Origin of the sequence: Blastopirellula sediminis, from assembly GCF_020966755.1 — a bacterium.
Lineage (GTDB): Bacteria > Planctomycetota > Planctomycetia > Pirellulales > Pirellulaceae > Blastopirellula > Blastopirellula sediminis.
In genome coordinates, this window is record NZ_JAJKFT010000010.1 from 3,224,376 (window position 1) to 3,339,718 (window position 115,343).

Annotated in this window: 79 protein-coding genes (1 of these 79 only partly in view); 32 read left to right on the forward strand and 47 right to left on the reverse strand. The window is 59.1% G+C overall.

From position 1 onward, the window contains the following. The first annotated feature begins 317 nt into the window (after window positions 1–317). On the forward strand, window positions 318–1,985 hold the full coding sequence (locus LOC68_RS24805; RefSeq protein ID WP_230223945.1) for an ABC transporter permease: 1,668 nt from the start codon (window positions 318–320) through the stop codon (window positions 1,983–1,985). A gap of 25 nt (window positions 1,986–2,010) precedes the next feature. Here the strand turns inward: LOC68_RS24805 and LOC68_RS24810 are convergent, their stop codons facing one another. The 5 genes from LOC68_RS24810 to LOC68_RS24830 form a co-directional block, all read right to left on the reverse strand. After that, window positions 2,011–2,517 (reverse strand): hypothetical protein, encoded by a 507-nt coding sequence (locus LOC68_RS24810; RefSeq protein ID WP_230223946.1) that lies wholly within the window; start codon window positions 2,515–2,517, stop codon window positions 2,011–2,013. Between the two features lie 144 nt (window positions 2,518–2,661). Continuing rightward, on the reverse strand, window positions 2,662–3,630 hold the full coding sequence (locus LOC68_RS24815) for an HTTM domain-containing protein (protein WP_230223954.1): 969 nt from the start codon (window positions 3,628–3,630) through the stop codon (window positions 2,662–2,664). Then, window positions 3,627–4,412: a hypothetical protein gene (locus LOC68_RS24820; RefSeq protein ID WP_230223955.1), complete on the reverse strand. Its 786-nt coding sequence runs from the start codon at window positions 4,410–4,412 to the stop codon at window positions 3,627–3,629. The genes LOC68_RS24815 and LOC68_RS24820 overlap by 4 nt, the downstream gene beginning before the upstream one ends. Window positions 4,413–4,581: 169 nt before the next feature. Next, window positions 4,582–5,616: a TIGR03000 domain-containing protein gene (locus tag LOC68_RS24825; protein WP_230223957.1), complete on the reverse strand. Its 1,035-nt coding sequence runs from the start codon at window positions 5,614–5,616 to the stop codon at window positions 4,582–4,584. Window positions 5,617–5,824: 208 nt separating this feature from the next. Then, on the reverse strand, window positions 5,825–7,039 hold the full coding sequence (locus LOC68_RS24830; protein ID WP_230223959.1) for a protein-L-isoaspartate(D-aspartate) O-methyltransferase: 1,215 nt from the start codon (window positions 7,037–7,039) through the stop codon (window positions 5,825–5,827). Between the two features lie 155 nt (window positions 7,040–7,194). Between LOC68_RS24830 and LOC68_RS24835 the strand changes: the two genes are divergently transcribed. Continuing rightward, the gene (locus LOC68_RS24835; RefSeq protein WP_230223967.1) at window positions 7,195–7,992 is read left to right on the forward strand and encodes an HpcH/HpaI aldolase family protein; all 798 of its coding nucleotides are present in this window, start codon (window positions 7,195–7,197) and stop codon (window positions 7,990–7,992) included. An 89-nt stretch (window positions 7,993–8,081) separates the two neighbouring features. On the opposite strand, the gene LOC68_RS24840 is transcribed toward LOC68_RS24835, so the two are convergent. The 5 genes from LOC68_RS24840 to LOC68_RS24860 all read right to left on the reverse strand — a co-directional run bounded on the left by LOC68_RS24840 (window position 8,082) and on the right by LOC68_RS24860 (window position 18,320). After that, window positions 8,082–10,619, reverse strand: coding sequence for a c-type cytochrome domain-containing protein (locus LOC68_RS24840; RefSeq protein WP_230223969.1), 2,538 nt, complete (start codon window positions 10,617–10,619; stop codon window positions 8,082–8,084). 81 nt (window positions 10,620–10,700) lie between these two features. After that, window positions 10,701–13,127 carry a DUF1549 and DUF1553 domain-containing protein gene (locus LOC68_RS24845; protein ID WP_390623432.1) on the reverse strand — a complete coding sequence of 809 codons (2,427 nt, stop codon included), beginning with the start codon at window positions 13,125–13,127 and terminating at the stop codon, window positions 10,701–10,703. An 82-nt stretch (window positions 13,128–13,209) separates the two neighbouring features. Next, window positions 13,210–15,639, reverse strand: coding sequence for a pre-peptidase C-terminal domain-containing protein (locus LOC68_RS24850; protein ID WP_230223971.1), 2,430 nt, complete (start codon window positions 15,637–15,639; stop codon window positions 13,210–13,212). A gap of 219 nt (window positions 15,640–15,858) precedes the next feature. After that, window positions 15,859–17,163, reverse strand: coding sequence for a DUF1501 domain-containing protein (locus LOC68_RS24855; RefSeq protein ID WP_230223978.1), 1,305 nt, complete (start codon window positions 17,161–17,163; stop codon window positions 15,859–15,861). Window positions 17,164–17,714: 551 nt separating this feature from the next. Continuing rightward, window positions 17,715–18,320: a nitroreductase family protein gene (locus tag LOC68_RS24860; RefSeq protein WP_230223980.1), complete on the reverse strand. Its 606-nt coding sequence runs from the start codon at window positions 18,318–18,320 to the stop codon at window positions 17,715–17,717. Window positions 18,321–18,491: 171 nt separating this feature from the next. Between LOC68_RS24860 and LOC68_RS24865 the strand changes: the two genes are divergently transcribed. Continuing rightward, entirely contained in the window at window positions 18,492–21,548 is a 3,057-nt protein-coding gene (locus LOC68_RS24865) for a VWA domain-containing protein (protein ID WP_230223982.1), read from the forward strand. Between the two features lie 4 nt (window positions 21,549–21,552). On the opposite strand, the gene hpnE is transcribed toward LOC68_RS24865, so the two are convergent. From hpnE to hpnC, 3 genes are read right to left on the reverse strand one after another with little or no spacing between them, the layout of a single operon-like run. Beyond that, window positions 21,553–22,986, reverse strand: a complete 1,434-nt coding sequence (gene hpnE, locus LOC68_RS24870) for a hydroxysqualene dehydroxylase HpnE (protein ID WP_230223991.1) — start codon at window positions 22,984–22,986, stop codon at window positions 21,553–21,555. Beyond that, complete coding sequence (locus LOC68_RS24875) at window positions 22,986–23,873, reverse strand: phytoene/squalene synthase family protein (protein WP_230223993.1); 888 nt, start codon at window positions 23,871–23,873, stop codon at window positions 22,986–22,988. Before LOC68_RS24875 ends, hpnE begins: the two co-directional genes overlap by 1 nt. After that, the gene (hpnC, locus tag LOC68_RS24880; RefSeq protein WP_230223995.1) at window positions 23,870–24,829 is read right to left on the reverse strand and encodes a squalene synthase HpnC; all 960 of its coding nucleotides are present in this window, start codon (window positions 24,827–24,829) and stop codon (window positions 23,870–23,872) included. The genes LOC68_RS24875 and hpnC overlap by 4 nt, the downstream gene beginning before the upstream one ends. Before the next feature lie 111 nt (window positions 24,830–24,940). Between hpnC and ispH the strand changes: the two genes are divergently transcribed. Next, the gene (gene ispH / locus LOC68_RS24885; protein ID WP_230223997.1) at window positions 24,941–25,879 is read left to right on the forward strand and encodes a 4-hydroxy-3-methylbut-2-enyl diphosphate reductase; all 939 of its coding nucleotides are present in this window, start codon (window positions 24,941–24,943) and stop codon (window positions 25,877–25,879) included. 81 nt (window positions 25,880–25,960) lie between these two features. On the opposite strand, the gene LOC68_RS24890 is transcribed toward ispH, so the two are convergent. Both LOC68_RS24890 and LOC68_RS24895 read right to left on the reverse strand, forming a co-directional pair. Beyond that, window positions 25,961–27,463 (reverse strand): hypothetical protein, encoded by a 1,503-nt coding sequence (locus LOC68_RS24890; protein ID WP_230224000.1) that lies wholly within the window; start codon window positions 27,461–27,463, stop codon window positions 25,961–25,963. A gap of 454 nt (window positions 27,464–27,917) precedes the next feature. Beyond that, entirely contained in the window at window positions 27,918–28,835 is a 918-nt protein-coding gene (locus LOC68_RS24895) for a YybH family protein (protein WP_230224002.1), read from the reverse strand. A gap of 219 nt (window positions 28,836–29,054) precedes the next feature. Here LOC68_RS24895 and LOC68_RS24900 point away from each other — a divergent pair, with 219 nt between their 5' ends. Together LOC68_RS24900 and LOC68_RS28375 are read left to right on the forward strand one after the other, a co-directional pair. After that, a complete protein-coding gene (locus LOC68_RS24900; protein WP_230224004.1) occupies window positions 29,055–29,777 on the forward strand; it encodes a hypothetical protein in 723 nt (240 codons plus the stop codon). A gap of 204 nt (window positions 29,778–29,981) precedes the next feature. Next, the gene (locus LOC68_RS28375) at window positions 29,982–30,227 is read left to right on the forward strand and encodes a winged helix-turn-helix domain-containing protein (protein ID WP_255670727.1); all 246 of its coding nucleotides are present in this window, start codon (window positions 29,982–29,984) and stop codon (window positions 30,225–30,227) included. A 6-nt stretch (window positions 30,228–30,233) separates the two neighbouring features. Here LOC68_RS28375 and LOC68_RS28665 read toward each other — a convergent pair whose 3' ends face one another. From LOC68_RS28665 to LOC68_RS24925, 4 genes are all read right to left on the reverse strand, one after another. Further along, window positions 30,234–32,405 (reverse strand): alpha/beta hydrolase, encoded by a 2,172-nt coding sequence (locus LOC68_RS28665; protein ID WP_230224008.1) that lies wholly within the window; start codon window positions 32,403–32,405, stop codon window positions 30,234–30,236. Between the two features lie 111 nt (window positions 32,406–32,516). Then, window positions 32,517–35,804 (reverse strand): hypothetical protein, encoded by a 3,288-nt coding sequence (locus LOC68_RS24915; protein ID WP_230224016.1) that lies wholly within the window; start codon window positions 35,802–35,804, stop codon window positions 32,517–32,519. A gap of 5 nt (window positions 35,805–35,809) precedes the next feature. Continuing rightward, complete coding sequence (locus LOC68_RS24920) at window positions 35,810–36,232, reverse strand: ExbD/TolR family protein (RefSeq protein WP_230224018.1); 423 nt, start codon at window positions 36,230–36,232, stop codon at window positions 35,810–35,812. A gap of 153 nt (window positions 36,233–36,385) precedes the next feature. After that, window positions 36,386–38,242, reverse strand: a complete 1,857-nt coding sequence (locus LOC68_RS24925) for an FAD-dependent oxidoreductase (RefSeq protein ID WP_230224021.1) — start codon at window positions 38,240–38,242, stop codon at window positions 36,386–36,388. Between the two features lie 457 nt (window positions 38,243–38,699). Here LOC68_RS24925 and LOC68_RS24930 point away from each other — a divergent pair, with 457 nt between their 5' ends. The 3 genes from LOC68_RS24930 to mdoH all read left to right on the forward strand — a co-directional run bounded on the left by LOC68_RS24930 (window position 38,700) and on the right by mdoH (window position 42,761). After that, the gene (locus tag LOC68_RS24930) at window positions 38,700–40,274 is read left to right on the forward strand and encodes a glucan biosynthesis protein (RefSeq protein WP_230224023.1); all 1,575 of its coding nucleotides are present in this window, start codon (window positions 38,700–38,702) and stop codon (window positions 40,272–40,274) included. Further along, window positions 40,262–40,672 carry a hypothetical protein gene (locus tag LOC68_RS24935; RefSeq protein WP_230224025.1) on the forward strand — a complete coding sequence of 137 codons (411 nt, stop codon included), beginning with the start codon at window positions 40,262–40,264 and terminating at the stop codon, window positions 40,670–40,672. Before LOC68_RS24930 ends, LOC68_RS24935 begins: the two co-directional genes overlap by 13 nt. Window positions 40,673–40,751: 79 nt before the next feature. Further along, window positions 40,752–42,761 (forward strand): glucans biosynthesis glucosyltransferase MdoH, encoded by a 2,010-nt coding sequence (mdoH, locus tag LOC68_RS24940; RefSeq protein WP_230224027.1) that lies wholly within the window; start codon window positions 40,752–40,754, stop codon window positions 42,759–42,761. A gap of 12 nt (window positions 42,762–42,773) precedes the next feature. Here the strand turns inward: mdoH and LOC68_RS24945 are convergent, their stop codons facing one another. Further along, a complete protein-coding gene (locus tag LOC68_RS24945) occupies window positions 42,774–43,712 on the reverse strand; it encodes a cupin-like domain-containing protein (RefSeq protein ID WP_230224029.1) in 939 nt (312 codons plus the stop codon). 337 nt (window positions 43,713–44,049) lie between these two features. Between LOC68_RS24945 and LOC68_RS24955 the strand changes: the two genes are divergently transcribed. After that, complete coding sequence (locus tag LOC68_RS24955; protein ID WP_261360170.1) at window positions 44,050–45,147, forward strand: DUF1559 domain-containing protein; 1,098 nt, start codon at window positions 44,050–44,052, stop codon at window positions 45,145–45,147. A gap of 105 nt (window positions 45,148–45,252) precedes the next feature. After that, window positions 45,253–45,747, forward strand: a complete 495-nt coding sequence (locus LOC68_RS24960) for a carboxypeptidase-like regulatory domain-containing protein (protein ID WP_230224031.1) — start codon at window positions 45,253–45,255, stop codon at window positions 45,745–45,747. Window positions 45,748–45,757: 10 nt separating this feature from the next. On the opposite strand, the gene LOC68_RS24965 is transcribed toward LOC68_RS24960, so the two are convergent. After that, entirely contained in the window at window positions 45,758–46,972 is a 1,215-nt protein-coding gene (locus tag LOC68_RS24965) for a 3-keto-disaccharide hydrolase (RefSeq protein ID WP_230224033.1), read from the reverse strand. A gap of 165 nt (window positions 46,973–47,137) precedes the next feature. Between LOC68_RS24965 and LOC68_RS24970 the strand changes: the two genes are divergently transcribed. After that, window positions 47,138–49,057, forward strand: a complete 1,920-nt coding sequence (locus LOC68_RS24970) for a cation:proton antiporter (protein WP_230224036.1) — start codon at window positions 47,138–47,140, stop codon at window positions 49,055–49,057. An 11-nt stretch (window positions 49,058–49,068) separates the two neighbouring features. On the opposite strand, the gene LOC68_RS24975 is transcribed toward LOC68_RS24970, so the two are convergent. Both LOC68_RS24975 and LOC68_RS24980 read right to left on the reverse strand, forming a co-directional pair. After that, a complete protein-coding gene (locus tag LOC68_RS24975) occupies window positions 49,069–49,452 on the reverse strand; it encodes a hypothetical protein (protein WP_230224038.1) in 384 nt (127 codons plus the stop codon). After that, on the reverse strand, window positions 49,449–51,119 hold the full coding sequence (locus tag LOC68_RS24980; protein ID WP_230224046.1) for a PilW family protein: 1,671 nt from the start codon (window positions 51,117–51,119) through the stop codon (window positions 49,449–49,451). The genes LOC68_RS24975 and LOC68_RS24980 overlap by 4 nt, the downstream gene beginning before the upstream one ends. 223 nt (window positions 51,120–51,342) lie before the next feature. Here LOC68_RS24980 and LOC68_RS24985 point away from each other — a divergent pair, with 223 nt between their 5' ends. Then, window positions 51,343–52,281 (forward strand): DUF1559 family PulG-like putative transporter, encoded by a 939-nt coding sequence (locus LOC68_RS24985; protein WP_230224048.1) that lies wholly within the window; start codon window positions 51,343–51,345, stop codon window positions 52,279–52,281. A 746-nt stretch (window positions 52,282–53,027) separates the two neighbouring features. Beyond that, on the forward strand, window positions 53,028–54,437 hold the full coding sequence (locus LOC68_RS24990; RefSeq protein WP_230224050.1) for an undecaprenyl-phosphate glucose phosphotransferase: 1,410 nt from the start codon (window positions 53,028–53,030) through the stop codon (window positions 54,435–54,437). Here the strand turns inward: LOC68_RS24990 and LOC68_RS24995 are convergent. After that, the gene (locus tag LOC68_RS24995; protein WP_230224058.1) at window positions 54,431–56,860 is read right to left on the reverse strand and encodes a PVC-type heme-binding CxxCH protein; all 2,430 of its coding nucleotides are present in this window, start codon (window positions 56,858–56,860) and stop codon (window positions 54,431–54,433) included. The two genes, LOC68_RS24990 and LOC68_RS24995, sit on opposite strands and share 7 nt — an antisense overlap. A 147-nt stretch (window positions 56,861–57,007) precedes the next feature. Between LOC68_RS24995 and LOC68_RS25000 the strand changes: the two genes are divergently transcribed. Both LOC68_RS25000 and LOC68_RS25005 read left to right on the forward strand, forming a co-directional pair. Further along, window positions 57,008–58,018, forward strand: coding sequence for a ThuA domain-containing protein (locus LOC68_RS25000; RefSeq protein WP_230224060.1), 1,011 nt, complete (start codon window positions 57,008–57,010; stop codon window positions 58,016–58,018). Between the two features lie 51 nt (window positions 58,019–58,069). Next, window positions 58,070–58,507, forward strand: coding sequence for a hypothetical protein (locus LOC68_RS25005; RefSeq protein WP_230224062.1), 438 nt, complete (start codon window positions 58,070–58,072; stop codon window positions 58,505–58,507). A gap of 3 nt (window positions 58,508–58,510) precedes the next feature. Here LOC68_RS25005 and LOC68_RS25010 read toward each other — a convergent pair whose 3' ends face one another. The 7 genes from LOC68_RS25010 to LOC68_RS25040 all read right to left on the reverse strand — a co-directional run bounded on the left by LOC68_RS25010 (window position 58,511) and on the right by LOC68_RS25040 (window position 63,383). Next, complete coding sequence (locus tag LOC68_RS25010) at window positions 58,511–59,170, reverse strand: hypothetical protein (protein ID WP_230224064.1); 660 nt, start codon at window positions 59,168–59,170, stop codon at window positions 58,511–58,513. Beyond that, window positions 59,167–59,847, reverse strand: a complete 681-nt coding sequence (locus LOC68_RS25015) for a hypothetical protein (protein ID WP_230224066.1) — start codon at window positions 59,845–59,847, stop codon at window positions 59,167–59,169. Before LOC68_RS25015 ends, LOC68_RS25010 begins: the two co-directional genes overlap by 4 nt. Beyond that, window positions 59,847–60,533 (reverse strand): hypothetical protein, encoded by a 687-nt coding sequence (locus LOC68_RS25020; protein ID WP_230224068.1) that lies wholly within the window; start codon window positions 60,531–60,533, stop codon window positions 59,847–59,849. Before LOC68_RS25020 ends, LOC68_RS25015 begins: the two co-directional genes overlap by 1 nt. After that, window positions 60,533–61,282, reverse strand: coding sequence for a hypothetical protein (locus tag LOC68_RS25025; RefSeq protein ID WP_230224075.1), 750 nt, complete (start codon window positions 61,280–61,282; stop codon window positions 60,533–60,535). Before LOC68_RS25025 ends, LOC68_RS25020 begins: the two co-directional genes overlap by 1 nt. Further along, window positions 61,279–61,956 carry a hypothetical protein gene (locus LOC68_RS25030; protein WP_230224077.1) on the reverse strand — a complete coding sequence of 226 codons (678 nt, stop codon included), beginning with the start codon at window positions 61,954–61,956 and terminating at the stop codon, window positions 61,279–61,281. Before LOC68_RS25030 ends, LOC68_RS25025 begins: the two co-directional genes overlap by 4 nt. Further along, a complete protein-coding gene (locus LOC68_RS25035; RefSeq protein WP_230224079.1) occupies window positions 61,953–62,606 on the reverse strand; it encodes a hypothetical protein in 654 nt (217 codons plus the stop codon). The genes LOC68_RS25030 and LOC68_RS25035 overlap by 4 nt, the downstream gene beginning before the upstream one ends. An 87-nt stretch (window positions 62,607–62,693) precedes the next feature. After that, window positions 62,694–63,383, reverse strand: a complete 690-nt coding sequence (locus tag LOC68_RS25040; protein WP_230224080.1) for a hypothetical protein — start codon at window positions 63,381–63,383, stop codon at window positions 62,694–62,696. A 252-nt stretch (window positions 63,384–63,635) separates the two neighbouring features. Here LOC68_RS25040 and LOC68_RS25045 point away from each other — a divergent pair, with 252 nt between their 5' ends. Together LOC68_RS25045 and LOC68_RS25050 are read left to right on the forward strand one after the other, a co-directional pair. Then, on the forward strand, window positions 63,636–64,460 hold the full coding sequence (locus LOC68_RS25045) for an MIP/aquaporin family protein (protein WP_230224082.1): 825 nt from the start codon (window positions 63,636–63,638) through the stop codon (window positions 64,458–64,460). A 36-nt stretch (window positions 64,461–64,496) separates the two neighbouring features. Further along, window positions 64,497–65,621 (forward strand): GTP-binding protein, encoded by a 1,125-nt coding sequence (locus tag LOC68_RS25050; RefSeq protein WP_230224084.1) that lies wholly within the window; start codon window positions 64,497–64,499, stop codon window positions 65,619–65,621. A 20-nt stretch (window positions 65,622–65,641) separates the two neighbouring features. Here LOC68_RS25050 and LOC68_RS25055 read toward each other — a convergent pair whose 3' ends face one another. From LOC68_RS25055 to LOC68_RS25080, 6 genes are all read right to left on the reverse strand, one after another. Continuing rightward, window positions 65,642–66,421 (reverse strand): bestrophin-like domain, encoded by a 780-nt coding sequence (locus tag LOC68_RS25055; protein WP_230224086.1) that lies wholly within the window; start codon window positions 66,419–66,421, stop codon window positions 65,642–65,644. Window positions 66,422–66,791: 370 nt separating this feature from the next. Next, window positions 66,792–67,838: an HD domain-containing phosphohydrolase gene (locus tag LOC68_RS25060; RefSeq protein ID WP_230224088.1), complete on the reverse strand. Its 1,047-nt coding sequence runs from the start codon at window positions 67,836–67,838 to the stop codon at window positions 66,792–66,794. A 1-nt stretch (window position 67,839) separates the two neighbouring features. After that, on the reverse strand, window positions 67,840–71,622 hold the full coding sequence (amt, locus tag LOC68_RS25065; RefSeq protein WP_230224090.1) for an ammonium transporter: 3,783 nt from the start codon (window positions 71,620–71,622) through the stop codon (window positions 67,840–67,842). A 381-nt stretch (window positions 71,623–72,003) separates the two neighbouring features. Further along, a complete protein-coding gene (locus tag LOC68_RS25070; protein ID WP_230224092.1) occupies window positions 72,004–73,119 on the reverse strand; it encodes a hypothetical protein in 1,116 nt (371 codons plus the stop codon). After that, entirely contained in the window at window positions 73,119–73,934 is an 816-nt protein-coding gene (locus tag LOC68_RS25075; protein ID WP_230224094.1) for a hypothetical protein, read from the reverse strand. Before LOC68_RS25075 ends, LOC68_RS25070 begins: the two co-directional genes overlap by 1 nt. Window positions 73,935–73,936: 2 nt before the next feature. Then, window positions 73,937–75,655 (reverse strand): MotA/TolQ/ExbB proton channel family protein, encoded by a 1,719-nt coding sequence (locus LOC68_RS25080; RefSeq protein WP_230224096.1) that lies wholly within the window; start codon window positions 75,653–75,655, stop codon window positions 73,937–73,939. A gap of 339 nt (window positions 75,656–75,994) precedes the next feature. Between LOC68_RS25080 and LOC68_RS28445 the strand changes: the two genes are divergently transcribed. From LOC68_RS28445 to LOC68_RS25135, 11 genes are all read left to right on the forward strand, one after another. Beyond that, the gene (locus tag LOC68_RS28445) at window positions 75,995–76,945 is read left to right on the forward strand and encodes a zinc ribbon domain-containing protein (protein ID WP_261360171.1); all 951 of its coding nucleotides are present in this window, start codon (window positions 75,995–75,997) and stop codon (window positions 76,943–76,945) included. Between the two features lie 173 nt (window positions 76,946–77,118). Then, window positions 77,119–78,456 carry a hypothetical protein gene (locus LOC68_RS25090; RefSeq protein ID WP_230224098.1) on the forward strand — a complete coding sequence of 446 codons (1,338 nt, stop codon included), beginning with the start codon at window positions 77,119–77,121 and terminating at the stop codon, window positions 78,454–78,456. A gap of 170 nt (window positions 78,457–78,626) precedes the next feature. After that, window positions 78,627–79,934: a beta-ketoacyl-[acyl-carrier-protein] synthase family protein gene (locus LOC68_RS25095; protein ID WP_230224100.1), complete on the forward strand. Its 1,308-nt coding sequence runs from the start codon at window positions 78,627–78,629 to the stop codon at window positions 79,932–79,934. A gap of 303 nt (window positions 79,935–80,237) precedes the next feature. After that, window positions 80,238–81,320 (forward strand): hypothetical protein, encoded by a 1,083-nt coding sequence (locus LOC68_RS25100; protein ID WP_230224101.1) that lies wholly within the window; start codon window positions 80,238–80,240, stop codon window positions 81,318–81,320. A gap of 69 nt (window positions 81,321–81,389) precedes the next feature. Beyond that, window positions 81,390–82,793 (forward strand): leucine-rich repeat domain-containing protein, encoded by a 1,404-nt coding sequence (locus LOC68_RS25105; protein WP_230224103.1) that lies wholly within the window; start codon window positions 81,390–81,392, stop codon window positions 82,791–82,793. A gap of 255 nt (window positions 82,794–83,048) precedes the next feature. Beyond that, window positions 83,049–86,774 carry a DUF4175 family protein gene (locus LOC68_RS25110; protein ID WP_230224105.1) on the forward strand — a complete coding sequence of 1,242 codons (3,726 nt, stop codon included), beginning with the start codon at window positions 83,049–83,051 and terminating at the stop codon, window positions 86,772–86,774. A 57-nt stretch (window positions 86,775–86,831) separates the two neighbouring features. After that, window positions 86,832–88,433 carry an L-aspartate oxidase gene (gene nadB, locus LOC68_RS25115; protein ID WP_230224108.1) on the forward strand — a complete coding sequence of 534 codons (1,602 nt, stop codon included), beginning with the start codon at window positions 86,832–86,834 and terminating at the stop codon, window positions 88,431–88,433. 241 nt (window positions 88,434–88,674) lie between these two features. After that, entirely contained in the window at window positions 88,675–89,409 is a 735-nt protein-coding gene (locus LOC68_RS25120; RefSeq protein ID WP_230224110.1) for an ABC transporter ATP-binding protein, read from the forward strand. A gap of 68 nt (window positions 89,410–89,477) precedes the next feature. After that, on the forward strand, window positions 89,478–92,384 hold the full coding sequence (locus LOC68_RS25125; RefSeq protein WP_230224112.1) for a Gldg family protein: 2,907 nt from the start codon (window positions 89,478–89,480) through the stop codon (window positions 92,382–92,384). 78 nt (window positions 92,385–92,462) lie between these two features. Next, entirely contained in the window at window positions 92,463–94,190 is a 1,728-nt protein-coding gene (locus LOC68_RS25130; RefSeq protein ID WP_230224114.1) for a DUF4340 domain-containing protein, read from the forward strand. Between the two features lie 248 nt (window positions 94,191–94,438). Further along, a complete protein-coding gene (locus tag LOC68_RS25135) occupies window positions 94,439–96,079 on the forward strand; it encodes a M60 family metallopeptidase (protein WP_230224123.1) in 1,641 nt (546 codons plus the stop codon). Window positions 96,080–96,099: 20 nt separating this feature from the next. Here the strand turns inward: LOC68_RS25135 and LOC68_RS25140 are convergent, their stop codons facing one another. The 6 genes from LOC68_RS25140 to LOC68_RS25165 form a co-directional block, all read right to left on the reverse strand. Next, window positions 96,100–98,277 (reverse strand): tetratricopeptide repeat protein, encoded by a 2,178-nt coding sequence (locus LOC68_RS25140; RefSeq protein ID WP_230224131.1) that lies wholly within the window; start codon window positions 98,275–98,277, stop codon window positions 96,100–96,102. Between the two features lie 88 nt (window positions 98,278–98,365). After that, the gene (locus tag LOC68_RS25145) at window positions 98,366–99,352 is read right to left on the reverse strand and encodes a hypothetical protein (RefSeq protein WP_230224133.1); all 987 of its coding nucleotides are present in this window, start codon (window positions 99,350–99,352) and stop codon (window positions 98,366–98,368) included. A gap of 65 nt (window positions 99,353–99,417) precedes the next feature. Next, entirely contained in the window at window positions 99,418–99,816 is a 399-nt protein-coding gene (rbfA, locus tag LOC68_RS25150; protein ID WP_230224135.1) for a 30S ribosome-binding factor RbfA, read from the reverse strand. A 149-nt stretch (window positions 99,817–99,965) separates the two neighbouring features. Continuing rightward, on the reverse strand, window positions 99,966–102,839 hold the full coding sequence (gene infB, locus LOC68_RS25155) for a translation initiation factor IF-2 (RefSeq protein ID WP_230224137.1): 2,874 nt from the start codon (window positions 102,837–102,839) through the stop codon (window positions 99,966–99,968). Between the two features lie 204 nt (window positions 102,840–103,043). Then, window positions 103,044–104,318, reverse strand: coding sequence for a transcription termination factor NusA (gene nusA, locus LOC68_RS25160; protein ID WP_230224139.1), 1,275 nt, complete (start codon window positions 104,316–104,318; stop codon window positions 103,044–103,046). A gap of 157 nt (window positions 104,319–104,475) precedes the next feature. After that, the gene (locus LOC68_RS25165; protein ID WP_230224141.1) at window positions 104,476–105,675 is read right to left on the reverse strand and encodes an ABC transporter ATP-binding protein; all 1,200 of its coding nucleotides are present in this window, start codon (window positions 105,673–105,675) and stop codon (window positions 104,476–104,478) included. Between the two features lie 247 nt (window positions 105,676–105,922). Here LOC68_RS25165 and LOC68_RS25170 point away from each other — a divergent pair, with 247 nt between their 5' ends. Next, the gene (locus tag LOC68_RS25170) at window positions 105,923–107,059 is read left to right on the forward strand and encodes a hypothetical protein (protein WP_230224143.1); all 1,137 of its coding nucleotides are present in this window, start codon (window positions 105,923–105,925) and stop codon (window positions 107,057–107,059) included. Window positions 107,060–107,305: 246 nt separating this feature from the next. On the opposite strand, the gene LOC68_RS25175 is transcribed toward LOC68_RS25170, so the two are convergent. The 4 genes from LOC68_RS25175 to LOC68_RS25190 all read right to left on the reverse strand — a co-directional run bounded on the left by LOC68_RS25175 (window position 107,306) and on the right by LOC68_RS25190 (window position 112,934). Further along, window positions 107,306–107,548 (reverse strand): hypothetical protein, encoded by a 243-nt coding sequence (locus LOC68_RS25175; RefSeq protein ID WP_230224145.1) that lies wholly within the window; start codon window positions 107,546–107,548, stop codon window positions 107,306–107,308. A gap of 29 nt (window positions 107,549–107,577) precedes the next feature. Continuing rightward, window positions 107,578–110,610, reverse strand: a complete 3,033-nt coding sequence (locus LOC68_RS25180) for a PAS domain S-box protein (protein WP_230224147.1) — start codon at window positions 110,608–110,610, stop codon at window positions 107,578–107,580. A 412-nt stretch (window positions 110,611–111,022) separates the two neighbouring features. Beyond that, window positions 111,023–111,502 (reverse strand): cupin domain-containing protein, encoded by a 480-nt coding sequence (locus LOC68_RS25185; protein ID WP_230225193.1) that lies wholly within the window; start codon window positions 111,500–111,502, stop codon window positions 111,023–111,025. Between the two features lie 115 nt (window positions 111,503–111,617). Next, complete coding sequence (locus LOC68_RS25190; RefSeq protein WP_230224149.1) at window positions 111,618–112,934, reverse strand: NPCBM/NEW2 domain-containing protein; 1,317 nt, start codon at window positions 112,932–112,934, stop codon at window positions 111,618–111,620. A gap of 305 nt (window positions 112,935–113,239) precedes the next feature. On the opposite strand from LOC68_RS25190, the gene LOC68_RS25195 reads away from it, so the two are divergent. Then, window positions 113,240–114,043 (forward strand): hypothetical protein, encoded by an 804-nt coding sequence (locus LOC68_RS25195; protein ID WP_230224151.1) that lies wholly within the window; start codon window positions 113,240–113,242, stop codon window positions 114,041–114,043. A 123-nt stretch (window positions 114,044–114,166) separates the two neighbouring features. Then, window positions 114,167–115,343 carry the 5' portion of a glycoside hydrolase family 97 protein gene (locus tag LOC68_RS25200; RefSeq protein ID WP_230224153.1) on the forward strand. 719 nt of this gene lie beyond the right edge of the window, so only the first 1,177 of its 1,896 coding nucleotides appear in the window; its start codon is at window positions 114,167–114,169; its stop codon lies beyond the right edge, outside the window.

The following is a 115,343-nucleotide window of genomic DNA, read 5'->3' on the forward strand; positions in this document are numbered from 1 at the left end:
TGCTGGCGGCAGGCGTCGATCGGAAATCAAACGCCCTTTGGCTCGCGGTTAGTCTCAACTTCTACTTTCATCCTAGCGTTCTTTCGGCAGCTGTCGAGGAGCGACTAAGTCTATACGACGTAGGAGCTTAGTTTTCTGCGAAAAGATAGCCTGTCTCATTTGCGCCTCGTTGGAGGCCGCCAGAATCAGGAATCCAATCTCAATAAGTTTCCGCTTCTCGGATATCTACTGACAAAGTGGTGGGCGTAGCGGCGAACGACTGCTTACAATGACGCCAGAATCTTGTTTAGCCGACCGCGGACGGAGCGAACGCCTGGATGTACCTCGTTGAAAATCCCGTGCTGCAGCGGGAATTGTTGGTCAATTTGCGAACGGTTCGCTCGTTCGTGCTCTTATTCCTGTTTCACGTTTTGTTGGCCGGCGTCGTCTACGCCGCATGGCCGCAGGTAGAACGTTGGGACCCTGAAGGGAATCGAGCCGAAGCGCAGAAGCTGTTCAATCTCTTCTTCCTCGGCGAGTTCATCCTGGCGTCGATGATGGCGCCCAGTTTCGCAGCCGGAACGCTGACCGGCGAGAAAGAACGCAAGACTTACGAAATGCTGTTGGCCAGCCCGCTGCGACCAGGGGCGATCGTCATCGGCAAGTTGATGGCGTCGCTCGCGCACTTGGCGCTGTTGATATTCACCTCGCTGCCGATCGTGCTGTTATGTCTGCCGCTGGGGGGCGTCTCGCTGTACGAAGTGATCGCCGCCTACTTTCTGCTAATGGTGGCGGTCGCCACCTTCGGCATGATCAGCATCGCATGCAGCAGTTATTTCCAGCGGACCGCTTCGTCGCTGGTCGTTTCGTACTTGATCATCCTCCCGATCGCACTGGTCGGGGCGATGTTCTGGCAATCGTTTCAGGGACAAGGCGCCGCGCGTCTCGTGGTGTTGTTATCGCTCGTCCCGATCTCTTCGGTAGTGATCTGTTTGATTTTGTACGCGGTCACCTCTCGGCGACTGCTGTATCCGCCGGATGTCGGTAGCGAAGGCGGCGAAGTGGTCGACCTCGACAAAGAAGCGGAAGAAGCGGTCGGGCTGGTGATCCAGCGCGATCAGTTGCCCGATCGCCTGTTTGCGCCGCCGAAACGAACCAAACTGCTCGAAGACAACGCCAATCCGGTCTACGAGAAAGAGATCCACAGCGAAATCTTCGCCCAAGGGACGTTGATGCTGCGGGTCGTGATCCAGGTCAGCATGGTGCTGGCGATTCCGCTGATGGCGATCTGCCTGTACATCTGGCCCCACAACGCACCGTACTATATTTCGTACGTCGTGCTGTTCAACATGCTGGTCGGCCCGGTCTTCTCGGCCGGCAGCATTACTTCGGAACGAGAACGTCAAACGCTCGACTTGCTGCTGACGACCGAGATCTCGCCGTGGCAGATTCTCTCGGGCAAGCTGTTGGCCGGTTTGCGCGTTTCGACGGTGCTCACCGCGTTTCTGCTCTGGCCGCTGCTGTTGGCCTGTGTGATGGTTTCCCACTATTGGGAAAACTTTACGTCGGTGCTCGGCTATCTGCTGATCATCGCGCTGACTTGCTTCACGACGTCGATGCTGGCCCTCTTCTCATCGGTGAACTTCCGCAAGACGGCCCACAGCCTGATGACGACCTACCTGGTGATCATCGTGATGTTCGCCGGGCCGCTGGCCTTCGCCTACTTCGCCGACCTGGCGTTTGGGCATACTCCGCCCGACGCACCGGCGGAAGTTATCGCGACTAATGACGCGATTGTGACGTGGGCAGATCGGCTGACGATCATGAGCCCGTTCGCCGCGACGTGGAACGTGCCGATGCACTTTCAAGCTGGCGATCAGGGACAGAGCATCGACGGCAGCTGGCAAAAATTCGGCTACTACGCGGCGTTTACGGCGCTATTGAATTTAACGCTGTTCTGTTCGATGACCTGGCTCTTCAACCGTCGGTGGCGCGTCGCCGAATAGCGACTTGCTCGTCGGAGAACTTTGCTTAGTCGTATTGCAGCGGGTTGGCGCCGACGGTCTCGTTACCCCCCATCATCCGAAGCGGATTGAGGACCGAGCCAAACATGTCGTCCATTGAGTTCGAGGTGTCCTTCAGGATCACGACGCGATCGCCGGGACGGAGCGAGTAGTCATATTCCATCGGCACTTGTTTGCCGACATGGTCGTAGCCGGAGACCAGCTTTTGCGGCGGAGCGCCGGGATAGGCCGGCAAGCGAGAGACCGCGACGTGGAAGCGGCTGAACTTTCTGTTGGCTCGAGACGCTTCAATCGCCGTCTGCACGGTCGCCCCTTCGGTCAGCGGCAACTTCTTCGTTTCGCCGCGGTGGTTTTCGTCGAGGATTTCGACGATGTACTGCGGGCCCTGCTCCACTTTCGCGGCGTCGGCGTCGGATTTATTCATCATTGGCAGCGTGGTGCAGCCGCTGCCGACCAGCAGGATCGCCAGAACAGGAAACGTAAAGAGCGGCAGTCGTCTCGATTCGGTTTGCATGTGCGTCGATCCTTCCCTGGGGGCCGGTGCTAGCAACGAGGATTCCTTTCCTCTCACCGGCATATCATTTCGCATCGACAGATTGCGCGGCAGACTTTAACGATTAGCGGAAATTTGCCGCTGCGTGCTGTCGGCGCCAGCAGATCAGGCGACGGCAGGTTCGGCCGTCGACCGATGCAAGCGTTCCATGATCGCCATTTCGACGCGGCGAATAATCCACGGCGAAATGAACGCCATATTCGCGATCAGCATCGCGAGACCGAACGTGATCATCCCCATGCAGATCGCGATGCCGAGGTGAAGCGGGATCGCCATGAAGATGACCAGCGGACGGGTCAGCCGCGGCCAGACTAGCGCCACGTAAGAAACTTCCCAGGCCAAGCTGATCTGCGTCAGCAGATTGATCAAGATCGGGTAGGCGGCCAGCCAAGTCATGTCGAGCGATTGGTATTCGGAGTTCGCCACCGCGCCCCACATCGCCGAACCGTCCCACCACGTTTCGCCGCCGAGTTTGCTCAGCCCGGCGAACATGTAGATGATGCACATATGGATCTGAATTAGGCGAATCGAGATATTGGCGACGGTGCTTTCGCGCGGTCCATCCATCCGGACGTTCCGCTTTCGCTTCAGCCAATAGTCGACGCTGTACGCTTCGCCTGCGGCGCCAAGCATCATGTAAGTGGCGAGCATCGCGTTGACCTGATCGAGACCGAACAACGCGCCTGGCACTCGATGGACGTAGCTGATCGTGATGATAAAGGTCAGAACGCCGGTGATCCGCGTATAAGAGCCGACCATAAACATCGCCAGGATGACCAGTGCGATGATATGTGCGGTCCAGAGGAGCGCCGGCGAATCGTCGATTAGCGGCAAATAGCTCCACGCGAACGGACTTTGTCCTTGCATGCGACTGGTCAGATCTTGCGAGAAACGACCTTCGGCGCCCATAAAGCCGTACAGGTCGATCGACCAGACCAGATGCGTGTAGAAGATCATCGCGCCGCCGAGGACGCGAATCACGCCCAGGGTCGCCGGATCGGTCGGCGTGAACCAGAAGCGGTTCCAGCCGTCGACGACGCCGCGATACAGTTCGTGGAGATACTCGCGAATCATATTTCTTCAGCCTCTTTCGGCGGAGCGGCGATCGTAGCGGGGACGGCCGGAGTTTTGGGGGCTGTCGGAAGAGCCTCCTTCTTCACCATGTCGTCTCGCTGATAAATGCCCACTTCGCGTTCGCGATAAAGCGAGGGATCGGAAAGGGGCATGCCTTCGGCGACGTCGAGCGGATGCGGAATGCCATGTTCGATCAGGATCAACTTCACCTGGGGAGCGTCGTAGTGATACGCCAGGTAACGAGCGATCGATTCAAAATAAGAGTCGCGAAGGCGAACCGCCTTTTCATAGCTGGCTCGCACGTCGGCCGGCGCGTCGGCCGGAGGGGCTTCGGCGGGAATGCTGGTGACGTTGTTCAGCGACTCGCTGATCATGAAGTGGCGATGATAGAGAAGTCGCGGCCAATGAACTTCGAGATTGGGAAACCGCCCTTCCCCGAGCTTCTTGCCATCGGCGTCGAGCAACTCGTAGCGAACCAGATGGCTGGCTCCAGGGTTCGGCGCGAAGAATCGGTAGCCGTGATCCTTGAGAAATACGGTCCGCAGATAAGGTTCGTACAGCTTCTCGACCTGTTGCGACAGATAGCTGGACGGAGGGGGCGAAGCCCACGGTCCGACGAACAATGCGGTCACATGGAGCAGGATGAATACGCTGACCCAGCCACGAACGGCGCCGCTCCAGACGATCCGCGGCTGCGGCCGGGGCTCGGGCGTCGCCGCAGAGACCGAGATGCTCGGTGTCGGGGCGGCCGGCGGCTGAGGACTTCTGCGGAGCTTCGCCATGACGAACGGTTCGGCGTTAAATGCGTGTTGCGAACGGAAGGTTTGACACGCATTTTTATCGACCAGATTCGGCTGATATTCCCGCTGGGCGCAAAAAGAGACCCTCGCAGCGGAAAGTCCGATTACGAGGGTCCTATGGTTTATTCAGATTGTCTGCGAAGCGATTCGCTTACTTGGCCGAGGCCAGTTCGGTCGAATCGAAATCGAACGTGATGTTGCGATCTTCGCCGGCGGCCAGGTTGATCACCTTTTCTTTGGTGATATCACGGCCGTCCTTGTTGACGGTCACCAGGATCGTGTAGTTGTTCCACACGTCCCCCTGCTTCAGGGAAGCGGTGTTGTAGGTGCGAAGTTCACCGGTCGAGGCGGTGTCGTTACCGGCCAGCGTCACTTTGGCGTTGGCGGGAACGTGCAGGGTCAGCTTGGTGTCGACCGGATCGCTGGCGATCTGCTCTTCACCCGAACCATTGAACTCGAACGAGACGTTGGCCGAGTCGCCGCCGCCCAGTTGAACTTCCTTGGTTTCGATCACTTTCTTGCCGTCGACGACCGATTCGGCACGCAACTGATAGACGTACTTGAAGCCCGGCATCAGGTTACGCGAAACGAAGCGACGATTCAGGCCTTCACTCGTCGTGGCTTTGCCGTTGACGAAGACCTTGGTTTCGGCCGGAACGTTGACGTTGATGATCGCGTCGCTCTGGGCGCTGGTCATCGGGGTCGGCATGGTCGATTCAGCCGGAGCCGGAGTGGCCGGAGTCCCGGAGGACGGAGCTTCGTAGTAGTAGCTGCCGCCGTAGGTACCCGAGCTACCGCCGCTCGAACCGCCCGAGCTTCCGCCGCTCGAGTAGTAACCGCTCGAACCGCCCGAGCTACCGCCGCTCGAGTAGTAGCTGCGATAGTACTTGTGAGCGCGGTGATGCTGGATCAGACGGCTGATCAAGCCGCCGCTGCTGCCCGAGCTTCCGCCGCTCGAGTAATAGCCGCTGGAACCGCCCGAGCTACCCGAGCTTCCGCCGCTGGAATAGTAACCGCCGCTCGATCCCCAACTGCCGGAGCTGCCGCCGCTGGAACCCCAGCTGCCCGAGCTTCCGCCGCTCGATCCGCCCCACCAACCATGCCAACCGGCCTGAGCCGTGGTCGACATGCATCCGATCGCCATAACGGCGGCCATCGCAGCCGCCTTGTGTCCTAGCCTCGCCATCTTGCTGTATCTCCTAAGCGTCTGAATCGTTGTCCGACCGACATGAAATTGTGCTGGCGGCGCCAGCAGCTTTCACTCGAACATAACATGCTCTAACTATAGTTCAAGCAGAATAGGTAAAATTTGACGCCTTGTGAGGCTATTAGAGTTTGGGGCAGATTCTTCATAATGCCCCGTTGACGCCATGTTTACGGAAGATTATGGAGAATTAATCCGTAAGGGGGGTCATTTTAACGTCATCGAAGCAAGCCTCGCCGGTTGAGCCAAACAAGCCGATTCGTAGCAGCGCTTCCCTAGCTGCCGGGGGGACCCGAACGGTCTCATCGATCTGTTTCCAGTCGCTGTCCGCGAGGAACGGACCGACCACTCCCCGGCCAACGTCGCGGCGAGCCGCATCGTAGAACGTGACGGCGATCATCGGCGCTTCCCGGCGATCGGGGCCCAGCCCGATGTCCTTGGTTTTGACCCACGCGGTGATACGCAGTTTGTGGACCTTTTCGCCGTCGACGCCAAAGCCTTGCAGCGCCATCGACGTCCGGCCAAGATCGCTGTTCTGGAAGCGGACGTACCGTTTCCCTTGCGGCGCATCATCGGCTTCGACCAGCTCAAACAGGCGTTGGTAGTACCAGCCTGCCATCTGGCCATGCTCTTGCAGATCCGCCTCAAAATCACCGTTGGCGGCGTGCGGATGAAGCGGGTCTGGTTTGACTTCGCGGTTGTCTTCCGCTTTACCGGTCATCGGGACGAAGAGCGTGGGACGAAGCGCCTCGGAAACGAGCTTGCCGTCCTTCTTCGTAAACAGGTAGAGAACCTGCTGGTAGCGTTCGCCGACCGGAATCACCATTCGGCCCCCTTCCCGCAACTGATCGATCAGCGGTTGCGGCGGCTTTTCCGGGGAACAGGTGACGATGATCTTGTCGAACGGCGCGTGCTCGGCCCAACCCTGGTAGCCGTCGCCGATCTTCGTATGGACGTTGTTATAGCCAAGGCGCCGGAGCGTGCGGGAGGCGCTGCGCCCCAATTCCGGCACGATCTCAATCGAATAGACGTCCTTCACCAGCGGGCTAAGCACAGCCGCTTGAAACCCGCTGCCGGTGCCGATTTCCAGCACCTTGTCTTCCGGTTGCGGTTCAAGCGACTCGGTCATGTACGCGACGATAAACGGCGACGAGATCGTCTGTTGACCGCCGATCGGCAGCGCCATGTCGTAATAGGCTTGCGAGCGATACTTGTACGCGACGAACTCATGTCGCGGCGTGTCCATCATTGCCTGGATCACGCGCTGATCACTTACGCCGTTGGCGATCACCGCTTCTTCCACCATGTGGCGACGAGCGGCGGCGGCAGGATCTTCGGCGACGACCGAGCAAGTCAGCCAGCAAACTAACAGCGGCGTCAGCAGAGCGAATGCGGGGCGTAGCATGTGCGAATTCCTCTCCGGGTGAGGATGATCGGGCGGATTCTGCAATTATACCTTCCGGCAACTCTGGACCGAAAAATCGACCGGCGCTTGCGACGCGCCGGCGAATGTGAAACACTTTCGTATCCCCCTCTCCCATCGTAACGAATGGAACGATCATGCGTACGAATCCGGTTAAACGGAAGCTGAAAAACGGCGAGCCCACCTTTGGCACCTGGCTCTCGCTGGGAGACGTTTACGCGACGCGAACCCTGGCCCGCATGCAATGGGATTGGCTCACGCTCGATATGGAGCACTCGCCGATCGACTGGTACCAGGCGGCGATCATCTTTGGCGCCGTCGCCGACGCCGGCGGAGTTCCCCTGGCCCGCGTACCGCGCGGCGACCATGATTTGATCAAGCGAGTGCTGGATGCCGGCGCATGGGGCATCGTCGTGCCGATGATCGACACCGTCGAACAGGCGAAAGCGGCGATCGCGGCCGCCAAATATCCGCCGCTAGGAGACCGGAGCGTTGGCGGCGGGATGCACTCGATGAATTTCGACGCATCGCCTGACGCGTATTATGCGGGGGCGAACGACGAGATTCTGGTGGTCTTACAGACCGAAAGTCCGCGCGGCGTCGCTAATGCGAAAGAGATCTACTCGCTCCCTGGTTGCGACGCCATCTTTATCGGGCCGAATGATCTGTGGGCCCAGATGAAGACGGTCGAGAATCCCAATCCGACGAAGGAAGGTCACGAGGCGCTGATTCAGCAGGTCATCGCGACCGGTAAGGAAGTCGGAACGCCGACCGGCATGCATGTGATGACGGCCGATCAGGCGCTGGTGCGGGCCGAACAAGGAATGCAGTTCATCGCCATCGGCAGCGACGTGCGGATGATGGCGGTCGAAGCGGAAGCGACCCTGCAGAAACTTCGTCCTGACGACAACGCGGAAAGCGTCGTTAACTACTAGCAAGAAACGACGAAGGAGAAAGTTCCGCCTGGGCACTTTCTCCTTCGCAAGTATCTGGCAGCTGATTGTCAGCCTTAGTTCACGCGGACTTAGTTTACATTGTCGGAAACTTGCGTTTCGGACGGGGCCGCGTCGGCCGAAACTTGTTGAGGCAACGCGGCGTAAGCGGCCGCCTCTTCTTTCAGCTTGGTGAGCGAAGCTTCGGCGGCGCCTAGCGTTTGCTTCGCAGCTTCCGAGGCAGAGGCCTTTTCGCCCTTCTGCTTTTCGAGCTCGGCCAGTTCGGTGACCAACTTGCCTTTAGCTTCCTCGGCCTGCTTCATCGCCGCTTGACGCTGCTGCGTCTCTTTGGCGTAGTTGGCGATCGCGGCTTCCAGTTCCTTCTGCTTGGCCTGAGCGGCGGTGATCGCCTGCTTCACGGTTTCTCGTTCGGCCTTCGACTTGGCGACGGCGTCCGCTTTCTGGTTTCGTTCTCCGTCGAGACGCTGGACCTCGGCGGCTTGCTTCTTCACTTCGGCGTCGTCGGCCGCAACCAGTTGTTCCAGTTGTTTGACGGCGGCCGCTTTCGCTTCCGCCTCTTTCGCTTGCTTGGCGACTTCCGCTTCGGCGGCGGTCACCTTCTGGGCGGCTTGATCGGCCGCAGCCTTGGCGGCGTCGGCAGCCTTGCGATTCTCGGCGACCTTCTGCGTCAGGGCTTCTTTATCCCCTTCAGCAGCTGAAGCGAGTTGCTCTTCGGTCGCTTTGAGCGCGGCGGCGGCCTGGTTGGCGGCGTCGGTCGCTTTGGTCGCTTCGGCTTTGGCCGCAGCGTCCTTTTGCTTGGCGGCTTCGGCGGCTTGCGTCGCGGCGGTCAGCTGATTCTTGGCGCCATTGAGTTCACCCTGACGCTTGGTCAGCTGATCCGAGGCGTTCTTCTGATTGCCTTGCGCGGTTTGCAGTTGCTGGGTCGCTTGGGCCAGCTCTTGATCCATCTTGTTGATGGCGCCGTCGAGCGACTTTTGCTTGTCGCTATTTTGCTTGATCGCGGCGATCTGGGCGTTCTTTTCGCCGTCCGCTTTCTGCGTGTTCGCGGCGAAGTCGGCGATTTCCTTTTGCAGGCGAGCGATCGTTTCTGTGTTCGCAGTCTGCTGCGCCTTCTTGTCGGTGACCGCTTTGTCGGCAGCCGCCAGTTGAGCGACCGCTTCATCCGCTTTCGCCTTGGCGGCGGCTTGAGCCGCTTGCGAAGCGGTGATCTGCAAGTCGTAGGTGGGCGGATTCGGCGGCAGCTGAGCCACTTCTTCCATCTTCTCCAGGTCCCACATCCGAACGTTACCGGTCCAGTCGCCGGCGATCAGACGCTTGCCATCGTAGGTCAGGACCGCTTCCAGAGCGATGTCGCTGAAGCCGGGCGTCTTCTTCTGTTCATTGCCATCGCCGCTAAAGACCTTGGCGACTTTATCACGTCCCGCCGTGGCGAGGCGACCATCTTGGCCGAAGCGAACCGATTCGGTTCCGCCGCCATGAGCGTCGAACGACTTGATCGTCTTCCCTTCGTTCATTTCCCAGAGCTTGACGCTTCTGTCTGCACTAGCCGAGGCCAACAAGTTGGAGTCGCTCCGCCAGCTGACGGCGGTGATCGCTTCTTTGTGCCCTTGCAGGTTCAAGTATTCCTGAGCGGCGTCCGCTTCCCAGACGAAGAGCCCGTTCGAGCGGTCGCCCGAAGCGAGCAGAACGCCGTCTGGACTGTATTCGAGCGCGGTGACCCAGTCGGTGTGCTTCTTGATTTCGTGCAGCAGCGAACCGTCGGCGGTCGAGTAGATGCGGACGATCTTTTGCGGACCGCCGAGAGCGACGCGCGTCAGGCTCGGATTGATGTCGGCGGCCAAGACGGCGTCGAGCTCATCGCCGAGCGACATCAGACGCTTGCCGGTGCGAACTTCGTACAGAACGACCGTGCCGGAGTGACCGCCGCGACCGCCGCCAGCCAACAGCAATTCGCCGTTGCGGCTGAAGCGAAGGATGTATGGAATCCCTTCCGGATAGGCGAGGACGCCGAGCAATTCTCCGGTGTCGGTGTTGTAAAGCGAGATTTGCTTTTGTCCGGCGATTGCGGCCAACGGCGCCCACGGGCTAGTCGCGATCGACGAAACGGCGGCGGCGCGTTCGGTATAGACGACCGGCTGACGCCAGACTTTTTCGGGCATCGCGGCCGGACCTTCCGGTTTGCCGGTGGTTGTTGGACCGGCCATGTTCAGGCTCGGCTTGTTCGACTTCTTGGCGACCGAACCGCTGTTTTCCAAGGCGCCCATCTCGATCCACGACTTGATCAGATCGAGTTTCGCCTGCGGCATCTTGTCCTGGTTCGGCGGCATCACCGGGGTATCGATGTGCGCGACCAAGTCCCACAGACGAGAGCTTTCGATATCTTGCGCCACGACGACTTCGCCGCTGGAGCCCCCTTCCATCGTCTTGCCGAACGAATCGAGGGCGAGACCCCCTTTCGCTTCACCCTGGTTATGGCAGCTGAAGCAATGCTCACGGAAGATCGCCCGGACGTGGTCGTCATAGGTGATCTTGGCGGTAGCCGGCTTCTCTTGAGCGGCCAGCGGAGCGGCGCCCAACAGCAACATCGCGATGGTCGAGATTTTTTTCATAGCGGATTGGCGTCGGAAGGAAGCGAGGCAGGAAATCGAAAAGCGGCGACCAGACGTCGCCGCTTCCAGCGTACTTGCGTCTTAGTGATTGAACAGGAACTCACGGGAGTTCAGCACCGCCCAGAAGACGTCTTCCAGGGCTTGCTGCTTATTCTCATCTTGATCAATCACCGCCATAAGGCGAGTCTTTTCTTCGTCAGTCGGCTTGCGGCTCAGGCAGCGGACGTAAATTCTTTCGACGACCTGATCGGGCGTCAGCATTTCGTCCTTGAGCCAAGTCTGAACCAACTTGCCCTGCGAGATCTTCCCTTGGGTCGCATCGCCGTTGAGCATGTGCAACGCTTGCGACAAGGTGGGAGAGGTCTTCGCTTCGCAGGCACAGACGGTCGCACGTTCCGCACGGCCGAAGGTGGTCAGGAAGTAAGTCGACGTGCCGCCGTCCGCAATTTGGACCGCACGGGCGCCGAGCGGCAGACCGCGGAACTTGTCCTTCGTTTCGGTCGCCTGGCTGATGCAGTCAAGCAACTGTTCGGCCGGGATGCGGCGAACCTGGGCGTAGGCGAAGTTCTTGGTGTCGGTCTTGTTCGAGTCGTTCGGCAAGGTCGCACGCTGATAGGCGTTCGACGCGCAGATGTCTTTGACCAACTTCTTGAAGTCGTACTTGTACTCGATCAGCTTGTCGGCAAGCGCCTTCAGCAGTTCCGGGTTGCTGGCGGGATTGCTGACGCGGATGTCGTCGACCGGATCGATGATGCCGACCCCGAAGAAGTGATCCCAGATGCGGTTGGCGGTATTCGCGGCGAAGAACGGGTTCTCCGGAGCGGTGAGCCATTCGGCGAAGACTTCGCGGCGATCGCGACCCTGCATGTCAGGGGCTTCGCCGCCGAGGAACTTCGGTTCCATCACGCGGTTGTCGACCAAGTGGCGAACGTCGCCACCGCGGCGGTCGAAGATGATGCGTTCTCGTTCGTCTTCGGCGTTCTTGCGACCAACTTGGGCAAAGAAGGCGGCGAAGCTGTAGTAGTCGTCCATCGTCCAGCGATCGAACGGATGGTTGTGGCACTGGGCGCACTGGGTGCGAATCCCCATGAAGACCTGGGCGACGTTTTCGGCCGTCTTCAGCGTGTCCCGTTCCACTTCGTAGAAGTTGGTCGGCGGGTTGCTGAAGGTACCGCCGGTGGCGCTGAGGAGTTCGCGTACCATTTCGTCGAGCGGAACTTCGTTGGCGATCTTTTCCTGCAACCACGAGTTGTAGAGGAACGCCGACTTGTAGCTGACGCGATTGTTATCGCTCTTAATCATCAGCAGCTGGGCCCATTTCATCGCCCAGATTTCGGCGAACTCTTTTCGTTCCAGCAGGCGTTCGACCAGCTTGGCTCGCTTGTCGGGCGATTGGTCGGCCATGAACTCGGTGTATTCCTCGGCGGTCGGCAATTGACCGGTGATGTCGACCGAGACGCGACGGAGATATTCTTCGTCCGAGCAAAGGCCGCTCGGAAGAATCCGCAGCTTGTGCAGCTTGGCGCCGACCAGTTCGTCGATGTAGTTGCCGGCGACGGCCGGCTTTTCGTACTGCAGGTTCTTCGGAAGCACGATCACCTGGCTACCGACGGTGTGGGTGTCGAAGCGGGCCATTACGAACGCTTCACCGCGATTGGCGGCGGTCGCCATACCGTCTTTGCCCATCGGGACCGAGTTGTCGTTGCTGGTCAGGAAGACCGCCAGGTCGGTAACGTCGCGGGTCGTGCCGTCGGCGTAGAACGCTTTGACGATGAACTGCTGCTTGGCGCCCTCCCCTTCCAAGACCGCCTTGGGAGGATAGATCTCGATCTTCTTGCAGACCGGCGGTTCGCTCGGGTCGCGCGGAGCGCCCGATTCGAGCCAACGAATCATGGTCGCGTAGTATTCCGAGTCTTGATCGAACAGCTTACCGCCGGTGTGCGGAACGGCGCCGATCGATTTTTCCATCAAGAGGCTCGCTTGCGGAACCGCCAGGTTAATGCGGCGGGAAGCGAGTTCGCGAGTGACGCGATCGTAGTCGCCGTTGGGATCGAACCCAAACAGCGAGAGACGGAACCCGTCTTTACCGCGAGCGGCGCCATGGCAGCTGCCGGTGTTACAACCGGCTCGCATAAATACCGGCATCACGTCGAGCTTAAAGCTGACCGGGCGTTCGGCGCCGGCTTCGGCGACTTTGACCGGAACTTCGGCCTTGAAGCCGGAGTATTCGACCGACAGCTTGGTTTCGCCGTCGCCAGCCGGGAGAAGCGTGTGCCCCTGGAGCTTGGCGATCTTTTCGTCGCCCACGGTCCATTTGGCTTCGCTGGTCACATCGATCGTAACGTCGTCAGCACGCGTCGCTCGGACGACGAAATTTTGCTGATCGCGCGACGTCAACAATTCGGCCGATTCAGGATAGACGTCGATCTTAACGATTTCCGATTCGGCGACGGCCAGCGAGGCCATGCCGACGGACATCGCGAGGGCGATCATCCCTGAGGCTGTCATTCGTTTCACAGCAATTCTCCTAGCTATTCTGGTCGCTTCCGGGGGAGGAAGGCGGGTAATTCGTGAGGGTGGAAAAAGGAAATTACTTGCCAGCGGCGGCAGCTTCTTTCGCCGCACGCAACTGTTCCAATCGACTCAGCGGTTTGGGAGGAGCTTCCTTTTTCGGCTCTTCTTTTTTCGGTTCTTCTTTCTTGGGCTCCGGAGCGACAGCCTTCGGTTGCGGCTTGTCGACGCGGATTTCGCCGGCGCCCAAGGTGTGCGTGATCGGCTCCTCGTTTTGCATCACGATCGCGCGGGCCATGATCGACTTGTGACGACCATCTTTCGTTTCGGGGGTCGCTTTGACGGTGAAGACCGCTTGGGGCGAATCCTTGGTGATTTCGACCGGTTCGGCGGTGGCGCCGTTAGGCAGACCGAGCAGTTCGACCTTGGCCGGGCCTTCAAAGTCGGTCTTCTTGGTGACTTCAATGACGTACTGGAGTTCGCTACCTTGCTCCATCGCCGTCTTCGCAAAGCTGAAATCGAAGAAGCGATCGGCGATCGACAGGTTCGCGAACGGCGTCGCCGCTTCGACGGCGCCCGACTTGTAAGCGGCACGTCCGATGACGCAGATCTTCCAATCGCCGATTTCGGCGCCGCCGTTGGCGGTTAGCGGAATCTCGGCTTCGTCCTTCCCTTTCTCGATCTTGATCGAGCCGGAAGAGCCGATGCCCGGCGGGTTGTAAAGCATGCGGAGCGAGATCTCGCCGTCAAAGCCTTCGTCGCGAGTCGCTTTGACCTTCAGGGCCATCGAGCCGTCGCGGACGATCGGCACTTTGGGCTGAATGATTTCAAGCTTATACGGGATCTTTTCGGTCACCGCGAGCGTCATGCGATCGGCGTTGTGACCCCAGACGTCCGAATTGTTGCGACCCCGAATCAGCATGGTGCGCTGGTCGATGCCGCCGGTGACTTTCACATTCTCATCAACCGGGCGACCAGTGACGTTTACCAGCGCGCTGGCCAAAGGAGCGTCAGCCGCCGCTTTGAAGAGAACCGGCACGGTCGTCTGGTTCCCCTTCATGTCGAGGATTTCGTATTCGACGCCGGGGGGAAGATCGCTCAGTTCGGCTTTCAAATCCCCTCCCCAGTTTTCGCGTTTGGCGCTGACCAACAACGCGAAATTGTTTCCTTGCGGAACTTCCGCGAAGTGGGAGATGTACTGACGAACTTCCGGAACACCCATCGTCAGCGCCGGAGCGACGCGGGTGATTTCGATGCGGTAGATGAAATCAGGACCGCCCTTTTGCAGGTGATCGGCGACGCGAACGAAGTATTCGCCATCTTCCGGAACGGCCAGGCGATAGTAGCTGTCGAGACCGCCCGAGTCGTCGTTTCCGCCGACGCCGCCGCCGTTGGAGCGATAGACGTTGACGACTGGATCAAGCGGCGAACGAAGCGGTTCGCGAGCATAGACGCGAACGTCGTACTGCTCACCCTTCTTCGCGGTGAACTTGAAGTAGTCGACGTCTCCCTTGTCGCCGATCACGCCGTTGGCGGCGCCAGGGGCTTCCATCTGGCTCGCGGTCTTTTGATCTTCGTTCGGTTCCGCTTCGAGCGCGTTGGGGATATCGATCACGCGCATTCGATTCGGCGAAGGAGCGATCCCTTTATCGTCTTGAGCGAAGAACTGAAAAATGCCAGGCGTATCGGGCAGTTTCACGCGGGTCTTGGTTTCGCCGCCGGCGTCGCCGACCATGGTGACTTCGACTTCTTCGCCGGGGCGACCGCCGCCGGGATAGACTCCCAGCGGTCGCGGAAACTCGCCGACATGCAGGCGATAGTTGGCGGCGCCGTTGCCGCCATAGCTGCTTTCGCGAATCTGGAGGATGTAGCGACCATCTTCCGGCGCGATCAGCGAGCAGACGGAGTCTTGGTAAAGGAGCGGCGAATCGTCGCTACGGACCAGTTCAAATCGTTGTTCGTTCAGGATCGCCAGATAGGGATCGTAGTTAGTGCGGCCGATCCGCAGACCTTCCAGTTCGGCGACGATCCGTTGACCCTTCTTCGCTTCCACCACAAAGAAGTCTTCGTCTTCGCTTTGGACGATGCCGTTGACGACGACGTTCATTTCGATCGGCTGCGGAGCGGTGAAGTCGCTGTTCGGCTCTTTCTCTTCGATCTCCGGCAAGGCGCCAACATAGAAGGTTTGCATGTTCGAGATGCCTGAGTCGGTGCGGAGGCGAATCGCGTGCATGCCCAAACGGCAATTCGAGTCGGCCACCAGAACGGCGACCGCCTTCTTCGGTTTGTCTTTGTCTTCGAGCGGCTTGATCTCTTTCAACGACAGCCCAGGCGTGTAGAAGATCATGCCTGCGAAATCTTGCAGACGATCGCCCGACAGGGTGACTTCAATTTCGGTTCCGCGCTGCATGCCGACCGGCGAGATCGAGCTGAATTGGGGTTCGGCAGCGGAGAGAACGGACGCAGAGAGGAAGCAAATAGCGATCGCTAAAAGTCGATGGCGATTCATCTTCAACCTTCTGAAGGAGGATGTTCGCGATGGTAAAGGCGGGATTGGGGAGGCGAAGCCTCCGGATTTCGACGTGCCTGAGGAGCGAGAGCACACGCCGGAATGCGATATTCAGCATAATCACGCGGCGCGGGGTTCCGCAGGAAACCGCCGCGCCGACATGTTTTTTCTACAAACCAAGCCGGCGGACCATAACGGTTAGGCCGCCGGGCGGGGTTATTAGGCCAACAGACCCTTGACGACCTTGCCGCCGTCAACGATTTCGATCGGACGATCGCCCGGGGCCATCAGTTCTTTGTCGGCGACGATGCCCATCAGGTGGTACATCGTGGTCGCCAGGTCTTGCGGCGAAACCGCATCGGTTTCCGGTTCGCTGGCGGTCGCATTCGACGAACCGTAGATCTGACCGCCGCGGATACCGCCGCCCGCCAGAGCCACGCTGAAGACCTTCGGCCAGTGATCGCGGCCGGCGTCTTTGTTGACTTTCGGCGTACGACCGAATTCCGACGAGACCATAACCAGGGTTTCGTCCAACAAACCGTTGCGATCGAGGTCGCGGATCAAGGTCGAGTAGGCCTGATCGAATTCAGGCATCGTGCGACGCATGCTGCCGCTGATGTTGGTGTGCATGTCCCAACCACCGTAGGTCAACGTGACCATGCGGACGCCGGCGGCGACCAAACGACGAGCCATCAACATGCGCTGACCGGCGGTGTTGCGACCATATTCGTCGCGAACCTTGGCGTCTTCGGCGTCAATGTTGAACGCTTCGCGAGCTTCCGGAGCGCTGATCAGGCTGTAGGCGCGATCATAGAACGTATCCATCGCGGCGACCGCGTCCGATTCGTTCTTGTGCTTGAAGTAGTCGTTGACCGCTTCCAGGGCCGAACGGCGACGCGAGAAACGACCTTCGTCGACGTTGCCCGGCAGGCTCAGGTCGCGGACCTTGAAGCCGTTCGAGGCCGGATCGCTGCCGAGGCTGAACGGAGCGAACGACGAGCTCAGGTAGCCGGTGCCCGCGAATTCGTTCGGTTGGTTCGGAATGCAGACGTACGGCGGCAGGTTGTTCTGGGGGCCGTATTCGTGGCTGATGACCGAGCCGAAGCAGGGATAATTCAGCGCCGGGCTCGGCTTGTAGCCGGTGAACATGTTGTGCGTGCCGCGTTCGTGGGCCGCTTCGCCGTGGGTCATCGAGCGGATGACGGCGATTTTGTCAGCGACCTGCGAGGTCTTCTGCAGCGTTTCGCTGAAGAATTCGCCGGTGTTGGTCTTCACGGTTCCCATTTCGCCGCGGTACTCAATCGGCGAATAAGGCTTCGGGTCGAATGACTCTTGGTGAGCCATACCGCCCGGCAGGTAGATGTGAATGACGCTCTTCGCTTTGGCGGCGATGTTGTCGTATTGTTTCAGTTCAGCGCGGGCCTCGCGGAGGCGGAAAAAGTCGCTGAGCGTCAGCCCAAGACCGCCGATGGCGCCAATCGTTAGCGCGTTTCGTCGGCTTAGCAGATTTCCCTTGCATGTCATCGGATTCTCTCCTGATGTGGTGGGCACGTGAGTACGGAGTGATATGGCGCAGGTGTGAAACATGGTTTCGCGAAAAAAGCCGCAATTCGGCGATTTTGCGATTAGGAATGTCGAAATGTCTTTTTTTTAGGACGCAAGGGAAAAAGACGTCCGATCATCCCTGGTGGTTGGATTGACGACCGAAAAGCCTTCTTCAGTCGTGGGGTTTGCTGGGCAGGGCCGGATGGGGTCCGGTTCATTTTGGCGGGGTCGCTTCAGGCTTCAACTAAAGTGCGACTTGCAACCAAAGTTTCGGCCTCAAGGGACGTAAGAGAAGAAGATAACCGTCTTCGCCCGAATTGTCAAAGTAATTCCGACTCTTTGCCGCGTTTGCCAAACTGGCTAGCATTCGGCGCAAGTCGCAACATAACATTGACTTACGTTCTGGACGAATTCGCCAGTAGATCGCTTTTGTATCAAATTCTTGAATTCCGCACCCAGTCTGGGAGTCGCCAGAGCGAATTCGAGTGATATCACGTGGCGCCTGACCACCCTTTGGCGGTCGATATCCGCTACTGGAACTGGTCGTGGATGACCACTTCCTCTGGTTCCAGTTGCCCCGGCTTGGGCCAGGCTGGTTTCACCGCTTTGCCGACCGTGATTAGGTATCCCAGTACGTGGTCTTCCGGAAGACGGATTACCTCGGCCACCTTCTTCGGGTCGTAGCCGACCATCGGGCAACTGTCGTAACCCATCGCTTTGGCGGCCAGCATGATCGTCTGCCCGGCGATGCCGACGCTCCGCATCGCCTCGTCACGCTGCAATTGCTCATTTCCCTCGTAAAGGTTGAAGAGCATGTCGGCCAGCTTTTTGCCGACTTCCGGGGGAGATTCGCGCCAGTAGCGATGCGGTTCCAGGCCGTGAGCGCCAAGATGAGCGCAAAGGACGATGACGAGCGAGGCTTCTTCGACTTGGGCCTGACCGTATGCGGCGGCCCGCAGGCGTTTTCGGACTTCTTTGTTGCGGACGACGACGAACCGCCAGTTCTGCATGTTGAACGAGGTGGGAGACTGCAGCGCCGCGTCCATCAGTTTGGCGACTTCCTCTTCGGTCATTTCGTGCGTCGGATCGTAGTGCTTGATCGAGCGTCGCTGGTAGATCGCGTCAAAAGTGTCCATGTCTGCCCTGAATTCTTCGAAGAGATGAGGAAGCGTCGGTCTCTCGTATTGTACCGCACAGGGGATTTTGTCTTCGACCCCTTAGCGTTTGGCTAGCTAAGTTTGTCAGTTTGCATCATGCTAGAATCAAGTCTCGTCTCATTTTTTCTCTAGCGGAGAGCTGCTCTCGGCATGTTCAGCGAGATCCGTTTCGATAGTCCGTGGTACTTTCTGCTGCTGTTGCTGATCCCGGTGGTCATCCAGTTGGGACGAAAGTCGCTCTCGGTGATGACGCGCTCGCGCGGCGCCGCGGCAATCTTGGTGCGGGCCTTCATTCTGTTGCTCCTGATCGCCGCACTGGCGGAAACGCAAACCTTGCAGCGTCACGATCGGATGACGGTCATCTATCTGCTTGACCAATCGCAAAGTATTCCGAGCGGTCAGCGTCAGGCGATGGTCGAATATGTCGTCCGCGAGGTGGAAGCCCATCGTCGCGAAGAACAGGGAGACCGGGTCGGCGTGATCGTCTTTGGCGACCAGCCGGCGATTGAGTTTCCCCCTACCGACGCTCCGTTGCCGCCCCTAAAACGTCTGTCGTCGTTGACGACGGTCGAAACGGACGAAACCAACCTGGCCGGCGCATTGCAACTTGCCCAAGCGTCGCTTCAATCGGACTCGTCCGGTCGCATTGTCGTCGTTTCCGATGGGAACGAAACGATCGGCGACGCCTTGCCTATCGCTCGCAGTCTGGCCGCCAGCGGAGTTGGCATCGACGTGGCGCCGGTATTCGCTCCCCCCTCCTCCGCCGAAGTGATCGTCGAGAAGCTGACGACGCCGGAGACCGCTCGGGTCGGGCAAGCGTTTCAGGCCAGCGTGGTGCTGACCAACGAAACGCCCGAAGGGGGCGAAGCTCGCGTCGCCCGCGGCAAGCTGTCGCTGATTCGCAAAGCCGGCGCCAGCGAAGTCGTGATGGCGGAGCAAGAGGTCGAACTGCCGCCAGGTAAGAAGGTCTTCTCGTTTGAGAACATGCTGGACGAAGCGAACTTCTATTCGTACCAGGTCCGCTTTACGCCCCAAGACAAGCAAGACGATCTGCTGACGCAAAACAACGAAGCGACGTCGTTCGTCAACGCGCACGGCAAAGGACGCATTCTGCTGATTGAAGATTGGGAGCGAACCGGCCAGTTTGATCACCTGGTCGAACGTTTGAAGAAGCATGAACTGGAGGTCGACGTTCAGCCGAGCAATCAGCTCTTCACGTCGTTGGCCGAACTGCAACCGTATGACGCCGTCATCCTGGCGGACGTGCCGCGTGCGAGCGGAGCGACCGGCGAAGAGATCACCAGCTTTAGCGATCGCCAGGTCGAATTGTTGGTTCGCAATACGCAACAGCTTGGCTGCGGACTGTTGATCCTGGGCGGTCCCAGCAGCTTTGGCGCTGGCGGTTGGGCGAATACGAAGCTGGAAGAAGCGTCGCCGGTTCGCTTCACGATTCGAGACGCGAAGGTGGTCCCGGTCGGCGCGTTGATGCTGGTGCTCGACAAGTCCGGCTCCATGCAAGGCGAGAAGATGCAGATGACGCAAGGCGCCGCACTCGCAGCAATTCGCGCGATGGGCGGGACGGACTTCGCCGGCGTCATCGGCTTTGATTCGCAGGCTCAACGGATCGTCCCGATTCGCCAGGTCGACAACCCCGGCATCTTCGCCGCCCAGGTACGCAAGTTGAGCGCGTCGGGCGGTACGAATATGACGCCGGGCGTGGCGCTTGGTTTCCGCGATCTGCAGAATGTAGAAGCAGGCGTGAAGCACATGATCGTCCTATCGGACGGACAAACCGAGCCGGGGAACGTGACGCAGATCGCCTCCGACATGCGCAAGATGGGGATGACCGTCAGCACGGTCGCGGTCGGCGGCGACGCCGATCACAAGTTGATGTCGACGATCGCTCGCAACGGCGGCGGCAAGTTTTACGCCGTGAACAACCCGAAAGCGATTCCGCGGATTTTCATGCGGGAAGCTCGTCGCGTTGCGCAGCCGCTGGTGAAAGAAGTTCCGGGGATGTCTCCAGGGCTTTATTCGTCGCATGAGATCTTGCAAGGCGTTGACGGTCTGCCAACTTTCGACGGCTTCGTCATGACGACGGTGAAGGATAGCCCGCTGGTCGAAGTCGGTTTGATTGCCCCGGTCCCGAAAGAACATCCCGAGAACGCGACTCTGTTGGCGAGCTGGCAATATGGTCTGGGGCGAACGGTCGTCTTTACCAGCGACGCCGGGGCGCGCTGGACCAATCGCTGGACCGAATGGGACGGCTACGACAAGTTCTTCCTGCAAATGGTGCGGTACGCGATGCGACCGACCGGCGATCAGAGCGACTTCGCCGTAGCGACCGAAGAGGCGGATGGGAAGGTGCGCGTGATCGTCTCGGCGCTCGATCCTGCGAAAGAGGGTGTGAACTTCTTGAATGTGGTCGGCGCTGCGGTGACGCCTGAGATGGAATCGGAAAACTTCTCGCTGACCCAAACGGCGCCGGGTCGCTATGAAGGAACTTTCCCGGCGCGCGAATCGGGTAGTTACTTCCTGTCGCTCGCCACCGGGCCGGGACGACCGATCCTGCGGACCGGCGTGAACATCAGCTACTCGGCCGAGTACCTTCGTCGCCCCACGAATCTGCACCTTCTGGAGCAACTCGCCGGCAACGTCCCGAAAGGTGGTGAAGCGGGCAAGGTGATTGACGATGCGACGACAGCGCAGAACGCCCAATCGATGGTCGATACATTCCGTCGCGGATTGCCGGCGGCGATCAGCTTGCGGCAAGCCTGGCCGTGGGTGTTGGTGTTGGCGGCGACCGCGTTCGTCGGCGACGTCGCATTTCGGCGGATCACGATCGGCTGGGAATGGCTGATCGCGCTGCGGCGTTGGATCGGCTTGAAGTTGAAGGGGGACGACAAGGAAGACGACGATCGGCTCGAGCGATTGCGGGCGACCAAGCGGCGGACGGCCGAAGGTTACCAGGCTTCCGCCCGATTCGAGGCGCCGCAACCGGTTGAAACTAAGGAGACGTCTGGCGCGGCTACGACTGAACAAGCCGATGCGGTGCGGCTTGCCGGCGGCGACAATTCACTCTCCGGCGGACAAGCCGGCGACGAGGACTACGTCTCGCGATTGCTGAAAGCGAAGCGGCAAGCGCGGCAAGAGTCTGAAGCAAGCGGCGATCGTCCGAGCGCGGATGACGACGACTTCTTTGCCTAGTGGCTCAGTAAAAGAGCTTGCGACAGAGCCAGGAGTGCGAAAGCTCTGGCGTCACCAATTGCTCATTGCGTCCATAGCGACGGCATAGAGCTTCGGCCGCGAGGCGACCGCTGCGGATCGCTCCTTCCATCGTCGCGGGCCAGCCGGTCTTCGTCCAATCGCCGGCGAGGAACAGCCCCGTGATCGGCGTCGCTTGCGGTGGGCGAATATCTTCCAAGCCCGGCGCGGCCGAGAAGACCGCCGCACGCTGCGTGATGACGCGCGCGAACAAGGGAGTCGCCGCAGCGGGCCACAGCTCGGCCAGTTCTTTCGTGACGGTCGCAATGATCGCGGCATGATCGCCGCTCGGCAAATTGTGCGAGGCGCTGATCACTACCTGGTAGTAATAGGCGGGCGTCTGGCCATCATGCGGCGACTTCGTCTCCCCATGGGCGAAAATCCATTGGCTCGTGCGATCGAGCAACACCGCGTGCGGCAAGTCGGTAATCGGTTCTGGATACCAAAGGTGAACGCCGGTGATCGGCGCGTGATTAAACTGATCGACGCGCGCCAGATCAGGAACTTTTTCAAAGAGTCGCGGCGCGAGAACCGCTTTCACGCGACGCCCCGGAATCGCCAACACGACGTTGTCAAACTGCAGCGTCTCTTCGTCTTTTACCGAAACGCTGAAGCCGCCGCCGACCGACTTGCGAAAGACTTCGTCGACCGGCGATTCCATTTCGATCCGGACGCCGCGATCAAACAGACAGCGAGCGATTCCTTCTTCGTAGATCTCGCCGAGCGGCGCTGACGGAACGTGTACGTCAGCGGAATGATGATGCGCCAGAAAACCGTCGATCATCACCTTGCGCGCGGCGGCGAGCGACGTTTTCTCAATCGAATCGCCCAGTGCGCTGACCAGGATGATTTCCCAAAAACGCGAGATCACGCCGCTCGATTGTTTTTGCTCGCGGAGCCATGGGCCGACAAGCAGGTGCTCGGCTTGCTGGTCGGTCAGTTTCGCCATGCGGCGAAGAGCTGTTCCGATGCCGATCCTTTCGCTCATCGTCAGGTAACTTTGTCGCCAGAACGCCGGCGCCAGGTGCAGCGGCGCGGGAAGCGATTCGATCGGAGCGAACGGATAGACCTTTCCTTTGGCGTCGATGAAACGAAGCTTGCGGTCGCAGCGGAAGAGTTTGGCGACGCCGGTCTGTTCGCAAAAATCGAGGAAGTTCGTGCAGCAGCCCATCGCCACATGTTGGCAGTGATCGAAAAGCTGTCCGGTGTTTTCATCCCGAAACGATCCGGCGCGACCGCCGAGATAACGCCGCGATTCGAACAGCGTCACCAGCATGCCGCTGCGCGAGAGGGCTTCGGCCGCCGCGAGTCCGGCGAGTCCGCCGCCGACGATCGCCACCGAAGGTCGGGGCGTCGCGTCCTTCTTTTTGCCAGACTTCATTAGCGAGCGACCGTCGTCGAAGAAGAGAAATCAAACAGTTGGGCTAACATCAAGGAGGTGACGATCCGCATCTTTTTCCAATACCCCACCGAAATCCGTTGCTTCAAAACCGCGGTGGGGTCTCGCTCGATTCTGGTGAGCAGGCCTCGATAGGTGCTAAACATCGCCGGAAATATTTTACGTCCGTCGGCATGCAGCAGCGACTGCAGCGGTTCCGCTTCTCGGTAGAACTCCCCTGCCCTTTGGATTTGGAACTGCATCAGTTCTGCATAACCTTCAGCGACTCTCCCTGCCGCAAAATCTCCGATCGAAACGCCGTAGCGCGACATTTCGTCTTGCGGCAAGTAAAGCCGACCCGCTTCGGCGTCTTCGTGCAGATCGCGCAGGATGTTTGTCCATTGAAACGCGTAGCCGCAAGCGAGCGCCGGGGGAATCGCCGTTTCCCCTTCAAATCCCCAGATATGCAGACAGGCCAAGCCGACCGCTGCGGCGACCTGGTAACAGTAGTGCTGCGCTTCGGCGAAGGTCGGGAACGGCGTCGGCGTCAGATCGCGTTCGACTCCGTCGATCACCGCGGTCAGGTACTCGACCGGGATCTCATAGCGGCGGATCGTATCGACCAGCGCCGGCAATCGGGGGTCGTCCGGCGACTCGCCGGCAACCGCCGCATGCAGATCTTGCCGCCACTTCTCGAGCGACGTCTTCTTCGCCGACAAATCGCCGGGCTGATCTCCCAAGTCGTCGGTTTGACGCATGTACGCGTAGAGCGCGTACATCGCCTGACTCTTGTCGCGCGGGAGGAGCATGAACGACATCACGAAGTTCGAGCCGGACCGCTTCGCCGTTTTTCGGCAGAAGTCGTAGCTTTCGGCAAGTGAGCAGCTCATACCGTCGCCTCCTGGCCGGCGGAGACCGACATCTTTGCATTGCGAGAAAAGGTTCGCCGCGTCCAGCAGCCGAGCAAGAGTTGCAACTTCTTCCATTTGCCAACCGTGGGGCGGCTTTGCAGGACGTCGAACTTTTGCTGGCGGATCGCCTGACAGATCGCCAGGCCGCCGGCCAAAAAGAGTTCGACGTCGAGTCGCAACTGCGGCGCGATCATGTTGATCAAGGGACGACCGCTGCGCAGGTAGTTCTCGGCTCGCTCGACTTCGAATTGAAGGAGTTGGCGGAATTCGGCTGACGCTGACTTCGCCGCGATCATTTCTTCCGTCACGCCGAATTTCCGGCGATCCTCTTCCGGCAGGTAGATCCGCCCGATTGCATAGTCGCGGGCGACGTCTTGCCAGAAGTTAGCCAGTTGCAGCCCGGTACAAATTGAATCAGAAAGCTCGCGCGTCTCAGGACGAAACGAACGGCCGAGGTAGAGGACCAGATGCCCGACCGGATTGGCCGAGTTTTCGCAGTAACTGAGCAACTGCTGGTGCGACCCATAGCATTTGACCCGCTGGTCTTGCTCGAAGGCGATCAGCAGATTGGCGAAAGGATCGATCGGGATCTGATACTCGCGGATCGTTTCGGACAAAGCGACGAAGACCGGATGCCACGCTTTTCCCTGGTAGCAGGCCTCCAATTCCCCTCGCCACCAGGCGAGCAGGTCCAAGCTCCGCTGGTCTTCCCCTACTTCGTCGGCCAGATCGTCCGACCAGCGGCAATAGGCGTAAACGTGGGCGAAATGAGGGCGTAACTCACGCGGCAGAAGCCAGCTAGCGACGGTGAAATTCTCGTAGTGGCTTTTGGTCAGATGTTGGCAATAATCGGTCGCCGCCGCGAGCGAACAAGGCTCGTGCGGGGATTCGGGACCATATTTTTCCAGCTGCCGCTCAAATCGTGAATCGGGCACGCGTTACATCCGCCTTGGGCGTCACGGTTCCTGAAATTGGGGGGAGCATACGCCGCTACCTCACTTAGCGGCGATTCAGTATGATGCAATCGTAAGGAGAAGTGCGCTACGATGAAAGTGATCCTCGCGAGTCCGCGCGGCTTTTGTGCCGGCGTTAACATGGCGATTGAGAGTCTCGACCTTGCTTTGCAAGCGTTTGGGGCGCCGGTCTACGTCTATCACGAAATCGTGCACAACAAATATGTTGTGACCACCTTCAAGGAGAAGGGGGCGATTTTTATCGATGATTTGAGCGAAGCGCCGGAAGGCTCGACGTTGCTCTTTAGCGCCCACGGCGTTTCGCCCGAAATTCGTCAGGTCGCGCGGGACCGCAAACTCTTCGCAATCGACGCCACTTGCCCGCTGGTGACCAAGGTTCACTTGGAGGCGATCCGCTTCGCAAAACAGCAATACACGATCTTTTTGATCGGGCACGAAGGGCATGACGAGGTGATCGGCACCATGGGAGAAGCCCCCGAGGCGATCATTCTGGTCGAATCGGCCGAAGACGTCCCGAATCTGCAAATCGCCGACGACAGCAAACTCGCTTACCTGACGCAGACGACGTTGTCGGTCGACGACGCCAACCGGATCATCGGGGCGCTGAAAGAACGCTTTCCGCAGATCATCGGACCGCCGAAAGAAGACATCTGCTATGCGACCCAAAACCGCCAGGAAGCGGTTCGTTTGCTCGCGAAAGAGGCCGACCTGGTCTTGGTGCTCGGCAGTCAGAACAGCTCGAACAGCCAACGTCTGAAAGAGTTGGCTCGCGAATCAGGCACGCCGGGCTATCTGCTCGACGGCGCCGCCGATCTGAAACCGGAGTGGTTTGAAGGGGTCAGTACCGTTCTGGTCACCGCCGGCGCCAGCGCACCGGAAGAAGTGGTGCAGGAATGTCTCGACTACCTGGTCGAACATCATGGCGCCGAGATCACCCCCCACAGCATTCGGGAAGAGCAAGTTCACTTCCAACTGCCGCGCGAACTTCGCGAAGCGCTTCCCAAGGCGTAGAAAACTTGCTCGCGCTGCGGGCTAGTAAAAGAAAAGAGCGGCGCGATGCGCCGCTCTTCATTTTTCTTGCTTGCGGTCCAATTACGGAGCGAACGGATCGACGGCGTCAGGATTCGCCACTCCTTCGGCCTGACCTTGCTGGTTTTCCGGCAAGCGAACCAGCATCCAGGTTTGCGTCTTGTCTTCACCGAAGTGAATCAAGATCGGCGTTTCATCCTGGGTCAGGTTGTAAATGCCGGTTTCCATCACCGTGTTGGTCTTGTCGCCAATCGTCCAAGCGGCTCGCTGCGAGTCTTTATCGACGCTCCCTTGCACTTGCAGGTTGGTCTTGGTCTCGGTGTTGTAGTAGGTGCCGGCAATGATGCCGTCCTTGTTCACCGCCAATTGCAGATACATGATCGGATCCCCTTCCTCCTTGTTGACCAAGGCGAAGACGCCGAGCGGCATCCAGTTCTCGCCGCTATCCTCGGTCGGAGGATTCTCGGCCAAGGCCTCACGACCTGCCGCTGCGAAGTCGGACGCTTGTTGGTAGTACACCGTCGTCGTCGCTATCGGTTGGCTGTTGTAATAAACGTACTGCGTGTCGTAGTAGACGTTCGAGCCGTAGTCGTAATAGCAGGGAGTTCCCCACGTCGGACCCCAATAGAACCAAGACGAAAGGGCTACCGGAGTCGCCCAACGCCACCAATATCCAGCGTAGGGACGATAGCCGTAGAAACCCCAGCGGTTGTAGTACGGATTGTTCCAACCCCAGAAACCGTGGTTCCAGTTGTTGTGGATGCTCCAGTAATTGTAGCGATTGCGGACGTAGTTTCCGCGGTTGTGCCAATTGTCCCAATGATCGCCATGGCCAGGGCCGTGCGGACGATCAGGGCGAATCGGACGATTACCGTCGACAATCCCAGGACGATTTCCGCCGCCGATTCCGGGGCGATTACCGCCACCGATGCCGGGTCGGTCACCGCCGCCGATGCCGGGACGATCACCGCCGCCGATGCCGGGACGATCACCGCCGCCGATGCCGGGACGATCACCGCCGCCGATGCCGGGACGATCACCGCCGCCGATGCCGGGACGATCACCGCCGCCGATGCCGGGACGATCACCACCGCCACCGATGCCAGGACGATCGCCGATGATTCCGGGGAGAGTCGTCGGACGCTCGATTCCTGGTCGGTTGCCGCCGCCGGTTCCGGGGCGATCGCCGATAATGCCAGGAAGGGTCGTCGGACGTTCCAAGCCAGGTCGGTTACCACCGCCGCCGATGTTGGGGCGATCAATGTTTCCCAGTCCCGGGCGAGAGCTGATGTTGCCAGGCAGCGTGGTGGGACGTTGCGATCCCGGACGGTTGCCGCTGATGCCGAGGAAGTCGTTCAACGATTTGTCGGTAGGACGTCCTCCCGAAATGAGACCGCCGCGACCGCCATCAAAATTCGGGCGAGCGGTGATGTTCGGGCGGTTGCTGCCTGAACTTCCGGGGTGCGAAAGATTCGGCCGGCTCAAGCTTGGCGTATTCACGCTGGGCCGATTGTTGCTGCCGATCGACGGTCGATTCAGGTTGGGAAGATTCGACGGTCGGCTCACGCTCGGGCGATTGCTTCCCGAAGGAAGAGAGACGCTGGGACGGTGACTGCTCGACGGCAGACTCACCGATGGGCGAGAGCTATGACTGGGCAAGTTGACCGAGGGGCGACTTACCGAAGGTCGGCTTACCGACGAGTGACTGACGCTCGGTCGGCTTACGCTGGGGCGACTGATGCTAGAGCGACTCGGCATCGAGTGGCTAACGCTCGGTCGGCTCGTCGAAGGGCTTCGCCCTCCTCCGCCGCCCATATGAGCGCCGAAGCTACCGCCTCCGCCGCCGCGGCCTCCGCCGCCGTGACCCCCTCCTCCGCCCCCAAAGCCGCGAGCGAAGGAGTCTGTGGGCAGGAGCAACGCCGATACGAGCGCTGCGGACAAGAAAATATTTCGAGCAAACATGACGCGCCTCATGTTGTGTAGTGTTATTCCCGGCTGACTGGACAAAAAGCGTCCGTCTCTATTCTTCGGGCTGCCGGACCACATGGAAAGGACCAACGTCTGGCAATAGTTCGCCGTCAACCGATCGACCCATCGAATGCGATTCATATTTGTCGTCGGCGGTGCGATGCATCACGCGCAGCGACGAAGCGGTCCGACCATCTGGTAATGTACCGGTGGCTCGAATAAACCAGCGGCCGTCTTCTTCGTACCACAATTCGTTGGCGAACCCGCCGTCCGAATCGAATACCCACCCGCGGAGTTGCTGCGTGGTCGGATCCCAACCGATCACTTCCGTCCCTTCCAAGTCGATGACGTCGGACACGTAGACTTTGAACGAACGAATCAAGAACGTTTCATTCTTCGCCCAGCGAGTGGTCGTTTCGACGATGGAGCCCTCCGAATTATCTACCCAGCGACCGACGAGCCATTCTAAGGGCGCCAGTCGCTGGCGAGCCTCAGAAACGGTCGGCTCGCTCGACATCTGGTTGGCGACATGCGTTTCGTGGACGCTATCGAGTTTCCATTGATTCTCTTCTTTCACATGTATGGCCGTGTAAGAAAAGAGTTCCGGCTCTTCCCCTTCGTGGGAGATGCGAGCGACGCCTTCTTCGATCGCGACGTCCGGTTTGACGAACCGGATCGAATCGACTTCGATCGACAGCTTGGGCATATCCGCTTGCTCGCAAACCTCGGCGAATTGTCGGCGAATTTCGTCTCGTCCGACTGCTTTGGCGCCGGTGGTCCGGCACAGATATTCGGCATTTTTGGCCCAATGAGCGGCCAAACGATCGCAATCACCGTCATTAAACGCAGCGACGTAAGAGACGACGCTAGCCATGATTTCATCTTCTGCGGAGAGGGTTTCCTCCGCTCGGATGTTGCCAAAAGTCAACATCGTCAGGCAAATAGCCGTTAGAAACGTTTGCGCTTTCATAAATGTCCACCTTATTCGCCGTATTTCGTTAAACGAATCAGCTTATCCACTCTGATTTCTACGACAGGACCCTCCCCTGATCCATCGATTTTCTGAATAATTCCTGGAGAAACGTCCCTCTCCAGCCGCAGTTTTGCGCGTAGAATGCCGAGAAGCGGCGAAATTAGAACCTATGATAGAGAAACCTATCTCGTCTTCTTTATGCGGGACACACAAGTCATGAATCGTACATTTGTTTGGGCGTCGGCCGCGCTGGTGGCCATGGCGTCCTATTGCGGCTCGGCCAACGCCCAGGTCGCCTACTATTCGGCGCCGGTCGTCGCTGCGCCTCCGGTCGTTGGTTACGTTCCGGAACGTCGCGGTCTGTTTGGTCTGCGAACTTCGTATCGTCCCGTCTATGGCGCGTACGCCGCTCCGGCTATCGCCGCGCCGGTGACGACCAGCTATTACGCTCCTGCCGTCGCTGCTCCTGTGACCACCAGCTTTTACGCTCCCGCGGTTGCTGCTCCCGTCACGACCAGCTTCTACGCTCCGACGGTCGCCGCTCCGGTCACGACCAGCTATTACGCTCCGGCGGTCGCCGCTCCGGTCACCACCAGCTATTACGCTCCGACCGTCGCCGCTCCGGTGACGACCAGCTTTTACGCTCCGACGGCCGCCGCGCCGCTAACCACCACCAACTACACGCCGTCGACGACGACCCGGTTTACTTCGGAGTATGGCCAATCGGTCACGTCGAACTATTACTCGCCGGCCCCGGTGACGACCAGCTACTACGGCGGTACGACGCTGGCCGCTCCGACCACGACCTATTACGGCGGAACGACCGGAGTCGTCAGCCCGACGACGACCTTCTACGCTCCGACGTCGACGTTCTACGGCCCCACCACGACGCCAACGACCACTTACTACGCTCCGATGGAATCGATCGTTATTCCGTAACGAGCGGCTTCGCTGAGACGCATAAAGCGAGATAGACGACGCGACGAGGGTTTTCCTCGTCGCTTTTTTTATGCGCATCCGCCTCCAGGGCCGTCGTCAGGAAATATTTGAGCTCTGCGGGGGAGATTCGCTATAATCAGCTCGCGCCCCACGTTTGCATGTTCATCGACGCAATTTGCGAGAATTCGCCTGCGAGGGAAAACTATGGCAACTGCGACGTCTACGGACTCCGCCACGTTCGAATCAATTTCGCGCATCGGCGAAACTGCCGGCGCCATTTGGGCCACGCTTCAAGCGGATGGTCCAATGTCTTTGTCTCGCCTGGTGAAGCAGATCGGGCTGCCTCGCGATCAAGTGATGCAGGCGATCGGTTGGCTTGCCCGCGAAGATAAGCTCGCTTTCGAGGATAACGGCCGCAACAAGCTGGTTTGCCTCCGCGAAGAGACGTAGCCGCCGCTACGGAAGCAGATGCCAATAGCGACGCTTGTCATCCAATTGCTGGAGGATCAGGCCAAATCTCTGTTCGGCCCGGCGATCGTCACGAATGACCTGAAATAGATCTTTCAGCAGGTCGTCGCTGTCGCCGTAATAGCCGTGTCCTAGAAAGTCGGTATTGATCATCGAGCAGTCGATCGTCTCGACCCCGGGTACGATGACCGGTTCCGGTGCGACGTCTCCCAGCCGTGTGTTGTCATGCAGTTGGCCGGAAATCATCAGCGCTTTGTCGTTGGCCGACGCGTACAACGTAATCGGCAGATCGAGTTGACGGACGATCTGCTCCAGCTCTAAATGGAATTGGCGTCGATCGATATCGGGCGCCGCCAGCACGAGCGAATCGAGCGCCTCGAGGGTTGGCGACTTTTCGGCATACATCTGCCGAAGGCTTTCGTGGACGATTCGTGTTCCCATGCTGTGCCCGATGATATGAATGCGGGTATTCTTGAAAGGATCGCAGATCGTTTTCAGCATCTCCTGGAACGGCGTCGCCGACAGTCGGGCGTTATCTTCATCGGCCAGGTATTGGCTCAGATTGCCGTGCGAAGGCCAAGAGAAAAAGAAGGCTTCGCCATCGATGTCGAGATCAACCTTCAACTGAGCCGTCCGTTTGGCGGCGGCCGCAAACGGCACGTTGTAGCCATGGACGAAGATGAGGATCTCTTCCGGTTCCCCTTTGGCTTTCACTTCGTCGATGATCGTTTCGGGGGAAGTTGGTTCGACCTTGGTCAAAATGAAGTGCTTCTCCGGATCTTCCGGCGCTTTGAAGCCGAGGAACTCGAGCGGCTCGTCGAGGTCGCCGGGCAAGCGGTCGGTCGGAACGGTCACTTCGCACCGCCCCCACGTGAATTTCCCACTTTCGTCGAGGACGTTTCCGAAGTAATTCTCGGGGCTCGATTGCGCGAGCGTCGCCTGGCGATCGACAAGTGGAAACAGAATCGCCGTCAGGACGAGCAGCGTCAGGCAGGCGACTATCACGGAATAGAGCGCTCGCCAGCGGCGGGGAAACTTCGCCAGCGCCATCGCCACAATAAACGACAACAGGGCGACGACGATAAAGACGCCGATCACGTCGGGCCGACTCAGCCAGTTGAAAAGTCGGTCGCGAAACGTGCCGAGACCGCCGCTCGGCAGGCGATTGGTCGCGTACCAGAGTTGCACGGGAAAATAGCCGGCCGGCGCCGGTTCTCTGGCAAAGCCGTACAGGACCATCGGAATCGTATGGACCGAGTTCTCTTTGGTCGTCAGCATCAACTCGTTGTTTTCGCTCACCTCAGCGAAACGGAGCTCCGACATCGGCGGCACCTGGAACGTATGAATCGAACGCCATTCGCCGCTTTGATAGACGGTCGCGACGCCGTCACGCGTGATGGCGAGCAGGTCGCCGCTGGGGAGGAATTTCAGGTACCAGACTTCATCGAACATCCCCAGTCCAATATCGAGCGGCTCCTTATGCACCAGGTCCCAAAACTGGACGCCGCCGAAAGAACTGGCGACCACTGCGATGCGGCGCTGTTTCGAGACGTCGTAGTCCAACAACTCGCCGACCGGCAGCGTGAGAATCTTCTCGCCCGAAGCGACGTCGGCCAGATGAAGCGACTCGCCGTTGGCGTAGGCGGCGAGCGTTAGATCGTCATAGACTTTCAACTTCGCGCCGAAGTCGGGGAACGTCTTGGTCGGCTCGGCCGTCTTGTCGTCGACGTTGATCAGGGCATAGTTTCCCTTTTTGTCGACGACGAGGGCGCGATGACTGAAGGCGGCGAATAATTGCCCCAGCACCGGCGATTGCATGAGCAATTCAGGCTTTGCGGCGTCGTCACGAAGAAGTTGGAGCTCGCCCCCTTTGGATAGTAGGATTGTCCCCGATTGATCGCGGAGCGGCGCCAGATCGGCGATCCGCTCTCCTTCCTTCGTCAGCTTTTCGGGAACCGGATTCTCTGCGCTGGGATTGAAATGAACCACCTCGCCTTGCTCGGAGACGACCAGCGTTTTGTCGAAGCCGACGTCGATGGTGCGAATGATCGGCGCGTTGACCGGGATCTTTACGTGGGTTTCCGTCTGCGCAAACGCCGTCGAAGACTGCGTCCAGAAACAGAGAATCGCAAGGCCAAGTCCCCAGAGTTGCCGTTGCACTGCATTGCTCCCATGCGTTCATCATCCTTCATCGCTGCATTAGCGATTTTTCCCGATTTGGCTGGGAAAAGAAAGTCAGATGTTCCAGGAAGCGTCAAACGGAGCGAACAGCTACTTCGCCGCGTCTTCATAAAGCGGAAGATGACGATGATGCACTTCGAGCGATAGTAAGTTCATCGTCGTTACGTAAATTCGCCCAGCGTAGGCGCCCCAGCGATCAGGAATATCTCCTTCCGGTTCCCAACTGCCGTTGAGCGGACCGTCGACAACTTGCGATTCGACCAGCATCGGCTCGAGCCGGTTGTTCCACGCTTGCCAGTATTCCCCTTTCATGTGAAACATCACCTGCGTCGCGTAATACCAGTAATAGGTATCGCGCTGCGGCGAGGTCCGCGAGCCGTTTTCGGGAAGGTTGGCCAGCAAGTGCTCGGCGCCTTTTTGCATCACCTCGGTGTCGCGGTTAGAGCCCATGTAGAGCCGCATCAGCAGACCTACCGCCGTCATCGTCTTGGAGGGATAACGACCGTGACGTTGCTTCTCATCGTTGACCGCGTCCGGGTTGTAGACGAACAAGGCGCCTCCTTCCGGTTGATACGCAGCGCGAGAGAGCCAGCGATTGATGCCGCTGAACGTTTGCGGGGAAGTGTCGAGCCCGGCAAGTTGACCGCTTTTCAGCGCCATCGTCATCCAGCCGCTGACCGACGTGTCGCCGCCAACTTCGGGTAAGTATCGCCAGGCGCCAACCGTCTTATCTTGCGAGGCGGTAATGAAGTTGATCGCCTTCTGCGATGGGTCGCGTAAATTGGCGTCCTGCGTCATGCCGTACGCTTCGCACAACGCAATTGACGCGATGCCATGACTATAAAGCCACGCGTTGGAGTTCGAGGCTTCATCCATTCGGACGTAGAGGTCGCCGTTTTCCTGCTGGTTTTCGATCAGGAAGTTCAGCCCCTTACGGACTTCGTTTTGATACTTGTCGTCCAAGTGATGGTAGCCGGCGCCCATGAAGGCCAACAGCGCCAAGCCGGTCGCCGCGGTGTCGGAATCCATCTTGGAACGTTCGTGGCTATACGCGGCGGCATGATCGGGCTGCGTCAGCGGGAAGTTCTTCAGGCTCCAACTGCCGTTGGGCATTTGATGTCGCGCGAGAAACGCGAGTCCCCGTTCAATCGCTTCCCGAACTTCCGGCGAAGGACCGTCGGCGCCCTCCCCTCCTTCTTCTTCCCGCATCATCCGGCGACGAAACGCTTCGGTCGGCATCGCGATCGCGGACGAGATCTGCGGCAGGCCTGAGCGAGACGCACGCACCGGGAACTGCGTCATGTTGATCGCAAGCTGCGGCGTGTCGTTGCTTTGCCGACGGGCGACCGTTCCGACCACCGGCGACATCCGATCACCCAAGCCGCCGGCGCCTTCCGCGGCGTTCGCTTTGACGATCGACGAGATCCCGGCGCCACGACGTTCGATGCTGGGCCCGGCCGATCCTGGAGCCAACGATCCGCCAGCCAAGCCGCCGCCGGTTGGAGTTCTGCGAATCGAATCGCCTCCCATGCCAGGCGCGTCGCCGGCGATCATGACCGTGCTTGGTCCGCTCCCCGACCCGCCGCTGCGGCCGAAAGCGCTGCCGCCGCTCGATGCGGTCGCGGCGAGTGATTCGCCAGATCCGCTTTCGCCGCTTCCGGCGCGTGAACCAATCGCACCGCCGGTCAGGCCAGATGTTCCCAGGCCTCCAGTAACTCCATCCGCGGAACCCATCGACGAACCGCCGGGAACGCCGGAGGCTTGTTGACGACCGATCTCGGTCATGCCGCCGTTAGAGCCGGAAGCGAGCTGCGGACCGTCGGCGTTGCCACTGCCGTTGTTGCTCCGCATACCTGCGCCAGCGACTTCTCCTTCGAGCGACGCCGAAGCGCCCGGAGTCAGTCCTCCGCCGGAACGTCCTGACATGCCGCCTGATTGTCCGCCGCCGGTCAGGGCCGATTGCAGCGAAGGAGCGCCATCACTGGAAGCGCGACGGAGCGAACCGTTGGAGGCGATTCGAACGACGCCCAGTTCAACGCCGCCTAACATTTCGCCGGCGGCGCTATCGTCTCCAGCGCCGGCGCCAGCCGAACTGCGGCCGATGCTCGTCGAGGCGCTCGAAAGTTGACTTGGATTGCGGGAGCCGGCTTCGGCGGCGTAATCAAGTTGTTCCGCAAAGAGGGACGCTGCCGGGGACGAGGGAGCACTGCTCGCTTTGGCGATTTGTGCGGCGGAGGCCGGGGCGATCTGGTTGGCGGTCGATGTGGCCGACTCGGCTCGAGTCATAGCGCTGCGTTGCAGCGCGGCGGCGCTGTTGGCGGACGCGACCTGCGACTGCTGTGGGCTCGAAGCGGCTTGCGCGGCGCTGCTACGAGCGCTTGACGTTTGCTGTGCGGAGGGGGCGACTTGCTGATCGGTCATCCGCTGTACGGCGAGGGCTTGCGCCGATGACGAGAGAGTCGGTTCGGCCGACTGACGTTGGAGCGGCGCGCTCGACGCGGCGAGTTGCGGTTGCTGCTGCGACGTATCGCGGCGATTCATTTGCGCGGCGGTCGACGCGGCCGCTTCGACCTGGCTTTCTTGGCGAGACTGCGTCGTCGAGTTTTGTTGACGCGACATCTCGGCGACGGCGGCCGACGTTTGCGGCTGCTGCGGATCGGACTGACGTTGGACTTCGATCTGCTCCGGCTGTAGTTCCCGCTTCTCCATTTCGACCGAGTTGCGGCTCAGCTTCGACGGCATCTGCTCAAGCGTCTCGGCCGGCGCTTGCTCTTGCCGCGCGACTTTGGTCGGGGTGTTCGGAGTCGCTTGTCGTTCCATCTCTGGATCGACGGTCGGCTGATTCTCGCGACTCGGCTGCTGCGGATCGATCTGCTTCCGTTCGAGTTCCTTTTGGTCGGGCTTCGCTTCTTCCGCTTCGACCGGACGTTCGTAGTCGTGCTCGGTGTCGCTGGTCGAATCCCACTGCGATGGATGGTAGTCGGGGAGGATTACCGGATCGCGACGCGCCTGGCGACGGCTGGCGGCGGCGTCTTCTCCTTGCGGAACGCTGACCAGGTCGAGTGCGACCATGCCGACGAAGAGGCTCAAGTGGAGGATCAGGCTGAGGATGATCGACAACTGAATGCCGCGGCGGATCGAACGCTGCTCCGAGAACTTGACGAGCCCTAGACCCAGCAGCAGCATCAACGGCGCCAGCGCCATGTAGAACTTGGCGTTGAAGTACCACTGCGGATGGTCCCAATCGAACAACGCCAGACTGACCGCCCCGTAGTAGCCTGCCAACAGCGCAAGCGAACCGTAGACTGGCCAACTCCGCTCTTCCCAGGAGTTCGTCTCGCCGCGATTCGATTTTCGTGGGCGTTTCGTGTCGGACATGGATGTCAGTCGATCCGCTCCGGTGCGGACGTCGTTAACGAATAGTTCGTCAGGTGAACCTTATTACACGCGTTCATGACGCTGACCGGAAACTCCAGTCGGCATCGGCGGTCGGCGCGAATGATGACCGCCGCGTCCGGGTTATTGGCGGCGGTCTGTTGCAACATGTTTTCAAGCTGCTCGAGCGTGACGAAATCGCCTCGCACGTGGTACTTGCCGTCGGCGTCAATGTTGACGATCAGCTCCCGCGGCTGGGCGATCAGCGGCTGCGCCTCGCTGGCGGCCGGCAGCGCTACGTCCAGCTTGTAGTCTTCTTCGTCGAACCGCGTCATCACCATAAAGAAGACGAGCAGCAGGAAGACGACGTCGATCAACGGAGTGATGTTCAACGCCAGCAGAGCGTTGCTTTTTTTGACTTTAACCGCCATGGGCGAGCGACTACTGCGTTTTGGTGGGGCGCAAAGGTTGGATCGATCCGCGCAAATGGGATCCTACTGATTGTCGCAACAGCCTGCGGAATGAGCAAGGTTTTGTGAAGACCGATCGTTGAAAGTTATAAGCTTTCGCCGAATTAACGGCCCTTACTGGGAGTCCTGGGCAATTTGGAAAGCTGCCCGAATGAAATCCCCTCGCGTAGCGGAGGCCGAGAGCGCGTCGCCGGAGACCTGATTCTTCGCCGCCAGCGTCAGCCAAGTGCTACGCAACGCATCGTCCAGCGGACGGTCCAACTCGGCGGAGTGACGCGGGAAGGCGTAGTAATATTGTCCGCGCAGATGCTTCCCGCGCTTCCCATATTGGTCGGCAGGAATCGAATCGAGGCCATGCAGTCCGCCGAGCGATCCCCACCACTGCACGGCGGCAAAGTCGGCATGGTCGCGGGGGACGTCGGTCACATAGATCGTGGCGGCGCCATCGGCATGCAGTTGTTGGCGAATTGCGGCCGGATCGACTTGTTGGACCGGTTCGTTTTCGTCGATCGCAATTGTCGCGGCAACGCCGGCCGCTTCTCCGAGCGACGCCCAGATCGGCTCCAGCCGCAGCGCGCAGAACCCAACGTGCGACGCCGACATCGCGCAGGGGACCAACAGGTTGGGATGCTCTTTCGGGAGGATCACGCCGTACGGAATCTGATAGGGGGCGGCCAACTGGTAGAACTCGCCGGTATGCTTGCCGCCGATAGTCGGACCTTCGTGATCGGTTCCGTGGCAGTTCGGTCCGTAGTCCCCCATCGCGATCGAGTCCGGCACAAAGCGACTGCGGACGTCGTTTCCTTCCTGGCTGACGTAATCCTGGGTGAAGACTTTCGCCCCTTTCATGCGGCGAGCTTCCCGGACGTAAAGCTGGACCGGCAGATGATGGTTGTCGACAAACTCGTCGCGGCAGAGGCCGAACTCGCGAGCCCCTTTCTGAATCTCGGCTGGCACTTCGCTGTCGTTTTGCAAGAAGTAGAGCATGCCGACATTGTGGCGGACATGGGCGGCGAAGATATCGGCCCGCGTCTTGGCGTCGCCGTTCGGCCAGGCGTTATTGATCTGCGGCAGCGAAAGACGGACGACTCCGCGCGACATGTCGTTGATGTCGAACTTGCCGTTCGGGAGGTTGGGATCTTGGACTTTGTAGATCGCCGTCGTCGTATGCCCTTCGGTCATCCGGTGCATCGCAGCGGTCAGCTTGCCGCTTTCCAACAACTTTAATAAGGGGAGGAAGTCGTTGCGGTCATACCCTTCGGGCGGCTCGGGATAGACCCGGTTCTCCGGCTGGTCGGTGAAGGTCAAACGGAAGTTGTATCCTTGGACGCAATCGTCCGCTTCGTCCGGCGCCAGCGACTCGCCGTACTCTTGCTTTCCTTCGCGACCAACGGCGAACGGAACGCCGGCGGCGGCCATCAGGTCACCTTCGTACGTGCCGTCGACGAAGACTTTGCCGTAGGCGGTGATCTTTTCGCCTTGAGGATTGCGAAGCGTTACCGACCGAATCGTATGATCGTCAGCCACGTCAACTTGATCGAGCGGATGTTCGGTCAACAAGGTAACGCTCGGCAGTTCGGCCAGCATCTGTTGATAAACCAACAAGTTCACCTTCGGCTCCCCATGGGTCCCGCCGAGCGACGTTTTCACCTGCGGCGAATCGGCGCCGTATTTCTCGGTGTAGTAGGCCATAACCCGATCGTTGAATTCTTTGTAGGCGCCGGTTAGCGCCTCGAAGCAGTGGAAGTCGGGATGGGAAAGTCCGTTGGTCACCAGGCCGCCAAATCGGGAGGTCGGTTCGACCAGCAGGACCGACTTACCGGCTCGACCGGCAGTGACCGCGGTAGCAATTCCGCACGGGGTGGCGCCAATGACAATTACGTCGTAGCGATTCGATGGCTCTTTGGCGGCGGCCCCTGTCAGAGAAAAAAGGAACGCGGCGAGCATTGCGATGGGGACGAATCGATTCATCGGTAGGTTCTCTATGTAGGGGCGTCGGCGAGGGAGTGCGGGGGCAGTTCAGGAGAGGGTGTTCATGTAGGAATCAAAACATGTGGTTGCCTTTTGCTCATGATCTTCGCTAGCTGTTGCTCGTTTCCTAATCGATGTGGTTGCTTGGTAGCCAAGCAACGTATCGACATGCAATTACGCCCGTGGATTTCGCGGTTAAATTGCCAGAGCGACCTGCAAAGATTTCAGAATAACAGAAACCGAACAACCGTTCATACAACTGCCGTTAAATGGCATTCTACGGATTCGCGGTGAACGTAGCCGACAAACTAAATCCGGCTGATACGAAACCTTCTCACTTTTTCGCGATCCCTATTCAAATTCATCCCGTAAGCGTCTTAACGCGGGTCATGTAGAACGAATTGTGGCACGACTCTTGCTCTTAGAGCGGCGAACTCTCAGGAACGGAGTAGTTTCCATGGCGTCTTTTCTAAAACAAATTGATACATGCGCTTTCCGCCGCATCTTGCGGAACGGTTGCCAATGTCTATTGGCAGTGCTGGCGGTCGTTTACTGCCAGGCGGAAGCGCGGTCCGATCAACGCTTCTTCGGCATCGCCGCAGGCGAAGCGGCCGACGTTTCCCCACGGTTTCAGCAGTTGTGGGAGAAGGTCGAGACGCGGAAGTTCGGCCAAGACGCCTACCCAATCGTCAACTACGGTCCCTTAGCGGAACTTGGTTATGACGAATTTCGCAAGATTGTATTTGATCCTGACAAAAAGCAGTGGGCGGATAGTCCTACCGACTGGCGCCTCGACTATTTTCATCCGGGTTATATCTTCCGCGAATGCGTTCGATTAAACGAATTTAAGAACGCCGACGGCGCCGCCGAACCGGTTGAGTTTGATACGAGTCTCTACGAATACCATCAAGGCGTCATCGACCCCAATCACCTGAAAGGGGATCCGATCGGCTACGCCGGCTTTCGGTTGTGGAATCACCTGGAAGAAGGAAAGCCGATTTCGGAAGTGATCGCGTTTTTGGGCGCGAGTTACTTTCGTGCGGTTGCGGCCGACACCGTTTACGGCGCGTCGACGCGCGGCTTGGCGATTGATTGCGGATCTCCCAAGGGAGAAGAGTTCCCCATCTTTCGTGAGTTTTGGTTAGAGAAACCGACCAATAACAAAACCGCGACCGTTTACGCCTGGCTCGATAGCAAAAGTGTAAACGGGTTGTACCAGTTCAAAGTTACTCCGGGCGAGTGGACGAAGATCGAAGTTCGCGCTCGGCTGTTGGCTCGCAATGACATTGAGAAGTTGGGCGTCGCGCCGATCACCAGCATGTGGACTTGGGGCGATGGTCAAGCGCCGCCGGAAGGTCAGGAGTTTCGTCCGGAAGTTCATGACTCGGATGGTCTGTTGGCGGAGTCGGTTACCGGCGAATGGTTGTTCCGACCGGTTCGCAATCCCAGCGCAACCCGACTTTCCGCGTTCTACTTGCCTGGAGTGAAAGGTTTCGGCCTGCTGCAGCGCGATCGCGACGTAAAAAATTACAAAGACCAAGAAGCGAACTATCATCGACGACCCACCGTTTGGATACGTCCTAAGGCGGCGTTTCCGGCAGGAAGAATTGAGCTGTTGGAAATCGAGTCGCCGGGCGAATGGATCGATAATCTGGCTTCTTTTTGGGCGCCAGAAGAGCCGATACGATGCGGCGATGTGGTTGAGTTGGCGTACTCCATCGACTTCGGCCCAGGCGATCCGCCTGAGCATGTCGGCGGAAAGGTGGCGGACTCGCATATCGAACGACAGGAGAACGGCGACGTGAAGTTCACGTTGTCGTTCACCGGGGTGAAGCCGGACGCGAAGCCTGAATTGATGATTGAGACGGAGCTTCCGTTAGAAAGTCGCACGGAGGTGGTCCAGCAGGGGGACCGCTATATCGCGACTTTTACCACGGCCAGCATGCCTGGGGCGAACCGGGAAATTCGCGCCTGTCTGAAGGATGGATCCGATTACCTTAGTGAAACATGGAGTTATCAATGTCAACCGTGATTGAGCCTCAGTCGCTGGCTGACTCGCAAGTCGTGCTCGCACGACGAGCGTTGCTGCGGTACGTCGTCGCCAATGGGATCGACGATCCGGAGCAAGCAGTTCAGACGACGCGTGAACTGATTGAAGTTGCGCTGTACCAGATTCCCGCCGACCTCGTCGGACGTGAGCGCACTCGCGCGATTATCTACTACGGAATTCAGGAGTTCGGGAACCGACCGGAGTCGCGGTTCCTCGACGTCGAACGGCTGTCGGCCGTGCCGAACGAGGCTGGTTCGCCGATGCGGATGCAAGATCTGCACGAACCGCCGATCGTCGTGAATCCCGACTTTTATTTGGCCGCCTGGCGACGCACGCAGGACGTCGTCCGCCAATTGGCCTTGTCGATGCGGATGCTGTAAGAGACGCCTTGGGCCGCGTAACGACAGGCAGTCGCCGCTCGCCAAATCGACCTTCAGGGGCAGAGAGACGTAGGTTGTTGTGGAATCTTCCGAACCGAAAAACACATTTACGCAACCGACCCAATCGGTTGCGCAAAAATATCCCAAGGCGCTGATCATTTCGATCGCGCTCTCGGTGAGCGCGTTGATGACGTGGCTGTTTCTCGACATCTCCGCCGCCGACGGCGGACTCGGTCCGATCGACGCAGCGGCAGGCGCCTTCTTCGCTTTGCTCACCGGTTGGCTCGGCTATGGGATCGGAATGTCGATCGTCGGCCATCTGCTTCCGGCGCCTCAAGCGGCTGATGTCGTACCCATTTCGCCGGACGAGCTGGCCAAGCTACCTTCCACCGCGATTTTGGTTCCCGTTTATAACGAGTCGCCGCGTCGCGTCGCCGCTGGCGTTCGTGCGATGCGCGAGGAGTTGGCCAAGATCGGCGGTGGGGAAACGTTCGAGTTCTTCCTGCTGAGCGATACGACCAACCCGGACGTCGCCGCTGAGGAAGAAGCGGTTTGGCTGGAGATGACTTACGACGAAGCGAAGCCGTCGGTCTTTTATCGCCGCCGCCCTAAGAACATCGCTCGCAAGGCGGGGAACATCGCCGAGTTTTGCGAACGTTGGGGAGGTCGTTACCGCTACCTGATCGTTCTCGACGCCGACAGTCTGATGACCGCCGAGACGCTCGTCGAGATGGTTCGCCGCATGGAGCAAGATGAGCGGGTCGCACTGATTCAAGTTCCGCCCCGGCCGATCAACGGCGCGTCGCTGTTGGCTCGCGCTCAGCAGTTTGCCGCCGCAACTTATGGCAGCGGATTCTTGCGCGGCTATCGTCACTGGTGCGGAGACGCCGCCAACTATTGGGGACACAACGCGATCATCCGGACGCGCGCTTTCATTCAACATTGCGGGCTCCCCGTTCTGCCAGGCGAACGTCCCTTGGGGGGCGAAATCCTGAGCCATGACTTTGTCGAAGCCGCCCTGCTCCGCCGCGCCGATTGGAAGGTGCACATTGCGGATGACCTGGGTGGAAGCTACGAAGAGACGCCCGGCTCGGTCCTCGACTACTTGCAGCGCGATCAGCGCTGGTGCCAGGGAAACCTGCAGCACCTCAACTTCCTGGTCCGTTGTCCGCTGCCGCTGACGAATCGTTGGCACTTGATCTGCGGCGCGTTTTCGTACTTGGCCAGTCCGTTGTGGTTGGCGTTTGTGGTGCTGCAACTGGCGCTATTGCTTAGCGTTACCGGTACCGAAGCGACTTCGCTGGGGATCAGCGCCTCGACCGCTTCGCTACTTCTGCTGGTTGGCACGTTAGTATTGTTGATGACCCCCAAGGTGCTGGCTGTTACCGACTTCATTATGTCTACGCCAATCGAACGGCGTCGGCCCGCTCGCTCGATTTGGATCGACGCGGCGCTGGAGACGGTCGCTTCGACGTTGTTCGCGCCGCTGCTGATGTGGTTCCACACGCAGTTCGTGGTGGCGACCTTGCGAGGACGGCGCGTCGAATGGAACGCCCAAAATCGCGGCGATGTGAATCTAACCTGGGAAGACGCCTGGGCGGTTGGTTGGAAGTTGGCGGTGATGGGCGCCGTTTCGGCGGTCTTGATTTGGGTGGCCAACCCGACCGCGCTCATTTGGTTCTCACCACTTTTGGCCAGTTGGCTTGGCGCGGCGCCGTTGATCTTGATGCTCAGCTCGCCGCAGTTCGGTCGTTGGCTGAAAAGCCGGGATCGTCTGGTGATCCGCGAAGAGACGCACCCGACCGACGTGATGCGTCGGCAGCAAGAGTACTTCGATCTGCCGGTTCCGAGCGAAGAAGCGACCTTGGAACGACTGGTACGCGATCCCCACGCGATGGCGGCGCATATCGCCATCGCCCAGTTGAGCGTCGATCCGCACAGCGACTTGCCGGTTAGTGAGCAATCGCTGGAAGAGATGACGATGGACGAACGCCGGGCGCTGTTGGTGGACGCCGACAAGCTGCGGCAGGCGCACGCCAGTTACTGGGCCGAACGCCTGCTGGCGGACGTCGAAGCTCGCGTTCGCTAAAGCTGCGACCGACTACTTGGCCGACATCTCGCGAACTTTGGTCGGATTCATCGGATCGAGTTCAAACGTGACCGGATAGGCGTAGTTGCCCGACTGCTTCTTGAACAGTTTGCGATACGCTTTCACGAAGGTGAACGCGGCCATCTTCATGCCGTAGCCGACCCCTTCGGTCGTGGTCGACAGATTCTGGTAACCGCACTGATGGCGGAAGAAGCGGTTCGCGCGGAACAGTTTGATCCGGCGGATCGCTTTGGGGGTCTTGTGTTCGGTCGTCAGCGAAACGTTCAGCCCTTCGACGTTGGTCACGCGATGGGGCGTGTTCTGCGGCCAGGTCACCATCTGTCCCGGCTCCAGTTCCGCGACGAAGGCGCTCTCGTCGAACTTCGGATCGAAGTGGAGCTCTTCGTAGCTCTCGCCGCAGATGACGTCTTCGATCGTCGATTGGGTGACGAAGCGTTCGTCGTTCGGCGGATAGACGTAGGCCCGCTTCTTGCCGCGGAGGTGCCACAGCATGTTGATCGGAATGTCCAAGTGATAGTAGACGATCGCGGTCGGCGACGAAACCAAAAGGTTGGCTGAACGTTCCAGAGCGTGGAATCCGGTCACTTTGGTTTCGAGCTCGTCGTAGATCGAATTGATCAGGTCGGCGTATTCGCGATGATGCGTCAGCATGTTGCGAATGTTCAGCCACAAGCGGCCTTCTTTGGTCGCTTGCAATAGCTGCTCGCCGTTGAGCTTCGACGCGTCCCCTTCTTTCCAGTCCCGTCGATCGGTCTCGTCGGTCCCCATCGTGTTGACGTTCAGCGCGTCGCGGGGATGGGTATCGAGAATCCGAACCAGGTGCTCATCGTCAAACAGGCCGGTCTCCACCAGACGGTGCGTCGTGGTGACGACTTCGGTTTCCATCTGATGCAGGTTCTTATTCCAATCGATCAGGTTGCCGTACGACATGGCGAAAGCCTTTTGGGAGCAAAGGGGGAGCGGCGTCGGTATGCAGACGCCTGCGCAGAAGTTCGAAGGACCTAAAAAACATAGGTCGCAGGCCGGGGGATGCGCTGCCGCGCAGCCCGATTTTTCGACCAATCCCTTTGACTGGAAGGAGGCGACCTCGGCTGTAATGGGCAACAAAGTTGCGTAAGCGTCACGCAGCGGGGTAGAAAATGGCTAAATCGCAAGAAAACAAGGCGAAACTTCGTTTTTTACTGTTTTCGTCCCGCCGCAGAAGGGGTAAGAAGGTACCATCCCAATAATTCCCCTTTCAGATCATGCAATTAAGAGGCCCCGAGTCATGTCCAAGCCACGCGGATTTACGCTGGTCGAGTTATTGGTCGTCATCGCAATTATCGGCGTGTTGATCGCCCTGTTGTTGCCGGCCGTTCAGCAAGCTCGCGAAGCGGCGCGCCGCATGCAGTGCACCAACAACCTGAAGCAGTTGGGGCTGGCGCTGCACAACTACCACGACACCTATCGTTCGTTCGTCTATCGAAAAGGGGGCACCGAAAGCCCCTCCGGCACGACCGATTACAACCTTTCGAACTTCGGGCGACGCAGCGGCTTCGTTTCGTTGTTGCCGTTCCTGGAACAAAACGCGTTGTGGGAGCAGGTGAAGTCGGGCGGAACGAACTTGCCGAACACCGGCGATCATCGTAATCCCGAAGGACCGTCCGGTTGGCAAGCGAGCTGGGCTGGTTGGAAGAACGCTCCCGACATGCTCGTCTGCCCGTCCGATCCGGGCGTGCCGGATAACAGCGGCCCCTACAACAGCTATGGCTTTGTGATCGGGGACCGGATGGACGGCGCCACGAACGACATGAATCCGCGCGGGATCTTCGGCCGCGTGCGAACGACGCGTTTCGCCGACATCATCGACGGTTCGAGCAATACGTTGATGATGAGCGAGCGTCTCTGCGAAGGGGCGACGCCGCGTCCTTCGGCCGGCCACACCACCACCGCCAACGAAATTCAGTACAAACTAGCGGTCGCCGTCGGCATCGCCGGCACGAAAGCGGCGCCGAACGTTTGTTACACTGCGGTCAGCGGCAAGTACATTGTCGCCGGAACCAATATCCAAGGTCGTTGGGGCGTCGCCTGGACTGACGCACAACCAATGTACGTCGGCATTACCACGATCTTGCCGCCAAACGGTCCCGCTTGCACCGATGACTCAGGGCCAAACGGCGATCGCAACGACGTCTGCATTCCGCCGACCAGCGAACATCCCGGCGGCGTGAATGGCCTGTTCGCCGACGGATCGATCCACTTTATCGCCGAGACGATCGACACCGGCAATCTCGGCGTCGCGCAGCCCTCTAGCGGAGCGAGCATGTACGGCGTTTGGGGCGCTTTGGGATCGAAGGCTGGCGGCGAACCGGTCGGAAGCTTCTAGTCCGCTTCCCTCCCCTGCTTTGGAAGTTGTAGCGGCGACGATCGCTAGATTCTCGCCGCACCTTCGTACGTCGAATACTTCACCACCCCTGCAAGTTCCTGCCTTATGTACATCCCCAAAATTCGCCCGGCGCTGGTGCGCACCATCGGGCTTCTCTTGGTTTGTTGTCCGGCGTTTTTCGGCTGTGATTTAGGGGCAAACGGTCCCGGAACAGTTCCCGTTACCGGCAAGATCACCTATCGCGGCCAGCCGGTCCCCGCCGCAATCGTGCAGTTCAAACCGAACGACGGCGACGCGTCTCACGGCGCGGTTGGACGATCGGACGCGGAAGGAGCGTTTCAAATGACGACGCGCGAATTTGCCGGCGTCGTTCCCGGCACGTACCAGATCACCGTCGTGAAGTACGATGCGAAAACGCCGGAAGCGTCCACCAAAGAGAACGAAGAGGAGGAGTATACGCCTCCCGATGAACACGCGCGGCCGACGCCGGGGCCGAAAAACGTGTTGCCGGCCAAATACGCCAACGCCGACAAATCGGGCCTGACGGCGGAAGTGACGCCGAGCGGCCCGAATGAGGTTGTCCTGGAGTTGGTCGACTAGATCGACTTGCCTACTGGTCCGCTGTTTTCGCTTTGCGATCGGCGGGCCAGCGCTTGGGCAACTCGGTGATCTGCAGATTCTTGAACGACAAGTTGGTCGTCGGATCGTGCCCTTGCAGCATGATCGTTCCGGGCGCCGTCCGCAGACCGCGGCGCGGGTTTTCGTCAGGCTTACGCTGATCGGTCCAGTCGGTCACCTGATAGCCGTTGACCCAGACGCTGATGTGCGGCCCTTGGGCGATCAGCGTCTTGGTGAACCACTTCTCATCGTCGCTGACGACGCGGCGGGCTTTGACGCGGCGGAAGATGGCGCCGGTGCCGTGATCGATCGGCAGCGTGCGGTCTTCAGCTTCGTAGCCGTTGTGGATCTGGCTTTCGTAGCCCATCATCTTGTCGCCGGGGATGCAGCGGAAGAAGACGCCGCTATTCAGGTTCTTGGCGTGCGTGATCGCCTCCAGCCGCAAGACGAAGTCGCCGTACGAGTTCTCGGTTTCAAGCTGACCAGGTCCGTTTTCGGCGTGAATCTCTCCGGCCTCCGTAACGGTGAACTTGCTTTCCATTTCGGGGTACGACTTCCAGCCGGCCAGATCCTTGCCGTTGAAGATCGACTCCATGTGAAGCGGCTTCAGTTTCACGTTGCGAAACTCGACCTCTCCCTGGTTGTGCTGCAGCCCGATGAAGCCGAGACCGACGTACTGCGGATCTTCGTACTTCAGCACTTCCGTCCCGTCGAGTTTCACGACGATCGTCCCTTGATCGGCGGTGACGTCGAACGCATGCCACTCGTTGGGCGAGCAACCGGGCGTCACCTTCATGCGGCCGACCAGGCTGCCGGTCGGAAATGAGTTGCTTTCCGGCGCGATATTCAGTTCGTAGCAGCCGTAGGTCGGGCTTTCCGGTTTTGGGGAGGTTCGCAAAAAGATGCCGCTGTTGGTTTCCGCCGGGGCGCGAAACTCGACGTGCAGTTCGTAGTTGGCGAATTGCGTGGTGGTACGTAGCAGGCCGACGTCTCCTTTGGTCGCCCGGATTACTCCCTTATCAACTGTCCAGTCGATATTTCCTTCCGCTTTCCAGCCAAAAGTCGTTTCCCCATCGAATAACAACAACCAACCATCCGCAATTTCGGCCTCCGAAAGCGTATTGGGAGCTTGCTCAGCGTTAGCTGCTGTCAGGGGAGCGACGATTAGCGCAAACAATAACGCCAGAATAATTCGCGGGTTTTGCATTACGGCGACCTGAATAGGAAAGGCGGGGAATGAACGTCTCGAATCAGACGTGTGAGGGGTTTTCTTAACTCTCGACGCTGGTTCAAATTACATCAAACTTTCCGCGCCGTCGAGTCATAGCGAGCTAGACTCTTACGATCCGAGCGCACATCATGATTTGACAACGTGTCTTCTAGCGAAAGCTGTGACTTGCCGCCGTTAACGCCAGAATACTATCCGCTCTATTTCGCCGGGGTGTTGGGACTAGGCATCGCCGCCCAGTGGCTGGCCTGGCGCTTGCATCTCCCATCGATTTTGCTGTTGTTGGCGTTTGGCTTTTTCGCCCAACTCGCGGGTGATCCCGATGAAATCATCGGCAAGGATCTCCTCTTTCCAATCGTCGCCCTTTCGGTCGCCGTGATTCTGTTCGAAGGGGGGATGAGTCTCAAGTTCTCGGAACTGCGCGAAGCGGGGGGCGTCGTGCTGCGCTTGGTGACGATCGGCGCCGCCGTTTGCTGGGGCATCGCCGGCGTCTTCGCCTATTTCGTGATGGGCTTTCCAATCGAGTTGGCCGCCCTGATCGGGGCCATCTTGGTCGTGACCGGGCCGACCGTTATCGCGCCGCTTCTCAATTACATTCGCCCTTCCCGTAAAGTTGGTGCGATCGCCAAGTGGGAAGGGATCGTGATCGATCCGATCGGCGCCGTGCTGGCGGTTCTCGTGTACGAAGCGGTCGTCGCAACCGGTTTGAAAGTGGCGTTCGCCGTCGCGCTGTTGGCGATCGTCAAGACTTTGGTGGTCGGCTTGGTGCTAGGCGCCGCTTCGGCCGTGACGCTGATTTTCCTGCTGCGGCGATTCTGGATTCCCGACTTTTTGCACAACGCTTCGATCCTGGCGGCGATTTTGGTCGTCTTCGCCGTCTCGAACGCGGTTCAGCCGGAGTCGGGACTGTTGACAGTCACCGTGCTCGGGATTCTGCTCGCCAATCAAAAGCGGATCCCCGTTCGGCATATCTTCGAGTTCAAAGAGAACCTCCGGGTGCTGTTGATTTCCTGCTTGTTCATCGTGCTGGCGGCTCGTACTTCGCCGGCCGAGATCGCCAAGGTCGGCTGGCAGGGGTTATTGTTCCTGGTGTTGTTGATCGTAATCGTACGGCCGGCGTCGGTTTTCGTTTCGACGCTCGGCAGCGGGCTGAACTGGCAGCAGAAGGTCTTCCTCTGCTTCATGGCGCCGCGCGGGATTGTCGCTGCGGCGGTTTCCTCGGTGTTCGCGTTTGAAATCGTCGAAGAGTTCACCCATCGCGGCGCTGACCCCGCGACGATCGCTCAGGCCGAATTGCTCGCTCCGCTGACGCTGCTGGTGATTGTCGGTACTGTCACGTTCTATGGACTGACCGCTGCGCCGGTTGCACGCATGTTGGGACTAGCGTCGCCGAACCCGCAGGGCTTGCTGATCGCCGGCGCCGATCGCTGGGTGCGCGAACTGGGAAAAGTGATCCACGACGCCGGATTCCAGGTGTTGCTGGTCGATACCAACTACCGCAACATATCCGCCGCAAAGATGGCAGGCTTACCGGCCCACTGTGCGAGCATCTTGTCGGACTACGTGACCGAAGAGATCAATATCGGCGGCATCGGCCGTTTGATGGCGCTCACCGCGAACGACGAAGTCAACGCGCTGGCCTGCCAAGAGTTCATCCATCTGTTCGGCCGCAAAGAGGTTTACCAGTTGGCGGCGTGGGACTCCGGTTCAGGACGGCGGGCGTCAGTCTCGGAACACTTGCGCGGACGCGTTCTCTTCTCTGAAGGGGTCGACTTCTACGTGGTCGCACGGCGATTCGCCGCCGGAGCGCAGATCAAGAAGACTTCGCTCACGGCTGAGTTCACCTACGCCGACTTCTTGAAGCGATACGGCGATTCGGCCCTCGTCTTGTTCGTCATTGACGAAGGAAAGAAGCTCGACGTTCGTACCGCCGAATCGACTTCCACTCCCAAGCCGGGCCAGTCCCTCATTTCGCTGGTCGATCCGGTCAAACCGGCGACCGAAGAGACGCATCCGGCCGAAGCGGCCCCGACGACGGAAGAAGAATCGACGAGCTCTTCGTAGCGAAGACGCTTCTAGCGGGCGAAGATTTCCAGCCGCACTTCGCCGACTTGATCGCCTGCCTCTAGCAACAGCCCCGCAATTTCAAGCTCATTACGCGGGGCGAGTTGCGTGGTGATGTCGAATCGCTCGCTGCCAGGAGAAACGCCCAGCATCTGACCGTTGAGGGTTACTCTGCCGGAGATCGGGATCGCGTCGAGAACCAGCACCACCTCGTCGTCAGCAGCGAGTCCGGTCGGCGCGTTGAAGAAACGCGTCAGCTTCAAACCGGTATCGCACGTTTCCAGTGGGATGGAGGACCAGTCGCGCGGCAAGTGCAAACGGGTTGGATCGGCCCCTGGTGCGAGATAAGCTTGCCAGGGACCATTCAGGCGAATCGAATGCGGGGCGTTGCTCACGATGATGGGGTCATATTGGCGACGACCGTTTCTTGTCGAATCAATCGCGAGCCATCCTCGATTGCACGGATGGTAATCTGAATGCCGCGGAGCGGATGGTCATACGGCGGAGCCGTTTCTCTTTCCAGCGGATCATCGACGCCGTTGAGAATTGTCGCTGAGTTACCGGCAACATACGGATCATCAATGCCGTTATTTCCTTCGTCAACCAAACTGTCATTGTCCTGGTCGACCCCATCTTGCTCGTAGAGGAGCGGCCAGGTGTCGTAGATCGCCAGGCTGCGAGCGTTGGCCACGCTTGGAGAACGGCCATACTGGTAAATCGGTATCGTCTGGCCGCCGAGTTGCGATTGGGCGGATGGGCCCCCGTAAAAGTGGCCGCCCGTATAGAGGAGCGGTCTTGACGGAGGCGCTCGATTCGGATCGTCCGTGAAGTTGAACCAATTCAGATCGACGTAGGCGCCAGTTCCCGCGGAAATCGCCTTGGGATTTGTGACGTCGACCGTGGCGTCCAAATCTTTAAAGCCGTAGTCGCCGGGAATCGTCGCGATATCGCTGCTCGCCGCGTGGACCAGAATCGGCGCGAGCGGGTCAAACACCTTCACGTCGAAGGCGAGCACTTTCGACATGACGACGTCTTCGCCGGTCCGATCACGGATGCCGGTAATGTTGCTTCCCGTTTCGATGGCGACTTCGTTCATCTTCTCGAACGATCGGAGGTAACGAGGACGAAGCGGGTAGGGAAAATCGGATAATGTTCGTCCGATCAGCGTGCCAGGGGCCGAATGCGGCGTTCCCGTCGGCTCGTCGAACAATGCGGCGGGGCCATTGTTCGCCGTAGCCTGACTAGTCCGAGACATCGACGAGCCGTGTCGATTGGTGCGCGATTGCAGGTCTTCCAGCGAATTGGTTCGCCATTGCCAATTGGCGCCAGTCCCCTTGCTGTAAGCTCGTAGCGCAAGGTCGAAGTTGTTGAACGCCTCTAATTGTGAGATCGATCGCGTCGTGTTCCAAGTCCAGCCTGTACCCGCGTTCCAGCTTCCACTTACATGCACAAAGTCGATGTCGGGGCGGATCAACAACACGCGGCGAAAGAGCGTAACCGTTTCATGTGGGCCGCGAACGCCATTGCCGTCGGTATCGTCAAACGGAGTGAACTCGGTCCAATAAATGATTTCGGCGTAGTGCGAGGTAATTGGAGTGATGTTGCTTGAGCCGTTGATGCAGAGCGTGTCGCCGGCGCCGTCGTTGTTGGTGTCAATTTTTACGAGGTCGCCGACGATCAAACCGACAAACGGCTGTTCTTTGCTATAGGCGGTAAACGCGATGATGTCGTCCGCGTCGCCGGCCATGCTTGTCGCCGTTGCGAAATCCCAATCGCGATCGGGACCTTCAATCACGGTGAAGTAGCCCTTGTTAGCGCCGACGGCGACTAGCGGCAAGCCCGGTGCGGTATGGCAATCAAGGTCGGTCTGCATCGTCGTCGTCAGAGCGCGCAGGTTGCCCGAGAGTTCAATCGTCGAGCGGGCGTCATGCATCGTGTCGCCGAGGAACGCGAAGATCTGCGCGACCGAGAAGAACAGGATGAGCGTCAACGTCGTCGCCACCAACATTTCGACGAGCGTGAGTCCTCGGCGAACCCGAGGCTGGGCGTAAATCTGAGTCATGACGTATCTGTATCCTGGGCGGGCGAAACCGTCGGGAGTTGATCGGGCAATCGACCGCGAATCGGAGCGTCCTATCGGGATGAGACGGGGAGTCGCCAGCTGGCCGCGGCGACTTTGCGACGCTTCTCGGAAAAGTTTATCTTATACACATCTATTGCAGCAACAAACCGCTCGTTCGTCAAGCGATTGGTTGACGCAAGCTGCCGAAATCACAAGGACTTACGTGAAATTTCATCATAACCGGCGCGGCATTGGCCTGCGAGAAGTAATCATCGTCGGGGGCCTGATCGGGCTCGTCTTCCTGATGCTCGCTCCGCTGATTCTGCGGAGCCGCGAGAATGCGCGGCGTAACGCCTGTCTCTACCACCAGAAACTCCTCTCCGAAGCCCTGATCGTCTTTGAGGAAGATCGTCGCGAGCTGCCCGGCTACGCCAATCTGCAAGACGGCGAAGGAACGGCCACGACCGGCTGGCTGTTCCCCATCCTCCCCTATTTGCAGAGCCAGCTCTATCCCGAGTCGCTCGAACCGCCGGTTCCCCCCTATCTGGAAGAGTTTCAGGCCTATTCCGCCCAAGGTGAACTCGCCGGAAAGCGGCCTGATTTCACGATTTACGAAGCGATCTGTCCCGATGACGCGCCAGAAGATCCGGAGCAATGGGGCGGGTTCAACTCCTACGTGGTCAACGGCGGGATGCCCGACGTCGAGCCGTCCGACGCGATTCCGGCCGACTGGGCGGCCAACGGCATCTTTCAGAACCGATTGAACCAGACCAAGAAGGTCGCCTTCGAGCAATTCACGTTGCTTCAGGTTTCGGAAATGGACGGCTTGGAGACGAGCCTGCTGCTGGGCGAGAACGTCGATGCCGGAGCTTGGACGTCGCCCAAAGAGGCCGAGATCGCTTTCGTCTGGAGCAATCGCCCCGACGAGATCGTGGGAATCAACCAGCAAATCGGCAAGGGAGACGGTACGGCCAGGTTCGCCCGACTTTCGAGCTACCATCCCGGAGGCGTCAATCTGATGTTCGCCAGCGGCGCCGGAAAGTTCGTCAGCCAGCAAATTGATGCAATTCTGTTCGCGCAAATGCAGGCGACCAACGACGCTCAGGCCAAGGTCGCCGGGACCGAGGAACTGGTCTGGCCGGAGCCCGATCAGCGGAAATAACGAATGTCGAAATCTGAATGACGAAATTGGGACTGGACCGCGGCGCGCGTTTTTTTCGGGCGGATTGAAACGGCGACATTTACTTTGCCCCCGAATGAACAGTGGACCGCTGCACGCGTTTTTTTTGTGGGCGCCATGCTCTTCTCTCGACTGCGGGAGAAGAGCATGTCTTTGCCCCACGAACAGGACCATTCCCATGGGACTTGAGCGATGCGTTGGACTGGACCGCGGCGCACATTTTTTTGGGGGGGCGGATCGAAGCGGCGACATTTACTTCGCCCTCAAACCAACAGCGGACCGCTGCGCGCTTTTTTTTCGCCGGACCGAAGCGTCATTAATCCGTTAGCTTGCAAATGAACAGTGGACCGCAGCGCGATTTTTTTTCTGCGCGCGTTTCTGCTCTCGAATTGCCAAAGAACGTGAAGTTGGGTGAACCGCATTGAAGAGATGCTCTTCTCGCGCAGATGCGATCAGAGCATGGCGCCAACGCCTGGGGACAAACTCCCCGCGACCTGAAATGGACCGCAAGTCCGTGCGCTTTGTCAAGCGACAATTTCGCCCGCTCCGGGGACCCATTGGATAATCCGTGGGACGCTCCTCCAGCCTGCACAATCGGCGCAATCGGCATCTCAGCAAACGCGCTGCGGTGATGCGCAGAAACTTCTGACCGCCAGCCCGGCGAGCGGGTCGTTTTGACGTATGTTTTTGGGTCACATCTCCAGCGCAGTTCGATAGTTAGCGCAGCAATGACTCCCAACATTTCGGCAATTCGACAGCAATCAACGTTCCTCGACGCCTGTTATCGCGTCGTGGATGGGGTCGCAATCCTGCTTGGATTGTGGCTCGCCGTCGATTGGTCGCACGTCCCGTTCAATTCGTCTCACCAATTCGCAGTCGCCGCTGCGATTGCCCTCTTCTACGTCGTCGCCGAGATTACCGGCGTCTATCGCAACTGGCGCGGCGTCTCGACGCAGCGCGAAGTTGGTTGCGGCATGGCGACTTGGGGAGCGAGCCTGATCGGTTTGATTCTCGTCGGCATCCTCACCGGTCACGCTCAATCGCACTCGCTGCTGACGGCGTGGTACTGGTTGTGGTTTACGCCGGGGCTGATGGTGCTGATGCGAGTTGCGATTCGTTTGGTCCTCGAAACGTTGCGAGCCCGCGGGCTCAACTTTCGTGGCTTCGCCATCGTCGGCGTGAATCCGCTGGGGATGCAACTTGCCGCGAACATCCGCGATACGCCTGATCTCGGTTTGAAATTCGTCGGGTTCTTCGACGATCGTCCGCAAAGCCGCTTGCCGGAGATTCCCGCTTCGCTGGGCTCGCAGGTCGGCGACATCGCCAATTTGGTCGAACGAGCGCGACGCGGCGAAGTCGAACAGATTTACATCACCTTCCCGATGCGAGCCGAAGAACGGATTCGAAAAGTCCTGGCGCAATTGAGCGACTCGACCGCTTCGGTTTATATCGTGCCTGACTTCTTCGTCTTCGAGTTGCTTCACTCGCGCTGGACCGACGTTCGCGGATTGCCGGTCGTCAGCGTCTTTGAAAACCCGCTCTATGGCGTTGATGGGCTGATGAAGCGAACCACCGACATCGTCTTCGGCTCGCTGATCTTGTTGTTCTGTGCATTGCCGATGTTGGCGATCGCGCTGGCCATCAAGTTGACGTCGGCGGGCCCGATCTTCTTCCGTCAGCGCCGATACGGCTTGGATGGACGGGAGTTTTACGTCTGGAAGTTCCGCACGATGACCGTCTGCGAAGATGGTCCGAAGATCACCCAGGCGACCCAAAACGACAAACGACTCACTTCGATCGGCGGCTTCCTCCGCCGGACTTCGCTCGACGAACTGCCGCAGCTGTTCAACGTGCTGTACGGCGATATGTCGCTGGTCGGCCCGCGTCCGCACGCGACCGCCCACAACGAAGAATATCGCAAGGTGATCCAAGGCTACATGCTGCGTCACAAGATCAAGCCGGGGATTACCGGGCTGGCGCAAGTGCGCGGCTGGCGCGGCGAGACCGATACGCTGGAGAAGATGGAACGTCGCATCGAATGCGACCACGAGTACATTCGTACGTGGAGCATCTGGAACGACATCCGCATCTTGCTGCAGACCGTTTCAGTCGTGCTGCTGAAAAAGAACGCCTACTGATCGCCTGATAGCAGCGCCAGTAGGTCGGCCATTTCCGCCAGCGTCAATTGGCCCGGCAGCCCTTCCGGCATGATCGACTTCTCCGCGGCGCGACGCTCGACGATCTCATCGGGATCGACTTCAAAGGTCTTGCCGTTGGCGTCGACGAACAACTCACGCTTGTCCTCAACCAGACGATGCAGTGGGAAGCCGCTCAACACGCGACCGTCGTCCAGCAGCAACATCTCGGCGACGAACATCGGGCCGATCTCTTGGCTCGGCTGCAAGATCGACTGCAAGATGCGGCGACGATCGGTACGAGCCCCAATATGCGTCAGATCGGGACCAACCTTGGCGCCGCGACCAGCGAACGTATGACAACGGGCGCAAGTCGCCCGGCCCGAGGTAAAGACGCGCCAGCCGGCGTCGCGACTGGTCTCGGTCGGCAACTTCGCCAACCAGGCGTCGACATCAGTCAACGCGGGATGCCCCGCCGTTTCCAACTTCGCGGGATCGAGCGACGCCCGCTTCGCCGCCGTAGCGATCGCCGCATCATCGCTGGCCGACAATTGCGACAGTAGCGACGCATACTTCGACTTTTCATCGGCCAATCCACTGATTGCGTCGGCACGCAGCTCCACCGGCAGCTGGCTTTCGACAGCGATCTTGGCGAGTTGTTCGGCGGCCTCCGGCGTCTGCCGCAGGGCAAGCGTGCGAACGGCGGCCGACTGCAGCGCTGCGTTATCGCTATGGGCCCACTCCGTCAGCTTGTCGGTCGTCAGACTGGGGTGACCAGGCGGAAGAAGCGTGATCGCCATGGCCCGTGTGGCGGCCGAAGCGGTTGGCGACGTGGCGGTATCGCTGAGCAGTTTTTGGCTGAGCCATTCGCTGTTGCCCCCGACCTTGCCGCTTTGCAACCAGGCGATCGCCGCCAGGTAAACGGGGAACGAACGAGCCGAAAGCGTCCCGGAAGCAAGTTGCTTTTGCAGTTCTCCTTCGTACTGCTTCAGCTGTTCATCGGCGATCCAGCGAACCGCTTCGATGCGAACCGCTTCGTCCGAGTCGGCGAGCGCTTCGCTCAGATGCGCTTCATCCGCGGAGGCGCCGATCCAGCGCAATGCCTGCAACACGCCGAGACGCTGCTGACCGGTCGGCAACACGTCCCAATCGGTTTCCAGCAAACGCTGCGGCTGTTTGGTCAGACCGGCGATCGCGCCTTGACGGAGGAACAGATCGGTCGAGTCGAGCGCCTGCAGATCAAACTCGGTGGCGAGCGAGCGGGCTTCTTTCTCCGCATCGGAAAGCAGTAGCGGCGCGTCTTTCGGCGGGCCGTTTTTCCACGAGAGTTTCCAGATGCGACCTTTGCCATGCACCGGATAGCTGCGATCGACCCAGTCGGCGAAGTAATAGGCGCCGTCCGGTCCTTCGACCATGCCGGAAGGACGGAAGTTCTCGTCGCCGACGACCACCGGCGACATCCGTCCCCGCACGGTAGCGCCGCGATGTTCCAGCGTATAACGCTCGATGCGATGATCGCCCCAACTGGTGACCAGCAGCGTGCCATGATCGTACAACACGGCGCACGGAGCTTCGCCGGTTCCGGCCGCCATCGGCAACGTGCCGGGAAGTTCGGCGTCCCAGGCTTGCAGCGGATGAACGCCGGAGCGGCCGTAGCGGAATTGATAGCCATAGTCGCCGGTGTCGACGATTTCGAGCAAGCGGCACGGCGGACGACCATCGGGATCGTTATCGACGCAGAAGAGTCGCTCTTGCGGATCAAAGCACATGCCGAACGGATTCCAAACGCCGGTCGCGATCTTCCGCAGCTTCGATCCATCCGCTTCCGAATGATAGACGCAGCCCCCTTCTCCGCCGCCGCTGATTCGCGTCCCGTCCGATCCGACCAGCGCGAACGGTTCTCCCAGGTTTTCCCCCATGCCGAAGATCAGTGATCCATCGGGGGCGAACGTCAAACCGGCCAGTCCGTTGTGCGGGTAGTTCCCTTTCGTTTCGAGATGCGCGATCGGCGTGTTCTCGTCGGCGACGCCGTCGTTGTTGGTGTCGCGCAGGCGGAAGATTTCCATGCGGGTAGCGACGTAGATCGAGCCGTCCGGCGCCGCGGCCAGACTCATCGTGTAGGTGGTTCCTTCGTAGAAGTTGCTCCACGCGTCGAACTTGCCGTCTCCGTCGCTATCGACGTACGCGCGTATGCGATCTTTCTCCGGTCCGACGTAGTCTTCTTTGCGATGATGCGTTTGCGATTCGATCACCAGCAGACGCCCCTTGGCGTCGAAGGCGATGCCGATCGGGGTGACGATCGCGGGATGCTCGGCGATCATCTCCAACTGCATCCGCTCATCAAGCACGCGCGGCGGTTCGGCCGTAGCAAAGGAGACGAATCCGAGAGCGCAAACGAGTGCGGAAAGTAGGAGACGATTTGACATGGGCGGGGACCGAGGAAGGAGCGTTGGGTAGGGGACGGGGCTATTATAATTCGATTACGGGGCAAGTTCTCGCACCTGACCGAACTTTGGTTTATAACGGATAGCGACCCGTCCAACACCTTTTTTCCCGCCCAGGACCCGCTTCCCATGCGAATTCTTCCGCTCGCACTCACCGCCGTGATGTTCGCCTCGCTCGCTTCCTTTTCGTGGGCCGCTGATCCATGGGTCGCTTACCCCGGAGGCGAAGGTCCGGGAGCCGGCAAGCATATCGTGCTGGTTTCCGGCGACGACGAATATCGCTCGGAAGAAATGTTGCCGGCGCTCGGGATGATTCTGTCCGAGCGACATGGCTTCAAGTGCACGGTCCTTTTCCCGATCGATCCGAAGTCAGGAGAAATCGCGCCGACCTATCAAACGAACATTCCCGGCGCCGGCACGCTGGCCGACGCCGACCTGATGATTCTGTTCACTCGCTTTCGCAACTTGCCGGCCGAACAGATGGAGCCGGTCCTCGACTATCTGAAGTCGGGCAAGCCGATCATCGCGCTGCGGACGGCGACCCATGCGTTCAACTTCCCGAAAGATTCTCCCTACGCCAAATACAGTTGGAACAACGGCGGCGAGTTTGCCGGCGGCTTCGGTCGTCAGATCCTTGGCGAAACCTGGGTCAGCCATCATGGACATCACGGTAGCGAAAGCACCCGCGGCGTGATCAACCCGGAACTGAAAGATCATCCGATCTTGCGCGGCGTGAGCGACATCTGGGGACCGACCGACGTTTACGGAATCAAGAAGCTGCCGGAGACGGCGGAAGTGCTGGTTCGGGGTCAGATCCTGACCGGTATGCAGCCGACCGATCCGCCGGTCGAAGATAAGCGTAACGATCCGATGATGCCGATCATCTGGCTCAACAAGTACACGAACGAAAACGGCGCGGTCACCCCATCGCTGACCAGCACCTTCGGCTCGGCGGTCGACTTCAAGTGCGAAGACTATCGCCGCCTGTTGGTGAACGCCAGCTACTACTTCACGGGGCTGACCGACAAGATCGACGGCAAAGCGAACGTCGAGTTTGTCGGCGACTACGAGCCGACCTTCTTCGGCTTTGGCAAAGCCAAAACCGGTACGACGCCGGCCAATTACGAGCTGAAAAAATAGTCGACTGAAAGGGCCGCCAAGCGGCCCTTTTTCTTTTCTCAGGAGATCGCAATGCTGACCGACCGTCGAATCTGGCTTTCGCTCGTCTCGCTACTCCTGTTCGCCCCGGCGCTATCGTTTGGCGGCGACATCACCGGCATGTACGACTGCGTCGGCGACAATGCCGGCGGCGGCCAATACCAGGGAACGGTCTTCATCTCCAAAAGCGGCGACGCCTACAAACTGGAATGGAACATCGCCGGAAGAAAGCACCAAGGAATCGCCATCCTGACCGACGGCGTGTTGGCGTCGAGCTGGATCATCAAGCAAGTCGGCCCCGGCGGCATCGTCGTCCAAGGTGGCGTCGTCGTTTACAAGGTCGAACAAAACGGCCGTCTGAGCGGCAAATGGGTCGGGCACGGCGGCGGGAAGATTCTCACGGAAGTGCTGACGCCGCAGCAGCGCGTGGTGCGGAATGATCGGCCGGTGGGCACTTTGGCCGGTAAATAGAATTTAGTAGGGCGCGTTCACCTTTTCGATCCACACGCGTAGCCCGGTCGCCGCCTTGCCAGAATTCTCCGCTTCTTCGATTTCACGATCTGGCATGCAAAAGACTTCGTCATGCAGGAAGCAGCGTCCCGCCTGAGGGGGCATTTGAACTGCGTCGATCCCTGAGCTGGGCGAATAAGAGCCGAGTTGCGGATTCCAAGTCGCGGGTTGTCGCTCCTCGAGGACCACCCGATCGTCAACAAGCGTCTGCAGCAGCCACACTTCGTTTTCGCGCAAATAGCGAATGACGATTACATGCTCCCCGGCGGTGAGAGACGCAGCGTTCGTTGCGATATTGGTCGCACGATCTGTTTGCAGACCGCTGGTCGTCCACGCGAGTTGGAAGTGGTCTCCGTTCGGAACAAAAACCTCCCAGGCGAATCCTTGACTGCCCGGGACGTTTCTGCGCGAGGCGGAGATTTGCCTCCATGGTTGCTGAAAGGCGTCAGTCTCCAGTCTCAGCAGGTGCGACAATTGCAGTCGCGCTTGTGCGCACTGCTGAGGCAGTGTGAACAATGGAATCAGGACGCCGATCGTGGTGGTCAACAAGATCAGCGTCAGCAAGCTGAATTGCCCGAATCGACGCGGATTCGGCTCGGACGCCGGCGGCTCTTCGAAGCTCATCGATTCGCTCCGTTTCCGCGAGAATGAATGAGTTTCTCAACCGCTTTTGCGCTGCCGATTTGAAGGCATAAGACGGTGAAGTCGTCGTCTGGACTTTGGTATTCCAACTCATGCCGTAGTGACGTGGGCGCCGTCGCGCGAATCAACGTGACGATCTCCTCTTCGTCGAATTCGTAAATCTGCTGTTCCGCTGCAAACTCGAATTGCAGTTCGTCCCAGTGATCTTGCAGTAGCTTGCGGTGGTCCGGGTTGTCGATTCGCCAGTGCGACGAGCGGCCCGGTCCTGTGTAGAACAAAAATAACTCGTCGCCTACCGTCTCAAGCTTGATGCGGAGAAAGTTCCCCTGGACGGTCGTGAGGGGGCTGATCGCTTGAACCAGCGACGTGTCGGAAAAGCGAGTCATCATAGAGAAAGCGGGAGCGTAGTCGAGCGGCGCTTCGCAGCGCCAAGTCGCTTCCCGCGGATCGTCGCTTGGCAGCTTTAATAACTTGAACTTGGTTGGATCGCAATCGGAAAAATCGCCGAACTTGGCGATCAGTCTGGCCTGTTCTCCATGAAGATGGCGGAGTTGATGACTCCAGATGCAAACGCCAAACAGTCCCCACAACGTCACCAGGATGAGCAGGACGTGAATGATCTGCAACGGAGTCAGCTCCCACTTTTTTCCCTCGCTCATCACTTCACCCTCTCGATCCAAACGCGTAACTCGCGGTCGGAATTTGGATCGACCGAACGGTCTTGGTAGAAGGGATAGAGTTTGTCGATGATGAGAAATGGCTGATCGGTTGGCGATTGAATGCTAGTCCGAATTTCGTTCAACAGCAGCCCTTCGGCGGAATCGGGGCGTTCTGGAGGAGAAAACGGGACCTTGAAGCGAAACAGCGGTTGGCCATCGACAAGCGGGGAAACGTACCAGCGCGGCGCCGTCGACCAAGGGTTCCCTGCGACGGCGAGTTGAATTTCATGCTCCCCTGCGACGATTTCATGCGACTCTTCCGCTTTCAGGTCGGCCGTGCGATTCTGCGGATCGGCCGCCGGTTTGCCGGTCATACATAAGCGATAGTGCGAGCCTGGCGGCAGATAAACTAACAGTCGGTGACGGCCCACCAGATAAATGTCTCCCAGAAAATCTGGATTCACGGCGGCGAACTGCTGGGGATCGTCGATGTGCAACTCGCGATCAAAATCGTTCCCGCGGGGAAAAAAGGCGTTCGCCTCTTCAATTTGATAACGGGTTCGTAGGTAGCCGGTCCAAACCGCGATGACCGCTATCAGCAGGATCAGCGTTCGCAAGCTGAACTGCGTTCCGCTCGGATTGGAGGAGGCGTCCGTCGACGTGGGAACCGTCTGCTCTTCGTCCATCAGGGAGTCCCTCCTTTTGACGCAGACGGCTTGGGGGCGTCGCCGCCGAATGGGGATGCGCCTTGAGGCGTCTCGCGCAGCGGCGGTCGATTGGGAGGCGACGTCCAAAGGAAGTAGTCGAAGCTTCCCTCCGCTTTGAACGCCTGGACCGTGCCTAGGCGAATTCGGAAAACCGGGAGGTCGGCCGGAAACTCCGGATGCTCCGCCAATAGCTCCGGCGAAGGGACCCACTGCAGGATCGTTTGGATTTGCCGGTCGTCGGTGGGGAACTCACCGTCGGCGTTGATCATTTGGAATTCAAACTGATCATGATAGTTGTTGAGGAAGTGCTGGACTTCGCTGGTAAAATCGCGCGTATTGCGGTTTCGGCCCGGAATCAGCAAAACCAGATTGGCGGCGGCGTTTTCTTTGAGAATCTTGAACTCATAATCGTTCTGCGGACTCAGCACGATGTTCTCCGAAGAGAATCGGGCGTTTTGTAGACTGTAGAGGCACTGTATCTGCAACACCGCGTCAGGCGCTACCCGATGGATGCGATATAGTTGCGCTTGATATTTGTCCCAGCGCAGAGACGCATAATCGATTTCGCGCGGAGACTGCCGATTGTCGCCAAGCCGATAGTAGTCGACGATGCGCGTTTTGTAAGCCTGGGCGACGCGCAAGCGGAGACTCGCTTCGATCCAAAAAAACAGACCGATCGCCAATCCGATCCAGAGGAGAGCGTGAAGCGGAACTCGGACGCGATTCATCGTTCCAAGGTCTCCACCCACAGCCGCAAGCCGGTCTCGGAGCGTTGCGTGCTGCTCGAGTTGGGTTGGTCTGGCAGCGGAACGCTAAAGACGCGATCGAATAGCTCTAGCGGCTCTTCGATCGAGAATTGGCGGTTCGTATCGATCTTGCTGCCGCCGGAGGATCCAAGGCCGAGATTCCAATCGGCCGGCTGCGATTCTTGCATCACAATCTGATCGTCGACGCTGACCTGGATGATCCATTCCTCTTCGACCTTGTAATAATTCAGCGTCACTTCGTGTTCGCCAGGGGCGCTTGGCGCGACCAGAGATGGCGCAGGTTTTTCCTCGCCGGGGTGCATATAGGTCATGAAATTCCGGCTGGCCAGACAGAGCTGATACTTATGGTCCGGCGGCAAATAAACGCGCCAGCGAAAATCATCGTCGCTTAGCTCTTGATGACGCACGGCGGCGTACCAACTGGGAACGTCAACGCGCAGTTCGCGAGCCAGATTGCGGAGGCTCGGCAGCATCAGCTCCATACGCTTCGTTTCGCGAGCCGTGAGAAAAAAGGCCATCCAAACGGCGAAAACGGCGGTGGCCGACATCAGCGTGAAGAGACTGAATCGCATCAGGGAGGGACGCGGCGGCGTCGGGGCAGGCGACTCGGCGGCGAACTTTTCGTCGGTCGTCATTGTTTCTCCTTCGCTTTCGCAGCCTCTTCATCGAACGCCGCTTGCGTGCCGATGCGGATGAGCAGACAAAGACCGTCCTTCCCGCAGCGGGGAGTGGAGCCGTCGGAGAATTTCTCTGGGGCCGTAATGCGAATCAGATCGATGACTTTCTCCTGGGCGAACGACTCCGGCGACGTCGAGGAAATCGTCTCGATTTTCAGTTCGTCCCAGTATTTGCGAAACGCCTCCGCTTCGACGTCGCTTCCTGATCCGCAGGTGCTGCCCCCAAACGGATGTTTGAGAAAACACCGCATTTGCTGTTGATCGAAATCGACGCGAAAGCGAATCAGCGACTCTTGTCCCGACGCGCTTGAAATGGAGGAGCCGCTGCCGCAAGATCCTCCGCCGAATGCGATGTAGTTCTCAATTCGCAGGGGAACGTTCTGAGGATGTTGAATTCGCCACGCCAAATGCCACGGCTCGTCGGTTGGTACGCGCAGGATCTGAAAGCGATCGGGAGAACCAGGCGGCATCTCGCCGAACGTCGCCGTGAGACGATCATATTCCGCTTTGATCGACGCTTGTTCTCGTTTCGCGAGGCCGAACATTACGACGCCGATGACGAACGCCACGACCAAGGCGAGTTTCAGAATGCGTTGCAGAATTACCATGGCGACTAGAGGGGACGAAGGGAGAGGATGTCCGATCTTAGTCGATTCGCTGCGCGAAAGAAATTCTTCCTGGAAAAACCGACGCTACTACGCAGCTTTTGTTTTTTTCCGCTTTTTCGCTTTCGCGTAGGTGACGGCGTTCCCTCGTTTGCCGACCGGTTCGGCGGCGCCGGTCTCGCGCAAGCAATAGGCGATCCGCTGGGCGATCCACCGCTGACAACCGACGACGCGGGCCAGGTCGCTGGTGTCAAACTCCTGGGGAAGTTTGCCGGGAACGAATTTCCATAACTGATCGGCGGTTTTCACGCGGCGCGTTTCCAGTACTTCGACCAGCTGGATGTCTTCGACGGTGTGATCGTTTTGTCGCCAGCGGCGGCGTTTGCCATGTCCCGGAACGCGATGCTCTTCGATATGGACCAGCGGCACTTCGAGGGTAAGGTTCTCGTGCGGGAAGACCTTCGTGAAGTAGACGAGGTCGTCGAACAGGTCGAGCCAGGTCCCCTTTTTCGGGCTCAGTCGATTGCTGACGATTTTCCCGGCGCTCTTGTCGCGGCGGATGATTCGCTTGCGGGCGATCAGCGGTTTGACCACGCGGACCGGGCGCTGCTTGACCAGGGCGGCGATCTTGGGCCCGATCGCCGAGAGAGAGGCGCACTGCACTTCGACCAATTCTTCGCCGACCACCGCGTCAATCCGATACCGGCCGAACTGGACCTCGGTTGCGGCGTCTTCGCCGGCGTAGAGGTTTTTCAATTGGCGGTGGAGCGACGTTTCCACGGGAGGAACCTACGTTTTGAAGAAGATTGTCAGTGAAGCGGCGTTAGGGGAGGAAATTGGCGCAAGGACCGGGTACGATCTTGCAATCGGCCCGATTTTGATTCAAATGATGGTTTGAATGTTCCCTCTCCCGGCACGTTCTCTAGTAGCAGGGCGCCGCTCGTCAGCGGCGAAAATCGGCCCTAACCTACCCTGCCCTGGCGAAACGTTAAAGGTCAATTGATGGTTCCCCGCCCCCTTTGGATCTGCTGCGTGGCCGAAATCATCGGCACGTTCCTGTTGATCTTTTTCGGCCTTGGCGCCGTGCAAACTGCCGTCTTGCATGGAGATATGTCGGGGCTGTGGCAGGTGGGGATCGTCTGGGGCGGTTCGATCATGCTGGCGATTTATACGGTCGGCGCGATCAGCGGCGCCCATATCAACCCAGCGATTACGATCGGGCTGTCGGTTTGGGGACTGTTTCCGCTGCATCGGGTGGCGCCGTACGTCGCATCGCAGTTGGTTGGCGCCATCGCCGCCGCGGCGATTTTGTATGCGATTAATGCGTCCTATTTTGGACTGGTCGAAGCGGAACGCGGCATTGTGCGAGGAGAACCGACCAGCATCGTCACCGCGATGTGTTTCGGCGAATATTTTCCCAATCCCGGTAAGCTAGGAAGCGAAGGGGTGACCGACGAACAACTCGCCGCGTGGAAGAGCAGTTTCAATCAGCCGATGGCCTTTTTGGCCGAACTGCTGGGAACGGCAATCTTGGCGATCGTGGTCCTCGCGACGACCGAAAAAGAACATTTGTCCGGGCCGAAGAACCTGGCGCCGGTCTTTATTGGGTTGTGCGTCGCTACGCTGATCTGCGTGATCGCGCCGCTAACGCAGGCCTGTTTCAATCCGGCTCGCGATTTTGGGCCGCGACTCTTCGCCTATTTCGCCGGTTGGGGAAGCGCCGCAATCCCGGGACCAAACGGGTCCGGCATGGTGACCGTTTACATCATCGCGCCGATTGTCGGTTCGATCCTTGGCTGCGGCGTTTATCAAAAGTTGTTGCGACCGTTCGTCCTTGAGCCGACGTCGTCGTCCTAGAAGCTTACAGCAGATTTTTTTCCTCGGAGAAGTTGCATGTCGTCTTCCGCCAAAGAGCCCGGCCTGATTCGTTTCGTCATGATTGGCGGATTTTTGGGCGCTGGGAAAACGACCACGATTGGACGCTTGGCGCAGCACTATCGCGAGCAAGGTTTGAACGTGGGGATCGTCACCAACGATCAGGCGACCGATCTGGTCGACACGCAATTGCTCCGCTCGCAAGGATTTCGCGTGGGGGAAGTGGCTGGCGCCTGCTTCTGCTGCAACTTCAACGAACTGACCGGCACCGTCGAAAAACTGTCGGCTCACGATCGTCCGGACGTGGTAATCGCCGAACCGGTCGGCAGTTGCACCGATCTGGTCGCCACGGTCGTGCAGCCGCTCGTTCAGATGTTCGACGCCCACTTTGACGTCGCTCCGTACGGCGTGATTTTGAAGCCTTCGCATGGCCTGCGGATCTTGCAGGGAGACGACAACGGCGGCTTTTCTCCGAAGGCGGCCTACATCTTCAAGAAGCAGTTGGAAGAAGCGGACTTCGTGATCATCAATCGGATCGACGAGCTCGAAGCGGAAAAGGTCGAGACGCTCGCTGGCTTGATCAGCGGCGAGTTTCCCGGTACGCCGATCTTGCGAACCTCGGCCAAGACCGGCGCCGGCTTTGATGCGCTGGTCGAACTGATCGACCAGCGGGGCGAGTTCGGCAAAAAGATCCTGGAGATTGACTACGACGTTTACGCCGAAGGAGAAGCGGAACTGGGCTGGCTCAATAGCAGTCTCAAAGCGACCGCCGAGCAAGCTTTTGATCTCGACGCCTTTCTGATGGCGATCATGAGCGGGCTGCAAGAGACGCTGGCCAAGTCCGGCGCCGAAACGGCCCATCTGAAAGTGATCGGTCTGTGGGAAGGTTTTTATGGGGTCGCAAACATGATCAGTAGCGATACGGAGCCGCTGCTATCGCTTCCCTCCAACTGCCAGGCGAAGGAAGCGGACGTGGTGGTGAACGCGCGCGTCGGCATCGCTCCGGATGAGTTGCGGCGACAAGTCGATGCGGCGATCGAAGCTGCGGCGAAGTCGTTGGGCGTATTCGTGCAGCGCCAACAGACGCAGTACTTCCGTCCTGGACGTCCGGTGCCGACGCATCGGTTCTCGGACGCTAAATAGCGCAAGAAGTTGCAGCCGTTTTAGCGATTGATCGAGTCTTGGAGATCATGCATCGCCGCCTCGTTCACGCGCAACAGACCTTCGCGTGGGCGATCGAGATCGATGATCAGCATCATGATGACCACGAACGAGAAGATCATCCCCATGGTCGCAATCGAGCGGGTTCCGCCTGAGACGCCGACGTAAAAACCAACGCTCGCCATCGAAAAGACCGAGACGGAGTATAGAGCGAGCCAGATCGTGCCGGGAATGCGGGCTCGAATCGCAGCGGTAACGCGATTCGAGTGGAGGTCGATCACGTCGTTCAGCGACGCCACATAGAGAGCGATCATCGGCGAATTCGGAGTCTGATGCGCGGCGAGCATCGCTTCGCTCCAGAGTTCCGTTTGGATCGTTTCCGATTCTTTGATGGCTGCGTTGATTTCTTCGGGAGAATTCGGAATGTCCAAGCGAACGTCGACGTATCGGCGCAGTAATTGACGGGATTTTTCCCCTTGGGTCTCGGAAAGCAATTCGGTCCGCAGGTAAGTCGTCCCGATCGCGTTCACTTCTTCCTGGAACAACATCCGGCGCGAGTCGAATCGATTGGTGGCGACGCCGAAGGTGAAGGCCAGCATAAAGGCGAGCAGCCCTAGCGTGGCGCCAACCACGGAACCGATCGAGGACTGTTTTTCCCCCTTGGCGAGCGCACGTCGTCGGCCAAGATAAATGCCCCCTTCCGACGCGGCTAACACGATGACGATCGTCAGCAGGAACAGGGCCCACAGCGGAACATATTCGAGCGGAGAGAAATTGATCATACCGGCATCGGATTCCAGTTTGGCAAGCGGTCACAGCCGATGTTGAAAAGACCGGGCGGAGCCGCCTATCCGCTAGTCTACCTTCCAGGATCTATCGGTCGAACGAAAAGAGAAGCGTCATTCTGGCGGCCGGCGCTTTTCCAATCGGCGGCATCGGAAGGGATGACAAATCCCGCCAAGTTCCTCAAGTATGCCCGTTGACGAAATAGGGGATCGCTGCAAATGTCGATGCGGAAATAGGTTGCGACCGAGTTTCGGCTGGCGATCGAAAAGGCCCGGGTAAGCGATTGCGTGAACTGCGCCGGTTGCGAAGAAATTGCCGGGATCGGCGGGCTGGGAATCCGGCGGATCGGCAAAGGTGCGACGCCAACTAGACGCCGCAAGCTGCCGGTTCGTTCAGGTTCGCATAACGCTGCGAAATCCGGACAAACTCCGGTCCGCAACGTTGGAAGGCGGCGACGATGACCGGGTCGAAATGCTCGCCGACTTCAGCGAGGATCATCGCTTCCGCTTGCTCGTGCGGCATCGCATCTTTGTAGACGCGGCGCGTGGTCAAAGCGTCGTAAACGTCGGCGACGGCGACGATCCGTGCGGCCAACGGAATCTGCTCGCCGGAAATGCCATAGGGATAGCCCTGTCCGTTCCACCGCTCATGATGTCCGATTGCGATATCGCGGGCGACCTGCAGAAACCGAGCATGCGGAAACTGGCTAAGCGCGGCGTCGAGCGTCTCGGCTCCGATGATCGTATGCCGTTTCATGATCTCGAATTCTTCGTCAGTCAGCTTGCCGGGCTTCAGCAGGACCGCGTCGGGGATGCCGACTTTGCCGATGTCATGCAGCGGACTGGTCTGAAACACCAGGCGAATGAACTCGGCGTCGATCTCGTCGGCGAAAGCCGAAGAGGCGGCGAGCTCTTCGGCCAGCCGACGCGAGTAAAGTCGGACGCGTTCCAAGTGTTGTCCGGTGTCGGTATCGCGAGACTCGGCGAGTCGGGCCAGCGCAAAAATGACCAGGTCGCGGGTTTCAAGCGCCAGGACGCGGCGGCCAGCTTGGATGCGGGCCAACAGTTCCGGGGGATTGAACGGCTTCACAATGAAGTCGTCGGCGCCGGCCGCCATCCCTTCGACGATTTCGTCGCGAGCGCCGTGGCTGGTTAACAAGATCACGTAGACGTAATGATCCGACTGGCGCCGGCGAACTTCGCGGCAAAACTCCAGGCCGTTGACGATCGGCATCTCCCAGTCGGTGACGACCAGGTTAATGTTCTGCTCTTCCAGCACACGCAGCGCTTCGGCGCCGTTGCTGGCCGACCAGACCTGAAAGTTTTGGGCTTCCAGAGCGTAGCGGAGCAGGTCGAGCGAGATTTCATCATCGTCGACGATCAGGATGTTCGCAGCTGGTTCGACGGCGTTCATCTTATCCTCGTTCCCACCCATCGCTAACGGTTAGAAGACGTTCGATCGCCGCTTCGCAAGTTTCCAGCCGCCGGACGACTCCGGCGAACAAATCAGGGAGCGACTCGGTTTGGCTCGCTTTGGCGGCTTGTTCCAACAGGTCGGCCGCGGCGGCGACTTGTTTCGCCGAAATGTTTGCGGCCATTCCCTTCAGCGAATGAGCCAGTTGTGCGACCGTGTCGATATCGCCGGCGACGATATGTTCGCCTAAGGTTTGGGCGTCTGTGGACGATCGATCGCGAAACTTGTTCAGAATCATGCGGGCCAGATCGTCATTGTCGCCGCAGCGAGCCAACAGGTCGTCGACGTCGATCGAGCTGTCGAGTTCCGTAACGTCGAACGGCAGCTCTTCTTCCAGGCCAAAGTTTTCCGGCGCCTCGATCGAGAACGTCTCGGCATCCGGAGCGTTCTTTTGCTCCAAGCAATCGACGATCGTATTGATCAGTTCGTTGCGATTGACCGGCTTCATCACGTAGCCGCTCATCCCTGCGGAGAGACAGCGTTCCTTGTCGCCGCGAACCGCTTGAGCCGTAAGCGCCACGATCGGAAGCTTGGCCAGGTCGCTGCGGCCGGCGGCAGCTCGTTCGCGAATCAATTGCGTCGCTTCAAAGCCGTCCATTTCGGGCATTTCGCAGTCCATCAGGACCAGGTCGAATTTCCCTTCCAAAATCTTGTCGACCGCCTGGCGGCCGTTTTCGGCGAGCGAAACCTGGAAGCCTTCCGATTGCAGGATCTCTTTGGCGACGATGCGATTGATTTCGTTGTCGTCGACCACCAGGATATTGCCTTCCAGCGGGGCGCGCTGTTGAACTTTCGGCTGCGGTTCCCCTTCGTCCTGGGCCGATCGCGAGGAACGTTGCCCAGTCAGCGACACCAGGGCGTCGAGCAAACGCGTTTGACGAACCGGTTTCGGCAGGCAGATCATTTCCAGTTCTTTCAGCTCGGCCTGCGGAATGGTGTGTTCGTAGGAGGTGAGCATCAAGAGCCGCGTCCCATGCAGCAACTCATGGTCGTGGATCAAATGGGCCAGACGCAGCCCGTCCAGTTCCGGCATCAAGTGATCGAGGATCGTCAATTGGAAAGGAACGTTCCGGCCGGCGGCGTCTTCCAACAGCGCGAGCGCTCGTCGGCCATTGCCGGCCGTCGCCACGTCGACGCCCCACGATTGCAGTTGCTCTTTGATCACCTGCAAGTTCATGTGGTTGTCGTCGACGGCCAAGACGCGCAGCCCCTGGATATTGGGGATCTGACTGCAAGTCGAACGTTCGACCGCTTGCAGCGGCAATGTGAACCAGAAAGTGGAGCCCTTACCGACTTCGCTTTCGACGCCGATTTCGCCCCCCATCAGTTCGACCAGCTGCTTGCAGATCGCCAGACCAAGACCGGTGCCGCCGTAACGCCGCGTCGTCGAAGCGTCGACTTGCGAGAACGCTTTGAACAGCCGCTGCATCTTGGCCCGCGGAACGCCGATGCCGGTGTCCTCGACCGAGAAGCGAATGCGGGCCATCTCGCCGGCCGAAGTGGGAACGGAACGTTCCCGTTCGACTCGGAGGTAGACGCCGCCGGTTTCGGTGAACTTCACCGCGTTGGCGAAGAGATTCACTAGCACCTGACGAATCCGCTCGCAGTCGCCGATCGCGGCTTGCGGAACGTCGGAGGCGACGCTGCTGTTCAGCTCGAGACCGGTCATGCGACATTGCGGTGCGAACATTTCGGGGACCGACTCGACCAGGTCGGTCAGTACGAACTCGGTATGCTCCAGTTCGATGCCGCCGGCTTCGATTTTCGAGAGGTCGAGAATATCGTTGATCAGGTGCAACAACGATCCGGCTGAAGATTTGGCGAGTTCGACGAAGCGTTGCTGCTGATCGTCGAGCTTGGTCGTGTGCAACAAGTCGAGGAAGCCGATCACGCCGTTGAGCGGCGTCCGGATTTCGTGGCTCATGCTGGCCAGGAAGGTGCTCTTCGCTTCGTTGGCCGCTTCGGCCGCTTTGATTTCGTCGGCCAGCTGAAGCGCTTTGCGGCGTTCGGTGACGTCTTCGACCGTCCCTTCGTAGTACAGGACGTCGCCATTCTGGTTACGACGCGCCGAAGCGTTTTCCGAGATCCATGCCACCGCGCCGTCGGCTCGGCGAATCTCCGACTCAAAGTTGAAGACGACGCCGTCGCGATCAATTTCGTCGATGAAGTCTTGGCGGCGATAAGGGTTCAAGTAGACGTCGACGGCGACATCCTTGATCTCATCGCGAAGCGCCGCCAGGTCGTTGTAGCCGAGCATTCTCGCCAGCGCCGGATTCGCGGTCACAAAGTAACCTTCCGGCGTCGTCTGGTAGATCCCTTCGACGGCGTTCTCAAAGATTTCGCGGAAGCGGCGTTCCGCTTCGCTCCGCTGTTTCATTTCGCAGTTCACCTTCGCGAGCACGCGGTTGTACTCGGCGGCGATCTGGCCAACTTCGGTGTGCGGCTCGACATGCACGTCTTGCGAGAAGTCTCCCTGGCTCCTTTGCCGCTGCATGTCGGTCAGCAAGTCGATCAGTTCGGTGCTGGCTCCATGTTCCGAGATGTTCAGCCCTTTCAACTCGTGGTCGCGGGGAACGCGGAACGGCACGACGCGATTGGCGAGCGATAGGACGACGAAGCCGCCGCCAAACGCCCAAGCGAAGCAGGTCCCAGCGCCGAGCATTTGGATGCCGAGCTGATGCCAGCGCGTCACCCCTTCGCCAAAGTGAACGGGATCGGCCAACAGGGCCAGCGCGATCGTGCCGAAGCAACCGGCGCAAGCATGAGCTGGAACGGCGCCGATCACGTCGTCGATTTTCAGTTTTGGCAACAGATAAGTGACGCCGCTGCAGACCAGACCGGAGCCGGCGCCGACGACTGCCGCCGCCCAAGGCGCCAGGATATGGCAAGACGCGGTCACGCCGACCAGTCCGGCGATGGCGCCGTTCATCACTTGGCCGACGTCGGGACGTTTGCTGATCCATTTGGAAAGGACGAGCGACGCGAGCGCCCCCATGGCGCCGGCAAGATTCGTGTTCACCAGAATTTTGGGGACGTCGCTGTTCATGCTGAGCGTGCTGCCGCCGTTGAAGCCGAACCAGCCGAACCACAAAACCAGCGCCCCGAAGGTCGCCAGCGTCAGGTTGTGCCCCGAGATCGGTTTATCTTCACCGCCGTCAAAGCGGCCGATACGCGGCCCAATCACCACGACCGCCGCCAGCGCGACCCAACCGCCGATCGAGTGAACGACCGTCGAGCCGGCGAAGTCAATGAAGCCAAGCTGGGCGAGCCAACCGGTTGGGCTCCCTTCGATTACGCCCCCCCAGGCCCAATGGCCGAACAAGGGATAGACGATCGCCGAGACGAAGACGCTGATAATCAGGTAGCCCTGAAAGCGAATTCGTTCCGCCACAGCGCCAGAGATGATCGTCGTCGCGGTGCCGCAGAAAACCAGCTGGAAGAGGAGGAACGCCATCAACCAAGGGGAGGCGTTATCTTCCAGCAGAAAGTTGGTCGTACCGAATAATCCGTGATAACTGGCGCCAAACATCAGCGCGAAGCCGAACGCCCAGAAGATCACGCTCGAAACGCAAAAGTCGACCAGGTTTTTCAGGGCGACGTTAAAGCTGTTCTTCGCACGCGCCATCCCACTTTCCAGGAGGCAGAAACCTCCTTGCATCAGCATGACGAAGGCGGCGCAAATCAGCATCCAAGTGATGTCGAGCGATTCAGCTGTAGCGGACATTATGGTGACTCATAGGTAATGATGAATCGGTGGGGCTCAATCGACGCTCGCCTTCCGCCAAGAAGCGTTCGTCAATCTATGTAGGCAGGTTTTGCAGTGGTGTGAAATCGCAGCATGTTCAAGGCTAGACGCTCCCCAAGGGGCGAATCCTGAGCTCCCAAAGGGTAGGTTATGAATAGGAAATCAATTGCTCTTTTTCAGATAACAGAGGATCACTTGGCGATTTAACGCGTTAGACGCAGCCAACCCGACGTCCTTGGGCGGCGCAATCGTTACAAGCGATACGTGGTTGCCGCGATATTGAAAACTTAGCGCAACAAAAAAGCTCGGTCTGGGAAGACCGAGCTTTCGGGATGAGATTTGCGTTGTGGCGATGCGACCTTAGTCGAGCACGTTCGCTTTCGGCGCCGGAGTTGCCGGAGCCGGTTTCGGCGCGTTCGGGTCGACTTTCGGCTCAGGACCGAATTTCACCTTACCTCCGACCCCGGTAACCGCCTTCCATTCCTGCGACTGCGGCTCCCAACCTGCCAGGTAGCCGGCTTTGTCCGCGACGGCGCGAACGGCGACGTACGCCTCGTAGCTGTCGGGAAGGACGATAAACTTGAAGTAGTACTTCTGCGGATCGGTCAGCAGCAGCAATTTCTGGAAACGAGAACGGGGGTTCTCGACTTCGGCGATGGTGAAGCCTTGTCCTTCGCGCGGCGTGAGTCGCAAGTTCGGATTACGACCCGACGCGTACATCTCGGCCTTGAAGTAGTCGTCCTGCAAAACTCGCTGATTGAAGTCTTCGACGAAATCTTTGGCGTCGACCCCCTGCTCCGGATCTTTCACGTACTTTTTGAGTCCGCGTTGAAGCTGGTATTCAGACCGCTTCTTCGCATCTTCGCGCAGTTCGCCGGGATTGTACGGGTAGACCTGGTTGCCGATGCAGATGAAGATCGCTTCTTTAATGCCGTCCGGCGCGGGACGCGGATCGGGCATGTTGACGATTTTCGGCGGCAATTGGGACCGCGGTTTGGAATCGGCCAGAACCGCTTCCAGACTCGCGATCTTTTCGAGGCTCGAATTCAACTCGGTCGAAAGCTTTTCGCGGGCTTGCTTATTCTCGCCCGCCTTCATCGCCATTTCGTCTTGCGCTTTCTTGGCGACGATCGCTTTCTTTAGATCCCCTTCTTTGCCGACGAGAGTCGCTTCTTTGGCGACCGATTCCGTGCGAAGCCGCTTGAGCAGTTCCTCGAGTTTCGATTCGTCCGGGTTCAATTCGTCGATCGAAGTCTGAACTTTCAGCTTTTCCTTGTGGGCCTCTTCCAGCTTTTTGATCATCGCTTCGAGCGCAGCCGGATCGACCGCGACGGTCGATGCGATCCGATCGACCGCTTGGCGCACGCCCAATTGCACGACGACCAACACGATCAGCAAAATGCCGACCACGTTAAACATCGTGTCGAGCAGCGAGTCCATCCCGCCGTCTTCATCTTCCGTTTTGCGTCTTGCCATTATTCCGGTTTCTTCTCTTTGAAGTAACTCAAATCGATTCGTCCGTCGCCGACGACCGGCAGCTTGCCGTTCTTCACTTGCTTGGCGTTCACCAGGTTTCTCGCCGAGTAGTAGGTCGACAAACCGTCGTTGCGAATCAGGAACACGATTTGGCCTTTCGGATTCGCTTTCACCGTCTCCAGCAGTTTGATCAACACCGGATTGGTGTTCATCTCGTTGGTTCGCACCGGCGTCGTTTTGTCGCCCTCATGGATCACGATGCGACCATCATCACATTCGATGAACGAGGGATCAAATCCAACGCCGGAGCCGCCGGGCAGGATCGAAACTTCCGACTCTTTCGGCGGCAGTTTGCGATCGGCGACTTCCTTTTCCATCTGGGCGATTTTTTCGCGCCGAGATTTCAGCTCCGCTTCCATCTCTTTCAGCGTTTCAGCCTCGCCGGCGAGGTCGACTTTCGGTCCGTCGAGCGAAATCTGGTCGAGCTTGAGTTGCGTCTCTTCCAGTTTCGCCAGCAGCTCGGCCAGACGCTTCTTGGCGTCATCCAGTTTTTTTTGCTCTGCCGAATTCTCTTTCTGGATCTCGGTCTCTTTTTTCTTGAGTTCGGCGTTCAGCTGCGCCAGCTCTTCGTCGGCGTTGGCGAGCTCCGCTTTCTTCTCTTCGTATTTCATCGCCTGGTCGACGGTATCGTTGTCGAGCGCCTGGACCGCGACCGCAGCGATGATCATCGTGAGCGTGCCGATAACGCAAGCCAGCACGCTAAGAAACGGAAAGAGCGAGACGTCGTCGCCCCCGTCTTGTGCGCGTTTGGCCATGCTTATCGTTTCCCGTTACGACGCGACTTCTTGTTGCCTCCGCCGAAGCCGAACCAGCCTCCACCGCCGTTGCCGTTGGTGGACGCTTCGACTTGTTGGACGACGACCCGTTCGTCTCCGAGCTTCGTCAGAACTTCGTTCAGACCGGTCAGGCCTTGCGCTACGCCCGAGAAGTATTCTTCCAGACGTTCCGTCGAGGCGGCGACGTTGGCGTTCATCTGATTCGAGGTCTGAGCGGCGGCGCCGGCCAGAGCCGTCAGCGTCGCTTGCAACTGAGCGGCGATTTCCTGCATCTGCGTCAGCTGGTCTTGCAGTTCGACCCGCATTTCTTCCTGACGCGTTTGCATTTCGCCGGTCTTGGCCTGAACCTGCTCCATCACCTGCGAGGTGATTTCCTTCTGGCTGTCGAGCAGCTTGGCCTGGATTTCGCTCCAGCCGTCAGTCGTCTGCTTGGTGATCGTCTGACCGACCAGTTCCAGCTTGTTGATCCAGACTTCCAGTTCCGCTTGTTGAGCGGCCATCGCTTCTTCGACGGCGCGGCGGAAGATCTTGGTGTCGAGCGGACCGGTCGGCTGTTGAGCTTCATGCTCGCGACCGTCGTTCAAACGACGAAGGAGGTTTTCGTTGCAGTATTCGTCGACCCAGTTCAGAACCCCTTCTTCGCTCTTTTGTAGCGAGGACATCGGGAACTTGATGATCATGCTCATGACGAGCGCGACGAGGGTCGTATTAAACGCGGTACCGAGACCGGAGAACATCGAGGTCAACGAGGTCATGAGCTGCGACGGATCGTTACCGCCGAGCGCCCCGGCGAGCGAGGCGACCGCCAAGCTAATACCAAGCACCGTACCGATAAAACCCATGGTCGGGATGGCCCAGATCAACACCTTCAAAGCGGTGTAGCTTGACGCGACGTTGTTCGAGTCGATTTCGGACTGCGACGCCATCATCGTCACCGTTTCGGCGGCGCTGCGACGAACGCGGAAGTGTTGCAGACCGCGGAGCACGCGGTTGATCAGGAAGCTTTCGCCATGTTCGCCGGGCAATTGGCGAATGTTGTCGACGAAGCGATCGAGGGTATCGATCCGAATTTCGGGCGAAATGTCGGTCGGCAACACGTCCATCAGCAAGTAGTCGCGCTGACGGCGGATCTTGCGCTGCTTCAACCAGAGAATCGCCATCGCCCAGAAGAACAGGAACGTGGAGAGAAACTGGATCGCGACCCCTTGAACGCCACCTTCGAGGAACAAGTCGCCGATGTACGTTCCCTTCGACGGCCACAGCAGCAGCATAAACGCCACAGCCGCGAAAAAGCCGAAGATGCCCGGCCAGAGCAAGCCGACGTCGCTCGGATCGGTGAATTCACCTTCCGACACCGACGAGGACGAGGACGCTGAAGCGGGCTTCGCCGTTTGCTTCGGAGCAGTTGCGGCGCCCTTTTTCGCCCCACCTTTCGGCGCGGCGCCAGAGCGCGTCGAAAGCGGATCGGTCTGCAGATTGCCGAGGTCGAGTCCCCCTAATCCGCCGCCGGAAGCGCCGCCCCCATCATCAAAGCTCGGGAAGCCCGATGATTCGACCGGCGGTAGATCGAGATCAATTTCCGTGGTGTTGGGAATGCGAACGCTGGCCTTGCAGTAAGGGCAGTTTCGTTTCTGACCGGCGAGTTCCTGGCGGACCTTCAGCGACTGGCCGCATTGCGGGCATTTGAATTTGAAATACATAAATCTTCAGGAGGGAGCGAATGCTGCGGAGCGTTCCGCGGGGGGTAGAAAAGAGGGCCAATACTCAATTGATATGCACTAGATTGTCAAGTTATGCAACCAAACTGCCTGTGACGGGGGGGTCAGGTGAAAATTGAAAAAAGCTAGCGCATCTCTGGCCTAATACTCTTTATTCTGATTTTGAACTTGTTTTTATTCCCTGTCACGCGGGAATAGTACGGATTTTTAAGTATCTACGAGCGTTTTTGCGTTTCCGAACGACGCGTGCTCGTTTGTTGCAATTCTAAGCACAAGCCGTGAAAATTAATCAAAACACGCACGGCCTGTTAAGGATTTTTCATGACCGATATCCGCGTCGTCTGTCCCTGTTGCGGCGTGCCGCTGCGCGCCAAGGCGCAGCTTGCCGGGCAGACGATCCGTTGTCCGAAGTGCGTCAGCCTGGTGCCGATCAAAGCGCCCGAAGACGATTTCGCACAGCCGGTCGAAGCGAATTACGACGCCGTTCCGCTCGAGGAGAACAATGTCGGACGGGTTTGTCCCAAGTGCGCTTCGTCGCTGAAGCCGGGCGGAAAATTATGCAAACAATGTGGCTGGCATTTAGAACTCGAAGCCTGCTTTGAGGATCTCAAAGAAGAAAACCTGATCGTTCGGGATGAGCCGAAAACCAAGTGGGAAGCATGGTTTGAAAGCCAACTGCACGAGAATACGCGCCCTCGCGACGTGCTGAATTTCTCAGCGATCGTCGGCGTTGTAATGAGCATCATCTTTTTGGCCGGCGCACATCTCCGATTCGGAATGTGGGGGCTGCTTTTATCGCCGCTGCTGATTGTCGCTTGGATCGCCTGGTATCGGTTCATGCAGTTGATAGGTTTGTTGCATGACCCCACTCGCCAGCGAATCCTCGAAAAGGAACGAGCGGAGCGAGCAGCGAATCCAACTCCCTCTTCTCCGGCGCCGACTGCCGAAGTCGCGGTCGCCGCACCCGCGTCCGGCAAAACGCCGCAGCCATCCGGCGGGAAACCGCCATCCACGTCGCCGCTAAGTTTTGATCTCCCCGACGCGGAGCTGCCGGGACAGTCCAAGCCAACGCCAAAGCCAAAGTCGGAGCCCCCCAAGCCTCAGCGCAAAGTGATCCGCCCGGCGGCTTCAGGACAACCGGCGACGACCACGGCCGGATCGAAACCAAAACCAAAGCCTGCCGCTCCAGCGGCGCCTGCTCCCAACCCGACTCCCGAAACCCCAGCCAAGCCAAAGCCATCCGACGACGATTGGCTGAATGATCTTCTGTAGTCTCTGCTAGCAGCCCATTTTGTCGGCAGGTCGAGGACGGAACTTGAGCGATTCCGCCAAGATTCCAGCGATCGATCTTGTTGGTCCGTGCCGCGACTTCTATACTCCGCCCGAATTACGGACCCCGCTGGCGTGACGCCAGCGCTTTGATTGTGCCGACAAGGATGACGGCTATGACGCGAATCTGGATGACATTGCTGACCCTGCTGTTGATCGGCGGCTCGACCTTCGCCCAAGAAGGAGAGCGTGTTAGCTCGCAGGCGACCGCACGCCCGATTCCGACCGTCAAACCCCCTTCTCCGCTGAACGAAAGCGACAAAGCGGCCGCCGCGCCGCTCCCGGCTGCAACGACGGAAACCTCTGGCGCCGTCTCTGATTCGGCTTGGCGCAATCCGAACGACACCATCAAAACCGCTTCCGCTTATTCCTCAGACGCGGCCCCTGCGCCGATGGGCGCTGCGATGCGCAGTGAGCCGTTGCCTGCTTCGGGATCGTTGCTCAAGGTGACGAGCGGTTTGAACGAGTTGCCGCATGACCAGGGGCAAGTTTGGCGCGACTATGACATTACCCCGTACACGCTGCGAGTCACTTCGACGTCGAAGCCGGAGCAAGCGATTATCGACTGGATTTTGCGAGAAACCGGCACCGACGTTTGGTTCGGCTCGCCGCTCGGATTGCTGCACGCCGACAAAAACACGCTGCGGGTTTATCACACCCCCGAAATGCAGCAGATCGTTCGGGATGTGGTCGAAGACTTTGTCGAAAGCCAAGCCGAAGTGAAGACGCTCGGTCTTCGTCTGGTTACCGTGAAAAGCCCCAACTGGCGTCGTCTTGCTTACCGCATGATGCAGCCGGTTTCGGTGAAAACGCCGGGAATTGAAGCGTGGCTCTTGAGCAAAGAAAACGCGGCGATCCTGCTCGATAGTCTGCGAAAGCGAAGCGACTACAAAGAGCATCAAGCCGCGAACCTGCTGATTCACAACGGCCAATCGAGCGCCGTCTCGATGCTGAAGCCGCAAACCTTCATGCGATCGGTCCGGGCGACCGCCGCCTGGCCCGGATACGAACTGCAAAGCGATCAGATCGAAGCTGGTTTTTCGCTGGAAGTGAGCCCCCTGCTCGCCCCCGACGACAAGACGATCGACGCCGTTTTGAAGTGCAGCGTCGACCAAATTGAAAAGTTTGTGAACGTCGATATCGACGTGCCGACCGCGACCGGCGGCTCGCAAACGATCCAAGTTCAGATCCCCCAGATGGTCAGCTGGCGCTTGCACGAGCGATTCCGCTGGCCGTCGGATCAGGTTCTGCTGATCAGCTGCGGCGTGGTAGCTCAGCCCGATATGGGGGTCTCAACGGCGGCATCTTTCCCCATCTCGTTGCCCCTTCCAAGCAGTCCGGCTCGGGCGGACGGCCTGATGTTTGTCGAATATCTGGGGCCGGCCAAGTCGAAACCGGGCCAAGCGGCGGTCACCCCGAGTTCCGCTGCAATCGACAATCGCGGACGCTATTAAGCTGGCATATCGAGAGACTTTTCACCAGGAAATCCGTATCCCGTCGACACGCCAACGACAGCTGCTTAGAATACAGAACTCTAAGTAAGTACACGGTTTGCATCCTGCGTTAGTCGAGCCCTTAGGGAAAGTTTTCCCCAACTGCGGCCGACTTGTTGAGAAGTTGAGATATGGCGGAAGTCGGAAAGCGCCGCGTCGTCGTCACCGGTTACGGCTGCATTACCCCCTTCGGTAACACGATCGAAGCGCTCTGGGATGGTTTGGCTGCTGCGCAAAACGCGGTCGCTCCTCTAAAAAGCTTGCCCACCGACGCCTTGCCGACTTCCTATGGCGCCGAGGCGTCGGCGTTTACCGGCGGCATTGAAGAATTTGGACCGCTCGACAAAAACCAGCAGCGTTCGATTCGGAAGAACCTGAAGGTGATGTGCCGCGAGATTCAGATGGGCGTCGCGGCTGCGCAAGTTGCGCTATACCACGCCGGCCTCGCGATCGGGAAGTTTGACGCCGAGCGAACCGGCGTCGTCTACGGCTCCGACTACATGATGACCTTGCCCGAAGAATACGCGGCGGCGGTCAAGAAGTGCGAAGCCGATCTCGAAGCTCGCAAGTTCGATACTTGGGCGTCGCAAGGGATGCCGGAGATCAATCCGCTCTGGCTGCTCAAATATCTGCCGAACATGCCGGCCAGCCACATCGCGATCTTCAACGATATGCGCGGGCCGAATAACTCCCTTACCCTCCGCGAAGCGTCGTCCAACGCCGCGATCGGCGAGTCGTTCATGACGATTCTCCGCGGCCATGCCGACGTAATTGTGACCGGCGCGACCGGCACCCGCGTGCATGAGATGCGTTCGGTCCATACGGTTTTGCAGGAGCAAATCGCCACCGGCGAATCGGCGGGACTTTGCCGCCCTTTTGATAAGAATCGCAACGGCATGGTCCTGGGCGAAGGGGCGGGATCGATGATCCTGGAAACGCTCGAGCATGCCGAAGCGCGGGGAGCGAAACCGCTCGCCGAAATTCTGGGACAAGGGATGTCGACCGTCATCGCGCGAAATGGCGAGTCCAACCGTCGCCAGGCGCTGGTCAACGCGATCCGCTTTGCGCTCGAGGAAGCCCAACTGTCTGCCGCCGACATTGGTCATATCAACGCCCATGGTTTGGCGACGACCGACAGCGACAAGGAAGAAGCGGCGGCGATTGTTGATGTGTTTGGCGACATCGAGAAACAGCCTCCGGTCGTCGCTGTGAAGAGCTACTTCGGCAATCTTGGCGCCGCGGGGGGCGTGGTCGAATTGATCGCCAGCCTGATCGCGATGCAAAAGAAGCAACTCTTCCCCGTTCTGAATTACGAAACGCCTGATCCGAGTTGCCCGGTCAATCTGGTTCGCGAAACGATGCCGGCGCCAAGCGGGCCGGTCCTCAATCTGAACGTGACGCCGCAAGGTCAGGCGGCGGTCGTGATTGCGACCATCTAAAACCACTGGCCTCGCTGTCCCGAAGGTCGCATTTCCACGCGACTTTCCGGCGGAATTCGACGTAGGATTCTCTTCGGGGGAACGCTACTTCGCGCATTTCTGCGACGAATTGGCTTATTCTTGCCGTTCCGCCTGTGAGCGCAGGTGTAGAATCAGAGTAATCGTTAAATGCAAGTTATCAGAGTAAGTTTGACGCTTCGGGCGAAATCTGGTCTGGTAACGCATAGTTCAGAATGGACGCGGCTTTTATTCGGAATGGAAAGCATGCTGGGTGTTAGGTCGTTACGGGCAGCTGGGGGATTCATGCTGCTTATGCTCGCCGCTTGGGGAGCGTTGGCCGACGAGGTTGCGATCCCGCCGGCAATCTTAGAAGCGACCGAAGGGTTGCGGAAAAGCGGAGCCAGCGTCAATTACTACGAAAACGCCGAAGGGCAAATGCTCTTTAGCGTGAACTTCGTCGATGCTCCGGCGACTGAAGAAAACCTGCGTCATCTGGTGAAGTTGCCCCACGTCGAGCGTCTCTGGCTCGGCCGTTCCTTTCAGCTGAACGACGTTTCCTGGGAAGCGATCATGCAGTTGCGCGAGTTGGGATATCTCTATCTCCACGCGCAGCCGACTGACGACGACATGCGTCAGATCGCCCAGTTGCCGAACTTGCGAACGTTGCTGCTCGATGGTCGCAATCTGACGAATACCGGCTTGTGGTATCTCGAAGAGCTGCGCTATCTCGAAAACCTGACGATTCAAAACGCCAGCTTCGACGGCGATTGTTTTCAGTACCTGGCGAACGTGCGCAGTCTGACCAGTCTGACGCTGCAGTCCGACAAATTGAAATCAAGCGATCTGGCTGGGCTCGGTCAACTGCCTCAGCTTGAGCTGTTGTTTCTGAGCGTGAAGAGCATTGACGGCGCCGGTTTCGCCGAGATCGGCAAGTTGAGCCATCTTCGTAGTCTCAATCTGCGGAATGTGCGCACGACGGCCGAGCAACTGAAGCCGCTGTCGCAACTGCAGGAGCTGCAATTCCTGACGATGAACGACAGCGTGATTAAAGGGGGCTTGGAGCCTATCGGCAATCTACGCGATCTGCATCGTCTTGAGTTGGCGAATTCGACGATCAGCGATGGCGATTTGGATTCGCTCCTTGGATTGCCGCTGTTGGCGAATCTAAATCTCTCGCACACGAAAATCACCGACGACGGTTTACAAAAACTTGGTCAGATGAAGCGGCTCAATACGTTGAACGTGCGGAACACCGCAGTGACCAAAGAAGGTTTGCGCACGCTGCAGAAGCAATGGCCGCAACTGATCATCAGCGCATCGATCAATTTTATTGAGCCGAAAGATTCGCCTGAGGCGAAATTGAAGTCGCCAAATTTGAATGAGTAGGGATAATAGGATTTGACGCTGGGGTAAGCCATGCAAATGGCGGCGTCCTTATTGAGCAGGAGGTTCAACATGGTTTCGCATCGTTATTGCATTGCCACATTCCTTTTACCTCTGGTAATCATCTCGGTTGCGACTGCTCAACCCGCGCCGATTCCCGGTTCGATCGTTCCACAAGTCGCCACCGATGAATCGCTTGATACCGAAGCGGTCGTCGCCGAACTCGAAAAGGCCGGCTGCACGTTCGGATACGCCGACTCTCTCCGCAACGATCTCTTTCGTTGGCACGAATACGCTTGCGTCCGTGTCGAAGGCGACAAGCTGAAGCCGGAACAGTGGAAGTTGCTGCTGCAGCTCCCCGACGTGAAGCTCCTCTCGCTGCATAAGACCGAATTTCGCGATGAAGTTGGCAGCGTTCTTTCGCAACTGCATCAGTTGACCGAACTGCAACTGCACGAAAGTTTCGACGACAAAGGAATTCGCGCCGTCACGACGCTCAGCCCGCTCAAAGCGCTGCTAATCGCCAAAACGAAGGCTTCTCCCGACAGCTTCTTCGGGCTCGAAGAGCTCCGTAAGTTGGAGCAGGTCGAGTTCACCGATTTGGTCATCAATCAAACGGTGATCGGCGGTCTCCGCGGCCTGCCGAGACTGAATCAATTCAACATTCGCAACAGCGAGCTGGCCCTCCCCTGGGGACTGGATCCGAGTTCGTTTCCCCAATTGAAGACCTTGTCGATCGATGGGGGAAAAGCGAGCGAAGAGCTGATCCGCGAGGTCTGCGAGGTTCCGACTCTGGAGCAACTTCAGCTCAGCTGTCCTTCGGGCCAATTCACGACCGACGATTTCCGGCGTTTGACCGGCTTGCCCAACTTGGTTGATTTGTCGATCGCCAAGTCGTCGCTTCCGGACGCGTCCTGCCCGCTGGCCCAGCCGCAGCAGAAAATCCAAAAGCTGAACGTCGGGGGAACCGGCGTCGGCGATCAGTTCCTGTCGACGATCAGCGACTTCGCCAATTTGCGAGAACTTGACCTGACCGGCACGAAAGTGACCGACGGTGGGCTCGCTTACTTGTCGGAGCTGTCTCACCTGGAATCGCTCACCTTGAGCGATACCGACATTACCACGGCCGGCGCCAAGCACTTCGCCCAATTGCAATCGCTCCGCGAGTTGCATCTGCATGGCGCCAAACTGGACGGCGAGGCTTTCATCGACATCGCCAAGCTGAAGAACTTGGAATGGATCGACCTGAGCCAGTCGAACGTCCGAGGTGAGCATCTGCTGGAACTCCGCAAGCTGCCGAAGCTCCGCGGCATCGTCTTGATGAACACGCCGATCGGCACGGCCGATTTGCCCTACCTGAAGCAGCTCTACCACATCGAAGAGATCTACGTGGAAGAGACGAAGCTGACCAACGAAGAGCAAATCAAACTGCACGAGGCGCTCGCCAAGGCCCGTAACTACCGCCCCAGCGCCTAGCCGCACTGGCCAAAGGGGCGCCCCGCCAAGCGTTACATTCGATCCAACGGGAAGCTGTCTAGCTTCCCGTCTTTGTTTCTTGGCGCTACCAGCCGAATCGGCCGGTTTTGAGGGGATTAGTTCGCCTTAAAAACTGCCTGACCGCAGTCGGCGTCTATAATAGAGGAACCACTCCGCTTTTTAGCTGACGTTTTGGCGTCGGCGCGATATAAAACACGGTAACGCAAGAAGTTACCGCTCTTCCCCCGGCGTGCCATGGCGACTGATACCAGCGACTCTTCCATTATCGAATCGCTTCCTGGTCAGATCAACGACGATCGACTGATCCAGAAGAAGCTGCGCAAGACCCGTTGGCAGTTGAAAATTGCGGAGTTGGCGGCGGCCTGCATGTTGTTCGCAGCGGGCACGATCGCGTTCTTGTTGCTCTTAGCGGTGCTCGATCACTGGGTGCTCGATCTCAGCTTTCCGCTCCGACTTGCAGCCCTCGCCTTCTTCCTGGGAAGTGCAGGCTATTTCGTGTGGTCGACCATCCTGCCGCTGTTGTGGCGATCGATCAGCCCGATCTACGCCGCTCGGATGATTGAGCAAGGTCATCCCGACTTGAAGAACGGCCTGATCAACTTGTTGTTCCTGAAACAGGAATCGACGCCGGTCCATCGCGCCGTGATGGAGACGGTGCAGCAGCGAGCGGCGTCCGACTTGAAAGAGTACGCGGCCGAAACGACGGTCGATTTCTCGAAGGCGATTCGTATCGGTTACGTTTTCGCAGCGGTGGCGCTGGCGTTTGTGGTTTACAAGATCGCTTCGCCGAAAGATCCGATCGCCACCGTACAGCGCGTGATCTCCCCGTGGGCCGATATCGCACGTCCGTCGCGCGTCGACATCGTCGAAGTCTTGCCGGGCGATACAAAGGTCTATCAGGGGCAAACCGTCGAAGTCGCGGTGAAGGTTTACAACATCGACGATGACGAGCGAGTCGAACTCTTTTACTCGACCGAAGATCGCCGCATCGTCGATCAACTGGTCGCGCTCGAGCCGGACGAAAGCGGGCTCTACTTTCGCGGCGTGATCGCGCCGGAAGGAAAAGGAATTCAACACAACCTCGCCTATTACATCAAAGCGGGCGATGCGAAGACGCGTGACTACGGCATCACTGCGGCCCCTGCCCCGTCGATCGAAGTGGTCGACATTCGCTACGACTATCCCGCCTACACTGGCGACGCGCCGGTCACGCAAGAGCGCGACGGCGCCGTCAAGGCGTTAGAAGGAACGCGCGTCACCGTCAAAGCGGCTTCGAACCTGCCGATGGAAGATGCGTTCATCGAGTTCGATCCCGACTCTGGCGATTACGCCAGCATCAAACGGTCCAAGATGACGGTCAGCACGGATGATCCGACGACCGCGACCGGTACGTTCGTGATCGAATTGATCCGTCAGCCCGCGGCCGACGATCCGAAGAAGGTCGAGACCACGCCGAAGCACCGCCGCTATCAGCTTCGCTTCAAGACGACCGACGGCGATCTCAATCCCTATCCAGTCGCTTACCCGATCGAAGTGATCCGCGACCTTTCGCCCGAGGTCGAACTGCTGCGTCCGGCTGGCGAAAGGATTCGCGTTCCTGCGAACGGCGGCGCCGCGCTGGAATATCGCGCGATCGATCCTGACTACGCTGTCCGTCAATTGACGGTGATCGGCGAAATCGACGGCAAGGAAAAGTTCCGCGCTCCGCTGCTCAAGCAAGCGACGACCGGCAACGTGATCGAGACCTACCGCTTCGTTCCCAGCGAGCAAAAGCTGAACGTCGGAGACGAGGTGGTCGTTTACGCGCTGGCCGAAGATAACCGAACCGATTCGACTGGACGGCCGACGCCAAACGTCTCCACTTCCCGCTCGCTGACGATTGAAATCATCGAACCGGAACAAGGCGCCGAGAAGCAGATTCCCCCGAAAAATGGCGACCAGAAACAAGATGGCCAACAGAAGGGCCAGGATGGTCAGCAAGGGGGCGAGAAGATGAACGATGGCCAACAAGGTGGCGAACAGCCGCAGAATGGCGATCAAAAACAACAAGGTGGCCAACAACAGCAAGGCGGAGAAAAAGGCCAGCAAGGGGGCGACCAACAACAAGGTGGCGAAAAGGGGCAGCAAGGAGGCCAGCAGCAACAAGGGGGTGAGCAAGGCCAGCAAGGAGGCCAGCAACAGCAAGGTGGCGAGAAAGGCCAACAGGGTGGCCAACAGCAGCAAGGGGGCGACCAAAACCAACAGGGAGGTCAGCAGCAAGCCGGCGGCGATCAGAAACAGCAAGGTGGCATGCAGCAGCAACCGGGCGGCCAAAATCAAAAAGGTGGTGAGCAACAAGCCGGCGGCGCCCAGAATCAAAAAGGTGGGCAGCAGCAACAACAAGGTGGCGGCGGACAGGATCAGCAAGGCGCTCCGCAGCAACAAAACGGCGATCCCAACCAGCAAGGGGACATGCAAGGCGCCCAGCAGCGACAAGGAGGCCAGCAGCCGAACCAGCAAGTTCAGCCGAAGCCCCTCTCGGCCGACGGCGCCGAAGATGGCGACGCCTTTGAGCGGATCAAGCAGTACCTAGAACAAAAAGACCAGCAGGACGGCGGCGGCGAAAAGAGCGGCGAACAAGAGAGCGCCCTTCCCGGCGAGAAGTCGGAAGGTGGTCCCTCGGAGCAGCGTGGAACCGAAGAAAAAGATCGCCAGCACGAAGCGATGGAGAATCGCACCCCGGAAAAAGGTGGCGAGCAAAATCCGTCGCAATCGGGCCCCGATTCGGCCGCCGATAACTCGCGTCAGAGCGGTGGCGCCAAGTCAGCCGGATCCAAAGCGGAAGACCAGCAGGCCGGCCGAGAGCAAGGTGACGGCGAAACGAAAGACCAGCAAGGGGATGAAGCTGGCGGCGAATCGATGAAGGGTGGTCACGTCGAGACCGAAGGGAATTCTGATCCGAAGGGAGAAGAACGGAAGAACGATAACGGCGCCGGCGACGCTGGGCCGTCAGGCGCCGGAAAACCGGGCGCTGAAGACGACCAGGGAAGCCCCTCTTCGCCGGACGAAGTCAAAAACTCCCCGACGATGAAAGAGAATGAGCCGGACGGCGGCGAAAAGCCGGGCAATAAAGGTCCCAAGAGTGCCGTGGGGGATCACGAAGACGGCAAGCAGAGCGACAACAAGTCGGGAGAAACCGACGGCGATCGATCTGGCGCGGGCGGCGCCGGCGGCGGCCAATCCGCCAAACAGCATGGTCATGACTCCGCCGGCGAAACAAGCGCTGCAGACAAAGGAGCCTCCGCTTCCGAGCAGCGAGGCGACGGCGAAGTTGGCTCCAAAGGTGGAGATCAGCAGAAGACCGATCGTCAGACCGGCGCTCCCGGCGAAGAAAAGGGAGAAGGAAGCGGTCGCGACAACAAGGGTGGCGGCGATAAGTCGGGCGGCGGCATGCCCGACCAGCCGAACAAGCAGACCGACCAGAAGGCCGAAGGGAATGGCGAGTCGAACAAATTCGGCTCGGGCAATCCGACCGGAGGGGGCGGTTTGCCAGGTCAGCAAAACGCTTCGCCCGACGCCGGCGGTCCGGAACGAGGCGCCGATGAGGCGAATCTCGACTACGCCCGTAAGGCGACCGACATGGTTCTCGACAAGCTCGAACATGACCAGAAAGAGCCTGATCAAGAGCTACTGAACAAGCTTGGCTGGTCGAAAGAGCAGTTCCGCGAGTTCATGCAGCGCTGGAAGTCGATGAAGCAAGCGGCCGAGACGGCGCCGGAAGGAAGCGACGCCAAACAGGAAATGGAAGAGGCGCTCCGCAGTCTGGGGCTGACGCCGGGGCAAGATCGGATGCGTCGCGCCGATTCAAGCTCCGCCCAACAAGGGGGCGCCGCCGATGTCAACCGGTCGCGACCTCCAGCCGCTTTTCTGGAACAATACAAGGCATACCTCAAAGGCTCCGCCAAGCAGGCGCCTCGCTAATCCATTCACCCTGATCAAAAACCGCCGGCGCGTTCACGACGTCTGCGGCTGTGCTGCATGACGACATCGACGCCTCGCTACCTTGTGCCGTTTCATCCGAAGCGGGTCTCTCATTACTTCACCGACGTCCTGGTGCTCGGCGGCGGCATCGCCGGCCTGCGTGCGGCGCTCGAAGTCGATCCTTCCCTCTCGGTGCTGATCGTGACCAAGGACAAAGTCCTGGAATCGAACAGCAACTACGCCCAGGGGGGCATTGCCGGCGTTCTGGACGAAGAAGACCGCTACGAAGATCATGTCGCCGACACGATCACCGCCGGCGGTTCGCTTTGCGATCCGGCCGTTGTCGACATGGTCGTTCGCGAAGGGCCCGATTGCATTCGTGAACTGATCGAGTGGGGAACCGCCTTTGACGAAGAAGATGGGCACCTGGCCCTGGGACGCGAAGGAGGACATGGCCGCTCTCGGATCGTCCACGCAATGGGAGATGCGACTGGACGGGAAGTGATTCGGGCCGTTGTCGAACGCGTCCGGAGCCATGAGAACATCCAGATCTGGCAGAACGAGTTCACGCTCGACTTGATCACGCACGAAGGAGAATGCCGCGGCGCTCTCGCTTCCGATCAAAAGCATGGGCGGACCCTGATCTGGGCGAAGCAAACGATCCTGGCGACCGGCGGCGTCGGCCAGATCTATCGCGAGTCGACCAACCCGAAAGTCGCCACCGGCGACGGTCTCGCACTAGCGATTCGGGCTGGAGCGCAGCTGCGCGATATGGAGTTCATGCAGTTCCACCCGACCGTCCTTTACATCGCCGGTAGTGGACGCAGCTTGATTACCGAAGCGATCCGCGGCGAAGGCGCCTACCTGGTCGATCGGAGCGGCAACCGCTTTATGGCCGAATACGATCCGCGGGGAGAACTCGCGCCGCGCGACGTCGTCTCCCAGGCGATCGTCTCGCAGATGGAGCGGACCAAGTCGCCGTGCGTCTTTTTGAGCCTGAGCCATCTCGACGCCGATTTCGTCCGTCGGCGGTTTCCAGGGATCGCCCAGGCCTGCGCCAAGTTCGGGATCGACATCACCAAGGACCGCGTCCCGGTCCGGCCGGGCGCCCATTACATGATCGGCGGGGTGAAGGTCGATGTGGACGGGCGGACCACCTTGCCGGGCCTATGGGCCGCCGGCGAAGTGACTTCCAGCGGTTTACACGGCGCCAATCGTTTAGCGTCGAACAGTTTGCTGGAGGGGCTCGTATATGGAAAAAGAAGCGGCCGGGGCGCCTCCGACAAGGCGCTCAAGATGCCGGACAGGTTTACTGCGCTGAATCTCGAAAACCCGCAGTTGCCTCCCAGCGAGCCGCTCGATTTGGAAGATATCCGGAATTCGCTCACCAGTTTGATGTGGCGATCCGCAGGCGTCCGCCGCGATGAGGCGGGATTGGCCGAAGCGGTCGACATGATCGACTCGTGGAGCGGATACGTTTCGCTGCATCAATTCGACCATCCCGCGGGCTGGGAGCTGCAAAATATGCTGCTCGTAGCTCGCGCGATCGCGCAATCGGCGTTGGCCCGGCGCGAATCGCGCGGGGTTCATCTGCGCATGGACTACCCGCAGACCGATGATGCGCATTGGAATCGCCATCTCACCTATCCTATCAGTTGACCCCCTCCTCTTCCCTTGTCGATGCAATTCATTTCGTAACTTCCGGTTAAACCTTGGTTCCGATCGAGGTTGCTGGAGTTTTAGCAAACGCCGATTTGAATTAAACTACGCCGTTTACGCAGGCGCACGTCCGCAGCTTATTGCGATTCGCGCCGGACGTAAGGCGAATCAATTCCTCACCTATTCTTCATCGATTCACGAACGACGGTTGGCAAGTATGGCAGAATCGAGCGGAACCCCGATGATCGAGGCGGACCGCCTCTCGAAGTTCTATGGAATTTTCGCCGCCTCGCGCGACGTTTCCTTCAAGGTGTATCGCGGCGAAGTGGTGGCGTTTCTCGGCCCCAACGGCGCCGGTAAGAGCACCACGATGAAACTGCTGACTGGGTATCTTGCGCCCAGCGAAGGGGTCGCCAAGATCGCCGGTCATAACATGATGACCGATCGGTTGCGGGGCTCGGCGATGCTCGGCTATTTGCCCGAAAATGGTCCTCTGTATCCGGACGCGACTCCCTACAGCTTGCTGATGTTCTTTGGCGAAGCTCGCGGCTTGAACCCGGCGCAGCGGAAAGAGCGGATCGAAGCGGTCGTCGATCTCTGTAACTTGCACACGGTGCTCCACAAGCCGATCAGCAAGTTGTCGAAAGGTTACAAACAGCGCGTCGGCATGGCCCAGGCGATTTTGCATGAGCCGGAAGTCTTGATCCTGGACGAACCGACCTCCGGTCTCGATCCCAATCAGATCCGCGGCGTCCGCGAGATGATTCGTCGCTTGGGCGAATCGAAGACGATTCTGTTGTCGACGCACATTTTCCAAGAAGTCGACGCTCTGGCGACGCGAGCGATCGTGATCAACGAAGGACGTTTGATCTACGACGGAGCGATCGACGGGATGAAGCAGCCGGGCGAATCGCTCGACGACGCCTTCTATCGCATGACCAAGGGTGTGAACGCGCTCACCTCGGTCACTGGCTAACCGCCGCTAGTTATTCCGCACATCCACCTGGCAAAGCTCACGACTTTCCCCAACGCATTGACGCAATCATGGCTTGGATAAACGCAATTACGCTGGTCTGCTTCGACCTGATCTTCGCGGGCGCCTTCTTCGTCGCGATGATTCCGCTGCTGTTAGTCAAGCAGGCCGCCTACGCGGTGATGAAGCGAAACTTCAAATCGTACTTCAGCAACCCGACCGGCTACGTCTTTCTGGCGATCTTCGTGCTGTTGACCTCGATGGCCGCGTTCTGGCCGCACGAGTTCTTCAACGCCAACCTGGCGAACCTCGCCCAGCTGAATCAAAACATCGCGCTGATCATGTTGATCTTCATCCCGGCGATCACGATGGGTCTGTGGGCCGATGAACGTCGGCAAGGGACGGATGAACTGCTGCTGACGCTGCCGGCGACCGACTTTGACATCGTGATGGGCAAGTACCTCGCGGCGGTTGCGGTCTTCAGCGTCTCGCTCCTTTTCTCGCAGTTCTGCAACTTCCTGGTGCTGAACGCGTTGTCCGAAGGGGATATGGACATCGGCCTATTCCTGACGACCTACATCGGCTACTGGTTTATCGGCCTGGCGATGATCTCGCTCGGTATGGTCGCGTCGTTTTTGACCAACAACCTGACGCTCGGCTTTGTGATGGGGGTGTTGATCAACGCCCCGTTCGTGATGCTGCAATACGCCGACGCGTTCGTTACCGGCGCCGGGTGGATTCAGTTCTTCAGCCAGGCGAGCATCGGCCGCCAGTTTGACGACTTCGGCCGCGGCGTCGTCAGTTTGTCGTCGCTCGTCTACTTCATCATGCTGACCGTCTTCGGCGTTTATCTCAGCATGGTGCTGATCGGCCGCCGTCACTGGCTGGGCGGCAAAGATGGGGAGTCGCTGCTGGGGCACTACATGCTGCGGACAATCTCGCTGGTCGTGATCGCCAGCTCGGCGACCTTGTTCTTCGTGCTGCACGATCAGCGCTGGGACGCGACCGCCGGTAAGACCAGCTCGATTTCGCCGCAAACGATGAAGCTGATTCGCAACCTCGAATCGGACGAACCGGTCCGTATCGAAGCGTTCATCAGCGCCGACGTGCCGGAGTCGTACGCCGAAACGAAGAGCGATCTGATCAACTACCTGAACGAATTCCGCGGCGCCAGCGGCGCCAAGATGGACGTCTTCATCTACAACGACCTGGAGCCGTTCAGCGAATTGGCCGAAAAGGCTCGCGAACAATACGGCATCATGCCGGTTCCGGTGATGGGTGAAACCCGCGGCATCATGCAGGCGAAGGAGATCATCCTCGGCGCCGCCGTTCAGCGCGGTTTGGAGAAAGTGGTCATTCCGTTCTTCGGCAACCGTATTCCGGTTGAATATGAACTGGTCCGCTCGATCAGCACCGTGACCGATCAACAGCGCAAGCGAATCGGCGTGTTGACGACCGACGCGATGCTCTTTGGCGGCGTTCGCCCTGACCCGAACAGTCCGTTCGGCGGTTTCCAGAATGTGGCGAAGCAGCGGATCGTTGACGAACTTGAAAAGCAATACGACGTCGACGAAGTCGATCCGAACGAACCGATCGATCCGACCAAGTTCGACGTGCTAGTGGCGGTTCAGCCTTCTAGTCTAACGCAGCCGCAGTTGGACAACCTGATGACGGCGATCAAGGCCGGCGTTCCGACCGCGATCTTTGACGACCCGGTCCCGCTCGCGATGAACCAGGCGCCGCCGATCTATCAACCGAAAGCTCCGCTCGGCAGCGGGATGTTCGGTCGACAACAACCGCCGCCCCCGAAAGCGGACATTCGTCAGCTCTGGAGACTGCTGGGCATCACGCTGAGCGGCCAGCAGCTGATTACCGATCAGTATTTCAACGCCGACGTCATCTGGCAGAACTACAACCCGCATCCAAAATTGCGAATAGGCGGCGGACAGATTACGCCGGAGTGGGTCTTCGTCGACAAGTACGCTCCTGGTTCCGAGGAGGCGTTGCCGACCCTCAATGCCGACATCGACGTCACGCAGAACCTGAACGAAGTCCTCTTCGTTCTGCCGGGCGCCGTTATTCGCAGCAAAGATTTTCCGCAGTCGATGACCTTCACCCCGCTGATCCGGACCGGCACGCTGACCGGTACGGTCACCTTGGACGGTCTGCTGCGGCGCGCCAATAACCAAGGGGGCGGACACGTTCTGACCGGCGAACAATACACGCTCGCCGCGTTGATCGAAGGCATTCCGGCCAGCGAAGTTGATAAGCTCGCCGACCCGAACAAGAAGCCAGATGCGAACGCCAAAGCGACGCCGATTCGCGTGGCGATGGTCGCCGACATCGACTTGCTGCACAGCGCGTTCGTGAGCCTTCAGTCGGAAAAGAACGACCAGGTGGAGTTGAGCCTCGACAATACGAACTTCGTTTTGAATTTGCTCGACAACCTGGCCGGCGACGAACGCTTTACCACGATCCGCGGCAAGAATCCTCGCTTGGCCCGTCTGACGATGGTCGACACGATGACCAAGAATGCGGTCGAAGAAAGCACGCGCGAAGAAGAAGCGGCCAAGACCGCGTTTGAAGCGGAGCGAAAAGCGAAAGAAGAAGAAATTAACAAGCCGGTCGAAGAGTTGCAGGACCTGATCGCCAAGTTGCAGCAAAAACAGGCGACGCAGACGCTGACCGCGGAAGATCAGATCGAGCTGACCAAACTGTCGACGCGGGTTCGCGAACAAGAGTCGGTCGCCAATCGCAAGCTGCAAGTCGAAGCCGAACGGATCTCGAAGGAGTTGCAAGAGAAGCAACAGCAGATCCAGCGCGATCTCGATCGCCAGGTGCTGAAGACGCAGAACACCTTCAAGATGTTCGCCGTCGTACTGCCGCCGATTCCGCCGATCCTGGTCGGCTTGATCGTCTTCGTCATCCGTCGCATCAAGGAACGCGAAGGGCTGTCGAAAGACCGCATCGTCAAGTAAGCGGACACGTACGAACTTTATTCGCCAATCCTATTTCATTCACTAGCGCCGAACGTCCCGTCTGGGGAGTCAGAAGCGATGAACGAACTTGTTAAAACGTCGATTTTTGTGGGAATCGCCACGCTGTTTACGATCGGAGCGATCGCTTCGCGGCCGGTCTTGGCGCCCAGCAATCCGCAAGATGAAGTCGGCAAGCCCCTCTTCCCGGAATTCACCAATCCGGATCAAGCGGCGAACCTCTCGATCACGAAGTACGACAGCGAAATCGTCACGCTCAACACGTTGACGCTCGAAGACAGCCCGACCGGCTGGATCGTTACGTCGGAAGGGGGCTATCCGGCCGACGCGTCGGAGCAAGTTCGTGCTGCCGCGACGGCGCTGATCGACTTGAAGGTGATCGACGCGTTCGACGCGCTTCCGAGCCAACTGGCCGAGTTTGGTCTGGTGAAGCCGGACGTTGAGACGCTCGACATTACCGATAGCGGCGTCGGCGAGTTGGTGGTGATCGCCGACTCGAGCAAGAAGCCGCTCGCCGAGTTGATCATCGGCAAGCAGGATGCGTCGCAACCGGCGATTCGTTACGTTCGCATCCCGAGTCGCGATCGCATCTACGTCGTCGAGCTCAATCCAGAAGCGTTTCCGATCGAGTTCAAAAAGTGGATCGACAGCGATCTGCTCGAGCTGAATCCGTTTGACGTCACCCAAATGACGTTTGGCGATTACAGCGCCGCCCTCTTGCAAGGGAACGGCTCCGCACGCATCGACCGCGCTGATCGGATGGAAGCGGTCGTCGACTACAGCGATATCGACAACAAGTGGACCCTCAGCAGCTTCCAGCTGCCGCAGAACGGGCGACTCGCTCCGGCTGAACTCGGTCCCGGCGAAAAACTGAACGAAAACGCCCTGACCGCCGTTCGCACCGCGCTCGACGAGTTGCAACTGGTCGACGTCGTGAAGAAACCGGCCGGCCTGGCCGAAAACCTGAAGGTGGAAGGACAGTTCAACAACGAAGGGCTTGATACGCTGATCCTGAACGGTTTCTTGCCGTACGGGACGAAGCCGATGAAATTGATCGGCGACAGCGGCGAAATCAGCATCCATACGAGAGACGCCGTGAAGTATCGCTTGCTCTTCGGTAAGGAGCAGGATGGGGGCGCCGACGGAACGCGACGCTTCCTGATGATTCAGGTCGAACTCGATCGCGCCGCTTTGGGAGCGCCGGAGATGACCGCGGTTCCCGAGTTGAAAGAAGGGGACGGCGTCGATGTGAAGAAACTCGCGGAAGAAATCGCCGCGATCAAGCTGGCCAACGATCGCGCCTTGGACGCCTATCGCGAAAAAGAGAACGCCGCGATGCGGAAGGTCTTTGAAATGAATTCACGATTCGCCGACTGGTACTACGTCATTCCGAACGAACAGTATCAGAAGATCATGCTGTCGAAAGAGAGACTGATCGAATCGCCGGCCGGCGCCGCAGCCGGTCCGAAGCCGAATCAATCAGGCGTGCCGCTGATGTTGCAAGGTTTGCCGGGCGCCGCCAAGCCGCCGGTGACCCAGCCGCCGGTCCAGTCGATGCAGCCAGCGACGAAGCCGGCCGCAGAAGAGGCGAAGCCCGCCGACGCAGGTAAGCCGGCTGACACGCCGGAGAAACCGGCCGAGGAAAAGCCGAAGAGCGAGGAAGCGCCGAAGAGCGAAACTCCGGCCGAAGAGAAGCCTGCCGCTGATGCGCCAAAAGCGGAAGCGCCGAGCGCAGAAAAGCCGGCCGAACCTGCGACCGAAACGCCGGCGCCGGAAGAGTCGAAGTAGTTGCGACTTCTCTTCTGTTCGCGCTTGTGTGGCGAATGTTGAAAGCGAATTTCGAGGCGATAAAACGCCTCGAAATTTTTTTGCGCGGGCTTGTTCAAATTCGTCAGCGATCCTTCGCTTTCCTACCTCTGGCTGAATGTACTAGCCGCAAATCGATTGAATCGAGGGGAGCCCTTTGTCATGATGCAAGTCGACGTTGCGTCGACGCGCTTCCCTCCTGCGACCATTTCTCGGGTGACGATTCTCTCATGCTGCGATTCGCCGGGCTCCTTGCGGCCCTTCTTTGTTGTCATGGATTGACCAGTTCTACTTTGGCCGCCAACGCCAATGAAAAGCTGACGCCGACGTTGCAAAAAGCGACGCGGGACGAAAAACTGACGGCTGAAGAGTTTCTTGCCGTGAAGAAGGCGCTGATTGCCGAAGCGAAACGAAGCACGCCGTCGAGCAAGGAAATGACCGACCTGATCGAAAAGCTCCGCGAAGCGCCGGCCGCGAAGATCGGTCCTGATCGCAAGAACCATTTGAAGGTGCTGGACAACACGCTGGTCAGCCTGCGGGCGATCTACGAGGGAGAACTCGCCGGTCAGGTACTTCCTCCTGCGAAGCTACAGAAGCACCCGTCGGCCGATCTCTTTCCTGGCGCCATCGAATCGCAGATTCGGTTTGCGACTCACAATTGCGAAATCAACGTCAATGCCTATCGCTGGCAAAGCACCGGGCTGTACGCTCCGCCGGGCGTGGTGATCCGCGTGACGATTCCGGAAGAATTCGTCGGCGCAGGATGGAAGGTTCGGATCGGCTGCAACTCGACGACGATCGACGCGCCGAAGCATCTGACGCTCAAACGTTTTCCCGATATCGATCGCGTCTACGATTTGAGCAAAGGGACGACGCCGATCGCTTCGTCGTTTGGCGGCTTGATCTACATCGAACTCCCGCTGCCGAAAGCGAAGGAGTACCTTGGCCGCGATAGCGACATCTATAACCTGGTCGACAGCTACGATCCCCCTGCCCCGCAGCTTTGCACGGTGCAAATGACCAACGTCATTCAGGCGCCTCGTTACGTGCACGGCGTGACGAACGTCGGCGAGTGGCGTGCTCAGATTCGCAACTATCCGGCGCCCTACGCCGAGATCGGCAGCGGCAAGGTGATCTTCATGATCCCGTCCCATTTCGTGCGTGAGTTTGATACGCCTGATCTGATGATGAACAAATGGGATCAGGTGATCGACGCGATGAGCGAGCTTTCGGGACGTCCAAAAACGAAGCCGTTCCCGCATCGCGTGCTGATCGAACCGCACATTAACGCTGGGGCCGCGTTCGCCAGCTACCCGATCAACGTTCCTTACGGCTGGGCCAGCGACATCCTGAAAGGAGAGCCAGGCTGGGGGATGGGGCACGAACTGGGGCACTTGCACCAGCATCGCTCGTGGACCTACCAAGGCTGCGGCGAAGTGACGGTCAATATCTTCGCCATCTACTCGCTGACCAAAGTGAACGGCAGCGTGCCGGACCGTGGAACACGGGAGAAAGCGATTGCCGACGCTCGCAAGTATCTCAGCAAGCCGCTGGCGGAGCGAAGCTGGATGACGGTGAAGGGAGAGTTGTTCGAGCGGCTCGCCTTCTACACGATTCTGGAAACCGAGCTTGGCTGGGAACCGTTCCAGCAGGTCTTCCGCGAATACCGCCGGCTGCCGCTCGATCAGCATCTGAAGTCGGACGTCGACCGCGCCAGCGACTTTATGATCCGGATGTCGAAAGCGACGAACAAGGATCTGGGGCCTTACTTCGTGCAGTGGGGCGTGCAGGTCAACGACGAAGCGCTCCAGAAGACAAAATCCTATCCAGCGTGGGAGTCGGAGATGGTTCGCGAAACGCTGAAGCAGTAGCGGCGTTTGGTTGGCGCCGGCTATTTCTTCACGGCCGGCGTCGCGTTGATCTTCGCTTCCAGCGACGCTCGTTTGTCGGCGTCCGCTTCCTCGGTCAGCAGCGTAACCGCTTCTTTCCACGCGTCGACCGCTTCTCCTTCGCGACCCGCGGCGGAGAGAGCGTCTCCCAAGTGCTCTAGCAGCACCGGATCAGGCTCATTGATCTTGGCGACCGCTTGTTGCAGTTGGCCGATCGCTTGATCGTAGCGGCCTTGGCGGAAATAGGCCCAGCCAAGGCTATCGCGGTAGGCGGCGTTTTCCGGTTCGGCGTCGACCGCCTGTTCGAGCATCAGCGTCGCTCGGCCCAGATTGCGGCCTCCGTCGGCCCACAGATAGGCGAGGTCGTTCATCGCGCCGACATCTTCCGGGAATTCATCCAAAATCTGTTCAAGCCACTCTTCCCGCTGCTCATCGTCCTTGGCCAGGGAGGAGAGCATCAGCCGAGCTTGTCGCAGCACTTGGCGGGTCGGGGCGTCTTCCCGATTGTTGTCGAACTGCGCCAAGAGGCGACGATAGCTCCGATCGGCTTCTTCTTTTCGATCGGCGTAGAACAAGATCCAGGGAACGCGACTTGCCAAAGCGGCGGAAGAGGAGTCGAGGGCGATCGCTTTGCGCGAAGCGGCGAGCGCCTCGTCGTAGCGATCTTCCATCGCCAACAGCGCGGCGAGGTAGTCGTACGTCGCGGCGCGTCCCGGCTTCGGCATCTTGGCGGCCGATGCGGTGCGGAGCGCCTTTTCGCCCAGGTCATACTTCTTGGCGACCATCCAGGCCAGAGCGAAGTCAATCTGCGATGGCGCCGCGGAGACCGGATCGATCTGCGACGCGACATCAAGCCACTTCAGCGCCTCTTCCGACTGATCACGCAAGTGACGAATCTGGGCGATGGCGAGCGCCGTCGGCAGAGTGACGCCCGCGTCCGACTCGCGCCGCTTCTCGGCCGCGGCGACCAGCGCATCGACAGCGACGTCATCGGCGGCGATCTGCTCCAGTTCCGGTTGCAGCGACGAAAGGTTGCGGTTTCGTTCGGCGACGGTACTGAGCGTGTTGAGCAGCGCGTCCCAGTTGTGCGTCTTCCAATAGGCGAGCGTCAGCATTGGGTAGACGGTGCGGCGGGGAGATTTTTCGAGATGGGGCTGAATCAGGGCGATCGCCTGGTCCCAGTGCTCTTCCTCCAGTTGCAGGTTCGCCAGGAAATAGGCGAGGGCCGCGTCGTCGGGGTTCGCCTCGGATTGCGGCGTTAGTTCTTGGAGCAGACGCTGGCGAACTTCCGCTGCGGACGACCCTTGCTTGGTCCAGATCTGTTGGAGCAAGCGATAAGGAAGCTCGCCGGCGGCGATGTCCCGTTTGGCGGCGATCACCCGCTGAACGCGCTCTTCGGCCGCAGCAAGACGATCGGCGGCCAGGTCAATGCGGGCCAACTGCAAGTCGAGCTGTTCCGGTTCGGCGTCACCGATGGCGGCACGAAATTGCTCTTCCGCCGCTTCGTAATCGCCGCTGCTGAGAAAGGCCTCGCCGATCGCGCGGCGAATCGTCATCCCGCTTTGTCCGCCGTTGGCCGACATGATCGTGTCGACCTCAGGAAGTTTCTGGTCGATCAACGCTTGGATCGCAGTCGCTTGCTCAGCGGCGCGGGGAGCGTCGTCCAGTTTGGTGTAAAGATCGAGGAGACGAAGCCGAGTCGCCATCAACTGCGAATTCGCTTTTCGCTCGGCGAGTCCTAGGACGGCGCGTTCGTAAAGTCGAGCCCCGCGGGCCAGATCGCCGCTTTCGACAGCGTACGCTCCCATCAGGGAGAGAAAGTCGTCCGAGGCGTCTTCCTGGCGATCGACCAGCAGCAAAGCGTATCGCGAGCCTTCTTCCATCCGCTTCTGAGAGAAGGCGACCTCCACGATCGCTTGCAGGATCGCCTCCGATTCAGGGGCCAAGCGATGGGCCCGCTGGAAGCGGCGCTGGGCGGCGGAGAGTTTCTCCCGCTGCTGAAGCATCCGCCCTTCGATCAGCAGCGCTTCCGTCGCGGTCCGATTGGCGTCCGCTTCGGTCGGCTGCTGACGAGGAACGAGCACCGGCGGAAGCTCCGTCGGCAGCGTTTGAGCGCTGGAGGTCAGCGCGTGCGAGCAGATTCCCAGTAGCGCCAAGCCAAGTAGTAGCGTGCGTGTCATGCCAACTGCAGTTTGAATCGTCGAAAGAGAATGGGCCCTGCCCTGCTCCTCTATTCTAGACCATCCTGCCGTAGCCGACCAATTGCGATTACTTCGGCTTCCGTTTGATGGCGCCGGTCGATTTTTTGGCGACCTTTTTCTTGACCGGCTTTTTCTCGGCAGCCTTCTTTTCCGCCGGCTTCTTTTCGGCCGCTTTGGCGGGCTTTTCGGCGGCTTTCTTCTCGGGCGCCTTCTTTTCGGCGGGGGCGGCCTTCTTCTTGGCCGCTTTTTTCGTCGGCTTGGCGGCCGCAGGCTTGGGGGGCTTCTCCGCCGCAGCCTTTTTGGCGGCGATCTTGGCCGCTTTGGCTTCGGCTTTTTCGACTGCAGCAGCTTCGGCGGCCGCTTCTTCCTTGGCGGTCGGGCGCTTGGGGAAGCGAGTCTTGGCGTCTGGCGCGATCTCCAGGATGTGGTCACGGACCTTCTTGGAGTACGGGTTGGCCATGAACTCAACCGCCAACTCGTGAATCAGCGAGCTGTACTCGACTCCCTTGGTCTTCGGGATGGCCCGTTCGACGCCGGGGACGCTGTTCTTCTTCGCTTCGGCGTCGGTGATGATACCGAGGACCCGCATCAGTTCGACCAGCGCGTCGTCGGTCGGAACGGCATGTCCGCCGAGAGCGTTCTGCGTGACGTAGCCGACGACGAACTGCGATACGCCGTTGAAGCGTTCGATCTGCTTGATCGCTTTTCCCTGGTTCAGCTTTTTCAGGCTTTCCAGGTCGAACGTGTAGAGCGATTCAAAGACGTTTTGCAGGATCGACTTCAACTTGGCGGCCGAAGCTTCCGGCTGCGGCAGTTTGGCGCAGACTTCCGACAGTTCGACCAGCGAGGTAACGCGGACTTCGTTCCAGTCGTAGTAGTTGTTGACCAGCACGCTGAAGCATTGCTCGGCGGCGGCTCGCGGGGAGTTCTCCAGCAGCGCCGCAAACGCCAACTGCTCGAGCAGCGGCCGAGAATCAGCTTCGGCCGGCGTGTAATGTTTCTTTACGACTTTGTGGCTGGCGGTGATGAGACCGGCGCGGTTGGTAGCGGCCATGGCGATTACGTCGTATGCTCCCGTGGTGTGTTTCTAAGGCGAACGCCTGCGTGTGTAGAAGTCGCTTATTCCTGAGGCTCGGTCGACTCGTCGTCGCTCTCTTCGTCTTCCGGCTCCTCTTCCTTCGGCAGCACGTCGCGCAAGATGCGGGCCACCTCGATCGAGTGCTTGACCCCTTTGTCGATGACGAATTCGAGCTTCGGCGTATAGCGAGTTTCGATTCGGTCGTTGATCTTGGCTTGGAGGAAGCCGGCCGAACGCTGCAGCGCTTCGAGGCACTCGGCTTGCTTCTGTTCGCTCCCCATGATCGAAACGTGCACCTTGGCTTGGCGCATGTCAGGGGACATTTCGACGCCGGTGACCGTGACGCCGGAGACGCGCGGATTGCGCAGCTCGGTCAGGATCGCCATGCTGACGACTTCGCGAATAGCCGAAGCGGCTTTTAATAGACGGCGTGAACTCATGTTTAAAATCCGGCGAGCGACCCTCGTCGCGGCCTAAGCGACGGCGCAGCGAAATCAGGTCTTCATTCGCTGCGCGGGCCGTGCGGAGCGCTAAGCTCCGAAAGTAATAAAGTCGAGCGGCGCCCCGACGGCGCCGCTCGACAGGTTGACTAGTCGAGCGTACGAGCGATCTCTTCGACCTTGTACGCTTCCAGGATGTCCCCTTCCTTGATGTCGTTGAAGCCTTGCAGTTTCATACCGCATTCGTAGCCTTCGCGGACTTCTTTGGCGTCATCCTTTTCACGCTTGAGCGATTCAAGCGGATAGTCGCCGATCGTACGACCGTCGCGATTGACGCGAATGCGGCAGCCGCGTTCGATCGTTCCGCCCAGCACGCGGCAACCGGCGATCGAGCCGAGTCGGCTGACCACGAAGACGCGTTGCACCAGGGCGCGACCGAGTTCGTTGATTCGCTCTTCCGGCTTCAAGCGGCCTTCGAGCAAGGATTTGATCTCTTCCGTCGCTTTGTAAATGATGTTGTAGCGACGAATTTCGATTCCCTTGTCGTCCGCCATCGAGCGAGCCGCTTCGTCGGGGATCACGTTGAACGCGATGATCACCGCGTCCGACGCTTCGGCCAACGTCACGTCGGCCACCGAGACGGCGCCAACCGCGGCTTGCAGCACGCGAACTTTGACTTCGGGGTGATCGAGTTTCTGCATCTCCTTTTGGAGAGCTTCGATCGAGCCTCGCGTATCGGCACGCACGATGATGTTGAGCGTGGTGACCGCGTCATTTCCGCCCAAGGTGCCCGATTCGAGCCGTTTCTGGAACTCGTCGAACGAAATCTTGACGGTATGAACGCCAAGCGATTCGCTGCGATTGCGATCGGCGCGCAGGCCAGCGATTTCACGCGCCTGGGCGATGTCGTCCAGCACGTAGAACTTGTCGCCGGCGCCGGGCGCCTGGTCGAGACCGGTAATGTTGACCGGCGTCGAAGTCGGCGCTTCGGTCAGACGCTTACGCGGGTTGAGCGTGTCGTACATCGCTTTGACGCGGCCAAACGTATCGCCGCAGACGATGACGTCGCCGACTCGCAAGGTACCGTTCTTAACGATGATCTTGGCCAACACGCCGCGATCCGATTCCTGTTCCGATTCCAAGCAGACGCCGACCGCCGGGCGATTCGGGTTCGCCGAGTATTCGTGCAGTTCGGCCGTCAGCAAGATCGTTTCCAACAGGGCGTCGATACCTTCGCCAGTAATGGCGCTGGTTTTGACCACTTCGACGTCGCCGCCCCATTCGGTCGGCAACAGGCCATGCGTCGAAAGTTGCTGCATCACCTTGTCGGGGTTGGCGCCCGGCAGGTCGATCTTGTTGAGTGCGACGATGATCGGCACTTCGGCCGCCTTCGCGTGGCTGATCGCTTCTTCGGTCTGCGGCATGATGCCGTCGTCGGCCGCGATGATCAGCACTGCGATGTCGGTCACGTTGGCGCCGCGAGCACGCATCGCGGTAAACGCTTCGTGACCCGGCGTATCGACGAACGCGATCTTCTTTTCGCCCTTGTCGATGATGTAAGCGCGGATGTGCTGGGTAATGCCCCCCGCTTCGCCCGACACGACGTTCTGGCCGATGATCTTGTCCATGAGCGACGTCTTCCCGTGGTCGACGTGACCCAGGAAGGTGACGACCGGCGGACGTTCCACCAGCGAATCGGGATCGTCTTCGGTCTCCTCAATCTTGGTGATCACTTCGTCTTCAATCGACAAAGCTTCCTTCAGATTGATTTCGACGCCATGTTCGGCGGCCAGGTATTCGGCGGTTTCGGTTTCGATGACCGTGTTGATGTTGGCCATCGTGCCGAGCGTCATCAAGGTCCGCAGGATCTTGATGGTGGCGATGCCGGTCGCTTCCGAGAAATCGCGGATCGTGCACGGCAGTTCGAGTTCGACGTTGGACTTGCGCGGCGCGGCGGTATTGACCCCCTTGCGCTGCATCTTCGCCCGCGAGCGACGACGCATCCGATCGCCGGAATCCGAGTCCATGTCGCTTGGCTTCTTGGTGCGGCGACCGGCGGCGCGAGCTTCGCGACCTCCGGCCATCGCGGCCAGGCCCTTCGACTTGGTGGTGCGGCGGCGATCTCCCGAATCGCCTCCCTCTTCCGTATCAACTGGCGAGATATCGACGGGCCGACGTTCTTTGTCCTTCCGCTTCTTCTCGTGCTGCTTAGTGAACTCTTCCAGCGGCGCCTTCTGGCCCGCCTTGGCGCCTTGGATGGCGGCCTTCGGCAGCTGCATGATCGGCTTTTGCGGAGCCGGTTCGCCACCCTTCTTCGCTTGTGGAGTCGGCGGAGCGGCCGGAGTCGGCATCTTGGCGAACTTCACGCGGGTGGTCGGCGCGACCTGCTTCGGCTTGTTCGCTTCGCGTTTGCCACCGGCTTCGCCCGGTTCCGGGCCACGACCGCCGCCGAGCACACGGACTTTGCCGCGAGCGCCGCCGCCGGGAGCGATGTAGTCGTCGCGGCGAATCGCGTTGATTTCGCTCGAATCTTCTGCGCCCGCAGGAGTCGCTTCCGGAGCTTCGAATTCGGCCGGTTCCACCATCGTCGGTTGCGACGCAGCCGGAGCTTCGGTCGACTCGACGGCGGGAGCTTCGGCGGCCGGCATTTCGACGCTCAGCTCTTCTTCCGGCAGTTCCTCAACGCCGGCGTCGGCAGGTCGCGCGGTGCGACCATGGACGGCCAACGGAGCGTTGCCGGAGCGAATGGTGCGAATCTCTTTCGGGCGGCCGGTCTGGACGGGGCGTTCCTCGCGGATCGGCTGTTCGATCGCCGGTTCCTTCGAGTCGCTGGCCGCCTTCGGCTTGCGATCTTGCTTCTTACCGCCGCCGGAGATGTAAGACTTGACTTTCTCGAGCTCTTCGTCGGTCAAACTGGCGAGCGCAGAGCCCTTGCCAGTGACGCCGGCGCGATTGCAGATTTCGACCAGCTCTTTGCTGTCGATATCGAGCTCTTTCGCTAACGCGTAGATACGTATGGGCACTTTGGCCTTCCTGTCATTGCCGGTCGAACGATTTCGTGCCGGGCTTCCGGTTACCGCTTATGTCATCCCTTATTCTCCGCTAGTGGAGTAGCTCTTTGGGCAACCTTCAAAGAGCCGTGGCGTTACGCTTCCGTCGCCGACAAGGCGACGGTCATATGTCTTGGTATCGTCCTGCGACATGACTGTCGTACGTCGTAGCCGGGGCTACGACGCATCTCCCGAAGGAGCGTCATCGTCTGCAGGCGGAGTCGCCGGCGGAGCGCTGTTGGGCGCTGAGCCAGGATTTTGTTGGTCTGAGCGGTTGCGGCGGCGTTCGTTTTCGAGCGCCCGTTCCGCTTCCATGCCGCGAGTTTCCGCTTCGTCGCGAATCCGATCGACCTCGTCTTCGGTGTACGTGCCCATCGCCATCAAGGCGTCGGATTCGATCACCGAAAGGTCGTCGTACGACAAAAAGCCTTCGCCGACCAGTTGTTCGGCGACGCTGTCGGTGATCCCTTCAATTTGCATGAAGCCGGTCACCGCACGGTCAATTTGCTCTTCAAGCTCTTCGCGGAGCATGATTTCAATATCCCATCCGCACAGCTTGCTCGCCAGACGGACGTTCTGTCCGCGGCGGCCGATCGCCAGCGAAAGTTGATCTTCCCGCACCAGGACGATCGCGCGTCCCATCATCTTGCAGAGGATCACTTCTTCCACTTCGGCCGGCTGCAGCGCGTTGGGGATCAGCGTCTCCGGATCATCGGTCCAGCGAACGATATCAATCCGTTCGCCCGACAATTCGTCGACGATGTTCTTAATGCGATTGCCGCGGACGCCGACGCACGCGCCGACGCAGTCGACGCGCTGATCGCTGCTGTCGACGGCGACCTTGCTGCGGTAGCCCGGTTCGCGGCTGATGTTCTTGATTTCGATGACGTTGTCCGAGATTTCAGGAATTTCCTGCTCGAACAGACGCTGCACGAACTTCTTGTTGGCGCGGCTCAGAACCACTTTGACGCGGCTCCCTTGCTTCCGCACTTCCAAGACGATCGCACGTACGCGGTCGTTGGCGTGGAACGATTCGCCCGGAATCTGTTCCGATCGCGGCAAAATCGCTTCGACGTTCCCCAACGCGACGATCGCCGCGCCCCCTTCGGCGCGATGGACCGTACCGTTGACCATTTGGCCAACCATTTCGTCGTATTCGTCGTGCAGCGAGTCGCGTTCGGCTTCCCGAATCTTCTGGATGATCACCTGTTTGGCGGTTTGAGCGCCGATGCGACCGACCGTTTCTTCCGGATCGACCGCAATGCCGTCAATGTGACCCGAGATCGAGCCGTCCTGACGGTCGATGTTGATCACCACCTCCGAATCTTCCGAGTGGTACTTGCGCGTAGCGGACACCAGGGCCGATTCAATCGCCTGGAATACGACCTCTTTGTCGATATTCTTGTCGCGGTGAATCGCGTCAACGATCCGCAATACCTCGGACGGGTTCATGTTTCCTTCACCTTCACCGAAATTGGCGTTTAGTCGGTCTCAACTCGTCGGAGACCTAGGACCAAAAACCAAATAACCGACACCCTCCGCCTTGGCCGTCTCTTTAAAAAAAGAGTCGACGAAAACGACGAGCCCCGGTTTCTGGAAAAAATCGGGTTTACTTCGCTGCGGCTAATCGCAAGTTGCGACCAGTATCCCCAGCGAACAAATGAAGCTGTTCCGGCGAAACGGCCAACTGGATGGTTCCCCGAGGGGTCCCGATCCGAGCATCCGCCTTCACAACCAATTCTTGCGTCGAGCCGGCCAATCGACAATGCAGCAGTTCCGCATCCCCCAGCGACTCGACCATGCTGATTTCGGCTTTGCCTGCGTCGATCAAGCCGAGATCGGCCAATCGCTCGGGAGCCTCATCTGCGAACAGGGCGACATCTTCCGGTCGCACGCCCAGTTCGACTTCTTGGTGGTCCAGTACTGCCGGGTCGAAACCCGCTTGCGTTATGTCAATCGACAGCCCGCCGCCGACGAATCGGATTTGCGAGTCAGATCGCTCGATCTGGCCGCGAATCAGGTTCATCGGCGGAGAGCCGAGGAAGCTCGCGACAAAGCGATTCGCGGGGTTGCGGTAGGCCTCCATTGGCGCCGCCGCCTGTTGAATCACTCCATCCTTCATCACCGCGATTCGATCCCCCAGGGTCAACGCTTCCACTTGATCGTGGGTCACGTAAACCATGGTGGCCGATAACTGGCGATGCAGTTGTTTCAGCTCTCGTCGCATTTCGACCCGCAACTTGGCGTCCAGGTTCGACAACGGTTCGTCGAACAAAAACAGCTGCGGATCGCGAACGATCGCTCGTCCCAAGGCGACGCGTTGCCGCTCGCCTCCAGACAACTCTTTCGGCAGACGCGACAGCAATTTGGCGATGCCCAAGGTCTGGGCCGTACGCTCAATTCGCTGCGGAATCTCCCGCCGACGGGTTTCCAACTCAGCCGCCGCTTGCGGACGGACGATCCGTCGCACCAGCCGCTCTAGCCAGTTGCCGCCGTAGCGGAGCTCCAGGCCAAACGCCATGTTTTTGTACGCCGTCATGTGCGGGTACAAAGCGTAGTTCTGGAACACCATTGCGACGTCGCGGTTTTTCGGCGCCACGTGAGTGACGTCTTGGCCGCCGATCCAGATTTCGCCGCTGGTCGCGTCCTCTAGTCCGGCGATCATTCGCAGCGTGGTGCTCTTTCCGCACCCACTGGGACCTACCAAAACCAGGAACTCGCCGTCGGCGATCTCCAAATCCAAGTCGCGAACCGCCGGGTGATTGGTGGAGTAAGCCTTGCTCACTCGTTTCAAGCTAACTTCGGCCATGCCGTCTCACGCTGAGTCAGCCTGCAACTTCCCCGGTCATTTTCACCCCCTTTTCTGCGTGAAAGAGGCGAAAACTGTTTCAAGCACACAACTTAGTGTCAGTCGCAATCCGGTCAGGATACCGGTATGCGGGTCTGCTGTCAAGTTGCCGAGCGCTCGCCGAAACGCCGCAAACAGGGCGAAAAAGAGGGAAACGGATCCCGCGAACCGGGGGCAGGCTGCAATTGGCTTAGGGGATAGGTCCGCAATGGTCGCTTCCGACCCTGGCTTGGATGCCGATGCGTGCCGCTGGTTGCGACTTTTCGCATTGAGGAGGAAATTGTCGCCCAATGGTCAGCAGAGTCAAATTCTTGCCTCAATCGGAAAGCGAAAAAGCGGTGAGAAAGCGATTTCTGGATTTGCGTTTCCCTGGCCGCTAGCGGCGGTTATGGTGGGGGCGAAAACATGGGTCCTAGTTTGCAATCGCCATATGACAGATTCCGCTTCCCAAAACGGATCGCCGTACGTTCCAGACGAAGCGGAACTGCCCGCCGCTAGAGAAAATGGAGCGAAACGACGCTTCTGGCTCGCCTGCCGGATTATCGGGGCATGTTGGTTTTGTTTCTTTAATCTAGCCGCCGCTTTGAAGTTGGCGTCGAAAGTTGGTTTGGAATCGCCGGCGCATTTCCAGGCCCTTTTGCTAGGGCTGTGGTGCGGCGTAGGAACAAGTCCACTTTGGGTCCGAATTTTGGTGGTCGCCCTATCGTCCTTCTATTTCGACTGGATGGATGACCAGCCGATCAAGCGCGAAGAAGGACTTGGAGGGGTACTTGGGTTGTTGGTTTTGTCGACTGCTTTGGAGAGCGGGCTGTTCCGAGGGTTGCTAGGTCTAATTGCTCGGCGACGTTGGGGACAATTTTCCCTCTTTGAGATTTTGGCGACGATCGGTGCGACAAGCCTGGCCATCATGATGTGGCGAACGCCGGTCGAGCGTTTATTACAAGTGATGTCGATCGAAAAATATCCAGGCCTCGTCGGGTTGTTCGTACTGTGGGGACTTTGCGTCTCGCTGCTTAGCTGGGCGACGTTTTACGACGATCCCAATCACCGGCGACGAGCGTTTTACGGAACGTTACTAGTGGCAATTCCATGGATCGGAGGCTATCTCACGTTTATTGGACTGATGACCGGATGGCGCACGATTGAAATCTGGGGATGGGTGTGGTTTCTCGCACGGATATTGCCCTTTCTTTGGCTGACCGTTTACTCGGCCGAAGCCGCGTTTCACTGCCTCGGAATGCGGCTCACCAGATCACTTGATCAAGATGATGCGCTGATTGGAGTGCGGTCGACGCAGATTGCCGTGAACGAACCACTGGATCTAGAATCCGAATTGTCGGAGTAGTTCGGCGCGATTGGCGTTTCGCCAATACGCTGGAATGCCTGCGGCGACCACGTTCAGAATTACATGCCGACTGAAGCCGATCTGTGGACTGCATGGGAAGACGTGCAGGTTGTTCGTCGGGGGCACATCGTGGAGATCGCGAAGGGGGTTGGCGCTTGTTTGTTCCGGCTCAGCAGTTTGCTGATCGTCATTCGATTGCGGCCGCATTTCCCTCGTTTGCGCTTCGGGCTACTATATCGCCCTCCCCTACTCTTTCGGCTCCTGGCAAGCGAGCTCAATGAGCGCCAACACCGACTCTTTCAGCGGTTTAACCCCTTCTTCCTGAATCACGGCGTAGATCTCGGCGAACTCTTCGGGATCCGATTTGACGCCGTCGAGCGCTTGGAAGCCCATCGTGACGACGCCGAGGTGCGACTTGATGTCGTGGCCGAGTTGCCGGAGTTGTTGGCGGCGTTCGGCGGAAGAGGATGCGGAATCTTCGGCGGTCATGGATATTCTCTTGATCAGGAAATCGTCAATTAAGCGTCGCTCGACTCGATGCTGGCGAACAACTGCTGCAGGTCGCTCGGCTCGGCCGGTTTGACCAGGTGATGATTGAAGCCTGCTTCGGCGGTCCGCTGCCGGTCTTCATCTTGTCCCCAGCCGGTCAGTGCGACCAGGACCATTTTCTGTCCCCAAGGCTGTTGGCGAATGAAACGCGCCGCTTCGTAGCCGTTCATTCTCGGCATCCCGAGATCCATCAGCACGATGTCGGGCGCAAACTCTTCGGCGGCGGCGATCGCCTGCTCGCCGTCGTCGGCGGTCGTCACGTCGTTGCCCAGCATTTTCACCACCATCTTCAACATGGTCGCGGCCGCTTTGTTGTCGTCCACGATCAGCACTCGCAACTTCTTGCGTTTGGGAATCGCGGCTAACTCGGCCGGCGATTCTCGTTCCGGCTCGCCGCTGATCGGCAAATGGACGCGGAATTCGCTGCCTCTGTCGGCGCCGTCGCTATGTACTTCGATGGATCCCTTATGCAATTCGACCAGTTGTTTGACCAGCGTCAGACCGATGCCAAGCCCGGAGTATCCCTTTTCCAGCGGGCGATCGATCTGTGCGAACATCTCGAAGATTTGTGCCTGTTGTTCAAATGGAATGCCGACGCCGTCGTCTTTGACCGAGACGATCACTTCGCCGTCTTCGCACTGGGCGGTGAGCGCAATGTGGCCCCCATCGGGCGTGTACTTGGCGGCATTGTTCAGCAGATTGGAAAAGATCTGCGCAAGCCGGTTCAGATCAGCGTTGAGCGTCACCGGCTCGTCCGGCAGCGATACGGTCAGCGTATGATTCGCTTCGTCCAGGAACGGCTGCGTCGCTTCGACCGCGCTGCGGACCGCTTCTTCCAGTTTGATCTCGCGGGTCCGTAGCTCCAATTTGCCGCGAGTGATTCGCGAAACGTCGAGCAAGTCGTCGATCAGCCGCGCCATTTGCTGGGCCTGGCGTTCCATCGTGCTGAGGACTTTAACGACCAGGTCAGGATCGTGCTGCGCCGACTTGAGCACTTCCAGCCCAGTGCGGATGGGCGCGAGCGGATTGCGCAGTTCATGTCCGAGGGTCGCCAGGAACTCGGTCTTCCGCCGGTCCGCTTCCGACAGGTCGGCGGCGATCTGGCGAAGTTCGTCTTCCAGCCGTTTCCGCTCGGTCTGATCGCGCATCACCTTCATGAAGCCGAGCAGGTTTCCTGCGTCGTCATGTAGCCCGGTCGTTACGCCAGCGGCCCAGAAGCGACTTCCATCTTTGCGCTGCATCCAGCGATCGTCGCTGGCGCTGCCGACCGCCGCCGCTTGATCGAGTTCGGCCTGGGCGATGCCGCATTGCAGGTCTTCCGGCGTGAAGATCAACTCGACGACGTTCTGGCCGATAAACTCCTCTTCGTCGAAGCCCAGGACCCGCTGAACCCCCTCATTCCACGAAGTGGCGCGTCCGTCCGCGTCGGTCATGAAGATGGCGTAGTCCTGCACTTGCTCGACCAGCGTGCGGAATCGGAGCTCGCTTTCCTGCCGCTCGATTTCGCTTTTGCGACGCTCGGTAATATCGGTGAACAAGATCGCCACATGCGGGCTCCCTTCCTGACCGACTCGAAACGCATAGACGTCGAACCAGCGGCCGTCGAGCGCTTTCGCCTCTTGAACGAAGCGAATCGATTCGCCCGACGTTGCGACCTGTCCGTACGTCTGGAACCAAAGTTCTTCGTGGTCGGGCGCCAGCTCGCGCATCCGTTTGCCGATCGCGTCGACCAGGCCTGTCTGCTTTTCGAACGCAGGATTGATTTCCAAAAAGCGATAATCGTTCGGTTTGCCGGCGTCGTCAAACAGCATCTCGATGACGCAGAACCCTTCGTCGATGGTGTTAAAGAGCGTGTGGTAACGCTCTTCGTGCATGCGCGATTCTTTTTCGATCGAGCGGCGCTGCGAGATGTCGCGGAAGACGAGAACCGCGCCGACGATCTGGCCGGAGGAGTCTCGAATCGGCGCCGCGCTATCGTCGATAAAACGCTCGGAACGATCTTTGGCGATCAAAATGGTGTGGTTCGCCAGACCGACGATCATTCCTTCACGCAGCGCTCGATCGGCCGGATTCTCGACCGTAGCCCGGGTCGTCTCGTTGACGATCTCAAAAACGGCGGTCAGGGAGCGTCCGCTCGCTTCCTTGTTCGTCCACCCGGTCAACTGTTCGGCGACGGGATTCAGAAAGGTGATCTTTCCCGCGGCGTCGGTGCTGATAACCGCGTCGCCGATGCTGGTCAGCGTGATGTGAAGCCGTTCCTTTTGCTCGGCGAGAATCGCGGCCGCTTTCGCCTTTTGGCGGATGTTGCGCACCGCGAGATAAAACGCGACGCAGACCGAGGCGATGCCGAGCGTCGCCGAAAGGAGGATCGTCGCGATCGCAGTCCGAAAGCTCGTCTCCGACTGCTGTGCGCGCCGCCGCAATTGGTCATGCTCAAACTGCTGCATTTCGTCGATCGACTGACGGACGTTTTCCATCAATCCGCGGCCGATATCGCTATCGACCAATTTCAAAGCGGCCTCGCGATCGCCGCCGTTCATCAGGTCGAGCGTCCGCTGCAATTCATCCAGCTTGTCGGCGACGTTTCGCTCCAGGCCTGGCATTCGTTCTTGTTGAACGGTGTCGTCGGCGATCGCAGTTTTGATCTTGTCGAGTTGCGCGGGGACTTCAGCCAGCGCGGCGTTGTACGGTTCGAGATACTTCTTGTCTTCGGTCAGCAGATAGCCGCGCTGGCCGGTTTCGGCGTCTTTGACCAGCGAGAGAAGGCCTTCGAGTTCGGCGATCACCTGCTGCGTGGCGAAGACGCGGCGATGGTTGTCAATCAAACGAACGGTGTTGACGTAGCCGAGGATGGCGCCGGCCAGCAGAATCGCCAGGGCGATGCCGAAGCAAAAAAAGGCGATTTCCCAACGACGCTTACGCCGCTGGATCGCGTGGGATTCTGAAGAGGGTTGACTGCCGTCGAATGGAGAGGGCATTGAACTGGCGGGCTCGAGTTCCATGTCCGTCGTTTCTCGCCGTTGCGCACGGCGAGCCGAACGTCGCTATGTTTAATAATCGCTCCTGTACGTCTGACCTGCCTCAGACTGCAAAACCTAGACTGTCGCCCGAATGTCTAAGCTGGCTAACGCTTTAGGATAGGGGATTGCGTTAAAAAGTCTATGGGCGCACAGGAAGATCAAGCGGACGATTGACGCTGCGGTTGCACGGATCTTCCCCAAAAAAGAGGGAAACAGGGCCATTCTATGGGGCGGCCGACTCCAATTCCTCCGCTTTTTCCGCCAGCGGGGAGGTCGCCGGCGTTGAACCGCGCGAGGAGACGTTGCCCCGATTTTGAAGCTGACGCCGTCGCGACATCTTTTTCCCTAGGCGAATTTGCGATGGACCGACAGTAATTTGTTGCGCGTCGATGGCTTACTGTGGCGGAGGCAGTATTTCCACACCGTAGCGCGGCGCCGCTTCCAGCAGCTTTTGGATATCTTCTTCGGTCGGAGGTTGCGGCTGATCTTCTTCGGAGGCGAGCAGCTGTCCGACTTCCAAAAACATTTCTTCCAGCCCCGCCGGAGCGACGGTGATCAGCATGCGGGCCGGTTGATCGCTTTCGTTTTTAAAGCAATGCCGACTGCCGATCGGCATGTTCAAAAAGCAGCCCGGCCCGGCGATGATTTGTTCATCTTCCAGCGTGAAGGTAATCTCTCCTTCCAAGACGTAGAACGCTTCTTCTTCGCGGCGATGAATATGCGGAGGAGGTCCGCCGCCGAGAGGAACGGTCGCGTCCATCATTGCGTAAGTTCCGCCGGTCTCTTCGCCGGTCGCCAGCAGTCGATAGGCGTCTCCAACAACCGCAACTCGTCTTCCTTGACCTTCGGGGCGAATGGTCGCCGCGTGTTGCATTTCCACCGTTCTTCTCCTCGCATATTTTTGCGTCGACTCTTTCCAACGTGAAGGTCGATCTAGCTCAAATCGTAGCATCTGCGCGAGACGCTGACGATCTGGGGTCGGAGCCGAATTAATCAGCCCGGTGGAGCGTCGGCTCGCCCCAGACGGTCAAATTGTGGAGCGGATTCGACTCCGGGTGCGGAATCGTTTGCAACACCAGCGATACGACGTCGCTATCCGGCAGCGGAACGTCGAGCGATTGGGGAGGATCGGTTGGCGTCAGATAGTCGGTCCGAGCCGCTTCTTTGCCGTTGATGATCACGGCGAAAGCGACTCGCCCCGCTTCGCCGGCGGTTGGATGCAAACCGACGCGGCAAGTAAAGCGATCGTAAACGCCGCCGGGGCCAAACTTGTACGGCAGCGCGTAGGGAGTTCCCATCCCCAGACCGAAGCGAATCTCACTTGGCTCCTTCTCCGCGGCGAAAGCCAGCGGGTGAAGATTCCGCTCGGCGTCCATCGCCTGGTTGATCAGATAGGGAGTGACGTAATAGGGATGCGCGATCATCCGCATCGTCGCGTCCGATTCCCATGCGGTAAGCGGTTGACTTGCCAGTCGCTCCACTTGCTCCGGCTCGAAACGTTGCGTGTGCAGGCAGAACGCCGTGTAGAGAATGTCGGCCGTATGCTTGGCATTGTAGATCGCGGCGGTTTGTCGATGCTTGTCGGCCAGTTCCGTATCGCCGGCCAGGTTCGCTTGCATCAGCGGGATGATCAACCCGGCCGCGTGTGCTCGGAGCAAGCGTTGCCGCTGATAGATCTGCGCCGCCGCTTCCGGCACGCTCGTTCCCAGAAGTTGCGGCTCGTAATCCGATTCGGGAATCACATAGTTCCCAATGTCGGCCACGCCGCCGTAGCCGAACAGAAAGTTCTTGTTCGCCATCTCTGGCGTCGGCGGCAGCAAACGGCGGAGAGTCGCTTCGTCGATCGGGCTGCTGTGGGCGCACGGACAACCGGGATCTTCGTTCCAATGACAAAGCACGCCGAGAAACTTCAGCGCCTCGTCCGGCTCGTTCGCCGCCAACTGGTCGAGCGCATTCTGGAGATACCACTGCATGTCGGGAAGGCTCGCTTCAATCGTGCCGACGTCATGCAGGCTCACACGAACCGGCGGAAGGCAATAACGATCGAGCTCCGGCGACTTGCCGCCGGCATGACGATCTTGCAGCGAAGTGTAGTCCGAGCGGAGACGCTCCCAATGCTCCTCGGCCAGTAGCTCCTTTTGCCAATCAGGCAAACTTGCAACCGCCCAGCTTCGAATCAGCTTGTGACCTCTTCCCCAGCCATAAGCGTTGTCGGCCAGCGGCGACAGCAACGAGCAGGCGACCAGAAACAGGCCAACGCCTTTCCGGCGGACGAGTCGGTACGCGGCGCTTCGGATCAGGTACATCGGCGTCAAAGCTCCTAGTGGCGAGAAAAGCAGAGCTGCGTTGGATCGAAGCGGCGTGACGGCAGGCTTCGATCGGCGGGGAAGGAAAAAACGGCGGGAACGACAAGGCGGGGAAGTTGGCGGTGCGAAAGCCGCCCCTTTATCCTAGCAGGGAACGTGGGAATATCGAGAATCGACGAATAAGTTTTGCGGAAGGAGTCGGATTCGACCGCCAAATCTCCGGAATGCTAGGCAACGTACTTAAATTTCCCTATTCTCACAGCAGACGCGGATCGAACTTCTTCCAGCATCAAGAGATCGTGCCCATGAAATCGCTGGCACTCGCCCTGCCCTTCTGCTTGTTGCCGTGGCTCGCCTCGGCGGCCGTCGCGCAGGACGTCACGTCGCTCGTTCCTTACGTGACGATTCCGACCGATTTCACCACCGTCCCGTCTCAGTTCAGCACGACGCCGTCGCAGTTTACGACCGTTCCCTCGCAGTTCAACACGGTACCGTCCCAGTTCAATACCCTTACCAATCCTTTTGGCTCCGTACCGTCGCAATACACGACGACGCCATCTCAGTACACGACTGTTCCGTCGCAGTTCAATACCCTCACCAATCCGTTTGGGACTGTGCCGTCCCAATACACGACCACTCCTTCCCAGTTCACCACCGTACCGTCGCAATTCACCACGGTTCCAACGCAGTTCATCCCGGCGCCGTCGCCGATTCCGATCCCTGTCACGCCGGTTCCGATTCCGGTCATTCCGACCAACGTCACCACGTCGTCTCTTAACTCGCTGCAATCGAGTAGCGCAGCGACGACCCTGCTGGAAGGTGAGTCGATCGAGGCAGAAGATGTGGTGGAAGAGTCGACGACCGAGGAATCGACGGTCGAAGAAGCGGTCGCTTCGATCTTGGACGTTTCGAACCTGGTGCAGCTCTACGGCGAGTGCGTTTTGCAACTGGACGAAACCGAACTCGCCGAGTTCCTGGCCGACTTCGACGAAGTCGCCCTGCAACTTGGCTATGAATCGGACCAGGTCCAACTTCGTACGGCCGTTCCGATCCTGGTCTATCTCACGATCCGCCGCGGTTTGGGACTTTCGGGATCGGGGGTCTCGTAAGTTTCGCGGCGAACGTCCGCTTGGGGCATTCGGAAGAAAAGTTTCTGCCAGCCAAATATGCTAAGCTGGAAGAGCCCCGACGCGTCGTCGTTCCCGCCTTCCCAACCCCGCAGGATTTTCTTCATGCGATTCGCCACGCTCGCTTGCGCCGCTCTGTCGATTGCGCTCGGTTCTTCCGCGATCGCTTACGAGCTAAAGTCGCCTGATGGACAGATTCAAGTTCAACTCGAATTGAAGGAGTCGGACGGAAAGTCGCAGCTGCGTTATCAGGTGTCGGTCGCCGGGGAGCCATTGATCGACGACTCGTCAATCACGTTCGTTCGCAAAGACAACGTCGTTATCGGCGATCACTTAAAGTTCGTCTCGCAGGGAGACCTGCGGAGCCATGACGAAACCTGGAATCCGGTCTGCGGCGAGCGGGCCGAGATTCGCGATCAATACCAATCGCAGACGTTTCAGTTTGTCGACACCGAAGCCGATTGCCCGTTGACGATCGAGCTGCGCTGCTACGACTGCGGCGTCGCCTTTCGAACGACACTGGGGGACGCCGGCTCGAGCGGCCCGTTGACGATCAAAGAAGAACGAAGCGAGTTTCGCTTCGCTGGCGATTATCCCGCCTGGCGGACGACCAGCGCTCAGGGGGAATATGACAAGGTTCCCCTCAGCAAACTGGGGACCAACGTCGAACGCCCTCTGACCGTCGAAGTGAGCGACAACCGTTGCGCCGCAATCGCCGAAGCGCAGCTGGTCGACTACGCCGCGATGCGACTTCGCGCGGCCGGCGACGGTTCGCCGACCGTGGTCAGCCAACTGCGGAGCGAAGTGAGCGGCAAGACGCCGCTGACGACCCCATGGCGGGTGATCATGATCGGCGGCAGCCCCGGCGATCTGCTGGAGCATGACGATCTGATCCTCAATCTGAACGAGCCCTGCGCGATCGCCGACACTTCCTGGATCAAGCCCGGCAAGGTGATTCGCGAGATCAGTCTCACGACGGAAGGCGCCAAGACATGCGTCGATTTCGCGGCAGCGAACAATTTTCAATATGTCGAGTTCGACGCCGGTTGGTATGGGTACGAGTATGACGACGCTTCCGACGCGACGACCGTGACGCTTGATCCGCGGCGTTCAGCCGGGCCGCTCGATCTGCAGGATGTGATCAAGTACGCGAAGGAGCGGAATATCGGGATTCTCGTCTATGTGAATCGTCGCGCGCTCGAAAAGCAGCTCGATGAGATTCTCCCGCTCTACAAGTCATGGGGGATCGCCGGGGTGAAGTATGGCTTCGTCAACGTCGGTT

What these genes read in the sequence shown, in the direction of transcription:
- LOC68_RS24805 (WP_230223945.1), top strand. Translation starts at nt 318, where the DNA reads ATGTACCTCGTTGAAAATCCCGTGCTGCAGCGGGAATTGTTGGTCAAT.
- LOC68_RS25060 (WP_230224088.1), bottom strand. Translation starts at nt 67,838, where the DNA reads ATGAACGCCGTCGAACCAGCTGCGAACATCCTGATCGTCGACGATGAT.
- LOC68_RS24900 (WP_230224004.1), top strand. Translation starts at nt 29,055, where the DNA reads ATGAATCGTACATTTGTTTGGGCGTCGGCCGCGCTGGTGGCCATGGCG.
- LOC68_RS25010 (WP_230224064.1), bottom strand. Translation starts at nt 59,170, where the DNA reads ATGAGCTTCGAAGAGCCGCCGGCGTCCGAGCCGAATCCGCGTCGATTC.
- LOC68_RS24980 (WP_230224046.1), bottom strand. Translation starts at nt 51,119, where the DNA reads ATGACTCAGATTTACGCCCAGCCTCGGGTTCGCCGAGGACTCACGCTC.
- rbfA (WP_230224135.1), bottom strand. Translation starts at nt 99,816, where the DNA reads ATGAGTTCACGCCGTCTATTAAAAGCCGCTTCGGCTATTCGCGAAGTC.
- LOC68_RS24935 (WP_230224025.1), top strand. Translation starts at nt 40,262, where the DNA reads ATGTCAACCGTGATTGAGCCTCAGTCGCTGGCTGACTCGCAAGTCGTG.
- LOC68_RS25095 (WP_230224100.1), top strand. Translation starts at nt 78,627, where the DNA reads ATGGCGGAAGTCGGAAAGCGCCGCGTCGTCGTCACCGGTTACGGCTGC.
- ispH (WP_230223997.1), top strand. Translation starts at nt 24,941, where the DNA reads ATGAAAGTGATCCTCGCGAGTCCGCGCGGCTTTTGTGCCGGCGTTAAC.
- nusA (WP_230224139.1), bottom strand. Translation starts at nt 104,318, where the DNA reads ATGAACCCGTCCGAGGTATTGCGGATCGTTGACGCGATTCACCGCGAC.
- LOC68_RS25070 (WP_230224092.1), bottom strand. Translation starts at nt 73,119, where the DNA reads ATGGCAAGACGCAAAACGGAAGATGAAGACGGCGGGATGGACTCGCTG.
- LOC68_RS25190 (WP_230224149.1), bottom strand. Translation starts at nt 112,934, where the DNA reads ATGTACCTGATCCGAAGCGCCGCGTACCGACTCGTCCGCCGGAAAGGC.
- LOC68_RS25025 (WP_230224075.1), bottom strand. Translation starts at nt 61,282, where the DNA reads ATGAATCGCGTCCGAGTTCCGCTTCACGCTCTCCTCTGGATCGGATTG.
- LOC68_RS25055 (WP_230224086.1), bottom strand. Translation starts at nt 66,421, where the DNA reads ATGATCAATTTCTCTCCGCTCGAATATGTTCCGCTGTGGGCCCTGTTC.
- LOC68_RS25185 (WP_230225193.1), bottom strand. Translation starts at nt 111,502, where the DNA reads ATGCAACACGCGGCGACCATTCGCCCCGAAGGTCAAGGAAGACGAGTT.
- LOC68_RS25110 (WP_230224105.1), top strand. Translation starts at nt 83,049, where the DNA reads ATGGCGACTGATACCAGCGACTCTTCCATTATCGAATCGCTTCCTGGT.
- LOC68_RS28445 (WP_261360171.1), top strand. Translation starts at nt 75,995, where the DNA reads ATGACCGATATCCGCGTCGTCTGTCCCTGTTGCGGCGTGCCGCTGCGC.
- LOC68_RS25170 (WP_230224143.1), top strand. Translation starts at nt 105,923, where the DNA reads ATGGTCGCTTCCGACCCTGGCTTGGATGCCGATGCGTGCCGCTGGTTG.
- LOC68_RS25135 (WP_230224123.1), top strand. Translation starts at nt 94,439, where the DNA reads ATGCTGCGATTCGCCGGGCTCCTTGCGGCCCTTCTTTGTTGTCATGGA.
- LOC68_RS25130 (WP_230224114.1), top strand. Translation starts at nt 92,463, where the DNA reads ATGAACGAACTTGTTAAAACGTCGATTTTTGTGGGAATCGCCACGCTG.
- LOC68_RS25020 (WP_230224068.1), bottom strand. Translation starts at nt 60,533, where the DNA reads ATGGACGAAGAGCAGACGGTTCCCACGTCGACGGACGCCTCCTCCAAT.
- LOC68_RS25000 (WP_230224060.1), top strand. Translation starts at nt 57,008, where the DNA reads ATGCGAATTCTTCCGCTCGCACTCACCGCCGTGATGTTCGCCTCGCTC.
- amt (WP_230224090.1), bottom strand. Translation starts at nt 71,622, where the DNA reads ATGTCCGCTACAGCTGAATCGCTCGACATCACTTGGATGCTGATTTGC.
- LOC68_RS24845 (WP_390623432.1), bottom strand. Translation starts at nt 13,127, where the DNA reads ATGACAGCCTCAGGGATGATCGCCCTCGCGATGTCCGTCGGCATGGCC.
- LOC68_RS28375 (WP_255670727.1), top strand. Translation starts at nt 29,982, where the DNA reads ATGGCAACTGCGACGTCTACGGACTCCGCCACGTTCGAATCAATTTCG.
- LOC68_RS24815 (WP_230223954.1), bottom strand. Translation starts at nt 3,630, where the DNA reads ATGATTCGCGAGTATCTCCACGAACTGTATCGCGGCGTCGTCGACGGC.
- LOC68_RS24860 (WP_230223980.1), bottom strand. Translation starts at nt 18,320, where the DNA reads ATGGACACTTTTGACGCGATCTACCAGCGACGCTCGATCAAGCACTAC.
- LOC68_RS24895 (WP_230224002.1), bottom strand. Translation starts at nt 28,835, where the DNA reads ATGAAAGCGCAAACGTTTCTAACGGCTATTTGCCTGACGATGTTGACT.
- LOC68_RS25090 (WP_230224098.1), top strand. Translation starts at nt 77,119, where the DNA reads ATGACGCGAATCTGGATGACATTGCTGACCCTGCTGTTGATCGGCGGC.
- LOC68_RS25175 (WP_230224145.1), bottom strand. Translation starts at nt 107,548, where the DNA reads ATGACCGCCGAAGATTCCGCATCCTCTTCCGCCGAACGCCGCCAACAA.
- LOC68_RS24945 (WP_230224029.1), bottom strand. Translation starts at nt 43,712, where the DNA reads ATGTCGTACGGCAACCTGATCGATTGGAATAAGAACCTGCATCAGATG.
- nadB (WP_230224108.1), top strand. Translation starts at nt 86,832, where the DNA reads ATGACGACATCGACGCCTCGCTACCTTGTGCCGTTTCATCCGAAGCGG.
- LOC68_RS25035 (WP_230224079.1), bottom strand. Translation starts at nt 62,606, where the DNA reads ATGGTAATTCTGCAACGCATTCTGAAACTCGCCTTGGTCGTGGCGTTC.
- LOC68_RS24825 (WP_230223957.1), bottom strand. Translation starts at nt 5,616, where the DNA reads ATGGCGAGGCTAGGACACAAGGCGGCTGCGATGGCCGCCGTTATGGCG.
- LOC68_RS24960 (WP_230224031.1), top strand. Translation starts at nt 45,253, where the DNA reads ATGTACATCCCCAAAATTCGCCCGGCGCTGGTGCGCACCATCGGGCTT.
- LOC68_RS24865 (WP_230223982.1), top strand. Translation starts at nt 18,492, where the DNA reads ATGTTCAGCGAGATCCGTTTCGATAGTCCGTGGTACTTTCTGCTGCTG.
- LOC68_RS24915 (WP_230224016.1), bottom strand. Translation starts at nt 35,804, where the DNA reads ATGTCCGACACGAAACGCCCACGAAAATCGAATCGCGGCGAGACGAAC.
- LOC68_RS25105 (WP_230224103.1), top strand. Translation starts at nt 81,390, where the DNA reads ATGGTTTCGCATCGTTATTGCATTGCCACATTCCTTTTACCTCTGGTA.
- LOC68_RS25145 (WP_230224133.1), bottom strand. Translation starts at nt 99,352, where the DNA reads ATGGCCGCTACCAACCGCGCCGGTCTCATCACCGCCAGCCACAAAGTC.
- hpnE (WP_230223991.1), bottom strand. Translation starts at nt 22,986, where the DNA reads ATGAAGTCTGGCAAAAAGAAGGACGCGACGCCCCGACCTTCGGTGGCG.
- LOC68_RS25075 (WP_230224094.1), bottom strand. Translation starts at nt 73,934, where the DNA reads ATGGCCAAACGCGCACAAGACGGGGGCGACGACGTCTCGCTCTTTCCG.
- LOC68_RS25195 (WP_230224151.1), top strand. Translation starts at nt 113,240, where the DNA reads ATGAAATCGCTGGCACTCGCCCTGCCCTTCTGCTTGTTGCCGTGGCTC.
- LOC68_RS25015 (WP_230224066.1), bottom strand. Translation starts at nt 59,847, where the DNA reads ATGAGCGAGGGAAAAAAGTGGGAGCTGACTCCGTTGCAGATCATTCAC.
- LOC68_RS25180 (WP_230224147.1), bottom strand. Translation starts at nt 110,610, where the DNA reads ATGGAACTCGAGCCCGCCAGTTCAATGCCCTCTCCATTCGACGGCAGT.
- LOC68_RS24835 (WP_230223967.1), top strand. Translation starts at nt 7,195, where the DNA reads ATGCGTACGAATCCGGTTAAACGGAAGCTGAAAAACGGCGAGCCCACC.
- LOC68_RS25080 (WP_230224096.1), bottom strand. Translation starts at nt 75,655, where the DNA reads ATGTATTTCAAATTCAAATGCCCGCAATGCGGCCAGTCGCTGAAGGTC.
- LOC68_RS25125 (WP_230224112.1), top strand. Translation starts at nt 89,478, where the DNA reads ATGGCTTGGATAAACGCAATTACGCTGGTCTGCTTCGACCTGATCTTC.
- LOC68_RS24820 (WP_230223955.1), bottom strand. Translation starts at nt 4,412, where the DNA reads ATGGCGAAGCTCCGCAGAAGTCCTCAGCCGCCGGCCGCCCCGACACCG.
- LOC68_RS24850 (WP_230223971.1), bottom strand. Translation starts at nt 15,639, where the DNA reads ATGAATCGCCATCGACTTTTAGCGATCGCTATTTGCTTCCTCTCTGCG.
- LOC68_RS24930 (WP_230224023.1), top strand. Translation starts at nt 38,700, where the DNA reads ATGGCGTCTTTTCTAAAACAAATTGATACATGCGCTTTCCGCCGCATC.
- LOC68_RS24855 (WP_230223978.1), bottom strand. Translation starts at nt 17,163, where the DNA reads ATGACATGCAAGGGAAATCTGCTAAGCCGACGAAACGCGCTAACGATT.
- LOC68_RS24965 (WP_230224033.1), bottom strand. Translation starts at nt 46,972, where the DNA reads ATGCAAAACCCGCGAATTATTCTGGCGTTATTGTTTGCGCTAATCGTC.
- LOC68_RS24840 (WP_230223969.1), bottom strand. Translation starts at nt 10,619, where the DNA reads ATGAAAAAAATCTCGACCATCGCGATGTTGCTGTTGGGCGCCGCTCCG.
- LOC68_RS24830 (WP_230223959.1), bottom strand. Translation starts at nt 7,039, where the DNA reads ATGCTACGCCCCGCATTCGCTCTGCTGACGCCGCTGTTAGTTTGCTGG.
- LOC68_RS24810 (WP_230223946.1), bottom strand. Translation starts at nt 2,517, where the DNA reads ATGCAAACCGAATCGAGACGACTGCCGCTCTTTACGTTTCCTGTTCTG.
- LOC68_RS25165 (WP_230224141.1), bottom strand. Translation starts at nt 105,675, where the DNA reads ATGGCCGAAGTTAGCTTGAAACGAGTGAGCAAGGCTTACTCCACCAAT.
- LOC68_RS24955 (WP_261360170.1), top strand. Translation starts at nt 44,050, where the DNA reads ATGTCCAAGCCACGCGGATTTACGCTGGTCGAGTTATTGGTCGTCATC.
- LOC68_RS24925 (WP_230224021.1), bottom strand. Translation starts at nt 38,242, where the DNA reads ATGAATCGATTCGTCCCCATCGCAATGCTCGCCGCGTTCCTTTTTTCT.
- LOC68_RS24995 (WP_230224058.1), bottom strand. Translation starts at nt 56,860, where the DNA reads ATGTCAAATCGTCTCCTACTTTCCGCACTCGTTTGCGCTCTCGGATTC.
- LOC68_RS24920 (WP_230224018.1), bottom strand. Translation starts at nt 36,232, where the DNA reads ATGGCGGTTAAAGTCAAAAAAAGCAACGCTCTGCTGGCGTTGAACATC.
- LOC68_RS25005 (WP_230224062.1), top strand. Translation starts at nt 58,070, where the DNA reads ATGCTGACCGACCGTCGAATCTGGCTTTCGCTCGTCTCGCTACTCCTG.
- LOC68_RS25100 (WP_230224101.1), top strand. Translation starts at nt 80,238, where the DNA reads ATGCTGCTTATGCTCGCCGCTTGGGGAGCGTTGGCCGACGAGGTTGCG.
- LOC68_RS25050 (WP_230224084.1), top strand. Translation starts at nt 64,497, where the DNA reads ATGTCGTCTTCCGCCAAAGAGCCCGGCCTGATTCGTTTCGTCATGATT.
- LOC68_RS25120 (WP_230224110.1), top strand. Translation starts at nt 88,675, where the DNA reads ATGATCGAGGCGGACCGCCTCTCGAAGTTCTATGGAATTTTCGCCGCC.
- LOC68_RS25140 (WP_230224131.1), bottom strand. Translation starts at nt 98,277, where the DNA reads ATGACACGCACGCTACTACTTGGCTTGGCGCTACTGGGAATCTGCTCG.
- LOC68_RS25030 (WP_230224077.1), bottom strand. Translation starts at nt 61,956, where the DNA reads ATGACGACCGACGAAAAGTTCGCCGCCGAGTCGCCTGCCCCGACGCCG.
- LOC68_RS24990 (WP_230224050.1), top strand. Translation starts at nt 53,028, where the DNA reads ATGACTCCCAACATTTCGGCAATTCGACAGCAATCAACGTTCCTCGAC.
- LOC68_RS24875 (WP_230223993.1), bottom strand. Translation starts at nt 23,873, where the DNA reads ATGAGCTGCTCACTTGCCGAAAGCTACGACTTCTGCCGAAAAACGGCG.